This window comes from Mycobacterium sp. PSTR-4-N (genome assembly GCF_022348085.1).
Classification (GTDB): Bacteria; Actinomycetota; Actinomycetes; order Mycobacteriales; family Mycobacteriaceae; genus Mycobacterium.
Map to the genome: position 1 here is coordinate 1 of NZ_JAKRFN010000007.1, position 115,343 is coordinate 115,343.

At 66.3% G+C, this 115,343-nt stretch carries 102 protein-coding genes, 3 pseudogenes and 1 other annotated feature (1 of these 106 running past the window's edge); of the genes and pseudogenes, 35 read left to right on the forward strand and 70 right to left on the reverse strand.

The features are described from left to right. The 7 genes from MHN84_RS11990 to MHN84_RS12020 all read right to left on the reverse strand — a co-directional run. Positions 1-5,333, reverse strand: a 5,333-nt coding sequence (locus MHN84_RS11990; RefSeq protein WP_241204875.1) for a helicase, incomplete at its 3' end; no start/stop codon positions are given. Positions 5,334-5,500: 167 nt separating this feature from the next. After that, positions 5,501-6,094: a hypothetical protein gene (locus MHN84_RS11995; RefSeq protein WP_241204876.1), complete on the reverse strand. Its 594-nt coding sequence runs from the start codon at positions 6,092-6,094 to the stop codon at positions 5,501-5,503. 125 nt (positions 6,095-6,219) lie between these two features. Continuing rightward, positions 6,220-6,573, reverse strand: coding sequence for a hypothetical protein (locus MHN84_RS12000; protein WP_241204877.1), 354 nt, complete (start codon positions 6,571-6,573; stop codon positions 6,220-6,222). A gap of 19 nt (positions 6,574-6,592) precedes the next feature. Continuing rightward, entirely contained in the window at positions 6,593-6,769 is a 177-nt protein-coding gene (locus MHN84_RS12005) for a hypothetical protein (protein WP_241204878.1), read from the reverse strand. Next, positions 6,766-7,506 (reverse strand): hypothetical protein, encoded by a 741-nt coding sequence (locus MHN84_RS12010; protein WP_241204879.1) that lies wholly within the window; start codon positions 7,504-7,506, stop codon positions 6,766-6,768. The genes MHN84_RS12005 and MHN84_RS12010 overlap by 4 nt, the downstream gene beginning before the upstream one ends. Further along, the gene (locus tag MHN84_RS12015; protein ID WP_241204880.1) at positions 7,503-8,936 is read right to left on the reverse strand and encodes a type IV secretory system conjugative DNA transfer family protein; all 1,434 of its coding nucleotides are present in this window, start codon (positions 8,934-8,936) and stop codon (positions 7,503-7,505) included. Before MHN84_RS12015 ends, MHN84_RS12010 begins: the two co-directional genes overlap by 4 nt. Further along, a complete protein-coding gene (locus MHN84_RS12020) occupies positions 8,933-9,415 on the reverse strand; it encodes a hypothetical protein (protein ID WP_241204881.1) in 483 nt (160 codons plus the stop codon). Before MHN84_RS12020 ends, MHN84_RS12015 begins: the two co-directional genes overlap by 4 nt. Positions 9,416-9,433: 18 nt before the next feature. Between MHN84_RS12020 and MHN84_RS12025 the strand changes: the two genes are divergently transcribed. Continuing rightward, positions 9,434-9,604 carry a hypothetical protein gene (locus MHN84_RS12025; protein ID WP_241204882.1) on the forward strand — a complete coding sequence of 57 codons (171 nt, stop codon included), beginning with the start codon at positions 9,434-9,436 and terminating at the stop codon, positions 9,602-9,604. Here MHN84_RS12025 and MHN84_RS12030 read toward each other — a convergent pair. Next, positions 9,591-10,025 (reverse strand): helix-turn-helix domain-containing protein, encoded by a 435-nt coding sequence (locus MHN84_RS12030; RefSeq protein ID WP_241204883.1) that lies wholly within the window; start codon positions 10,023-10,025, stop codon positions 9,591-9,593. The genes MHN84_RS12025 and MHN84_RS12030 overlap by 14 nt on opposite strands. A gap of 249 nt (positions 10,026-10,274) precedes the next feature. Here MHN84_RS12030 and MHN84_RS12035 point away from each other — a divergent pair, with 249 nt between their 5' ends. From MHN84_RS12035 to MHN84_RS12060, 6 genes are all read left to right on the forward strand, one after another. Continuing rightward, positions 10,275-11,648 carry a hypothetical protein gene (locus MHN84_RS12035; protein ID WP_241204884.1) on the forward strand — a complete coding sequence of 458 codons (1,374 nt, stop codon included), beginning with the start codon at positions 10,275-10,277 and terminating at the stop codon, positions 11,646-11,648. A 92-nt stretch (positions 11,649-11,740) separates the two neighbouring features. Continuing rightward, positions 11,741-12,646, forward strand: coding sequence for a conjugal transfer protein (locus MHN84_RS12040; protein ID WP_241204885.1), 906 nt, complete (start codon positions 11,741-11,743; stop codon positions 12,644-12,646). Between the two features lie 27 nt (positions 12,647-12,673). After that, positions 12,674-12,991 (forward strand): glycosyl transferase family 39, encoded by a 318-nt coding sequence (locus MHN84_RS12045; protein WP_241204886.1) that lies wholly within the window; start codon positions 12,674-12,676, stop codon positions 12,989-12,991. Positions 12,992-12,993: 2 nt separating this feature from the next. Further along, positions 12,994-15,879 (forward strand): ATP-binding protein, encoded by a 2,886-nt coding sequence (locus MHN84_RS12050; protein ID WP_241204887.1) that lies wholly within the window; start codon positions 12,994-12,996, stop codon positions 15,877-15,879. Then, positions 15,879-17,933: a hypothetical protein gene (locus tag MHN84_RS12055; protein WP_241204888.1), complete on the forward strand. Its 2,055-nt coding sequence runs from the start codon at positions 15,879-15,881 to the stop codon at positions 17,931-17,933. The genes MHN84_RS12050 and MHN84_RS12055 overlap by 1 nt, the downstream gene beginning before the upstream one ends. Further along, positions 17,933-18,250: a hypothetical protein gene (locus MHN84_RS12060; RefSeq protein WP_241204889.1), complete on the forward strand. Its 318-nt coding sequence runs from the start codon at positions 17,933-17,935 to the stop codon at positions 18,248-18,250. Before MHN84_RS12055 ends, MHN84_RS12060 begins: the two co-directional genes overlap by 1 nt. Positions 18,251-18,319: 69 nt before the next feature. On the opposite strand, the gene MHN84_RS12065 is transcribed toward MHN84_RS12060, so the two are convergent. The 16 genes from MHN84_RS12065 to MHN84_RS12140 form a co-directional block, all read right to left on the reverse strand. Further along, positions 18,320-18,880: a hypothetical protein gene (locus MHN84_RS12065; protein WP_241204890.1), complete on the reverse strand. Its 561-nt coding sequence runs from the start codon at positions 18,878-18,880 to the stop codon at positions 18,320-18,322. A 62-nt stretch (positions 18,881-18,942) separates the two neighbouring features. Next, positions 18,943-20,784 (reverse strand): type VII secretion AAA-ATPase EccA, encoded by a 1,842-nt coding sequence (gene eccA, locus MHN84_RS12070; RefSeq protein ID WP_241204891.1) that lies wholly within the window; start codon positions 20,782-20,784, stop codon positions 18,943-18,945. 52 nt (positions 20,785-20,836) lie between these two features. Further along, complete coding sequence (gene eccE, locus MHN84_RS12075; RefSeq protein WP_241204892.1) at positions 20,837-22,432, reverse strand: type VII secretion protein EccE; 1,596 nt, start codon at positions 22,430-22,432, stop codon at positions 20,837-20,839. Further along, a complete protein-coding gene (locus MHN84_RS12080; RefSeq protein WP_241204893.1) occupies positions 22,429-24,096 on the reverse strand; it encodes a type VII secretion-associated serine protease mycosin in 1,668 nt (555 codons plus the stop codon). Before MHN84_RS12080 ends, eccE begins: the two co-directional genes overlap by 4 nt. After that, a complete protein-coding gene (gene eccD / locus MHN84_RS12085; RefSeq protein WP_241204894.1) occupies positions 24,093-25,685 on the reverse strand; it encodes a type VII secretion integral membrane protein EccD in 1,593 nt (530 codons plus the stop codon). Before eccD ends, MHN84_RS12080 begins: the two co-directional genes overlap by 4 nt. Further along, positions 25,682-27,202 carry a hypothetical protein gene (locus MHN84_RS12090; RefSeq protein WP_131705588.1) on the reverse strand — a complete coding sequence of 507 codons (1,521 nt, stop codon included), beginning with the start codon at positions 27,200-27,202 and terminating at the stop codon, positions 25,682-25,684. The genes eccD and MHN84_RS12090 overlap by 4 nt, the downstream gene beginning before the upstream one ends. A 116-nt stretch (positions 27,203-27,318) precedes the next feature. Then, the gene (locus MHN84_RS12095; RefSeq protein ID WP_241204895.1) at positions 27,319-28,308 is read right to left on the reverse strand and encodes an ESX secretion-associated protein EspG; all 990 of its coding nucleotides are present in this window, start codon (positions 28,306-28,308) and stop codon (positions 27,319-27,321) included. A gap of 145 nt (positions 28,309-28,453) precedes the next feature. Then, complete coding sequence (locus tag MHN84_RS12100; protein WP_043416155.1) at positions 28,454-28,744, reverse strand: WXG100 family type VII secretion target; 291 nt, start codon at positions 28,742-28,744, stop codon at positions 28,454-28,456. 49 nt (positions 28,745-28,793) lie between these two features. Beyond that, positions 28,794-29,084, reverse strand: a complete 291-nt coding sequence (locus tag MHN84_RS12105; protein ID WP_082133555.1) for a WXG100 family type VII secretion target — start codon at positions 29,082-29,084, stop codon at positions 28,794-28,796. Positions 29,085-29,230: 146 nt separating this feature from the next. Then, positions 29,231-30,415, reverse strand: a complete 1,185-nt coding sequence (locus MHN84_RS12110; protein WP_239736425.1) for a PPE family protein — start codon at positions 30,413-30,415, stop codon at positions 29,231-29,233. A gap of 174 nt (positions 30,416-30,589) precedes the next feature. After that, positions 30,590-30,886, reverse strand: a complete 297-nt coding sequence (locus MHN84_RS12115; RefSeq protein WP_043416158.1) for a PE family protein — start codon at positions 30,884-30,886, stop codon at positions 30,590-30,592. Positions 30,887-30,963: 77 nt separating this feature from the next. Continuing rightward, entirely contained in the window at positions 30,964-35,163 is a 4,200-nt protein-coding gene (gene eccCa / locus MHN84_RS12120; RefSeq protein ID WP_241204896.1) for a type VII secretion protein EccCa, read from the reverse strand. Beyond that, entirely contained in the window at positions 35,160-36,707 is a 1,548-nt protein-coding gene (eccB, locus tag MHN84_RS12125) for a type VII secretion protein EccB (RefSeq protein ID WP_043416161.1), read from the reverse strand. Before eccB ends, eccCa begins: the two co-directional genes overlap by 4 nt. Positions 36,708-36,884: 177 nt before the next feature. Beyond that, positions 36,885-37,826 carry a C40 family peptidase gene (locus MHN84_RS29815; RefSeq protein ID WP_308192938.1) on the reverse strand — a complete coding sequence of 314 codons (942 nt, stop codon included), beginning with the start codon at positions 37,824-37,826 and terminating at the stop codon, positions 36,885-36,887. A 161-nt stretch (positions 37,827-37,987) separates the two neighbouring features. After that, a complete protein-coding gene (locus MHN84_RS12135; RefSeq protein ID WP_043416166.1) occupies positions 37,988-38,503 on the reverse strand; it encodes a hypothetical protein in 516 nt (171 codons plus the stop codon). 339 nt (positions 38,504-38,842) lie between these two features. Beyond that, the gene (locus MHN84_RS12140) at positions 38,843-40,642 is read right to left on the reverse strand and encodes a PPE domain-containing protein (RefSeq protein ID WP_241204897.1); all 1,800 of its coding nucleotides are present in this window, start codon (positions 40,640-40,642) and stop codon (positions 38,843-38,845) included. A 272-nt stretch (positions 40,643-40,914) separates the two neighbouring features. Between MHN84_RS12140 and MHN84_RS12145 the strand changes: the two are divergent. From MHN84_RS12145 to MHN84_RS12160, 4 genes and pseudogenes are all read left to right on the forward strand, one after another. After that, a pseudogene (locus tag MHN84_RS12145) lies at positions 40,915-41,083 on the forward strand (ATP-binding protein); the annotation flags it as partial. 32 nt (positions 41,084-41,115) lie between these two features. Continuing rightward, positions 41,116-42,009: a hypothetical protein gene (locus MHN84_RS12150; protein ID WP_241204898.1), complete on the forward strand. Its 894-nt coding sequence runs from the start codon at positions 41,116-41,118 to the stop codon at positions 42,007-42,009. A 178-nt stretch (positions 42,010-42,187) separates the two neighbouring features. Then, positions 42,188-42,772 carry a hypothetical protein gene (locus tag MHN84_RS12155; RefSeq protein ID WP_241204899.1) on the forward strand — a complete coding sequence of 195 codons (585 nt, stop codon included), beginning with the start codon at positions 42,188-42,190 and terminating at the stop codon, positions 42,770-42,772. A 27-nt stretch (positions 42,773-42,799) separates the two neighbouring features. Continuing rightward, positions 42,800-43,360 (forward strand): hypothetical protein, encoded by a 561-nt coding sequence (locus tag MHN84_RS12160; RefSeq protein WP_241204900.1) that lies wholly within the window; start codon positions 42,800-42,802, stop codon positions 43,358-43,360. 296 nt (positions 43,361-43,656) lie between these two features. On the opposite strand, the gene MHN84_RS12165 is transcribed toward MHN84_RS12160, so the two are convergent. Continuing rightward, entirely contained in the window at positions 43,657-43,926 is a 270-nt protein-coding gene (locus MHN84_RS12165; RefSeq protein ID WP_241204901.1) for a hypothetical protein, read from the reverse strand. A 548-nt stretch (positions 43,927-44,474) separates the two neighbouring features. Here MHN84_RS12165 and istA point away from each other — a divergent pair. Together istA and istB are read left to right on the forward strand one after the other, a co-directional pair. Further along, a complete protein-coding gene (istA, locus tag MHN84_RS12170) occupies positions 44,475-45,953 on the forward strand; it encodes an IS21 family transposase (RefSeq protein ID WP_374238361.1) in 1,479 nt (492 codons plus the stop codon). Between the two features lie 34 nt (positions 45,954-45,987). After that, entirely contained in the window at positions 45,988-46,797 is an 810-nt protein-coding gene (gene istB / locus MHN84_RS12175) for an IS21-like element helper ATPase IstB (protein WP_241204902.1), read from the forward strand. Positions 46,798-46,834: 37 nt separating this feature from the next. Here the strand turns inward: istB and MHN84_RS12180 are convergent, their stop codons facing one another. Beyond that, the gene (locus MHN84_RS12180; RefSeq protein WP_308192939.1) at positions 46,835-47,434 is read right to left on the reverse strand and encodes a YdcF family protein; all 600 of its coding nucleotides are present in this window, start codon (positions 47,432-47,434) and stop codon (positions 46,835-46,837) included. 106 nt (positions 47,435-47,540) lie between these two features. Here MHN84_RS12180 and MHN84_RS12185 point away from each other — a divergent pair, with 106 nt between their 5' ends. Continuing rightward, on the forward strand, positions 47,541-47,744 hold the full coding sequence (locus tag MHN84_RS12185; RefSeq protein ID WP_255730364.1) for a helix-turn-helix transcriptional regulator: 204 nt from the start codon (positions 47,541-47,543) through the stop codon (positions 47,742-47,744). A 167-nt stretch (positions 47,745-47,911) separates the two neighbouring features. Here the strand turns inward: MHN84_RS12185 and MHN84_RS12190 are convergent, their stop codons facing one another. From MHN84_RS12190 to MHN84_RS12210, 5 genes are all read right to left on the reverse strand, one after another. Further along, positions 47,912-48,931 carry a hypothetical protein gene (locus MHN84_RS12190; RefSeq protein ID WP_239736469.1) on the reverse strand — a complete coding sequence of 340 codons (1,020 nt, stop codon included), beginning with the start codon at positions 48,929-48,931 and terminating at the stop codon, positions 47,912-47,914. Between the two features lie 110 nt (positions 48,932-49,041). Next, positions 49,042-51,513 (reverse strand): hypothetical protein, encoded by a 2,472-nt coding sequence (locus MHN84_RS12195; protein ID WP_241204904.1) that lies wholly within the window; start codon positions 51,511-51,513, stop codon positions 49,042-49,044. Then, the gene (locus MHN84_RS12200; protein WP_241204905.1) at positions 51,513-51,965 is read right to left on the reverse strand and encodes a hypothetical protein; all 453 of its coding nucleotides are present in this window, start codon (positions 51,963-51,965) and stop codon (positions 51,513-51,515) included. Before MHN84_RS12200 ends, MHN84_RS12195 begins: the two co-directional genes overlap by 1 nt. Before the next feature lie 205 nt (positions 51,966-52,170). Beyond that, the gene (locus MHN84_RS12205; protein ID WP_043416181.1) at positions 52,171-52,440 is read right to left on the reverse strand and encodes a hypothetical protein; all 270 of its coding nucleotides are present in this window, start codon (positions 52,438-52,440) and stop codon (positions 52,171-52,173) included. 74 nt (positions 52,441-52,514) lie between these two features. Then, positions 52,515-53,210, reverse strand: coding sequence for a hypothetical protein (locus MHN84_RS12210; protein ID WP_241204906.1), 696 nt, complete (start codon positions 53,208-53,210; stop codon positions 52,515-52,517). Positions 53,211-53,438: 228 nt separating this feature from the next. On the opposite strand from MHN84_RS12210, the gene MHN84_RS12215 reads away from it, so the two are divergent. Then, positions 53,439-54,977 carry a WXG100 family type VII secretion target gene (locus MHN84_RS12215; RefSeq protein WP_241204907.1) on the forward strand — a complete coding sequence of 513 codons (1,539 nt, stop codon included), beginning with the start codon at positions 53,439-53,441 and terminating at the stop codon, positions 54,975-54,977. Here the strand turns inward: MHN84_RS12215 and MHN84_RS12220 are convergent. After that, positions 54,974-55,576, reverse strand: a complete 603-nt coding sequence (locus MHN84_RS12220; RefSeq protein ID WP_052429210.1) for a helix-turn-helix transcriptional regulator — start codon at positions 55,574-55,576, stop codon at positions 54,974-54,976. The two genes, MHN84_RS12215 and MHN84_RS12220, sit on opposite strands and share 4 nt — an antisense overlap. Before the next feature lie 388 nt (positions 55,577-55,964). Here MHN84_RS12220 and MHN84_RS12225 point away from each other — a divergent pair, with 388 nt between their 5' ends. Beyond that, positions 55,965-56,426, forward strand: coding sequence for a WhiB family transcriptional regulator (locus MHN84_RS12225; protein ID WP_241204908.1), 462 nt, complete (start codon positions 55,965-55,967; stop codon positions 56,424-56,426). 838 nt (positions 56,427-57,264) lie between these two features. Here MHN84_RS12225 and MHN84_RS12230 read toward each other — a convergent pair. The 7 genes from MHN84_RS12230 to MHN84_RS12260 all read right to left on the reverse strand — a co-directional run bounded on the left by MHN84_RS12230 (position 57,265) and on the right by MHN84_RS12260 (position 63,302). Further along, positions 57,265-57,948: a hypothetical protein gene (locus MHN84_RS12230; RefSeq protein WP_043416194.1), complete on the reverse strand. Its 684-nt coding sequence runs from the start codon at positions 57,946-57,948 to the stop codon at positions 57,265-57,267. A 148-nt stretch (positions 57,949-58,096) separates the two neighbouring features. Further along, on the reverse strand, positions 58,097-58,462 hold the full coding sequence (locus MHN84_RS12235; RefSeq protein ID WP_043416196.1) for a YbaB/EbfC family nucleoid-associated protein: 366 nt from the start codon (positions 58,460-58,462) through the stop codon (positions 58,097-58,099). Then, positions 58,459-60,084: a PPE domain-containing protein gene (locus MHN84_RS29820; RefSeq protein ID WP_304654311.1), complete on the reverse strand. Its 1,626-nt coding sequence runs from the start codon at positions 60,082-60,084 to the stop codon at positions 58,459-58,461. The genes MHN84_RS12235 and MHN84_RS29820 overlap by 4 nt, the downstream gene beginning before the upstream one ends. Before the next feature lie 13 nt (positions 60,085-60,097). Then, positions 60,098-60,403, reverse strand: coding sequence for a type VII secretion target (locus tag MHN84_RS12245; protein ID WP_241204909.1), 306 nt, complete (start codon positions 60,401-60,403; stop codon positions 60,098-60,100). Between the two features lie 68 nt (positions 60,404-60,471). Continuing rightward, positions 60,472-60,777, reverse strand: a complete 306-nt coding sequence (locus MHN84_RS12250) for a YbaB/EbfC family nucleoid-associated protein (RefSeq protein ID WP_043416204.1) — start codon at positions 60,775-60,777, stop codon at positions 60,472-60,474. A gap of 13 nt (positions 60,778-60,790) precedes the next feature. Then, a complete protein-coding gene (locus MHN84_RS12255) occupies positions 60,791-62,281 on the reverse strand; it encodes a DUF4226 domain-containing protein (RefSeq protein WP_241204910.1) in 1,491 nt (496 codons plus the stop codon). Positions 62,282-62,387: 106 nt separating this feature from the next. Then, positions 62,388-63,302 (reverse strand): DUF2637 domain-containing protein, encoded by a 915-nt coding sequence (locus MHN84_RS12260; protein WP_308192942.1) that lies wholly within the window; start codon positions 63,300-63,302, stop codon positions 62,388-62,390. 771 nt (positions 63,303-64,073) lie between these two features. Here MHN84_RS12260 and MHN84_RS12265 point away from each other — a divergent pair. Both MHN84_RS12265 and MHN84_RS12270 read left to right on the forward strand, forming a co-directional pair. Continuing rightward, positions 64,074-65,330, forward strand: a complete 1,257-nt coding sequence (locus tag MHN84_RS12265; RefSeq protein ID WP_241204912.1) for a helix-turn-helix domain-containing protein — start codon at positions 64,074-64,076, stop codon at positions 65,328-65,330. Between the two features lies 1 nt (position 65,331). Continuing rightward, positions 65,332-66,057, forward strand: a complete 726-nt coding sequence (locus MHN84_RS12270; protein ID WP_255730349.1) for a WhiB family transcriptional regulator — start codon at positions 65,332-65,334, stop codon at positions 66,055-66,057. An 89-nt stretch (positions 66,058-66,146) separates the two neighbouring features. On the opposite strand, the gene MHN84_RS12275 is transcribed toward MHN84_RS12270, so the two are convergent. Both MHN84_RS12275 and MHN84_RS12280 read right to left on the reverse strand, forming a co-directional pair. Next, positions 66,147-66,572 carry a hypothetical protein gene (locus tag MHN84_RS12275; protein WP_241204914.1) on the reverse strand — a complete coding sequence of 142 codons (426 nt, stop codon included), beginning with the start codon at positions 66,570-66,572 and terminating at the stop codon, positions 66,147-66,149. A 275-nt stretch (positions 66,573-66,847) separates the two neighbouring features. Then, positions 66,848-67,774, reverse strand: a complete 927-nt coding sequence (locus tag MHN84_RS12280; protein ID WP_043416216.1) for a ParA family protein — start codon at positions 67,772-67,774, stop codon at positions 66,848-66,850. A 1,402-nt stretch (positions 67,775-69,176) separates the two neighbouring features. Here MHN84_RS12280 and MHN84_RS12285 point away from each other — a divergent pair. Next, positions 69,177-69,890 carry a ParA family protein gene (locus MHN84_RS12285; protein WP_043416219.1) on the forward strand — a complete coding sequence of 238 codons (714 nt, stop codon included), beginning with the start codon at positions 69,177-69,179 and terminating at the stop codon, positions 69,888-69,890. After that, positions 69,890-70,732, forward strand: coding sequence for a ParB N-terminal domain-containing protein (locus MHN84_RS12290; RefSeq protein WP_043416222.1), 843 nt, complete (start codon positions 69,890-69,892; stop codon positions 70,730-70,732). Before MHN84_RS12285 ends, MHN84_RS12290 begins: the two co-directional genes overlap by 1 nt. Before the next feature lie 3 nt (positions 70,733-70,735). On the opposite strand, the gene MHN84_RS12295 is transcribed toward MHN84_RS12290, so the two are convergent. Beyond that, positions 70,736-71,176, reverse strand: a complete 441-nt coding sequence (locus MHN84_RS12295) for a hypothetical protein (RefSeq protein ID WP_046364106.1) — start codon at positions 71,174-71,176, stop codon at positions 70,736-70,738. 183 nt (positions 71,177-71,359) lie between these two features. Between MHN84_RS12295 and MHN84_RS12300 the strand changes: the two genes are divergently transcribed. Further along, complete coding sequence (locus MHN84_RS12300) at positions 71,360-71,524, forward strand: hypothetical protein (protein WP_172835618.1); 165 nt, start codon at positions 71,360-71,362, stop codon at positions 71,522-71,524. 215 nt (positions 71,525-71,739) lie between these two features. Here the strand turns inward: MHN84_RS12300 and MHN84_RS12305 are convergent, their stop codons facing one another. The 6 genes from MHN84_RS12305 to MHN84_RS12330 form a co-directional block, all read right to left on the reverse strand. Continuing rightward, positions 71,740-72,270, reverse strand: coding sequence for a hypothetical protein (locus MHN84_RS12305; protein WP_239736412.1), 531 nt, complete (start codon positions 72,268-72,270; stop codon positions 71,740-71,742). Positions 72,271-72,899: 629 nt separating this feature from the next. Further along, a complete protein-coding gene (locus MHN84_RS12310; RefSeq protein WP_241204915.1) occupies positions 72,900-74,516 on the reverse strand; it encodes a PPE domain-containing protein in 1,617 nt (538 codons plus the stop codon). Between the two features lie 120 nt (positions 74,517-74,636). After that, positions 74,637-76,598 (reverse strand): serine/threonine-protein kinase, encoded by a 1,962-nt coding sequence (locus MHN84_RS12315; protein ID WP_241204916.1) that lies wholly within the window; start codon positions 76,596-76,598, stop codon positions 74,637-74,639. Positions 76,599-76,608: 10 nt separating this feature from the next. Then, positions 76,609-77,889, reverse strand: coding sequence for a hypothetical protein (locus MHN84_RS12320; RefSeq protein WP_241204917.1), 1,281 nt, complete (start codon positions 77,887-77,889; stop codon positions 76,609-76,611). 68 nt (positions 77,890-77,957) lie between these two features. Then, a complete protein-coding gene (locus MHN84_RS12325; RefSeq protein ID WP_241204918.1) occupies positions 77,958-79,472 on the reverse strand; it encodes a hypothetical protein in 1,515 nt (504 codons plus the stop codon). 73 nt (positions 79,473-79,545) lie between these two features. Then, on the reverse strand, positions 79,546-80,313 hold the full coding sequence (locus MHN84_RS12330) for a sensor domain-containing protein (RefSeq protein ID WP_241204919.1): 768 nt from the start codon (positions 80,311-80,313) through the stop codon (positions 79,546-79,548). A 653-nt stretch (positions 80,314-80,966) separates the two neighbouring features. On the opposite strand from MHN84_RS12330, the gene MHN84_RS12335 reads away from it, so the two are divergent. Together MHN84_RS12335 and MHN84_RS12340 are read left to right on the forward strand one after the other, a co-directional pair. Beyond that, positions 80,967-82,085 carry an FHA domain-containing protein gene (locus tag MHN84_RS12335; RefSeq protein ID WP_241204920.1) on the forward strand — a complete coding sequence of 373 codons (1,119 nt, stop codon included), beginning with the start codon at positions 80,967-80,969 and terminating at the stop codon, positions 82,083-82,085. A 104-nt stretch (positions 82,086-82,189) separates the two neighbouring features. Continuing rightward, positions 82,190-83,596, forward strand: a complete 1,407-nt coding sequence (locus MHN84_RS12340; RefSeq protein ID WP_241204997.1) for a neutral zinc metallopeptidase — start codon at positions 82,190-82,192, stop codon at positions 83,594-83,596. Positions 83,597-83,772: 176 nt separating this feature from the next. Here the strand turns inward: MHN84_RS12340 and MHN84_RS12345 are convergent, their stop codons facing one another. Further along, the gene (locus tag MHN84_RS12345) at positions 83,773-84,258 is read right to left on the reverse strand and encodes a hypothetical protein (RefSeq protein ID WP_241204921.1); all 486 of its coding nucleotides are present in this window, start codon (positions 84,256-84,258) and stop codon (positions 83,773-83,775) included. Between the two features lie 313 nt (positions 84,259-84,571). Here MHN84_RS12345 and MHN84_RS12350 point away from each other — a divergent pair, with 313 nt between their 5' ends. The 3 genes from MHN84_RS12350 (at position 84,572) to MHN84_RS12360 (ending at position 86,217) form a co-directional block, all read left to right on the forward strand. Further along, positions 84,572-84,892 (forward strand): helix-turn-helix domain-containing protein, encoded by a 321-nt coding sequence (locus tag MHN84_RS12350; protein WP_241204922.1) that lies wholly within the window; start codon positions 84,572-84,574, stop codon positions 84,890-84,892. A 2-nt stretch (positions 84,893-84,894) separates the two neighbouring features. Beyond that, complete coding sequence (locus MHN84_RS12355; protein WP_241204923.1) at positions 84,895-85,398, forward strand: hypothetical protein; 504 nt, start codon at positions 84,895-84,897, stop codon at positions 85,396-85,398. A 291-nt stretch (positions 85,399-85,689) separates the two neighbouring features. Then, on the forward strand, positions 85,690-86,217 hold the full coding sequence (locus MHN84_RS12360) for a hypothetical protein (protein ID WP_241204924.1): 528 nt from the start codon (positions 85,690-85,692) through the stop codon (positions 86,215-86,217). 536 nt (positions 86,218-86,753) lie between these two features. On the opposite strand, the gene MHN84_RS12365 is transcribed toward MHN84_RS12360, so the two are convergent. From MHN84_RS12365 to MHN84_RS12385, 5 genes and pseudogenes are all read right to left on the reverse strand, one after another. Continuing rightward, a complete protein-coding gene (locus tag MHN84_RS12365) occupies positions 86,754-87,224 on the reverse strand; it encodes a TetR/AcrR family transcriptional regulator (RefSeq protein WP_241205001.1) in 471 nt (156 codons plus the stop codon). Then, positions 87,225-87,365, reverse strand: a pseudogene (locus MHN84_RS29975) (TetR family transcriptional regulator); the annotation flags it as partial. A 241-nt stretch (positions 87,366-87,606) separates the two neighbouring features. Beyond that, positions 87,607-88,659, reverse strand: coding sequence for an IS110 family transposase (locus MHN84_RS12375; RefSeq protein WP_241204925.1), 1,053 nt, complete (start codon positions 88,657-88,659; stop codon positions 87,607-87,609). Positions 88,660-89,056: 397 nt separating this feature from the next. Further along, a complete protein-coding gene (locus MHN84_RS12380; protein WP_241204926.1) occupies positions 89,057-89,458 on the reverse strand; it encodes a hypothetical protein in 402 nt (133 codons plus the stop codon). 134 nt (positions 89,459-89,592) lie between these two features. After that, positions 89,593-90,246 (reverse strand): GNAT family N-acetyltransferase, encoded by a 654-nt coding sequence (locus MHN84_RS12385; protein ID WP_241204927.1) that lies wholly within the window; start codon positions 90,244-90,246, stop codon positions 89,593-89,595. Between the two features lie 275 nt (positions 90,247-90,521). Between MHN84_RS12385 and MHN84_RS12390 the strand changes: the two genes are divergently transcribed. Then, positions 90,522-90,992, forward strand: a complete 471-nt coding sequence (locus tag MHN84_RS12390; RefSeq protein ID WP_241204928.1) for a DIP1984 family protein — start codon at positions 90,522-90,524, stop codon at positions 90,990-90,992. A 263-nt stretch (positions 90,993-91,255) separates the two neighbouring features. Here the strand turns inward: MHN84_RS12390 and MHN84_RS12395 are convergent, their stop codons facing one another. Further along, positions 91,256-91,741 (reverse strand): NUDIX hydrolase, encoded by a 486-nt coding sequence (locus MHN84_RS12395; protein ID WP_241204929.1) that lies wholly within the window; start codon positions 91,739-91,741, stop codon positions 91,256-91,258. 217 nt (positions 91,742-91,958) lie between these two features. On the opposite strand from MHN84_RS12395, the gene MHN84_RS12400 reads away from it, so the two are divergent. Beyond that, a complete protein-coding gene (locus MHN84_RS12400) occupies positions 91,959-93,818 on the forward strand; it encodes a hypothetical protein (RefSeq protein WP_241204930.1) in 1,860 nt (619 codons plus the stop codon). Between the two features lie 248 nt (positions 93,819-94,066). Here MHN84_RS12400 and MHN84_RS12405 read toward each other — a convergent pair whose 3' ends face one another. Continuing rightward, on the reverse strand, positions 94,067-94,369 hold the full coding sequence (locus tag MHN84_RS12405; RefSeq protein WP_241204931.1) for a hypothetical protein: 303 nt from the start codon (positions 94,367-94,369) through the stop codon (positions 94,067-94,069). Between the two features lie 40 nt (positions 94,370-94,409). Beyond that, positions 94,410-94,712 (reverse strand): YiaA/YiaB family inner membrane protein, encoded by a 303-nt coding sequence (locus MHN84_RS12410; RefSeq protein WP_241204932.1) that lies wholly within the window; start codon positions 94,710-94,712, stop codon positions 94,410-94,412. Positions 94,713-95,142: 430 nt separating this feature from the next. Here MHN84_RS12410 and MHN84_RS12415 point away from each other — a divergent pair, with 430 nt between their 5' ends. After that, on the forward strand, positions 95,143-96,114 hold the full coding sequence (locus tag MHN84_RS12415; RefSeq protein ID WP_241204933.1) for a squalene cyclase: 972 nt from the start codon (positions 95,143-95,145) through the stop codon (positions 96,112-96,114). A 434-nt stretch (positions 96,115-96,548) separates the two neighbouring features. Here the strand turns inward: MHN84_RS12415 and MHN84_RS12425 are convergent. Continuing rightward, positions 96,549-97,810, reverse strand: a protein-coding gene (locus tag MHN84_RS12425; RefSeq protein WP_241204934.1) for an IS3 family transposase whose coding sequence is annotated in 2 segments (ribosomal slippage) — positions 96,549-97,507 and positions 97,507-97,810 — 1,263 coding nt in all. Because the reading frame shifts where the segments join, the coding sequence is not laid out codon by codon here. Beyond that, positions 97,380-97,511, reverse strand: a sequence feature (AL1L pseudoknot). (Overlaps the previous gene by 132 nt.) A gap of 508 nt (positions 97,811-98,318) precedes the next feature. Between MHN84_RS12425 and MHN84_RS12430 the strand changes: the two genes are divergently transcribed. Further along, positions 98,319-98,903 (forward strand): helix-turn-helix domain-containing protein, encoded by a 585-nt coding sequence (locus MHN84_RS12430; RefSeq protein ID WP_241204998.1) that lies wholly within the window; start codon positions 98,319-98,321, stop codon positions 98,901-98,903. Next, on the forward strand, positions 98,797-99,189 hold the full coding sequence (locus MHN84_RS12435; protein WP_241204935.1) for a hypothetical protein: 393 nt from the start codon (positions 98,797-98,799) through the stop codon (positions 99,187-99,189). The genes MHN84_RS12430 and MHN84_RS12435 overlap by 107 nt, the downstream gene beginning before the upstream one ends. 127 nt (positions 99,190-99,316) lie before the next feature. Here MHN84_RS12435 and MHN84_RS12440 read toward each other — a convergent pair. Further along, positions 99,317-99,895: pseudogene (locus MHN84_RS12440) on the reverse strand (transposase); the annotation flags it as partial. A 250-nt stretch (positions 99,896-100,145) separates the two neighbouring features. Here MHN84_RS12440 and MHN84_RS12445 point away from each other — a divergent pair. Continuing rightward, positions 100,146-102,536 carry a cation-translocating P-type ATPase gene (locus MHN84_RS12445; RefSeq protein ID WP_241204936.1) on the forward strand — a complete coding sequence of 797 codons (2,391 nt, stop codon included), beginning with the start codon at positions 100,146-100,148 and terminating at the stop codon, positions 102,534-102,536. 36 nt (positions 102,537-102,572) lie between these two features. Here the strand turns inward: MHN84_RS12445 and MHN84_RS12450 are convergent, their stop codons facing one another. Continuing rightward, on the reverse strand, positions 102,573-102,986 hold the full coding sequence (locus MHN84_RS12450; protein ID WP_241204937.1) for a DUF302 domain-containing protein: 414 nt from the start codon (positions 102,984-102,986) through the stop codon (positions 102,573-102,575). Positions 102,987-103,206: 220 nt separating this feature from the next. On the opposite strand from MHN84_RS12450, the gene MHN84_RS12455 reads away from it, so the two are divergent. Continuing rightward, positions 103,207-103,923 (forward strand): DUF305 domain-containing protein, encoded by a 717-nt coding sequence (locus MHN84_RS12455; RefSeq protein ID WP_241204938.1) that lies wholly within the window; start codon positions 103,207-103,209, stop codon positions 103,921-103,923. 61 nt (positions 103,924-103,984) lie between these two features. Here the strand turns inward: MHN84_RS12455 and MHN84_RS12460 are convergent, their stop codons facing one another. Further along, positions 103,985-105,130 carry a cell wall metabolism sensor histidine kinase WalK gene (locus MHN84_RS12460; RefSeq protein ID WP_241204939.1) on the reverse strand — a complete coding sequence of 382 codons (1,146 nt, stop codon included), beginning with the start codon at positions 105,128-105,130 and terminating at the stop codon, positions 103,985-103,987. Continuing rightward, the gene (locus MHN84_RS12465; RefSeq protein ID WP_048419030.1) at positions 105,127-105,867 is read right to left on the reverse strand and encodes a response regulator transcription factor; all 741 of its coding nucleotides are present in this window, start codon (positions 105,865-105,867) and stop codon (positions 105,127-105,129) included. Before MHN84_RS12465 ends, MHN84_RS12460 begins: the two co-directional genes overlap by 4 nt. Before the next feature lie 352 nt (positions 105,868-106,219). Between MHN84_RS12465 and MHN84_RS12470 the strand changes: the two genes are divergently transcribed. Together MHN84_RS12470 and MHN84_RS12475 are read left to right on the forward strand one after the other, a co-directional pair. Continuing rightward, positions 106,220-107,758: a multicopper oxidase family protein gene (locus MHN84_RS12470; RefSeq protein WP_222884838.1), complete on the forward strand. Its 1,539-nt coding sequence runs from the start codon at positions 106,220-106,222 to the stop codon at positions 107,756-107,758. Positions 107,759-107,900: 142 nt separating this feature from the next. Continuing rightward, positions 107,901-108,155, forward strand: a complete 255-nt coding sequence (locus tag MHN84_RS12475) for an SHOCT domain-containing protein (protein ID WP_011767898.1) — start codon at positions 107,901-107,903, stop codon at positions 108,153-108,155. An 80-nt stretch (positions 108,156-108,235) separates the two neighbouring features. Here MHN84_RS12475 and MHN84_RS12480 read toward each other — a convergent pair whose 3' ends face one another. The 8 genes from MHN84_RS12480 to MHN84_RS12515 form a co-directional block, all read right to left on the reverse strand. Further along, a complete protein-coding gene (locus tag MHN84_RS12480; protein WP_222882795.1) occupies positions 108,236-110,584 on the reverse strand; it encodes a cation-translocating P-type ATPase in 2,349 nt (782 codons plus the stop codon). A 38-nt stretch (positions 110,585-110,622) separates the two neighbouring features. Beyond that, positions 110,623-110,865 (reverse strand): heavy-metal-associated domain-containing protein, encoded by a 243-nt coding sequence (locus MHN84_RS12485; protein ID WP_048419033.1) that lies wholly within the window; start codon positions 110,863-110,865, stop codon positions 110,623-110,625. A gap of 162 nt (positions 110,866-111,027) precedes the next feature. Then, positions 111,028-111,321, reverse strand: a complete 294-nt coding sequence (locus MHN84_RS12490) for a metal-sensitive transcriptional regulator (protein WP_048419108.1) — start codon at positions 111,319-111,321, stop codon at positions 111,028-111,030. Between the two features lie 227 nt (positions 111,322-111,548). Then, a complete protein-coding gene (locus MHN84_RS12495) occupies positions 111,549-112,073 on the reverse strand; it encodes a pyridoxamine 5'-phosphate oxidase family protein (RefSeq protein WP_222882794.1) in 525 nt (174 codons plus the stop codon). Positions 112,074-112,191: 118 nt separating this feature from the next. Continuing rightward, positions 112,192-112,599, reverse strand: a complete 408-nt coding sequence (locus MHN84_RS12500; protein WP_222882793.1) for a hypothetical protein — start codon at positions 112,597-112,599, stop codon at positions 112,192-112,194. Then, positions 112,599-114,098 carry an ABC transporter permease gene (locus MHN84_RS12505; protein WP_222882792.1) on the reverse strand — a complete coding sequence of 500 codons (1,500 nt, stop codon included), beginning with the start codon at positions 114,096-114,098 and terminating at the stop codon, positions 112,599-112,601. Before MHN84_RS12505 ends, MHN84_RS12500 begins: the two co-directional genes overlap by 1 nt. Beyond that, complete coding sequence (locus tag MHN84_RS12510; protein ID WP_222882791.1) at positions 114,079-114,810, reverse strand: ABC transporter ATP-binding protein; 732 nt, start codon at positions 114,808-114,810, stop codon at positions 114,079-114,081. Before MHN84_RS12510 ends, MHN84_RS12505 begins: the two co-directional genes overlap by 20 nt. After that, positions 114,807-115,343, reverse strand: the 3' portion of a protein-coding gene (locus tag MHN84_RS12515) for an isoprenylcysteine carboxylmethyltransferase family protein (protein ID WP_137149494.1). The gene runs 225 nt beyond the window's last position; the window shows 537 of its 762 coding nt (coding positions 226-762); its start codon lies beyond the right edge, outside the window; its stop codon occupies positions 114,807-114,809. The genes MHN84_RS12510 and MHN84_RS12515 overlap by 4 nt, the downstream gene beginning before the upstream one ends.

Here is a 115,343-nt window from a genome sequence, read left to right on the forward strand (position 1 = left end):
TCGTCGAGGTCCTCCCACCCGTGGGCTGGGGGTGGGTACACCGTGGCCGGTGACCGAGACCCCGCTGCCTCCACGAAATCCACCTCAGCACGCAACACCATCAGATCCCGCTCGGTGATCATCGCTGACTGCGCTGACTCGGCGACGGCCACTGCCGCACGCAGCTCACGGTCGCGTACCGCCGCACGTAACTCACGGGCGGACCGCAGGCCCGATTCCTGCACCACGTACAGCGTCGGATTGTGCAGCAGCGACCAGCCCGGTTCCCGGCCGCGAGCAGCCATGCGCGCCTGCGCGGCAGCGGCTTTCGCCTTCGCCTCCGGGCTTTCGGCGGCCAACCGCAGCTCCAAGGTCAAGGTCGCGAGCTCGGCCTGGCGGTCGGTGAGTTCGCCAGTGTGCTCGAACGGGCCTGGTGGGTGAGCCAAGAGGTCGGCCAATTCGGCGCGGTCCTGGTCGATCTCGCTAGTCAGGGTGGCCTGTTGGCGGGGCAGGTCGAGGTAGAGGTTTTCAACCCGCGTCAACAGACCGCGGGCCTTCGCCCCGCCCGCCTCTGACGCGGTGGCCATCAGGTCGTCCTTCTTGACCTCGGTGATCCGCTGCGACGTCGTCAGGCGCAGTAGCAGCGAGTCATGGGTGAGATCGCGCGCCGCGAGCAAGGCCACGCCGTCGATGCTCACCCCGGTATCGCTGTAGCGGGTGGCGCCGCGGTCGCGACCGTCGAGGAAGGCCTGGCGGCACGCCGCTGCCAGCCGCTCGGCGGTCACCGAGTTCTCCCTGGTTCGTTGCCCACCGACGATCACCTCGGGAGAACGCTGCTCGGCCCCATGGGCGGCGGCGCGCTGCGCGATCGGCTGCAGCTCGGCGAGCTGACGCTCTTTGTGCGGGATGGTCCGTTCGTGGGTGTCGACGAGCCAGTCGCGGCGACGCGTGGCCTCATGGTGGGCTCGTTCGAGCGCTTGGAGGCGGCGCACCTGCTCGTCGAGCTCGACCTGACGCAGGTAGCGAGGATCGCCGGTCGCCAACGCCTTCGTCTCGGCGGCCGCGGCGCCGATGTCACCACCGGAGAGGTCCTCGATGTCTCGATCGGTGACCTCACTGCGGTTGACCTGCTCGATGAACAACGACTTGGCCTGCACCTTCTGCCACATCACGGTGTCATAGGTGCCTTCGGTGACGTAGGTGCGGATCTCGACGCCGTCGAGGTTCTGATTGCCCTGACGCAGGACGCGGCCCTCACGCTGCTCCAAGTCCGCTGGCCGCCAGGGCACGTCAACATGGTCGAGGGCAGCCAGGCGGGGCTGAATGTTCCAGCCCGTCCCCATCTTCTCGGTGCTGCCGATCAGCACGGCCACCTCACCGTTGATGCACTGCTCGCGCAGCAGACCGACTTCATGGGCCTTGCGTGCGTCGTGGACGAACCGGATCTTGTCGGCCGGCATGCCGCGGGCGATCAGCTCAGCCTTGATGGCCGCGTAGATCGTGAATTGCTCCGGATCGTTGGAGGGGGTGCCGCGATCGCAGAACGCCACCTGCAGGCACCCACGCTTGGGCATGGGCTCACCGGTTCGGGGATGGCGGTAGACGCGGTCCAGATTGGCTCGGTAGGTGCGCATCATCGACTCGGCCACCGCCGCGGCGCGGCTCTCGGTGGGCGCGGCCAGGTGGGCGAGGCGGGGGTCCAGGGAGGCATTCCGCCCGTCGTTGGCGATCTTGAGGATGTTGTCCCGCTGCGGGTTGCGAGCATCGAGATGATCGGCTCGGTATCCGAGATCGGCGATGAAGTCGACGACCTCGATGTCGGGCTGCAACGCCACCGTTTGACGCTGCCCCCCGATGAGCGGCGGCAACTCCACGGGCACTTGGTCGCGGGTGACGACGTCGGAGTACACCGACGACAGCGCCAGCAGCTCCGGCAGATTCGTGAACTTCCCGACCCGTGTCACCGGGCGAAGTTTCGTGCCGGTGGCATTGACCTCGACGGTGGTGTGTGTGGCGGTGAACGCCGCACCCCAGTCGCCCAGGTCGGACACACCGGCCTCGGCAAGCAAATCGGGTCGGAGGTAGGTCTGCATGACCCACAGCTCGCCCAAGGAGTTCGCGATCGGTGTGCCCGTCATGAAGGTAGCCACCCGCTCGACGACTCGGTGAGGGGCAATCCCTGCGGCCTTGGCTTCCTCGCGCCGGCGTTCACGCAGCACCCGCAGCTTCAGGGCCAGGTCCTCGGCACGTTCGGAGGACTTGGTGCAGTTGAGCTCCTGGATGTTGCACACCCGCTGGAGGTTCTTGTAGTAATGAGCCTCGTCGACGAAAAGGTAATCGGCTCCGCTGCTTTCAAAGCTCAAGCCGGTGTCCTTGGCCTCCTGAGCGGTCAACCGCTCCAGCCGTTCCTTGGCGGTCTTCAACGCCCGCTCGATGGCCTTCTTGGAGCGGTCGCTGGCCGCATCGTCGAGCTGGGTGCGTAGCGTGTCGAGCTGGTCGGCAATGTAATCCGCGCGCAGGCGCTCGGACACCCCGATCGCCGTAAACGCCGACTCGGGGATGATGACCATGTCCCAGTCGCTGGATGCGGACTGCGCGACCAGCCGGCGACGGCCCTCGGCGTTGGTGGCCGCCGTGCCGAGAAGGATGTTGGCAGCCGGATACCACTGCTTGGCCTCACGGCCAACCTGGTCGATGATGCTGTTGGGCACGACGATCCAGGGCTGACGGACAAGTCCGAGGCGTTTGAGCTCTATCGCTCCCATGAAAGCGGTGCCCGATTTACCAGCGCCCACAACATGATTCAGGAGCACCGAGGGTTCAGCGATGATGCGGGCGACGGCGTTGCGTTGATAGTAATGCGGGACGAACACATCCGAGAGACCCGGCAGCGACAGTGCGGACCCGTCGTAGCGCGGTGCCCGCAGCGAGTTGAAACGCCGGTTGTACTCGGCGACGAGGGTTTCGCGGCGTTCCTCGTCGTTGAAGACCCACCGGTTGAACTCCTCGCCGATCTTGGCGGCCTTGGCCTGCGCGGCGAAGGTGGCCTGTACGTCGAGCTTGCCGTCGTCGTCGTTGACGATGACGCTGCGTGAGTTGCACAGCGCGTCAAGCAGACTGGCCGCGTCACAGCCCTTGTGTGGCATCCCCCACGTCTCGGTCATCAGCCGCCCGAAGCGGTGATGCTTGGGGATGTCGATGACCCAGCGGCCCCCGATGTGTTCGGCGGTGACCGTCGAGAGCCCGAAGGTCTCCTTGGCGAACTGGGCGACCACGTCGGCCGGAATCCACGGGGCGCCCGGGCGGACCCGAATTTCCTCGGCGGTGCGGTCGGCGGGCATGACCTCGCGCAGGGCGGCGACGTAGTCGCGGTAGACCGGATTGGCCTGTGCTGCGGCGGTCGCGGCGGCGAGCTTCTGGCGCACGTTGCCCGACAGCGCGGTCGCGGCCGGCACCAGTTCGTCGGGGTCGTCGAGGTCGGGGTAGGCCAGCCCGACGAGCAGTTCGCGGGCGGCGGCAGCGTCGACGTCGAGCAAGCTGGCGATGAGGTCGACGTCGACACGTTGGGCGCGGTCGAGGCTGACGGCCAACGCTTCCTCGGGTCCCGACGCGCTGAGCACCTCGGCCCGCGCGGACACCAAGTCGGTGGAGAAGATCTCGGCCTTGCGGGCTTGCCCGGTGGTCTCGTCGAAGACTTCCAGCGCCGAGACGACTGCCCATCCGGGATCGTGGCGCATGCCGCCGTCGAGGTGACGTCGCTTCTTGTACGAGGCTTTGGGCTCCCAGGCCTTGGTGTTCCACTCCTCAAGCAGATCCTCGGGCACCCTGCCGCGGTAGGGCTGACCTGGCTCACCTTCCTTGGCGCGCCATTTGGACTCGTCGGCAGCGACTTTCGCGTCGTGCTGCTCCTGGGTGATGTCCTTGGGGTGGACCCAAGAGAACCGGTTGATCGGGCCGTGGCGCTCGACGTAGTCGTCGTAGAGACGGTTGAGGTGACCGCGCAACTGGTGGCGCTCGGAGACGGGCCGGCCCGCGGACTGGGACGCGATGAGGCTGTTGGCGGCGTCGCGCAACGCGATCAGTTCACGTGTCTCGGCCACCAGGGTCTTGGGGGTGTTGTGGGGCTCCCAGGTGTGGCCCGCCCAGTAGTCGATGCCGCCGGTTTCGATGTTGAAGCGCAGCGCGAACAGCGGCGGGTCCTCGCCCTGGTCGGCGGCGGTGAGCAAGCCGGCGTCGAAGTGCTGCGGCGAGACCTCGGTGAGGTCGGCCGCGGTTGCGGTCAGCCCCGCGCCGCGCAGCACCGCGGCGTCGATCACCGCGTCGAGCTGCTCGGAGACCTGGGCGGCCAGCTCGGCGCCGCTAAGGCCCTCGACCACCAGATTGGGGCTGCCGTGCAGCCCATGACCCACGGTCATCGACCCCAGGACGTGCTGAGGATTCTCATGGAAGTAGGCGTTGACGGCGATCGGGGCCGCGGTGTCGGGCTCCACGCCGTCCAGCGCGAGGCGCGCGGTGTCGAGCCACAGCGGCCGGTCGACGCGCAGATCGACCGGCTCGGTACGCCGGCGCAACACCAACATGTCGGTCACCACCTCGGTACCGGCTACCCGCCGGAAGGCCTGCGACGGCAGACGCAGCGCACCGACGAGTTCACCGCGCTCGGCAATGTCGCGGCGAGCTGAGTCCGATGCCGAGTCCATGGTGTAGCGGCTGGTCAGCACCGCGACGTAGCCGCCGGGCGCGGTCAACGCCAATGCCTTGACGATGAAGTGGTTGTGGATGCTGTGCCGGGCGGGGTTGTGCGCAGGATCGTGCACCGCGAACCGCCCGAACGGCACGTTGCCGACGGCGGCGACGAAACTGCCTTCGGGCACCCGAGTGGTCTCGAAACCCTCGTTGCGGACCTGCGCCGACGGATAGAGCGCCGCGGCGATCGCGGCGGTGATCGGGTCGTTCTCCACCCCGACCATGACCGCATCAGTGGGTGCGTGGCCGATGAAGTGCCCGCTGCCGCACCCGGGCTCCAGTACCCGCCCGCCGGTGAATCCGGCCCGCTGCAGGGCCGTCCACACCGCGGCGGCAAGCGCGGGATCGGTGTAGTGCGCGTTGAGGATCGACGCCTCCGCCTGACGGTACTGCTCTCGGGTCAGCAGTTCTCGCAGCCGGTCGCGCTCGGAGCGGAAGCCCTCGTTGCGGGTGTCGAAGACCTCGGGAACGGCTCCCCATCCCGACCATGCCGCCAGCACGGCCTGCTCGCTGGCCGTGGCCGGGCGGCCGGCTGCCTGCAGTCGGCGCACCAGCTCCAGGGCGGCGATGTTGGCCCGCGCCCGCGCCTTCGGTCCGGAGGGGACCAAGACGTCGGTGCTTGCCGGGAAGTCCCTCGAGCTGGACAGGTCGGCCTCGGCCGACGGCGGCGTGACGGCGAGCGGCGGCGCGGCGGCGGGCAGAGCTGTGCCGCCAGGGTCGATCGTGCGGGGGTCGGTGGGCTTGTCGGGCTCGTCGAACAGCGAGCTCTGCGCGGCTACCGGGCGGGCAGGCCGTCGTCGCGTAGGTCCTGGTACACCAGTTCCGTCAGCTCGACGGCCAGCGGGTCGCCCGGCTTCTGGGGCGGCGGCAGCCGGTCCTCGGCCCGCGCCGCCAGGAGGTAGCCCGCCTTGATCCGGAACACCGCCGAAAACGCCGGACTCGGCCACAGCTGCGCCACCAGGTCCTCGGTCGCCTCGTCCGGATCGGTGCGGTACTGGGTCTGAGTCCACCGCTGCGTCCACGGAACGTCGTCGCGACTGACCATGGTGCGTGGCGGTTCCTCGGTCTCCTGCGGCGGCGGGATCAGCTCGTAGAGCTGCTCGCTGAGAACGATTTCCTTCGCCGAGGCCACGGCGCTGTTCAGCAGACCCACCTTGGTCAGGTAGTTCGGTTGGGTCCCGTGGTCGGTCGTCCACTGCTCGACCGCCCGCTCCCCCAATTCGGCTGCCAGCTCCGCGATCTGACGGCTCAGTGAGGCCGCGGTCTGATCCAGGAAGTCCTGGCACTGTCCCGGGGTCCAGTCCGAGGGCAGCGTCAGATGCCGGCTGTACACCTCGGCCACGATCCGGGCGATCTCCGGGCTGGTCACCGCCACCCTCCTCGTCGAAGAGGCTGAACAAATCCGGCTGCTCAGCGTCCTTGGGTTTGCGGGCCATATTGTCCTCACCGTGTCGTCGGAGCGGCGCGAGGGGGCCTTGTTGCGCCGAGCAGTCATCAGTGGCTCAGTGCGTCGGAGACGGTCAACAGCAGCGAGTCACGCTGGACGGGTCTGCGCAGCTGGTCCGCGCGCAACGCAGCGCCGCGCAGAAGCGGCGCAGGGCACCGGTGCGCGACCAGCGCCCAACCGGTCGGCGTGTCATATCCGGACGGGCCCGACGAACCGATGACGGCCTCGCGGACGCGAGTGAGATCGGCCCGGCCGTCGTGGGCGGCGGCGTCGCCGAGCAGCGCGGCCGCCAGCGGGCCGACCGCGAAGGACCGCCACAGATCCATGTCGCCCGCAAGCTGCGCCAACAGTCGCTCGGCCTGCGCTATCGCCTCACCGGCGGAACGAACCTCTATCATCACGGTGGTGCGCCTCTCGTCACTAGGGAGTGAATCCGGACGGCGCGGTGCCGAAGCCGGGCGGGGGTGCCGAGGGAAAGATCGGCAGCGAGTGGGTGGCCATCGCGAATAGTCCGCCGATGACTTGGCCGACCATCCAGACGGTGACGACGATGGCCGCGAGGAGGCCACCGAGCCACGGGCCGCGCCGCGGCTTCACCGCTGCCCTACGAACGCCGCGGCCGGCGGGTGCAGACAGGACGACCAGGGAAGCAGCGCCAGGGCCAGCATCCAGCCCACGTTGGTGAACTGGTGGTCGTCGAGTCGCGAGACCGATCGCAGGCTGTCCCGCAGTTGCGGATGCTCACCGACGCGGTGCGCAGCGCGCGACCACTGGGCGCGGTGCGCCAGTGCCCGAATGATCCAGTCGATGCGATTGCCCGCGGCGTCGGTGTGGCTGGCGGCGTAGATCCACCCCGCCAGCGGGGCAGTCGCCAGCGGACGCCAGCGCTCCCAGGTGCCCCCGTCCCAGGGCGCCAGGATCACCTCAGCCAGGGCGAGAGCGGCCGGCGGGCCGTCGAGACGGGTGATGCGTTCGTCGAGACCAACGGCGGTCAGCGATGTCTCGGCTGCGGCGGGTGCGGTGCCGGCGGGCGCGTCGTGCCCTTCGGGGTGGGTGGGGGCGGGTGCCAGTTCCCAGAGTGGTCGAGTGCGGGTGGCGTTGTGCGCGCGGCGAACGGCTCCCTTGTGCTCCAGGGCGACCAACACCGCGTAGACCCGTTCGATCACGACGGGGCGCGCTGCGTCGGACTGGTTGAGGCAGTCCCGCACCTCCGCGGTCGACACCGGCCCCCGGATGCGTCCCAGGACTGCCATGATCCGCCCGTGCAGTGCTCCGGAGGGGGCCTCGGATGTGGTCTCCGTGGACCACGTGGCCTTGGTCGACGCGGGGGTCATCGTGGACTCCTCGCCGACTCCACGGCGTGCTGGTGCCGCTCGTGGGCCCGTTGAAGAATCGGCTTGCGGCCGGCAGCCTGGTCACGGCCGCGGCTGCGTTCTACGGCGGCGTCGGTCAGTCGGCGCACCTGCTGGTCGTAGAGGGTCACGAACTCCGACCAGTCCACCAGCTCGGTTTCCACGCCAGCGGTGCCCCGAACGAGCAGGCGGCCCCGGTCCCGGTTGGCGGGCAGCAGACGGCGGTAGTCGAGGGTGCTGTCGGTGTTCGACGACAGCGACTTCGAACCGGTGGCCTGATCGAAGGACTCCGTGCGGCGGGTGGTCAACAGGCTCCACTCCTCGGCGCGGCGCAGCATCTCCATCTCCGGTGCGCCGAACAGGATCAGCGCCGCCGGAAAGATGTCGCGGAGCTCGTTGGCGTATGCACTGCCGTAGACGGTGTCGAACTGGCTCGATGCCTGCACCGCGAGAAGAAGATTGACCCCCAGGCCCCGGCCCTCGCCGACGTGGCGGCGCAGCGCGGGCATCGGTGCGACGTTGGCTGCTTCGTCGATCACGATGAGCAGGCGGTCCACCATTTCCTTGCGCGCCGTCTTGGCGCGCCACAGCTTCACCAGGTTCTCCAGCAGCGTCACCGCGGCGCCGGCGATCGCGCCCTCGGGTGCGGACAGCACGTACAGGGTCGCGGTGGGATCGTCGAGGAAGTCGGCGGTGAACGCCTCGGGTTGGTCCCCGCGCAGCGACAGCCGCATCCAGGGCATGACCGCCTTGCGCATCGTCAGCGCGATGCTGTCGCGCTGCTTGGGGTCCATGTTCAAAGTGCGTCGCAGTGCGTTGTAGAACAGCGGATAGTCCTGCACGGCAAGGGCGGCCATCTGCCACCCAGCCTCGACGGGCAGCTTCTCCTCGTCCCAGTCCATGTTGTCGACGGCCAGCAGGACCCAGTCCATTCCCTCGTCGTTGAGGGCGGCCGCGAAGAGCATCGCCGCCAGCGGGCCTTCGGTGTTGGACTCCCAGATCCCGGCGTCGGAGACCGAATCGGCACCCGAGCCCATGCCCACAGCCGACATTTGCATCATCGTGTTGGCCGCGGTGACCGCCTGATCGGGTGTGGTGATCATCTTCGTCGGATCGAACGACATGGCCTGCACGCCAGGGTATGTGGCGTCGTAATCGGGACGCAGGTCGATTAGGGCCTGCGGGCCGCTTCGGCGTTGCGCGACGAGCTGAAACAGGTCGTCTTTGGAACTGACCACGACGGCGGGCCCCGTCCAGAGCACCGCCGCGGGGGCCAGGACGCTGCGCGTCTTGCCGGTCCCGGTGGGCGCCGACACGAGCACCATCGGCCCGGACTCGGCAACGGTGCGCTGTTTGGTCTGCGGGTCGCGCACGAAGCCGCAGAACGGGGTGGGTGGCGGCGTGTAGGTCATGGCTTGGTCCCTCCGTCGGGGTCACGCAGCAGCGGGGTTCGCTCGCCCACCGTCGGTGTCGGCGAGACGTCGAAGATTCCGGGCATGGGCAGGTCGTCGAGCGCCAGGCCGAAGTCGACGCTCTCGGTCACCGCGGGTGGGCGCATGGGCCACCAGTCGCGCGAGCCGTCGACCGCCAGCCAGCCCTCCAGGACGCCGTAGATGCCTGCGGCCAGGGCGGTCGCGGGCAGCTGTCCGAGCAGCCACGGCAGCAGCACCGTCTGCGCGAGTGTGGTGTCGGGGTTATACAGCAGGGCCAACGGCAGGCCCGTCGCGACCGAGGCCCACATGAACGCCGCCACCGGGTAGGACCGCAGGGTGTCGGGAATTAGCTGGACAATGGCCCGATACACCGCTATGCCCGCCGGCCACCCGATCGGGGCAAGCACCGCGGCGACGATGACGATCGCAAAATCGAGCCCGGCGTACGGCGTTTTCACCGGGCGCGCAATTAATGGGTGAATGACGTCGTCATCGGCAGCGTCAACTCGCGCACCGCTCAATATCTGCGCGCGGTCGCGAATTTGTCGGGCCAGAATTTCGGCCCGCCGTTTTTGAAATATGAACGTGTGTTGATGGCGGGCGATCCACTTACGGCGGACCTCGTCGAACCGATCAGCCGGCGGTGACATCGAAGACCTCCGCGCCGGTGTGCTGCGCTCCAGTGTAGAAGCGCTCAAGGCCTTGTGCGACGCCCAAAAGAAATTCCCGCAACTCTTTCGCGGTGCGCGTCACGCCCATCGACTCGCCGCGCGCCAACTCCTGGTCGATCCGCGATGCAACCGTCGCGACCTCCTGTGTTATCGAGATCACCGGAGCGCCGCCATCCAAGATGCGATGCGCCGATCCCGCCTGCCACCCCAGCGCCAGTTCAAGGCGGGCCAGGGTGCGCTCAGTGGGCCGCCGCCCGCCGGCCAAGGCCTTGTAGACCGTGGACGGCGACGGGCCGCCCTGGGCGGCCAACTCCTCACGTGACCAGCGCAGCTGCGCCAGTCGCTGATTGAGGAAAAACAGCAGACGCTCTGTGCCGTCGGTCGGTATTGCACTCACATCGCAGACGCTAACAACGGCCGAAACCTTTTAGCCATGTACCTAGAAAACCGGCAATTACCGCACTTACGCTTCCCCACAGCACCTCGAAGGAGAACTAATGTCACAGAATTCAGTGACCCACTCGCGGCTCCCGATCGCTGGGCTCATACAGGCGACGACGCTCAGTGGCGCAGACTGGCGAACGGTTTGCCAGCATCTGCCGCTCGCATCCGGACACGCGGCGGCAATCGGCATGGAGACGTGGCGATGACCGACGACCGACAGGCCCGGTGGGCGGCCACCGACCGCCTCATGGCCTACATCGACGACCCCGTCGACCAGCGCTCCGACGACGTCGAGGAACAGTTCTCCCCCGCCGACGACAACCCGGCTCCCGCCTGGGACGGCGATGAGGACCGCGACGACGAGCGCGGCTACCGACACAGCGCCGGACAGCCGCCAGCACCCCCGGCCCGAGAGGTCACCCACACGGGCCGCGGGGAGGGTTGGGACGAGGTCCCCACGGACGACTATTACGCGGGCGCGCCGCAGGGCGACGAATACGACGACCAGGCACCCTACGATCACCTCCGCGAGGATCGTGGAGACGGGTACGGCGACGCCTACCCGGACACAGCCGAAGCGGTCGAGGTGGGCCACCCCCACCTCGACGACACCGACCGCAGCAGCGGCACGGTCGACGTCTTCGACGACAAGCCCGCCCCCGAGGCCGGCCCCGTCGACCTCGACGACGACGTGACCGCAGGACTCGACACCGACAGCGACGAGGACTCCGCTGAACTCGGTCAGAACATCCAATCTCTCATCCCGCCAGCCCGATTCAGCAAGCCACTCGTCCTGGGTTTCGTGGCCGCCGTCGGGGTCGTGGCCATCGGGGGCGCCGCAGCCATGATCGGCATGCAGTCCAGCAGCCCGTCCCCGGAGGCCGGCGCACCGTCTGGAACGGTCGGCGTCGTCGCACCGCCCCCCGCGCCGCCGGCCGCCGCGCCCGTCGCCGACCCAGCACAGGATGTGCCGATTCCCTTCCAGGCGTCCTCGGCCTGCCCCCAGGCCGGATCGGGGTCCGCGCAGAACGTCGCCAGCGAGGACCCCACGCGAGCGTGGGTGTGCATGCGTGATTCCGACGGGCAGGTGATGACCCTGGATCTGGGCAAGCCAATGAAGGTCACCGCCATCGAGCTGACTCCCGGATGGGTCGGCACCGACGCCAGCGGCGCCGATCAATGGATGTCGCACCGCGTCGTGACACGCGTGCAATGGATCTTGGTCAACGGCGCCGACCGAACGGTCGTTACCCAGGACACCAAGAACGCTCACGGGCCCGTGCCGGTCGCGATGCCCTCCAACGGCCCCGACCAAGGTGTACTCGCCTCCCAGATTCAGATGGTCATCCTGCAGACCTCGCGCCCGCCGGCCGACAACCCCGCCCCCACCGCAGGCGGTCCCGGCCCGGCCGGAGGGGGACTGCTCGACGGCATGCTCGGCGCGCCGGTCGGCGAGGGCACCTCCCCAGATGCCAGCCCAGACCCCGTCTTCGGAACCAGCGACACCTCCACCGATCCGGTCGACAACACCGTCGCAATCTCGGCGATCCGCGTCCTCGGCCACCCCCCACTGTGAGAAAGGCCCACGACCCCATGACGTCCGCACCGAGCTTGCTAACCAACACGTGGCGCCGCCGCATCGACACCAGCGGTTCCACCCTTCGAAAAGTGCTGCAAACCATCGCCTTCACTGCCTGCACCATCGTCGCCCTGAGCACGATGTGGGGCTGGATCACCGACGAACCCCTCGACATCGACGGGCCCGCAAGGGCAGCGGTCAACCGCACCGACTACATCGGCGGATACGCCGTCAACTGCGTGCGTCTCCTGCTGACCGTCACCGAAGCCCAACGCTCGGCGCTGAACACCTGTTGGGCACCCGACGAACTGCGCTCCCTGCCCACCACCCCACCCGTGGTCGTGGACTCCACCGTCATCGCCAAGATCGTGCGGACCGCCGCCTACGACGGCGTCGAGCAGTGGCAGGTCATCGTGCGTGTCAGCCAGCGCCCCTATCTCAGCGCCACCCCGGAAACCACGCTGCGCCAGATCAACGTCCTCATCAGCAGCTACGGCCTTCGCGCCTCCGGACTGCTGGCCACCATCAACGACACCGGCAGCGGCGCAACGCTTCCCCTGGCCTACACCGCCTCGCTGCCCGTCGGCGCCCCCGACGACAAGGGCCGCAACCGACCCACCGGAAACCCCCTGTCCGACACCGTCACCGGATTCCTGGTCAGCTACCTCACCCCCGCCGGCGGATTGGAACGTTACGTCAGCGCCGACTCGGGCATCAGCGCCGTCAACACCAGCCAACGGGCGCTGACGACTGCCCTGCTGGCCACCCGCACGGTCGACGCCGCCCAACAGCCAGCAGATGGCAGCACCGTGCAGGTCCTGGCCACGGTCTCAGAACTCACCAACCGCTACGCCCCCCAAACCGAGCAATACCCCCTGACCCTGACGCTGCGATCGGGCAGCTGGAGTGTCACCCGCATCGACCCCGGACCTCTGCTCGACGGCACCGCGCAACTGACCCCCGTGGCACCCAGCCCCGGTCAACCCACTCGATAAACCCACCCCACCAGAAAGAGGATCACCATGAACCACCTGCCCGAATTCACCTCCACCCTCGCAGGACTGCCCGCCGACACCCGCATCGTGGCCGTCGCCGACCTCGTCCAAGGCACCCAGGGCCTCTACACCATGGGGGTAGCGATCCTGGCGATCCTGTTCCTCATCGCCGGGGGCGCTCGCGGCCTCGCCGCCTTCGGCGGCGGTCGCATCGGCACGGCGATCGGTTGGGTGGCCGCCGGCATCGTCTGCGCTGTCGTCATCGGCAGCGCCTACGCGATCTACGTCTCGACCAAACAGACCGTCGACAGCCACACCGGCGTCACCACCGGGCAGTTCGGCTGACCATGACTGACAGCGCACAACTCTTCACCGGGGTCCACGACACCCCCGTCTACACCAACGTTCTGTTCGACAAGCCGCTGCGGATCTGGGTGGCCGTGCCCGCCGTCGTCGGATCGGTCACCACCATCCTGTTGGCGGTGCTCAACCTCGCCTCCGGTCACGCGCTGGCCATCCTCATCTGCGGCGCGCTGCTCACCGCAGCGCTGACAGGAATCGGGGCCCTGGTGCCCCGCACCCGCCCCAACATCGCATTCCGGCTGCGCGCGTTCACCGCGTCCGTACGTCCGGCTGTCCGCACCAGCTACGACACGCCAATCCTGGCCCGCCCCAACCTCGTCGACAATCTGTGGTTTGCCGACAACGGCTCGGTCTTCGCCGGCTTCCTGCTGTCCGGGCTCCCCTACCATCTACAGTCATCGCGCCGAAAGACCGCAGTCGCTGACCTGCACACCCTGCTCGGCCGGGAACTGCCCGCGGACAGCTGGCTCTACGGCCTCGGAGTAGACCAAGACCAGCGCCAACTCCTGCGAGCCATGGTGCACGGTCACCGCGACCGCGACGACTGGCTCTACAGCTGCGCCCAGGTCGCCGACCAGCTCGCCGACGCCGAGCCCAAGACGCGGCTGTACTGGCTCATGGTTCCCGTCGACGCCGGCCGCGCCGGCCACAACGTCGTGGGCCAGGCCACCAAGCTCAAGGATTGGTTCGCCGGACGCGACAAGGACTCCGACTCCTCGCTGCACGCCTACATCGAGCTGGGCCACGACATCGCCAACTCGCTGCCCCCGGAGTTCTCCCCCACGCCGGTCACCGCGGCCATTTCGGCATGGCTCTGGCAGCACACCACCTGGCTGGGCACCTTCACCGACCCCCTGCCGCGACCGACCGCCGGCGGGTCCATCACCGCCGACCAGCTCCCCGCCGCGGCCTTCGATGAAGGAGACCAGCAGCACAAACCCCGCCGACCCAGCATCTTCAACGCGCTGCCCTCATGGAAGAAGTACGTTCGCGTCTCGGCCACAGGGCCGCACAGCGTGATCGCAGCAGACAGCTATCAGGCCGTGCTGCCCGTGGTCGACGCCCCCGAAGGCGGCATCGTCTTCCCCGGCTCCGAATTCCTCTCCGCACTCGACGATCTCGACACCGGCGCGGTGTTCGACTTCGCCATCAACCTCACCGCCCGGCCCCGCGAAATGGAGTTCCGCCGCAACGACCGCGCACGCGGCAACATCGACGACCAGTACGACCACCGCGGCGACGTTCGCAACGGCCTGACCGAATTGCGAGCCACCGAGCGCAAGATCGCCGAATACAACAGGCTGCTGTCGGCCAACATCGACGAGCAACCCCTCTCGGCCGCCTTCTTCATCCACGTCGGTGCCGCCGACCCCCGCACGCTCGACCACAGCATCAAACGGCTGCGCGAGGAGATGACGCAGTCCGGCCAGATCGTCATCCGGCACTACCGCGGCGCCAACACCCGATTGTGGTCAGCCTTCAACCCCGGTGTGGCTCAGCACAAGAGCGCCGTCGACCAATTCGCTCACGCCACCACCGCCTCCAAGTGGTCACGATTCGTGCCCCTGATTTCCTCGCAGCTCGGCAACGCCACCGGGATGCTGCTCGGCTTTAACAAGAGCAACGCCAATAACTCCGCGGTGCTCCTCGACCTACCCGGCACCGCCCGCCGCAACCACAACCCCTGCCTGATCTGCGCCGGGGCACCCGGTTACGGCAAGTCCTACACCTCCAAGAAGATCGTGCGCGCCGAACTGCAGCGCGGTGCACAAGCATTCATCGTCGAACCCGACGACTATGGCGAATGGGCCACCGCCCTGGCCGACGTCCCCAACAAGGCCGTCATCGACATGGCCGGTGGTGACTTCGGCTGCGACGCGCTGCGCATCTTCCCTGAACGTGTCGCCGGCTCCTACTGGCTCGACTACATGATCCCCATGCTCGGACTCGACGTACGTAGCGTCGCGGTCGGGCGGCTGCGCACCCTGCTAACCCCCGCCGCCCGCGACGCGCTGGGGCTGAGCAGCACCGCAGCGCTCATGCGCTACATCCGCGACATCCAAGCCCCCCTCGGCTCCGCCGAAGACACCCGATCACCCCAAGTCGCCCAACTGGCCGAAGATCTTCGTCCCGTCCTGCTCGCGTTGGAGTCCTGGGCCACCTACGAATTCACCCAAGCCATCTTCGACGACACACTGCCCATCCCCGACCTCGCCGCCCTGGACGTGACGATTTGGCAGACCGGCAGCCTCGACCTGCCCGACGCCGACGAAGTCGCCAACCCCCACCTCTACGCCGCCCTCAGCGACCGTCAACGCGCCTCCATCGCCATCTACGGCATGCTGGTGCGCCTCGCGCGGGTCACCTTCTTCAACAACACCAACCGATTCGGATTGATCGTGCTCGAAGAGGCAGGCCCCCTGCTCAATTCACGAACCGGAGCCCGCGACGCACACCTGATCAGCCGCCGCGCCCGCAAGCACTACACCGGCATGCTCATCATCACCCAGAACCCAATCAAGGACCTCGCGCTCATGGGCGACGAATTCATCACCCAACAGATCATCGTGCCCTTCGAGAAGGAGGGCATCGCGCGAGCCGTCGCCGCCAGCGCGGGACTGCCCCTCGACGAATATCCCGAGTTTCAAGACTTCTTCCTGGCCGCCGCCGGAGCCGAGGAGATGCGCGACCCCACGGCATTCGACGACGACCACACCGGACCGTCGACGACCCCGGACCGCGGCAGCCTGCAAGGACGTGCCTTCTTCATCGACGAGTTCCGCCGCCTGGGTGCGATTCAAATCGCGCGCGAGCCCAACGACATCCTGCACCGCGCCTACGACACCACACCCGACCAAGGGGCTGCCTGATGATCACCGCCGCGCCGGCGACCACCTCGAGACTGCGCGACGTCGCCGCAGAACGTCTGGGCTACGAGCTCGCCGTACACCCGCGTCTGCGCCGACTCCTGACGTTCTGGACGATGACCCACGTCCTGGCGCTCTGGGCGGTGATCGCCGCGCCCCGGGCCGCGGCCTCCACCATGTCAGCGGCGCTCAACTGGACCGGGATCACCGACACCGACGGCGTGCCCGTCGGCGCCTACTTCCTGTCCACCGTGGACACCATGGAGGCCCTCACCGAATCCGGCCCCGACGTCAGCGTCGTCGACCCCGGCTCCTGGGTCCGCTGGGGAGCGCACGCGATCACCACCGGCCTCACCCACGAGACCGTGGCGAGCTGGGTGCAAGCGCAGGCGTCGTGCTACATCTTCCTGCTCGCCGCGGTGCTGTGGCTGCTCAAGTTCGCCATGTCGAGCACCTGGTTGTATTGGCTCGCTGCGTGGTTCCGACCAATCCTGGAAGCGCTTCGCCAGATGCTCGTCGACCTCCACTTCTTTCAGATCTGCCTGGCACTGGGCATCGGCGTCGGCGCCTTCCACATCTTTTGGCACGGCCGCCGCGGTCATGGCGCCGCCATCATCCTCACCGCATTCGCCATCGGCATGCTGGGACTGTGGCTCACCCGCGACCCGCTGGGTGAGCTGACCGGCAACGACGGACTGCTCAACCAGGCCAGGGCACTAGGTTTCAGCGTCGCCCAAGCCGCCACCAACAACGGCCCCATCGCCGTCGGCGGGACGACCGGCCAGCTCGGACACCTCACCAGTGTCCTGGCCGACGCGTTGGTGCGGGCGCCTCTGCAAATATGGAATTTCGGCACCACCGTCGACACCATCGGCAGCTGTGGTCACGCATGGTCGGCGGCGATCATGAGCGGTGTGCGGGATGCTCCCGCCCACGCCATGACCTCCTGCGGAGCGCCCCAAGCTCTGCGCTACGCGCAAGGCATCGACGGCACGGTGTTCGCGCTCGGCATCGGATTCTGCTTGCTGGGAATGGTTTTCGCATTCTTCGTGCTCTATGTCACCTACAGCTACATCATGGTCTGCGGTGCAGCGCTGCTCAACGCCGTAATGGCGATCTTCGCCGCCGGGCCGGCCATGATTCACGGAGCTCCACGCCGCCGCGCACGGCGACGCCTCGAGCAATTCTTCCGTCACGCGTTCCTGGTATTTGTCTACGTTCTCTACACCTGCGTCGCCGCCCTCCTCATCCTGAAAACCGTTGCACCAGGCGGGCTGGCGTCCCAAGTAGGCATGACTAGCCCCGTCGCCATGCTCGTCCTCGTCGCCCTCTGGTCGGCAGTGGCCACCGGCGTCTTTTGGTACCTCAAGCGCGAAATACTCCACGACAACACCCGCCAGGACCTCGTTCAATCCGTGCGCCAGGCCGTGCACCTCGGCAACCAGGGATACCGACGCGGCCAGAGCCGCATCGGGCAAGGCAAGAATATCGCCGACAAGACCCGCGAACGGTTCTCCCGAGCATCCGACGAAACTGGAGAAAAACCAGGGTCGACGCTGACGCAAGCGCCGGTGGCTGGCCGGTCCCCCAGCGGCTCATCCGCCCGCCCCGGGCGCCTCACCCCCGCCGCGAGGTCCGGCGCGGGTGCATCGAGCAGATCCACCGCCGCTACGCGCATCGGCGGTGCAGGTGCTGGTGCCACCACGGCCGGTAGCGCCTCTGCCGCCGGCGGCGCCGCCGGGGCGGCCGAGGCCGGCGCAATGGTCCTCGCCCCGGAAGTGGCACTCCCCGCGGCCGCTGCAGGTGCCGCCGCCCACAGGATGAAAAGCAACCATCAGTCGTCCTCCGGCCGAGAAAGAGCAACCCAGGACCAGACGCCGCGCGAACGCCGCGCCGACGCCCTGCAGCCACCCCGACAGCGCGCACCGGGCACGCCACCGCCGCCGTCGGGTTTCGGGCCCGTAGCGACCCGCGGAGACCGCAATGCCGCCCCGTCCCGTGATCCCGTTCGCGCCCCTGATGAGCCTCCCGCACCCGTCCCCGGGCGAACACGCTGATGACGACACCGAAGCGGCCCGTGATGCACCCTGCGGCACTCTCGTCCAACCGGGCCTTGGCCGCCGCGCGTGCCGATCTGCACGAAGCCCTGCGCGCTGACGACGAGCACCGGCGTCAGCAGTACGCGCGCTCCGCACGCGACAGCGCCGCCGAAGTCCTCTGGGACGCGTCAAGCACCCGGCTCGAGTGTGAATACGCCATCTATTACCTCGGCGACGCGGAGGCCATGATCGCGGCGACAGCCTCGAACAAGGCAATTAACCCCAAGCGGATTGGCATGACCGGTAGGCCACGGATGAACGCGTGTCGCGCTTAGGCAAGGGCCGGAGTATCCGGCTCGCGGGCGGTCGACCCAGCGCTGGGTTTGCGCCCCCAGCGCATCGTGCTAGTCGTCGCTGGCGACAATCAACGCCAGCTCACACGACCGTCGGTCAATGGTGACGAACTCGTGGAAGCCGCTCTCACTTCCCACTGTCTGACCCCAATCGTGTTGCGCCGTGGCGCGAATGTCGGGGAGCTGATAGATCGTGGTCGCACGCCGGAACCGCTGATGCACCTCGCGACGGGTGGCCTCCAGATCGGCATCATGCCAGCGGGCATAGGGGCCGTCCCAGGTCCGGATCGTGCGCTCGGCGAATGTGTCGATCTCTTCTGCAGCGGCATCGGGCGTGGCCTTGACGAAGGTGTTCGGTGAGATCAACGAAAGCCAGTAGGGGCCATGCCAATACGGCTCGGCTTCCTGCTGGCCGACGCCCCCCACGCCGGCGTAGGAATCTCGGTAGCAAAGGTGGGCGACCAGCAGTGCCAGCGCGGTGTCGTCGTCGACGTCGCGCCGCAGGGTGAACAATTTGACGCTGATCCATTGGTAGGTTCTGGACGGATTGATAAAGATTTCTCGCTGATACAGCATTTGGTCGCCGCTGTCGGCGACCTTGCCTAGCGTCATGATCCGTCCGTGTCGTCTACGCCAGAAACCATGTAGGCATGCACGTGTCATCGACCGTCGAGTTAGCTGGTGAGTGTCTGGTCGGACTCGGCGTCGGAGACCGCGGCCGCGACGCCTTCGGCGATGTCTTCGGCGATGAGCTGTTGGAACGGCAGCAGCTGAGCCTCGGTCAGCAAGTCGTCCTGAGCCAGGAGGGCGTCGAGGTTCTCGTTGTCGACGCGGTTGTTGCGGTGATCGCGCGCCTTCTCGACGATGTTGCGCACAAAGCCCGCGTTGCCGAGCCAATCGGTCCCTCGGATGACGTCGCCTTCGGGAGAACGGTTCTCCTGGAGGTAGAACCGCTCGAATACCGGCCGCAGTGTCGCTTCGACGTCGCCGGCCAAGACGTCCTTGTACTCTGCGGCCATCAGTTCGGTGAGCTGCCACAGTTCATCGGGGGTGTAGGACTCGAACCGGATCACGGTAGGAAACCGCCGACGCAGCCCCTGGTTCGCCGTCAGCATGCGGTCCATTGCGTTGGGATAGCCCGCACCGAACACAACGAGCTCGGCACGATCGTTCTCCAGGTAGGGCAGCAACGTCTCCAGAATGGCAGTGCCGTAGGCATCGCCACCGGAGTAACCGGTTTCGTAGAGGTTGTGCATCTCGTCGATGAACAGGGCCCCACCCATTGCCCCTTCGACGGTGGCCTCGGTGTTCTTCTCCGCATCACCCATGTGCCGGCCCAGCAGCTTGGAACGGCGCGTCTCGACAACGGTCGGGCGCCGCAGAACACCCAGCCCGCAGAGCTGCTTGGTCAGCGACCGCGCCACCGTCGTCTTGCCCGTTCCCGGCGGACCCAGCAGCAGGGTGTGCCGCGAACTGACCGGCACCGGCAGCCCCGCCTTGGTGCGCAGCTGGTTCACCTTGGTCGTGGAGCGGATGCGCTTCACTTCACGTTTGGCAGCGTCCATGCCGAGCATGGCATTGAGTTCGGCGTCGCCCTCGGCAAGCAGCTTCCCGGCCTGCGCGGAATGTTTGGCCGCCTCGGCGGCTTCCTTGGTCGGGGCGCTGTCGGGGTCCCACGGATCGGTCCGCGACTCGATCGCCTCGGGACTGGTCAGCACCAGCCGAATCGCCTGATCGTCGAGCGCCTCGCGAGCCGGTGTGAACTGGGAATCGCGCGAGTATGCCCGGCGCAGGAGCTGGTTGGCGTCATCGGCCTTGTCGAGGTGACGTAGGCACATCGCTTGGGTGTAGAGCCCTATGACCGCCGCTGCCGGGAGGAGATCGGATTCGACGGCCTTCTGGGCGCGACGGTAGCCGTCTTCGAAGACGCCCAGGGAGGCCAACGCGGTGGCCGCCATCGCCGAGGCCGCGGCGCCGTAGATTGGCAATCGCCACACCCGGTCGCTGGAGAACGCGGCGAGCACGTCGGGCCAGCGCTTGGTCTGAAACTGCAACAGTCCACGCGCGTAGACGTGAGAGTCGACGTCGAACGGGTCGGCGGGCGCAGCATCGGCCAGGAGCGCGTCAGCCTTCGCGAACTGTTGCTCGCGGATGAGAGCCACGGCCAGCGCGGCGCGCAGAGAATCGCGGGAGGTGATCTCCAGTCTCAAAAAGACCCCGTCGGACACCATGGGTCGAAACGCCGTGCCACGCAGATTGAGTCGCTGAATCTCCCACCCATAGGACTCGCGAGCATCCCACGCCGCCTGGACAACGTGGACGCTGTCGTCACCCGCGACGATGCGCGCCAGCCACGCATCACAGATCCCCGGATCGAAATCGGTGGCCTTCTTGAACATGTCGGCGGCCACCCGCGGGTTGCTTCCAGCCATCACACCATCGACGTTGATGTTGGAGGCCAGGAGGCCGCGGGTCATGGCGGCGCGAGCTTGGTCGCTCGCATGCGCGGTGGTCATTGCCGTTGTGCCCCTTGCCTAGTCAAAACGTCTCTGGTGTCGACCCGTTCGTTCACGCCGCCCGCCGGGTAGTGGCGGCGATCTCGTTGCGTTCGGACTTCACGTCGATTTGCACGCGGTAGCGGAACTCAGCTGTGCGGACGACGGCAGTGCTGTTGGAATCCTGTTCCAGGTGCACGTCGGCGACGCTGGCCGTTCCCGCGCTCACCGCACGCATCGTGATCGCCGCACTGGGATGCGCACCGGTCGCGCCCGCATGGTCATAGACGACGATCATCGCGCGGCCCTCATCGGGCAGCTCGTCGGGGACCTCGCGAACCACCCGCAGACCGGTGGCCGCCGCGCAGCGCCACAGCTGCGGTCTGTCGGTCACCACGGCCACCTGGTACCCCGTGGCAGCAGCGCGACGGGCGACCTGAACGAGCAGGGCAAGCTCCCCTGCCACGGTGACCAGCGCGCGGCGGCCGGGACGAGCGTCGCCGAGCGGGATCAGCATCGGGTGGTGCTTGGCGGTCGCCCCGATCAGAACCCCCGTGGCGCCGATGGGTGCGCGCAAGTTCTCACCGTCGGCCAAGACGCGGTGCGGCACCCGCAGGGCTGGTACCCGAGGCTCGAGCAGCGTCGCCCGCAGCGCCGCCTCTTGTTGGCCGGAGAGCGGGTTGAGGCCGCGCAGCGGCGGTTCCTTGAGTGCGCCGCCCGTCGCGTAGCGAACGAGCATTCCCACCGAGACCACCCCGCCTTCCCCTGGACGCAGCTGAACGCTGGTCATGGTGGTGTCGGTGTCGGGTGCCCACAGCCGGTCGAGCGTGGCGGTGGTGATGTCAGCGGGTGACACCCAGTAGCTGGTCACGGCACCTGCCGGGTGCACCAGAGCCGACCACCGCGCAGCGGCCCCATTGGCCAGCGGACCCGCGACGGCCGCGTCGAGTTCATCGAGCTCGGCGGTGCCCACCAGGCGCGCCGGGCACCCGTGTGCGCTGAGCTCGACGGCCAGCCGGCGGGCACACGCCGCCAGGGTCGCCGCGACGGAGTCGCGGGCGGCGATCGCGCCGGTGTTGTCGCGGCTCCGCAAGCGCAGAACGCACCACGTGCTGCGCTGCCCCACCGCGCCGTAGTCGGCGACGATCCCGGAGTAGGTCTCGGAGTACGGATGATGGTCAGCCGATGCGCGTCGTCGACCCACGCTGTGCACGTCAATCCCTGCCAACTCGACGTCGAATTGGGTGACCGCGGCCGCGACCACCCCCAGCGGCAGAGAAACCCCGGACTGCACGCGGTGCTGATCGAGCACCGAAGGGGTGTGGGAGGGACCGTCGACGGCCACCACCGCCAACGCTTCGTACTCGTCGCCGCGAATCGCCACCTCCTCGTCAGTCCAACGAGGCCGATGCAAACACACCGGTGCGGTGACCGTCGTACGCGCGCCGCCCCGATGTAGCTGACGCAGCGCGAGGACACCGAGTGTTTCCCGGCGCCACGTCACCAGCATGGCCGTGTCGACAAGGAGCGCGACCACGATGGGCGCGATCAGAGCGACCGGGCCGTGCCACAGCCGCGTTCCCGCAACGAGAAGTGCGACCGTCGCGACGAACGCCACGACGACCCTCCACCACGTGAGCCGAAGCCCCACCGCGAACGCCGATTTCACTGAGCCCCCCTCTTGCGAACGATCGCCGCGACCCCGACCGCAGCAGCCGACAGCAGACCCACCGCACCGATCCCACCGAGCGCCATCCACACCGGTGACATGTCCCGACCAGGGTGCGGTGGCGGCATCACCAGTCGATCCGAGATGCGTTCGGGCGGCCGGGGATCACCGTCGGGAAGGTCATAGGTCAACGCCGCAACCGGGTCCACGATCCCAAACCCCACCTGATTGTCGACACCGCGGGCCGGCGGGCGAGCAGTGCGCACTAGACGGTTGATGATCTGATGCGACGTCAGATTCGGATACTTCGCACGCACCAGGGTCGCGACACCGGACACAATGGCGGCCGAGAACGACGTGCCGGCCGGGGAGACGAGCTGCTTGTCCTGGCCCTCAACGGCGTTCATCAGTCCGTCGTCACGCGCGGACAGGCTCTCGACGTTCGTCCCCGGCGCGGCGATCGACACCCACGGACCGGCGATGCTCAGATCGGTCAACGGGTTTGCGTCGGCGTCGACCGCGCCCACGGTGAGCACGTAGTCGGAAAACCACGCCGGGGTCACGACCGTCGAGACCCCGGCCCAGTCGCGAGAGTCGTTCGGGCTCAACGGGTTGTAGATGGGGTTCTGCTTGCAGTCCTTGTTACTGGTGTTTCCCGCGGCCGCGACGATGACCGCGTCCTTGTCCACCGCGGCGTAGCGGATCGCGGCACCGAGCGCTTTCTGGTCGATCACGTCCAACGCACTCATGCACGACACCTCGGAAATGTTGATGACCTTGGCGCCCATATTGGCCGCGTGCACGACGGCCCTGGCCATCGTTTCGATGTCGCCGGCCTTGCGCCGGGTCACCGGGTCTTCGTTGCCAAACGCGTTCTCCGGGCTGAACGCCTGAGAGGACTGCCGGATCGAGATGATCGCGGCGTCCGGCGCGATGCCGGTATAGGCGTCCGGCGGCGGAATCACCGGTGCCGGTGGGGGTGGCGGGTCGTCGAGGGGCAGCGGGACCCGGTGGTCGACCAGCTGGACCTGCAGCGCCCCACCGTCGTTGCGCCACGCCGCCGGCGGCGCCGGTGGTGGCGGTGGCGGGGGTGGCGGAGGCACCTGAACGATCACCGTCTGTGGCGGTGGCGGTGGTGGCGGCGGTGGCGGTGCCTCGGAGGTGGGGACGCTGTCGGGTTGGCGGGTTTGGCGCTGCGGCGGCAGAGGTGTCTTGCCGTCAGCGGGAGCGGCCCCGATGATCGACGCGACGATGGTTCCATGGGCATCGCAGTCTTGCAGGCCGTCGCCGTCGGAGACGTAATCGCCCCCGGGGATGAGGTTCGGCAGGCGCGGGTGCGGGTTAACACCGGTGTCGATGACCGCGACGGTGACGCCCGCGCCGCGACCGAATTGCCAAGCCTCCGAAAGATTCATCATGTCGAGGTAGCGCGGCTGCACGCGGTAGTCGGTGCCCGGGAGCGTGCCCACGCGCGGGCAGTAGGCGCCCTGCCTCATCGGTTCCGGCGGCGACGGAGGACCGTCTGGCGGCACCGCTGCCGGGTCGATCGTGGGTGGGGCGACCGCTGCTGCAGACGGCGCGGTGGCCAAGGCAGGCGCGAGGGCCAGCAGGGCGGAGGCCGCGACACACGACGCGCCGCGCACCGAGGCGGGAACCGGACTCACGAGCGGTACCTGATCGCCGAGAACACACCCATGAGCCAAAACGTCAGCGGGAACGGTGCGACGAAGAGCACGTAGCCCATCAATTCGACGACCTGCTTGAACATGGGGCTGTAGACGTGGGTGGGGATGATTGCCGCCAAGGCCAGCCCCGCGGCGGTCAGAACGAGCATGCACGCACACCCGATCAGCAGCGCGGCCGGCGACCACAGTTCGAGGACGTAGCGCAGCGGGACGGCCAGGCCGACCGCCACGGCCGCTACGGCCACCAACGTCGATTGCTGGCGGTCGGTGTAAGACCTGGCGTGCAGCAGGATGCAGCCGGCGCTGGTGGCGGCAACCACCAGCGGCAGCCAACGCGGGTCGGCGTGTGGATCGCACAGTGCAGTCGAGCAGATCACCAGCAGGATCGAGAATCCAGCGAGCAGCCCCGTCTGAAAGCCGCGCGCGCGGTCGACGGAGATGACGACGTTGCGGACAGATTCAGGGCCCTCCAAAGTGGGCGCCGTACCGCTGGGCACCACCACGGCGCTGGGAAGGTCTGGTCGCGTCTCGAAGATCCACCGACCGCTGGCTGAGGGGAACACCGGTAGCCGCAGGTTGGCCAGCATGCGCGCCAACCCGGGGGTCAGCTTGAGGCAGAAGATGCTGACCAGCAGCACGATGCCCAACAGCGACACCGCTGAGGTGACCCACAACATGCGCGCCACACCGGAGAGCAGGGTCGCGACGCTAAGTACGACCACCGCGGTGCACAGCGCGATGTGGCGACCGGTGAAGCGCATGGGGAGAATCGCCGCGGCCAGCGTCACCGCGGCGCCAAGGCCGGCGTGCACGGCGCCCAACGGGCCGGGAATGAGCACAGATGCCGCGACGGCCGTGGTGGTAGCCGCCAGGAGCAGGAACGCGTCGGCCACGAACAGTTCAGCGCGTAACACATCGGCCCGGCCGGGTTCGGCGCCGCGCAGGTCGCCGGCTGCGCGGCGGTTGCGCGTCGACCGGATTCCGGTGACCGCCGCGACGATGAGCAGGACCAGCGCACACACTCCCGCAGCGGCGCTGGCGGTCCAGTCATCGTGGCCGTAGCGCCAGCGCAGCAGCAACGCATCGACCAGAAATGTCGCGCCCGCTACCAGGATGACACCGACCCGCGCGGCCCACGGCGGGGTCACCGACGGCCAGTGCTTGCGCAGCTCGGCGGGAATGGCGCTGGTGACGTGTTCGATCACCGGAATTCGTGTCTCGACGTCGTCGATGAAGCGCAGCCACAACGTGGCGCCGTCGAGGACTGCCTGCTCGCTCAAGGAGCGCTTCGGTTTCAACGGTGTGCCGTCGACCCAGCACAACGCCCACCGGCCGCGGCCGGCGACCGGATCTCCCGGACGCACCGACAACCGCGGCTTTCCGATCTCGGCCAGACGGACGTTGAGCACGTCGACCAGCGCCGGGGTCTGGATGCCGATGGCTGCGGCAGCGTCGAGGCGCACCGCGATCGAGACGTCGTTGACCATGACCGCGACGAGCACCTGACGCAGCTGCTCGGTTTCCTCCCCCGCCCCGGCGCTAACCGCGGCGTCACGAACAGAGGTCACCGCTGGGCCGTCCGTCCGCTGCGGAAGCCCTGAGCCAGCCACGCCGCCACGTCCATGAAGGCGTACTGGGTGTCGCGGCGCAGCGCGTCGAAGTCGAGCTGGGGGTTGTCGCGCAGGTCCTTGTCCCACGGCACGGTGGTCACCCCGCCCACCCGCTGGCCCATGGTTTCCCGCACCTTGGCCAAGAAGTCCTTGTTGGCGCAGTTGTAGACGTCGTTGAGTACGAGCGCCGAACGTCGCAGCAGCGCCTGGTATTCGCTGCGCGCGGCGAGCCACTTAATCGTGGTCTCCGCCGCCGCCGCGCCGTCGAAGTTCATCGTGCCGACGATGATCAGCGCGTCGACCTTCGACAGCACCGCTTGCATGACCGGGTGCTCGATCTCTGGCCCACAGTCGATGAGCGCCAGCTGGTAGAACCGGCGAACGCGGTCCAGCACGGCGGTGAAGGCCTGCGGTGACAGGTCGAACGGGTGGGCGACGTTCTGGTTGGCGCCCAGCACCTCCAGGCCCGGACCGTTCTTGCCGGTGTAGTGGCGGGCCATCGGGTAGGTGTTGAGGTTGCCGTCGGCCAGGAAGTCGCGGATCGACGCGGTGGCGGTCGGATCGATGAGGCGACCCAGGGCCCCGTAGGTCGGGTTGGCGTCGATGGCGATCACCGGTTCAGTCCGATACTTGGCGTAGGCAGTACCCACGCCGGCGGTCATCCGTGTCTTGCCGACACCGCCACGCACGCACACCACGCCGATCAGGTAGTTGCCGGGGATGTTGGTCTTGATGAGGTCGATCTGTTCGCGCAGACGCTGCTCGGCAGGGCCGGCGCCCAGGTTGATGGTCTTGCCCGACCCGACGTACACCGTTTTGCGCCAACCCATCTCGGGCGGCAGCTTGCGGGCGGCCACGACGTCCTCAGCGCGCAGCGCCGGAGCGTTCGAGAAGTCCGAATCGTTGGCCTGAGACGGTGCGAAGCTCAGCTCGCGGGCCGCCTCCCAGCTCGCCGGCGCCTCCCGTCGTGCCACTTCGTAACCGGTGTCGGCCGGTCCCCGGCCGCGGGGCGCTGCGAACGACTGAGCGGTTGGTCGGTGACGTTCGGGGACGCGGGTGGCCATGTCCTGGCCGGCGTCTGTGACCGCCGACATCGGCCCCGACGACGGTTGAGCCAGTTCGCTGCGCTCCGGTACGGCGGGACTCTGATAACCGCGACCATCGGTGGCGGGGCCGCGATGGCGGGGTCCGTCATCCCTGCCTTCGCCCCGGCCGTCGGCCGGACGCTGCGGGGCGTCGTAGTGTCGAGCGGCACGCGCGGCTGCGAGGACCGCCGGGTCGATGGCTTGTGTCGTCTCCGCCCACCCTGGGCGCTGCTCGGCGTAGGGCACCGTCGGTTCAGGCAGCGAGGGCGTCGCCGGGGCCTGTGGTTCGCCACCGATGTCGGGCTCGTGCTCCACACTCCAGCCGGGAGTGCCCTCGTCGGCGTCGCGCTCGTCGAGATACCGCGCCTGAAAATCTGGATCCATGCTCATGAAAACCACCCCAATGGCTTGAAGAACAACTATTGATGCAATCGTAGGGCCGCCGAATACCGGTTAACTACGCCCAAAGAAGAAAGTTCGGTACAAAATTGCCAGGCGCTCAGTAATTAGGCGAAGCGTTCGTGATTTTCCCAGTCACGCGCATTCACGCTGCTCAGCACCGCCTGAATCCCCTGCAGGATCTGGCCTGGCGATCCGGGCGCTATCACCATCCAGTCTTGGGTGGACCCCCGAGGTGCAAGCATCTGGTACAGCACGACCCGGCCGGCGTCGGTGTCGCGGATATTGAGGGCCGTGGCGCTGGTGTTGCTGCGGGCATCGGTGTGAACCCGGGCGTACACCACGGTCTCCACAACGGGCTCGTCGAGTAGCGCACCCAGCTCGGCGAGAGCTGCCGGTGGAATTCCCAAGGCCCGCAACGGAAGTTCGCGTTGTGGGTCGTCGCCGGCATCGGCGCGCTGCGCCGCAGCGCTCACGATGTCCTCATAGGGCAGGTTCATGGGTTCGATGCGGGAGGCCTCGACGGGGTGCACGGCGTTGAGCTGCTCGACCAGGACGTCGCGCAACCATGCAGCCGACCCGCCGTCGAATCTCACGTCGTCGATGGTGATGTCGTCACCAGCTCGCGCCGCCGACACCCAGCGACCGTCACGGCGCGCGAGCACGATCTGTAGCTGATTGTCGGGAATGTCGCGCCGCCAGGTGGCCGGGTCGTTGACGTCGATGCGGCCCTTCCACGACAACGCCCCTCGCGCAATGAGTATGGCCACCTCGACATCAGGGGCGGCCAGAACGCGCATGCGGGCCGCGACCTGCGTGATGACGTGCCCGTCCTGACCGACTACTCCCGCGGCCTGAAGCTGCTCGATGCGGGGGTCACCGGAGATCCAGGTGCTCTCACGCGGGGCTCCGTACGGTACCGCGCTCAGTTCTGGCGCCACAGTGGCGATGTCGAGCATCGCTTGCAGCATCCACATGCCGTGCAGGTTGACCGTCACGTCGCCGACGTGTTCGGTGCTTCGTGCGGGGATCATCGCCAGCGGGTCCTTCTCCGGTGTGTCGGGTTGGTCGACGGGTGTGCGTCCTGTGTGGGTCAAACCGAGAGCGGCGGCACCCTCGGTGAGGGTGCCGCCGCAAGAATTCGCTCGGAGGACTTGCCGAAACGAACTGCGCCGCAGAGCCGATGGCGAAGGGGCCGCCACGCGGCACGGCGATTAGGTGCGCACCTTCGCCAGTCGGTCCTTAGACCGACCAGGTGCCGCCGACACCGCTGTCGGTGTGCTGGGTGTTGTGGCTGGCCGTGCCGACCTTGCCGCCGTGCTCGTCAAGCTGCTCGAAGATGACCCGGAAGTTGCGGTTGAGCTCATTGACGAACTCCTGGTAGCCGGTGCTACCCACGCCGCCCCACATTTCGGCCGACTCCTGCAGATCCTTGAGGATCGCCTGGTGCTCGGCTTCGAGCTGACCTGCCTGGCTCCTCAGCAGGCTCGAGTGGGCTTCGACGTCGCCGTAGCTATAGCTCTGTACTCCCATGATGAGTTTCCTTGTCTGTGTACGTGTTTGGAGGTGGATGGGGTGGTGATCAGGCCTTGAGGGATGCGGCGTTGGCGTGTTCCTGCTGCTCGTAGGTGTCGGCCGAGGTGCGCAGGTTGTCGCTGACGAAGTGCATCTGGTTCTCGATGTTGCGGAAGGCCCGGTTCATCTCCTCCATGGTCCCCAGGGAGGCCATGTTGGCATCGCCCTTCCATCCCGCACCCGAGATGCCCTCGGCCGAGGCGTACGCCTTCTGCGCCTCGACGTGAATGTTGGTGGCGTGGTTGGAGAAGCGGCCGGAGTAGTCGCGCATCGCGGCCGGGTCGGTCATGAAAGACATTCGTTTGCTCCTAGATCGTGTCGTGTAATGCTGGCCATTTGCGTGGACGGGTCAATCGTGTCCCTTTGGCGCTGCGTAAGCCATGCGCCAAGAAATATTCTTGAATTGAGTGCTCGACCCCCTTCGGTATCTGCCCGCATTTTCCGTTAGCGCGCCCGTGGCAGCACGCGGACCGGCGCGCCGTAGGACGGGCCGTTACTCGAGGAACTGTCTTTGCCCTGCATCGCGGCCATCGGGGCCGCCCCGCCGGCGCCCCCGCCCACGCTGGTCGTGGAGGGGGCCGCACCCGTGTTGGTGCCGCCCGTCGCGGAAATCGGTGTCGCACCCGCCGCGCCGGAGGGGGCGCCCGCTGCCCAGGTCGCGGGGACCGACAATCCGCCTACGCTGCGGGCGGCGCCCATGCCGGCCGAGAGGGCACCCATGCCCCCGCCGCCGAAGCCGCCGCCACCGAGGCCCCCCGCCGCTCCCATGGCCGAGGTCGCCGACGTCAAAGCCCCAGCGCCACCGACGCCCCCCATGGTGGGGTTCATCATGCTCATGAACGGCGACAGCAGCGACTGAAAACCACCCATGGCCTGCATCGGGTTGCCCATGCCGCCCATGAGTGGCTGCGCGAGGCCCTGTAACGCTTGCGGCACCGCGCTCATGAATTGAGGGGCCATCGACATGATCGAACTGGCGTTTCCGCCACCCATGCTGGCCGTCGACTGCCCAGCGGTCGCGGCGTTCTGGCCGGCCTGCCCCGCTGCGGTACCGCCTGCCTGGGCTACCGCGGCCGCTTGGCTGGCGAAACCTCCGGGGTTGACTGTCGGCGCGGGCGCCATGAATGGCACCAGCATCCCGGTGATGCCGGCTGCGTCGGCGCTGAACCCATACATCGTGGTGGCGTCCTGAGTCCACATCTCGTCGTAGGCCGCCACGCACGCAGCGATCGCGCCGGAGTTGACCCCCATGAAGTTCGTCGAGATCAGCGTCTCGAGAAGGTTGCGGTTCGCCTCGATGACTGGCGGCGGTACAGACCCTGCGTGGGCAGCCTCGATGGCGAGGGCCGCCTGCTCCGCGGCGATCGCGGTCTGCTGGGCTTGAGTCGCCGCTTGAAACAGCCACCGCACGTTTTCCGTGGCGCCGGCGGCCATCATGGTCGACGACGGTCCTTGAAACCCGCCTGCCAGCAGCGCCATTACAGCGCTGTGCAGCGCTGCGGCGTTTGAGCCGAGGTTGGCCGCAAGGGCTTGCCACGCGGCGGCAGCTGCGGTCAGGGGCGCCGACTGCGGGCCGGCGTAGGCCCGAGCGGAGTTGATCTCGGGCGGTAGGGCTCCGTATTCAACCACGAAGTCACAACTCCTTTTCGCACGAGGGATGGGTCTGGCCCGGTGGCGGCGCCGCAGGAGACCCGGCCGGGCGGACCGCCGGCGAGTCGATGTCAACGACGGGGTGCCGTCGGCGCGAAGCGTTCATCTCCAAACGTGCTGAACGATGATCCACGACGGGCCCGAGACGAACCGTCAGAGCGTTGCGGCGACGTTGAAGGCCTCGGTCGCGGCGTAACTTGCACCGGAGGTACCCATGGCGCTGGCAAACATCCCATGCCAGGCCGAGGCCATGGCGGCCATGGACTGGTACAGCGAGCCGTGGGTGCCGAAGGCCGCCGAGAGAAGCATGGCAGTTTCGTTGGCCTGGCCGGGCGCGACTGCGGTCGTGGGCGCTGCGGCGGCAGCGTTTCCGCTGGTGAAGGCAGATGTCAGCGCGGTCAGGGTGCCGGCTGTGCCACCCATTTCCAACGGATCAGCTGTAAGGAACATTCGTTATGACCCCTCTGTTGTGCCGATAATGCCAATACGAGTGTATAGGCATTCAGGTGTGGTCGCGGTGCGCCAAATTAGTTGGCAACGGATTCCGGCGAAGTATCGAGCCCGATTTGAACGTATCGTCCCGATTCACCGGTACTTACGAAGAATCCGCGTCCAGGTGGCATCGGATGGCCCTTCCACCGGCCCCGAACGAACCCCTCCTCCCCGTCGGAGTCCATGACGAGAAGCGGTGCGTTCGCCTGCTTCATCGCCCCCAGCAGCGGGTCGGCGCGGTCTGAGCCGGCCCAGCCGCCGAATCGGCGCGCGTAGACCACGCGCAGACCAACGTCGGTGGCGGCGTGCGCGCTGGGCACCAGTTCACGTAGCGGGGCGTCGTAGCCCGGCGGTAGTCGATCGGCGTCGTCGACGATCAGAAAGATCTCCGGGCCCGACCACCGCTGGGCCAGGCTGGTGTCGACGTCGAGACCGGCCTCGGGCAGCCTGGCGGTCAGGATGCGGTTCAGCTCGGCAGCCCACGGCCCCATCTCGTCGTTGCGGTAGGTGAACCGTTCCAGATAGTCCTTGCCGAGGACGCGCAAGAGTTCTCGGCGCGGGTTGACCAGCCACACCTGAGCGCGGGGACGCGGGTCGCCGGGATCTGGTGTCGCCGTGCTGGCGCCGGGTGCGTAGGTCCTCGCAATCTCGCGCATGATCGCCGACAGTGCGTTCGTGCGTCCGCAGTCCTCGCGGCCGGTAATGATCAGGAACGGAGAGTCGCGTTCCAGGCCGACCAGCTCGTCGCGCTCGTCGACGGCCCATGCCATTCCGGTGTGGTAGTCACGCTGCGCGCGTGCTTGCAGATCAGCCAGCGTGACGTGGCTGGGCAGCGCCCGGACCCGAGGAGCTGGGCGGTATCGGGCCGCGGCCCGGCGGACCGCCTCGACCACGCTGTCGGACTTGAACTGGGCGGTGGGAGTTCCCCGCAACGCCGGCCGCGCGATCTGAGTGTGCAGGCCTTCTTCCTCGGCTCCGAGGCGTACGTAGTTCTGAGCAACCATCCCTCGGCCGGGCTTGCCCGACGGCACGGCGTCGGTGAGCTTGCCGCGTAGCAGCTTGGCGTCCTCGGGGCCCTGCAGCTTGAGCTCGATGCGTTGCGGCCAGGAACCGCGCATGCGTGGCGGCAGCTCGATGTCGCGGGCCACACTGACGATGACGTGGATGCCGAAGCTGCTGCCCTCGCCCACGATTTTTTGGATCTGCGCCGAGAGCAGGTCCTTGTTGCGGATCGTCGATGCTTCCGCGGTCAGCGCGGCGTAGTTGTCGATCACCAGGTAGACGTCGCCGAAGGGGTCGTCAGGCACTGCGCCTGGCGCGCCGCCGAATTTCCGATCACGCAGGTCCTGGACGGAGCTAATTCCGCACGCCGGGAAGCTGCGTTGTCGGCGTTCGAGGAGTTCGAGCATCTCGGAGATGGTGCGTCGGATCCCGTCTTCGTCGAGAATTCCGGCCACGCCGCCCACGTGGGGCAGGCCGGCAATGGTTTCCAGCGCGGTCGACGACAAAGCCAGGCAGTAGAACTGCACCTGCTCCGGGGTGTGGGTCATAGCCGCAGCGCAGATGATCGTCTGCAGGGTCGTGGTCTTGCCTGAGGAGCGCACGCCGACAACGAGCTGATTGGCGCCGTCGGCGCGGGTGTCGACGAGCAGAGGGTGCTGGTCTTGTTTGTACGGCCGGTCCACGATGCCCACCGGGAACACCAGATTTGGTGTGGCGGCGTAGTTTTCGTCCCAGCGGTGCCCCAGGTGGGCATTGACGATGTCGTCGATGGTGTGCGGGACGTCTAGGGGCGGTTGCCAGAGAACCTGCGGCTTGAAACCGTAGTTCCGCAGCTGATCCAGGATGACTGGGCCGACCTTGGGTTTGCGCAAAGCGTCGTCCTCGTCCTCCTGTTCCTCGACGGTTTCCGCAGGCTGGGCGGCAGCATGGTTGATCAGATGCTCGGGAATCTCGACCCATGACGTCGTGAACAGTTGTGGTTCGAGATAGCGATCGGAGGTGGACGTGGCTTCGATGACGTCATCGTTGTCAGGGCTGGGTCGGCGGTAGTCGCGCCACAGCGACTCGGCGCGGAACCGGGTCAGTTCGTCGGCGGACCCGGTACGCATGTACCCCACGCCGACTTCTCGGGGCAGGTTCACCGCCTGCGGAACGCCCGCCGCCGACGCGCTGGCCGAGGTGTTCTGCCGCAACACCAGCCGGTACCCGACGTTCTCGAGCAGCTTCTCGGCTCTCGAGTCGATGTCTTGGCTGGCCAGCAGCTGGTGGACCCACAGCGATCGCCCCTGTCGGCCGATCTGGTCCAACACCTCGGGCAGATCCGGCTTGATGCGGAATGCTTCCTTGAACTCGTCGAGCACGACCAGCAGACGGGGAAGTGGCTCCAGATGCTCGCCGCGCAATGAACGTTCGGAGCGGATCTGGTTGTACTCATAGGCGTCATCGGCGCCCACGGAGTTGCACACCTGCTTGCGTCGGGCGATTTCACCCCACATCGCGGTAATGAACCGGTCCATGAGGACCTGGTCGTCTTCCAGGTCGGTGATGATGTGCGGTACGTGCGGGGTGCCCTCGAACGGTTTGACACCGGCGCCGCCCTTGCAGTCAGCCAGGATCATCTGCAGATTCTCCGGGGGGTGGCCCAGGATCGCCGCCAACAGCACGGTACGGATGGCCGTGGTCTTGCCCGACCCGGTGGTTCCCGACATCACCCCGTGCGGCCCGTCACCGCCCTGGTTCATGTCCTTCATGTCGACGAAGACCAGCTCGCCGTTGTCGGCGCGGACACCATAGGGGATGCGCAGATTCGCGGCGGCGTTGATGTCGCGGTGCGGACCCCACAGCGCCTCGAAGTCGATTGCAGCGGGGTCTTTGACCCCGTAATAGGCCAAGATGTCGCGAGGGCGGCGGAAATCCCCGAGATCCTCGGCGATGTCCTCATAAGGCTCGGCGATCCGCGACCGCGCGATGGACTGGGCCAGTTGCTCGGCCTCGAACCGATCGAGGTGATCGCCGATCGCGAAGAACTGGAAACCCTCCTCTGAATCAGGCGCCCACGTGCCGTCCCGCGGTACCGCGTCGATCACGCCGTCATCCTTGAGGCGCAGCGTCCGCACGCCCCGATGGTCCTGACAGGCCGGCACGCCACCTTGCACGTCGAAGAACGTCCACCCCTGCACGCCAGTCGAGGTCATCACCGAATACCAGCCCCCGGGCGCGACGTCGCTGACCACGATCGTGTGGGGCATCGGCGCGACGGGGTCGCGGCTGGCCGCGTGGCGGGCGACGAACGCGCCGCCGCGGCGGACCGCATCAGTGAACTGCCGATCAGCGAATTCGGCGACCGATGTATACACCATGCGTGCCGGACCCGCACCGTCGTCCTGGTGCGGATTGCCGTTGTGCGGCAACCACTTCACCCAGTCCCATTCAGCGACATCGTCGGTGACGACGACCAGCCTCAAATGATCCGGGCCGTGGGAGAACACCAACTGCGCGATGATCGCGCGCATCAGCCCCAGCGCTTTGTCGCGATCGCCGTCAATGCGATACCCCGGCTCCACCAACAACGAGATGAGCGCCGGTGTGCCGTAGGCAACGCTCTGGTAGCGGACGAACTCCTGCAACGCCTTGCCCGTCGCCGGTTCGAGCTCCACTTCGGTAGGCATGTCGTCGGGCTCACTGAAGGTCACGGCCCCGCCCTCCACCAGGGAGGTCATGCCGACCCCCACCCGGGCGACGCCGAACCAGGTGTCCTTACCGTTGGGGTTGCGTTCCCACATCCGCGGGCCGCCCGCCTGGGCGAGCAGCGTGTCGGCCGGAGGGTGGTACCACCGGTAGTTTCCGTCGAGTTTGTCGGCGGCATCAGAGACCCGGTCACGCATCTCGTCGAGGACGAGCAGGAAACGAGCCCGCATCGCGTCGAGCTTGCCGCGACTCATCTGCTGATTGCCGCCGCTGAATCGGCCCGAGAACAGCATTGCGCCGATTCCGAGAATGCTGAACACCGGGAAAATCGCCCCGACACCGTTGAAGGTGCGTGCGCCCGAGGCGAACGAGACCGCGACCATGCCGACCACCAGGCCGATAACCAGGATGCCGACGACGATGAGCCATGGCGACTTTCCCTCGGGGGGCGGGACCTTAAGAGGCGTCAGGAGTTTGATCGGTTGCGGCTTGAGGTCACTTCCCGGCGGTGGGGTGGGCTTCGGCCGGACGAAACCTTGCTTCACTTCGGCTGCTCCAATGCTCCAGGGTTCTGACCCGCCGGCAGTGTGTTGTAACGCAATTGGGCATCAGACCGCGCCAACGTCGGGCCGGCGACGAACAACCGCAACACCGACCATGGGGCCGGTTTCGGTTCGGTGTTGAGCCCCAACGCCGTCAAGGTCTGATTGTCTCGCTCCACCCCGAACCGAATTCCGAAGTCCGAGAGCCACCACACCGACTCCTTCGTCGACGCGGTCTGGCCATTGCCGGTGCTGACGACGTAGTTGGCGTAATCGGGGGCGAAGTAGATCTGGTCGGCCACCTGACCACCGGTGTCGGCCGACGTCACCAGCTTGACGATGTGGCTGGTTTTGTCCGTGGGGACCGGGATGCTTGCTCCCGATACCACCGAGGTCGTACTGCGGTCCTCGCCGCTGCCCTTCTGCCACCACCAGCAGGTGGCCGGGTTGGCTTGCGTGTCGACCACCTTGAGGGGCTCATCGGGGTAGATCGACGTGTCGATCACATTGACCGACGGCAGTTCTGCCAGCTTGGAGCCGGCGATGACTGCGATCGCGCCCGAAGGATTCCCGCCGGCGTTCTGCAGGATCTGGGCCACGATTGGGGAGACGGTCTGCATGCCGGAGAGCAGCACCACCGAGTACGTGGTGTTGCCTTCGACCTGTGGAGTGGAGATCACTGTTCCCACCGGCCCGGGGGCGCCGGGGAACGGAGCGGGAACGCCCAGACCGGCGATGGCCGGGACCGTCAGCGGCGGCGCCACCGGGATGGCGTTCAACAGTGCCTGGCTGATCGGTCGGGCCGACGCGAGGTCCTCGGCGGTGACCCCCAACGCCAGCAGAACCGGCCGCTGGCTGGCATCCACCAGCGAGCGGCGGCCATCGCGGATCAGCCACACGTCGGTGCCGAAGCGCAGCAGGACACCATCGTCTTTGTCCAGGACGCGTCGGCGATCTGACAGATCGGGTTGTCCGTCGATGACCGTCACCGTGACCGGTTCGGGTGCGCCGGCACCGAACGCCTTGGTGACCGCATCGCAGACCAGCCACGACGAACCTGCTGGCGAGGTGGCGTTCATGGAATCCGGAGCCCCGGGGATACCCACCCACACACCGTGCGGTCGGGAGTCGATCTCGCTGCGCCGCACCGGAACCGGGTCCAACGCCTGACCGGCGATCAGACGCGCCGAGGACAGGTTGAGCGCCGGGTACAACACGTTGTTGACATTGACGAACAGGTCGTCGGTCTTGTTGTCGGCGATGATCTTGGAGTCGCTGATCGAACCGGCGGGCCGGATGAACGACCAGAACAGCGCACCAAGGCAGATGACGATGACCAGGGAGAGGCCGGCGAGGATGGCCATCCATTCCCGCCGCCCGGGCTCGGCTTCCATCCGCACCTGCCGGCGGGTCATCCCCAGTGCAGCCCGCCGCGCCATGAACTGGTGAGCAGTGACCTGGACGCGCGTCGCGTACCCCAGGCCGCGGCCCAGCCGTCGTCTGGCGACCTCTTTGTCCTCGACGGCGCTGCCTCGTTCGCCTGCCATCTACTCCGCTCCCGCGTTCCCGCTATGTACTGCGACTCGATCAACTCCGGTCACTGAACCAACCTAAATTGGCCTCATCGGCTCAGCGACGCCCCAAGATGGGCAATCTCGGAATTCATCATGCCTGGTCTACGAGGTGGGCTGATGCACCAAATTAGTGGGGGGACGACCGCGAGGTCACGCCACGCGGCGGATCTCCAGGTGCCCTTTGGGCAGCGAACTCAGGTGCACGCGCTCACCTCGGTTGGGGGCTTCGATCACCATGTCCGGAGACACGGCCATCACGACGTGCTCGGGACGCCCGCGCTGCCAGTTGCACAGAATCAGGTCACCTGCCCGGATGTCGTCGCGGCTGACGCGGGCACCCGAGTTGACAAGGTCGTAGGTCGTCCGCGGCAACTCGATACCCGCTTGGCGATACGACCACTGCACCAGCCCGGAACAGTCGAACGCGCTGGGACCGGTCGCGCCCCACACATACGGTGCGCCCTGCCGGGTCTTCGCCGCGGCCACCGCCCGGTTGGCGCGATCACTGCCGTTGCCGTCGTGCCCGAACAGGCCGGCCGTCAACCGACTCGCGTCTCGGTTGTTTGGGCTGGTGAGGCGGCCGGGAAGGCGGGAGAACATTCCCATGCCGGGGAAGCCGCCACCGCCGCCGCCCATCCCCATCGAGGGCATCCCGCCGCCCATGCCCGCACCGCCACCCATCCCGCGGAACATGCCCGCCGGGGACGCCTGGCCGGCCTGGCGGTAGGCCATCGCCATCTGGCGCATCCGGGTCGCGAGCAGCTGATTCTGAGCCTTGGTGGTGTCGAGTTGGCGCTGCATCGCGGCCATCCGGTCATCCATGCTGGTCACCAGCGTCCGCACTCCGGCCGGTGACCCCGTTGCCGGTGCGATCGCCGCCGCGGTGCTGGCGGCGCTTTGCCGCACCCCGGTTGCATTCGCGCGGCCGTTCTGACCCTCGGCCGTCCCGGCACTGGAGGTGCCGTTGGTTTGGGCGTCCAGGGCGCTCACCGCGCCCCAGGTGCGCTTATAACCGTCGCCGGCGGTGCTGGCCCCGGTACCCAGTGCTGAGTCGGCAGGAGCGGCCGGGACCCCGGGCCCACCGGTCTGCACAGACCCTGGACCGCCCGCGGTGGGAAAGACCCCCTGAGCGGCGCCCAACACCCGGTCTACCTGCGCGATATACGCGCCAACACCCGAGCCGCCCACCCGCTCAAACTAACCGGCCGACAACCCCACAACCACGCCCCAAGACAACCAAAAACAGACAACCATCAGGCCTGCCGAAGAGCCGCCATCTCCGCACCACGGGCGGTGATCTGCTGGGCCGACACCTCCAGTTGCTGCCGCGTGTGCCGAATGTGTTCCTGCATCGCCGCCAAGCGGCCGTCCATTTGGCGCACCAGCTGAGTCAGGTCATGTGGCTCCGGGCGCTCCCCCAGTGCGACTATGGCCTGGGCGCCGGCGGCCCGGGCTATGCCCCGCGCAGTCTCCCCAGCGCGGGTTGCAATCGCCGCGGCATCGCGCACCGCCTCCTGGAATGCATCGGACAGCGCCGCAGCCCTGGCGTCGTCGCTGCGATAGCGCGCCGCCGCGTCCTCGGCGGCCGCGGCCATCCCGCTAGCGCCTTCGGGAACGCCCCCGCCTGCCACCCCCGCCGGGGCGGACAGCGCGGCGGGAGTCGAGGCCCGATCGGGAAACAACGAGACCGCGGTGGCGAGGATGCGATCCACCTGCGCCACGTAGTTATCCCCAATGCCCATACCCGCAAGGATATGCGCCGCGATCATGGTTCGACGGCGCCGGTCAAACCGGGCTGCGGCGCCCCGCTTCCCATCTGATCAACAGGACACCCGAAGTACCGGGCCGTTCCTACGCAGATGCCGAACCGAGCGGTGCGCTATTGGATCGTCACGGGCAGGGCAGTGTGTCGCTGTGCTTGGCCCTGAGTCCTTCGTCATCGCCACGGTGTAGTTGCCGACTAATTGTCGAGGAACCTGGAGTCATCCCCACGCGATCGGTGCTGTCGGTTGTGGCCACCGGCGGCCGCCGATAGCGATGCTGGGAAGCGTTGCGCGACAGCGGGTGTGGCGGGGTGCCTGGCGCCTTCGAGCTGTCCCCGCGAACGGTCAGCGGAACAGCACGGAGGCCAGTGACGGGCTGTCGTAAAAAGCCAGCGCCGCGAGCACGAACAGGGTTACCGCCATAGCGACGATGAGGGGCCAGGACGTGGTATCGCGTCGCCGCGTCCACAAATAGCCAATGACTGCGATGGCAATCAGGGGCGCCACTTGAGCACCCAGGGCAATGGAATACACCCAACCACCGGCCAGGAAAGTAGCCACCACACACACCAGGTACAGCCCGAAGGCCGCGAGGATCCCCAGACCGATCAGGCCGGTCATCGACAGGGTGCGCTTCATGACTTCATTCGGGTGACCACCGACGACATATCGTGGCAGCGCTTCATACCCTTTGGCCTGCACGACGTGGGTGACGACGTTGTCGATGGAGGGCTGCCAGACCATCTTGGCCAAAGCGGTGTATCCCAGGCGTTCCGGTGCGGCGAAGGGGCCATCGTCAGAGCCCGGTCCTTCGGTGATATAGCCGCGGATATCGAGGTGCGGGGTACCTGCTTGTTCGGTCCAGCGGAAGTGGATGGTGCTCCCTGGGCCGTCTTCATGCCCGGGCAAGGTGGCGAACTCGATGTCGATGGCATCAGCGGTGCGTTGAATCTGAGTGACCTGGACCGGCAGGTTGGCGAGTTGGGCGCCGGCTACCTTCATCTCCAGCGGCAGCTGGTCCCCGACCGCAGGAAACGCCTGGGGCGCACCGCCAATGGGGAAGTTGCAGTTGAAGCAGCGATGCAGTTCCTTCCACACGTCGTCCAGGGAGACCAGGCTGCCGCCATCGACAACAGTGCCGTCGGGACCGCGGGCGTGCACTGTGGTGGTGTAGCCGTTGTTGTACTCCCACGGCGCTTTTGGCAGGGGACCCGGCGGGGCCTCTTTGATCGTGGAGTTGTCCAGGGCTTGCACGGTCTGCGGGGGTGCGGCCGCGGTGTCGGCGACCAGATCCGCAGCGCGGGTCGTGTAGTCGGCGTAGGCAGTGACCGCACGGCTTTGCAGCGCGGCGAGTTGGGTTTGCAGAGCGGTGATGACCGAGGCGTAGCGGCCGCCGCTGGCGGTGTTGGCTTGGCGGGCAGCGATCAGACGTCGCTCCAGCTCGGCGAACTCTTCCAGGTGCGGGGTGGCCGCGCGGGTGCTGGTGAATACCTCGGCCTGCTGCGCGCAGATCCGCCCCGTCGCGGCGGCGCAGGCGGCGTGATCGACGTACCACCGCTCCAGCATGGCCAACCAGGTCTGAGCATTCTGCGCCGCCGGGGACTGCCAACTCCGCGCCAATTGTGAACGACCGGAACGGATATCGTTGCCGACATTGCGCAACTCGGCAGCGTGCGCGCGAGCGGCGTCGGCGGCCGCGAGCAGTGAGGCGGGGCCAGGTCCACAGTGGATGAGGGCCGCGATGGACTTGCCGTCGGTAGGAGTCACCCCCGCCGGCATGGCGGCACCCGTGGGCGCCACCGCGGCAACGAGAGATAACCCCACCCCGGCAGGGGCGGTGGTCGTGCTGGGTGCTGGGGCGCTTGTCGAGCCCAGGGCGGCTGCGTTGAGCTCTTCCTGGTCGCGGTAGGTCGAAGCGTTGGCGTGCAGTCTGACCGCGGCCGCAGCGGTGATGGAAGCCGCCTGGGTGCTGTAACCGCTGATGACCGCCAGGCGGGTCGACACGACGCCGGCCACCGTGGCCGACACCTGATCCGCCGCCGCGGCCGCCACGGTCACACCGCTCAGCGCGTGCGGCGTGCTCACCGATCGGGTGATCGTGGCGGCTGCGCCGTGCAGCTCGTCGCCCTCAACGTACAGACCCACCAGCACCCCCTCAGCTGAGTCGCAGGACTTCAGTATGCCGCCGCACCACCGCGCAGCAACCACAAACCCGCGCGCAGTCCGATAGGTCAATGGTGTTGGCGATGTCGGCGGTGACCGTTACCCGTTGGCCTACGACCGCGATGTTCCGCCGCCAACTATCCCTACGGGGATCGTGCGCGTTCCGACTTCATTAGTCGTGATCCCCGACGCCTAGTCCGTTGCCGACGCGTACGGGTCATCGAGCTTTGCTAGGCCCGGGAAGAGATCGTTGAGAGCTCGGGTACGTCCAAATCGACTGCCGCGGAGCGGAACTGCTGTTTCAAATCATCACCGAATGTGAGGAACGCGCCTCGGTGGCGAATCGCGACCAAGCTGCCGTTCATCGAATTGGGCACCGTGTTCCCCGACCCGCGCCTGGTCGCTGCGATCGTCGACAGGGTCCGAGCCGCACCGCTTGCTGCAATGCTCGGGTTATGACCTACGACCAAAACATCGACGTCTACGAGCACGGCATCGTCGTGTCAGACGGGGAACGTCCGCCTTCCGGCCTTTCGCTCATCGCAACGACTCGCCAGCCGATCTACAACTCCTACTCGCTTACGCTCGTCGACCGCGACGGAACATCCCTTAATCACCGAGCGGTTCACGCGCTCGACGTACCGGGGGCGCACGCTGTCGTCGACTATCACGAGGAGAGTGATGCTCGATTCTTCCTGCGCGAGTCGCTCTACCACCTCAACAACGTGATCGATAAATACATTTGGGCATGTCAGCTCTTTGAAGAGCTCCATGGCCATTACGAGGGGCCGCGGAGCGGAAATACCGGTGACTCACGGGTGCTATTCGAGATTGACGCCTACCTCGGCGCCGCACGTCGCGTATACGAGGCGATCTCCAAGGTGCTCTGGAAGCACTACCACCCGGGCGAGAAAGGTCGTTGGGACTCAATACGCACCGCCACGAGAGCGATTGCATCAGGAAACTCGAAGGTGCCGGCCCAGCTCGGCGGCCAAATCGTCGACAGCTGGAACGCCTACGGCGCCAAACTCGCGGACTATCGAAATTTCGTCGCCCACACCGGCGCCTTGTCCGAGGGTGAAACCTGCTGGTTGCACCGTTACGACAGACGGTGGGGCGCATCGGTCATGCTGCTTGAAAACCCCGAAAACAAGAAGCGGGTGCCGTTAAGGCCCGATGTGGGAATAGATGCACTCGCATACTGCTATGAGGTGGCAATCCACCTGGTAAAGCTGTGCGAACAGGTGGCGGCCACTGATGCCGTCGCCGACTATCTTGCGAACCCACCGGGTTACGGCGGCCGTCCAGCATCACCACGCTGGGAGGCGGCCAGGAATGCGTATCGGTAACGCCTCGACCCACGGTCCCAATCCGCAAGTTCATCTTCATCGCCACAAGCGTGGCCACATGATCGTTCCTGGATTTATCCCGGCAGTCACAACGCATGTGCTCCAGAAGCCGTCCTTCTGGGTGCAGGTGATGGGCCCGTGTCCCGGTCCACCCTCGCGTGCGTGTATCCCTGAAGCTGTGAGCCCGCATCCCCGCGACCGCGATCTTGAAAGCGACCTGGCCGAGCAGCTTGGATTCCTCGTCAGCTCGGCTTCTGCGTTCGACCTTGGTCAAATCTCGGAGTCGAAACGGATCGCCCTGGTCATCCGGGTGCTGGTACACGACACCAACATCAGCCACAGCTTGCTGGATCAGCTCGGCATCAAAGACAGCCTGTCGTGGGCCGACAGCACCCCCGGAATCGATCGTGATCCGAACATCGTCGGTCGCACCCCGGGTCTGACGACCATGGGCCCGGGTCCGACCGAGATCGTGTTTAGAGCACGATATTTCGAACAGATCGAGCAATCGCCCACGACCCGCTACGTACCTTTCACCGACTGGTGGGAGCGCGCCGTAATACTTGACGGCAACGGCAACGAATTCAGCAGAAAAAGTCTTGTGCTCGCGATGACGAACAAGGACGGCGGGGCCCATATCGATCGGCTCAACGCAGCAACGTATGACTTCATCCACTCCAACAGCGCGGGTTTTGTCAGCATCAGCGTGCCGGGGCCGGGGAGTCCGGGAGGCGTGGCAAAACCAATCCCGACGCCCATCTAAGCCTCAATACGCACGATAGCCGAGGAATTGCTCTTAACCCTGCAGCGCAGCGGACGCCAGGTCCCACGGTCGATCGTCGTACCAGAGCTGGGAACCATCGACAGCTTCACGGCCGGCGACCATACGGGCAATGTGTTGGAGCCAGACCTTTCTCGGGAAGACGTTTCGCATACGTCCTTCCAGTTCGGGTCGTTGCCCGGTGTCACCTTTCGGCTTTCGCGGCTGCAGTCCGCGCAATCTAATCCCTCTTTCGACGGTGAGATTCCGGCCGGTTGGCTGGCCATCGTCGGTACCCGGGACTCCTCTGGTGAAGTAGTCCATCAGTCCGGCGAGGCGGGGCCGACCGAGACGGACACCGCACCTCCGAACGTTTCCCACAATTTTGAGAACCCGGTGGCAGACGATGCGGTGACGTTTGGCTTCGACAACTTCCCGCAAGCAACATTCACTGCAACCCGCGCGTCAACTGAAGAGGTCACTGAATCACCGTGGGGCAAATCAGTGCGCGGAGCGGGTTGGATCGAACTGTTTCTCACCCTGAATGGCGCAACGTGGCCACTTTCCGGTTTCGCGGGTCCACCGACATAAAGTTGGCGCCGCAACTACCGAGCTTGACCGCGCCCTGCTCCTGGTCGGATTCGCTGTCGCGCTGCGCCGCAGCGCTGCTGGACCACCTCGCGGCGCCGGAAGTGACTCCGGAAACGCTGTGTGCCGATCACTACGAGCGAGCGCTGCGTATCGCCAAAAACGCCTGGCCCCGTGACGACTTCATTGCCGGATGCCGATGGGCGGTGGCCGAGGGACTCGAACGAGCGATCGGCTTCACCGAGTCGGTCCGCTACCTCGCGGCGGCCGCTGACCCGCGGCCGCCGCGAAGAGTCGTGTCAGCGAGTCGGCGGAGCGGCGGGCGGTGGTACATCCGGAGTGTCGCCGGGTTCGGGCTGGCCGGGCACGTCGGGTGCGTCCGCCCCGTCTGGCCTGTCACCGGGTTCGGGCAGGTCAGGCTGCCCCGGCACATCGGGTGGGTCGACGGGTCCTTGGAGCGGAACCGTCACCGAACCCGGACCCTCGTCGGCGGCCGCAATCGCGCCGGTGCCCCCGAGGAGGGCTACGGCGATTCCGACCGCAGCGATCAATCGTTGACGATTGTGCATGACGTCGAATCTCCTTCAATCGGATCCGCTGGTTGCGGACCTGCGCCACTCACGGCTCCATCGGAGCGCTGAGAAGACACTGAGGTGCCAGACGGCGCATCTCGTTCCGCTGCAACATCTCTCGTCTCGTTACTTCGATCGACACTTTTCAGCGTCTCCTCAGCTCGAGAGCCCTAGAGTGGCCGGCGCCACGCCGCATCCGTCCCGTGCCTGAAAGGGCTACACCATGGCATTCCGCGCTCCTCCCCTGCTGCTGGCGGTGGGAGTCTCCCTGGCAGCGCTCGCCAGCGCCTGCCAGGCCACACCTACTACGAGCGCATCGAGCCCATCGCCGAGTCCTTCCCCAACGTGAGTGTGGTCACCTGACCTGGCCCCACTTTGGCCGTTGTTCTTCACGAATGTTGGCCCCACCGGGGTGGTGATCATTGCCGGTGAGGTGGGGCGGTGTGTCGTCACCAATGTTGGCCCCACCGTCGTTCAGATCGTTCCTGTCGTCCGTCGTTTATGGCGGTCGCGGTCAGGGAGGGTCGGTCAGGATGCGGTCACGCGTGGAGTTGTCCGAGAAGATCAGGAGGGATCGACGGGTCGAGGGCCTGTCGATCCGCGAGTTGGCATACCGGCACGGAACGCATCGTCGGACGGTGCGCCAAGCGCTCGATGACGCGGTACCGCCGCCGCGCAAGGCCTATCCGCCGCGTCCGCGTCCGGCGATCGATCCGTGGGTGGCGGTGATCGACACCTGGCTGCGCGCTGATCGGGAGGCGCCGCGCAAGCAGCGACATACTGCTCGGCGGATTTGGCAGTGTCTGGTCGCTGAGCATGGTGCGACGTGCTCGGAGGTGACGGTGTCGCGCTATGTCGCGCTGCGCCGAGCGCAGCTCGGGCTGGTCGAGAATGAGGTGTCGGTGCCGCAGACCCATGAGGCCGGTGCGGAAGCCGAGGTCGACTTCGGTGAGTTCTTCGCCACGATCGCTGGGCTGGTGGTGAAGTGCTGGATGTTCGTGATGCGATTGTCGCACTCGGGCAGAGCCTTTCACGTCGCGTTCGCTACCCAGGCCCAGGAGGCGTTCCTGGAGGGTCACGTGCTGGCCTTCGAGCACTTCGGTGGCGTGCCGGGCCGGATCCGCTACGACAACCTCAAACCCGCCGTGGTGCGGGTTCTCAAGGGCCGCGACCGGGCCGAGTCCGAGCGGTTCATCGCCTTGCGCAGCCACTACGGGTTCGACTCGTTCTTCTGCCGCCCAGGCCTCGACGGCGCCCATGAGAAGGGTGGGGTGGAGGGCGAGATCGGACGCTTCCGGCGCCGCCACCTGGTCCCGGTCCCGGCGGCGGCGTCACTGGCCGAACTCAACGCCCTGATCACCGCCGCTGATGATCTCGACGACGACCGGGTGATCACCGGGCGTCCGATCACCGTCGGCGCGGCGTTCGCAGCCGAGCACGACGCGTTGATGGGGCTGCCGTCAGAGGCGTTCGACTGCGCCCGTCTGCTGGCAGCACGTGTCGATAACCGCGCCAGAGTGTCTGTGCGGCAGTGCTTTTACTCCGTGCCGGCACGCTACGCCGGGCGACGGCTGCCGGTGCGGCTGAGTGCTCGCGGTGTCGAGGTGTACGACGGGCCTCGGGTGGTGGCGCGCCACGACCGAGCGGTCGGACGCCACGTCGAGGTGCTGTGCCTGGATCACTACCTGGAGGTGCTGGCGACCAAGCCTGGTGCGTTGCCGGGAGCGACCGCACTGGCTCAGGCCAAGGCGCGCGGGGTGTTCACCGCCAGCCACCAGGCCTACTGGGACGCTGCTCGCACCGCCCGCGGTGACGCCGCCGGAACCCGCGCCCTGATCACCATCCTGCTGGCGCACCGCATGATGGCCGCCGCGGCGTTGATCGCCGCGATGGACCGGGCCGTGGCCTCGGGGTGCCTGGACCCCGAGGCGGTGCTCATCGACGCCCGCCGCGCCACGACGGCGATCGCGCCGGTAGTTCCGATCGGTGCGCTGGCCCGCTACGACCGTCCCGCCCCTCGTTGACCGATTACGACGACCTGCTCACCGGAAGCGAATCATGACCACCACCGACGCCGCGGTCGCTGGCAAGCCGGTGACCACCGATGCCGCCGCGCAGGCCTCGATCGGGGCTGCTTCTCGCGAGTTGCACCTGCCGACCGTGCGCACCGAGGCCGTCCGACTGGCCGAGATCGCGGCTCGGCAGAATCACACCCATCTGCGCTATCTGGCCGAGGTCCTGGCCGCAGAGGTCGACGACCGCACCGAACGCCGCCGAGCTCGCCGCGTCAACGAGGCCAAGTTCCCCAGAGTGAAACGGTTGGCGGAGTTCAACATCGACGCCGTGCCCGGTGTCGCACCCGCAACTCTGGGGCAGCTCGCCGCCGGGCACTACATGGATGCCGGCGAGCCCGTGGTGCTGCTCGGCGACTCCGGCACCGGCAAGACCCACCTGCTCATCGGGCTCGGTCTGGCGGCCTGCGAGCAGGGACGTCGGGTCCGCTACGTCAGCACTGCGCAGTTGGTCGACGAACTCGTCGAAGCTGCCGATGAACGTGTTCTCTCACGCGTCGTCGCTCGGTACGGGCGTTTGGATCTGCTCTGCCTCGATGAACTCGGATACGTCCAAATCGACTCTCGTGGGGCGGAATTGCTGTTTCAGATCATCACTGAACGTGAGGAACGCGCCTCGGTTGCGATCGCGACCAACCTTCCGTTCAGCGAGTGGGGCACCGTGTTCCCCGACCCGCGCCTGGTTGCCGCGATCGTCGACCGCATCACCTTCAACGCCCACATCATCGAGACCGGCACCAAGTCCTACCGACTACGCACCTCGAAGACCGCGGCGCGACGTACACCGACCCGTTGATTCCCCCAAGCACGGACTCACGACCCGTGGGTAGAGCTCAGGAGGCCAACGTCATACGAGCACGTCGATCCCGGAAGCCCTCGAAGGCCACCAAAGCCACGTGCAGCGGCCCCCACTCCATCGGAAGGTAATCCCGCGCTCGGACCAAACGCGCAGCCAGCTCGGGCGACTCATCACGAAGGATCTGGCGTGCACGACGCGCGTGGAACGTATTCGATGCAATCTTGATCGCCGGGCTGTCGGCCATCAACGGCACCGAATTCACGATGTTCTCGACAGTCGTCCTCGACCGATCTTCAATGGTGACGTTGCGCGCCGGCACGCCAAGCTCACGCACGGCGTAGTCGGCCATCATCTGCGCCTCGGGAACCGCACCGCGCACTGGGCCACCGGAGAACACGAATCGAGCGCGATCGGGATCGGTGGAACGAACCGCGATGCGGACGCGCCACCGCTGCAAGACCGGGAGCGGACAACCCAAGACCAGCACGCTCTCACCGGGCACTGCGTGGCCGGGACCAGCAGCTCCGGGCGGAAGTACGTCCCTCGAAGCTTTCCATGTAGTCCATTCGGCCCATCCGAAGACCACGCCCAGAACGGTCGCCAGACTCGCGATACGACTTCGACGAATGGTCACCGCCCCATTCGATCACGACACTCTGCGGGCAGCCTGGGGCCAAAGTTCATGACCACAGCGGGGCCAAATCACTTGACGAAACCCACCAACGACCTCGATTCGCGCCCTGCGGTTAGAGCGCGGGATATCGCAGGAGAGTTTGGCGCTGGAATCGGGCATTGCGCGCAATCAGCTGATCCAGATGGAGCATGGGCGGCGTGGGGTGCTGATCGAGCGGCTGTGCGACGTTGCCGAGGCTCTTGGTGTGTCGGTCACCGAGATTGTGATCGATGACCCTAAAGAACCGGGGCGTCAACGGCCACGGGGTTAGGGTCCGCCGAAGGCGGCGAGCTCCTCGACGGCGGCCAGCACGCCGTCGCCGAATCGGGTGGGCCGCAGCGGCCCGCGCTCGAGGATCCGCCATAAGCCGCCATTCCAGATCACAATCCGCCGCTCAGAATGGCCACCGACATCAGCAGCGTAGCTAAGATCGGTTGCTCAGTAGCCCTTGGGTAAACGCCGCGGATCAGCCTGTTGTATGCGGGTGGCGAGATCATGAGCGTCCCACGACACGCCGTATCGTCGGGTGGCGTAGTTGAGAAACGCGCTTGCCTGGCCCAGCGTGTCTCGAAAGTTCGAGGAAGTGCCCGGCTCTTGGTAGGCGTGATAAGTGGTGCGGATAAATTGAAACGGGCCACCCGAGGGATTTCCTGAACGCGCATTGGAGTCCCAATTGTTCATCACGTCACGGAAATTGGACTCCCGACGCGCAACCAGCATCATTCCGGCTTCCCAGCGGGCGCGCGCCGCTGGATCTCGTATTCCCTTGCGATCCAATGCAGCTCGGATGGCCGCGCGCACGTTCTCTGCGCCCTGGCCGGTGAATGACGACGGAAACGAAGAAGCTGAGCCGCGAGAAGCGCTGGCGTCTCGGTTGTTTGGGCTGGTGAGGCCGCCGGGGAGGCGGGAGAACATTCCCATGCCGGGGAAGCCGCCACCGCCGCCGCCCATCCCCATCGAGGGCATCCCGCCGCCCATGCCCGCACCGCCACCCATCCCGCGGAACATGCCCGCCGGGGACGCCTGGCCGGCCTGGCGGTAGGCCATCGCCATCTGGCGCATCCGGGTCGCGAGCAGCTGATTCTGAGCCTTGGTGGTGTCGAGTTGGCGCTGCATCGCGGCCATCCGGTCATCCATGCTGGTCACCAGCGTCCGCACTCCGGCCGGTGACCCCGTTGCCGGTGCGATCGCCGCCGCGGTGCTGGCGGCGCTTTGCCGCACCCCGGTTGCATTCGCGCGGCCGTTCTGACCCTCGGCCGTCCCGGCACTGGAGGTGCCGTTGGTTTGGGCGTCCAGGGCGCTCACCGCGCCCCAGGTGCGCTTATAACCGTCGCCGGCGGTGCTGGCCCCGGTACCCAGTGCTGAGTCGGCAGGAGCGGCCGGGACCCCGGGCCCACCGGTCTGCACAGACCCTGGACCGCCCGCGGTGGGAAAGACCCCCTGAGCGGCGCCCAACACCCGGTCTACCTGCGCGATATACGCGCCAACACCCGAGCCGCCCACCCGCTCAAACTAACCGGCCGACAACCCCACAACCACGCCCCAAGACAACCAAAAACAGACAACCATCAGACAATCGCGGGCGCGCTGGCCCCGGCGGTGATTGCGGCGTAGACCACGTCGGCAAGGTCACCGTTCTGCCAGCAAAGAAGGGTCTCCATTCTGCGGCACTGAGCGAAATCATGCTGATAGGCCGCCAATTGGTGCGGTTCCTCCACACCCATCAGTCCCGGCCGCTGAGATCCCGCCATCAACCGATCCATCTCGTACTGGGCGGACAAATCATCCCACTCGCGCTCAGTGGGCCACTGCGCGGCAATGATCGAACGGGCTACCGACATCGCGGCCGTCGACATCTCCGGACCAGAGAACACCACCTGCTGAGTCAGCTGCCGCGCGTACCTCTCTGCCTCATCGGCGTCGCGCTGCAACCCAACGAACAACGCCGGTGCGATCGTCTCCAGGCGATGCGACCGACCCCTGGTCAGAGCCGACGCCTCAGCTTCGCTCGGCGGCCCCGACGGCGTCACACCAATCGCCACATCGGGTATGGCAGAACGCACCTCGTCAGAATCCTGCGCCCACGTCGTCGCCACAGCTGACAATGCATCGCCACGCAGCCGCACCGCCCTCAACACGGTCTCGGCGGGGTTGAACCACCCAAACCAACGCGCATCGAAATTAGAATCGAAGTGCGCCGCCAGCGGCATGGACCTCCGAATGTGTACCCCGGCCGGGATATAGCCCGCACCCTCGTTGGTAGTCACCCACATCTCCGGCTGACCAGACGCCCCGCGACTCACCGCCACGGCCCATTCCAGGCCGGGATAGATGACACTCGACGCCGCCGCCAGATCCGCGACGACCGCGCGCGCCGACTCCAAGTCAGTCATCGAGACGTCGCGACCCACTCGCTGGCCGCCGCCGACATCACGAACCCCAGGCAAGAACCCGGGCGCACCGGCCGCGGCCGCAGCACCACCGGCGGCACCCGCGGCCGACGCCGCAGGAACCGACCCCCCAGCACCCGCTGCACCAGGAACCGCGGACGGGGTCGCCGCAGGAGGAAGGACCGACCCGTAAGACGACATCGGAGCGGACCCGCCAGAGGATGCACCAGCGCCACCTAGGCCGCCCGCGGGGATACCGCCGCCCATCCCGCCGCTACCTGACCCGGCGGACGGGGTGGCGGACGCTGGAACGGTGGCGGCCGTCGGGGCCGCCGACGCCGGCGCGGATGCCTGACTCAAAGGTGCAGCAGACAAAGGACCCGTGGGGGTCTGCGGCGGTGCTGACGAGGCTAAGGGCGGCATGCCGCCGGCCGCGGCATTGCCCGCAGCCACACCCCGACCAAACTCACTACCCATCGACGCCGGGCCCCTGGCCGAGGAGGCCGCCGGCGCTTGCAGGCCAGAGGCCGAGCTCGACAGCCCTGCAGGCCCCTTCGCCGCACCAGACATGCCCTGCATGCCGCCCATTCCACTGCCCATGCTGCTCAACGGAGACGAACCTCCGCCACCGGAACCGCCTCCACCACTGCCCATCGACGGCGGCGACGGCATGGAAGGCATCGATGGTGGCTTGGAAGCCGTATCGCCAATTGATTGAGGAAGGCCACGGCCACTGAGTGCGGAAGGGGACACCCCCGCCGTGGCGGGATCTAACGCGCCGGGGTCCGTTGAGCCCTCAGTCTGGGGCATACCTCTGTCGAGACCGCCGCCCGGAGGCTTGTGGCCCAAGCTCTCGTCCGTCTTCGGGTCCGGTCGGGCATCGGCATCGGCGTCGGCATGGGGCATACCGCGTCCCGAATCTTCCGGTTTGTCGTGCTGGGACGGGTTGCCCGGAGGAGCCTCTGGAATACCGAACTTATTTGAGAGGGAAGTAGTTTCATCGCCAACCTGCTCGACGAGCTGGCCGCGGAACCCCTCGATGAGGGTGCGGTACTGGGTCGTGATGACTGCTATCTGAGCGGTGGGAACACCGCCAGGCGCATTCAAATACTTCTCGATTTCGCGGTGCGCGGTGTCGTGTGCGTCGCGGATGTTGCGCTTGGCCAGGCGAATGTGTTCGCTGAGGCGGCCATTGGTGGCGGCCACTGTGTCGCAAACGTCGACGACCGCCACATGTGCTCGATATTCAGCCGAATAGTGTTCGTAGGCGGCTTCTTTGCCGTCTCCGTCGGTCCAGTCCTGGGCGAACACGTCGTCGGTTTGACGCTTTGCGTCGCTCGCTGCCTCTTGGTGCCGGCCGCTGAGCTTCTTGAGGGTCGTCTGGGCTTGCGCTAGTTCGGTTTCGGACTCTGTCGGCCAGACTCCAGGTCCAATCAGAGCGCCGGTAAAGAGGCCCGGTTGCAGAGTGATGTCGCCGCCGCCGGGCATGCCGAACGACGGCACGTATGCGTCAGGTGTGGCCGGCTTCGCGGCGTTAAAGTGCTTGAGTAGCTTGCCGGCCTCAGAATTCGCACGATCTGCCGCGGTCTTAACCGGACCACTGTCCTGAATCGGCGTGACAATGCTGCCAGCGTGATTCGCCGACGGCATTACTTAGGCAATCCGCACGCATCGACCAGCTGGTAGATCGCGCTGGTGTTGACATCGGTAAGCCTGTTCACCTCATCTACATTTGCGAGACCGAGGGCCGCGTTGACCAAGTCGAGATCGGTCTTTACTACTTTGCGGGCAGGGGCAGCTACATCTTCAGGAGTAGCAGGGACCAGCGCATTCTGAATTGAGACGACGCTGCCTAGCGTGCGAACCAATGCGGGCAGGTTTGGCTGGCCATTCAGCCTGGCGCCCCCTTGGCTCTGCGAGCCAGCGCTCGACACGTCGAAGGCTTGGCAGACGGCTTGTTTTGCGTCGGCCTGCTGCGCAGCGGTGAACGTGGGAGCAGCCGGACTGGCGGTCGGATTGCCGGCGGGCATTGTGGGCCGGGCGATCGCGTAGGCGATGGCGGCGGTCGCTGCGACTGCGATGACCAAGAGGACTGCAGACACCAGGGCCCATAGCCACATGCGAGATGGACGCGGCGCCCGCTGTTGCACCGGCGCGGGGGCGCCGCCACTCGGCGGAGGTGTCCACCCGTAGGGCGGTGCGGGGACGTTGTGGGGCGCGCCAGCAGGATGTTGCGGAGCGCCACCATTGGTCGGTGGCGCCCAGCTGGACGTCTCGGTGCTCATGGTGTGCCCCTCCCGTGCAGGTTCACGTCGTCAGTGTGGCGGCGTTCGCTTGCTCAGTTGATTCGTACATTGCCACGCTTGTCACCGCGGCGGCTGCTGCAGTCGTTACCCGCGTCGACAGGTCGGCAAGCCGAGCTGCGATCAACCCCGCTCCCAGCGCGTTGGTTGCGCTGACATAGAGCCCCTGCGGGAGGGTGATGTCCGTGCCGGCGATGGCCGTCAATCGGGCCTGCGCTGCAGCAGCGAGCCCCGAGGCGGTGGCCTCGGTGTCGATGTGAGTCTTTGCAGCCATGGACCCGATCTTACCTGCGCAGCAGGTCAGATGTACCGCCCCAAAAAATACCGGTCTCAGGTCATTACCGTGACTCAGCGCAGCAGTGCAGCAAGTCGCGGGTCATGAGCCCATCGCTCCCCCAGTACCGCGGTCGCCGTCCACAGAGCCACCAGCGGCACTGCCGGGCCTTGCAGGCGCACCGGGGGGTAGCCGTCACCGGTGGCCAGTACGGCGGTCCACGTGTCGAGATCGGGATAGAAGCCCGTGATCTCGCAGTAAGCCAAGCTCTCCACGCCTTGTCCCCTGTCCCAGATCAGACGGTGTGTGGTGCTCCATAGGTGTGCGGTCTGACGATCGCGCCAGGTTGGCTCGGCGTCGCGCTGAGCTGCGATCTTGCGGCGACGGTTGATGGCGGCGTTGACCGCCAGGGCGCCAACTATGACCGCTGGCCGCCCGACGACGAAGTAATCACTGCGGGCGTACTGCCCGGTGCCGCCGTAGAAGAAGCTCACGTCGACATCGGCCTCGAGGAGACCTCGCTCGTCGTCGTCGAGGACGGGACCGAAGATCGCAATCTCTGACGGGATGCGACCCTCCAGGAAAGCTTGGGCGCTCAGCCTGGCCTGATCCCACCACCATTGCCAGGGGTCCTTCGGAGGCTGCGCAGGAGGTCGTTGGTTGTCAGCACGCGGGCCATGAAGGGTCTGGCGCGGCGTCGTTTGGGGCAGGACGCAGAGGTCGCCGCGTGCACTCTTCCCGTTGCTGCCGAGCTGCTCGTCCCACCACATGTGTTCGAGTATCGACTAGCGGTCCGACACTGAGCGACGCCTCTAGACTTCGATTCTGCAGCTGTCGGGCGCAGCGCGGCGAACTTCGTCCACCCCAATGGATTGCCGTGCTCGCTCGGCAGTTGCCTTTTTGGGCGGTGCAATGACGGTGGTGGAGCCGCTACCGTTTATGGACACCGAGTGTTGCCGAATCGTGAGCGCACCCAGCGCCTATGAAGGGAGGTTGTAGTGGCAAAGCTGGAGATCGACACCGCCGCCGTCACTCAGACCGCTGCTTCGGTCGCGGCCGCCGCGTCGTCGACCTCGTCGACCGGTGTCAGTGTGGCCCCTGCGGCCGCGGACCCGGTCTCTACGGCAGTCGCCCAAACTCTGCAGGCGCGCTGCTTGGCGATCACCGGATTCAGCACTTACGCCGAGGCCATCACCGGCGCGCGAGGCGCAATGCTGACCAGCAGCGCCGCGACCCACGACGAGCAGGAGCAAAGCAACGCCGCCAGCCTGCGGGGGTCGGGCGGCGGGGATGCCGGACCGATCTCGGCGCCGTCGGTGCCCAACCTGCCTATGCCGATGATTCCCACCGTGAGCGCTCCCCAGTTAGGACCGCCGCCGACTAACGGCAAGGACATCGCAACCCTGCTACACGGCGGCCCCGGACCCGCCGGGCTCCACAGTGCCGCCGACCAGATGCGCAGCCACGCGAGCGCCCTGCAAGATGCCGCAAGGCAACTGCAAAGCGGAAGCGCCGCGGTGCACACCGACTGGCAGTCCGATGCCGGAGACAAAGCCGCACAACGGATTCAAGAATTGAGTCAGTGGTACGAGCGGCACGGCGAAGCGGCCACCACCGCCGCTGCGGCGCTGGAATCCCACGCCGACAGCTACTCTCGCGCTCGCGCGAACACTCCCACCCCCGAGCAGTTCACCGACACCGAGAACCGCCTCAGGCAAGCCGCAGCGGCCAACGCCAACCCGGCCAATCTGGGCCGCTATGCACCGGTGGTGGCGGCGCTGCAGACCGAGCTGGGCGTCCTACACGCCAAGGCCACAGCGCAGTACGCCGATTACGCCCGAAGCGCCGGTAGCCCCTCGCTGGTGGGTCCTCCACTGGAACCGCCGCCGCGGCCCGGGAGCCCGTTCGCCGGCCAAGGCGACCACGGGAATGTCGACCCCGCGGCGTGGAAGAAGGGCGACAAGCGGCACTACCCGATCGTCCGAGGGCCCAACGGACTTGGGCCGTCTCAACCTGCCGACGGTCCCGGCTGGGTCGAAATTGGACCGCGCTCAGGAAACTTCGTGCGGCCCGACGAACTGCCCAATCTGACGATCAAGAACCCCGGGGACTTGGGACCGCCGCCGTTCTCCGACGCCAACGGCAACAGACACGGCTGGATGGAGCTCGTCCCGGGCAGCGGCGCCTGGGTACCGGACGACGAATTTCCCAACGCACAGATCAAACCCCCCGGCGCCCTGGGACCCTTTGGACACGAGGAATACCTGCCAGGATCGGGCATCTGGCTGCCACGCGAGGATCTCATCCCCGATCCCCGCGACCCCTCGCCCCCGGGTTATGGACAAACCATGCCAGCCAGCTTCACTCAGCCTGCTGGTTTCGCCACCAGCGCGGGTGACGGCTGGGGCGACGAGACAGAAGCAGAGATGGAAGTCCCCTTCGGTTGGGTGCAGGACTGGACGGGGAAGTGGTCGCCGCCGATACACGACCCCGGCGGAGCAATGGGAGGCGGCGGCGGCGGGCGAGCACCCATTTAGGACAACGGTTCTCGCAAGCGCACCAGCAGTTGAATAGCCTCCCCGCGCTCGGCGTCGTCGAGCCACGGCATCAACCGGATGATGGACTCCTCGGCCTCTCGCGCGGACACGGCCATCTCTGCCTCCAACGCCTCTCGCGCTTCGGCGCTGATGGAGTGTTGATGAGCCGACAGGGTCGAGCGCAGAGCGACGAGCTGGCGAGCCAGCGCGAACCGATCGCCCGTCTCCGGCGGCGCAGCCACGTCGGCCGGCGCCGCCTCTGCGGTGGACACTGCCGTCGGTGATGCTCGCTGTTCGTCGGGAGCTGTCACGCTCGCAGCGGTGCGCGGTGAAAGGCGGGCCTGATCATTCGCGGGGACCGGGTCACCGCCGGCCAGGGCGGTCTCGACGCTGCCCGGTTCCCACTGTAGGGCGTATTCGAGCGCGCGAGCCGTCGCGGGCTTGACCCGCTTCGGAGTGCGCCGGACGTGCTCGATGTTGCGGATCATGTCCACCGAGACCTCGCCGCGCTCCGCCACGTCGACCTGAGTCAAACCCAGCTCTGCGCGCCGCGAGGCGACCGCGGATGCGAGGTTCTCCCAGGACGACATGATGGGCATATCTTGCCCTAGCCGCCGGGAAAAAACCCGCTTCTGCGCTGACCAGCCATGATAAATCAAGCTAACCCGGCACCTCTTGGGCGTTTTCAACAGGCCCGAGCTGTGCAGAACGGGCACTCAGGGGACGCTCGCATCGCTTGCGCGGCGGCCCAAGGCGAGGTGCGAGCGAGAGACTGCCCGGCCGACTGTGAAAAATCATGGATGCGAGATAGGCCAGCACTGACGCCGTGGGCCTCTGAGCTGCATTTATTTCGTACTTACGTGTCTTCGCAAAACGTCGAACTCGGGAATGGGCGGTCACAAAGGTGCAAAACCGTGAAAAATCCTGCTATGTTAGTTTCCGTAAGCATGAAAAATCACAGTAGGCACCGTCCCGGGAGGCAGTCCGATGGGTCAGCACAACGCCACAGTCCATGCCGCATCCGGCCCGCGTGGGATCGACCACGGCAGCCGCGTCGAGGTGCGGACGTACCGGACCAGTGAGACCACCCCCTGCCAAACGGTCGACCCGAATCGGACCCGTAATGGCTCGGAACTATGGTTCTCGCAGTTCAAGGACCGCGTCATGGCGGTTCGCGGGTGCCAAGAGTGCCCCTTCATTGGTCGCTGCGGCTTCAACGCCGTCGCCCGGCGCGAGGAGTACGGCGTATGGGGCGGGCTGTCGCTGCCGGGTGACAAGAGCGGTTTGCAACACCTGGAAGCGGCTTACGACTTCCTGCTGGCGCAATTCGAAGCGCGTCGCCACATCGAGCTACCCGGACTGCCCGCACCAGCGATGCCGTCCGCCTCGATCCGCCGTCGTAGCGCAGGTGACGACAACGAGGCCGATGGCTCCGCTGACGCGGCATAAGCATGGTCACCGCCCCGTGCATCAACCCCACCTCCAGAGCGCTGAAGGGCACACCCGAGAGCCCCGCCGACTCGACGTGGGTTGAGGTCGAGCGCACATTCCACCAAGCGCTCGTCTGTCAGGCCTGGCCGATCACGGACGGACAGCTGAGGAGCTCAATCAGCTGCTTCAGGAGTGGGAACGCGTCGGTGGCCACTGGATGCCGGCTGAGCCTCACAAACCGATCGGTTCGGTCCGCGCGGCGATCGCATGGCACTTGCGGCACAACAACCCCTAGGACCGGCCCGCCGCGGTGAAGCAGGCCATAGAGGAACAGCGGCAACTCCGGCGCGAGGAGGAGCGACGGCAGGTCAGGGGCCGAGGCCGAAGCATTGCAGGCCACGCGCAATCGCTCCGCCGCGGCCGACGCCGAGTTGCGGGCCCGCGCCGATTCGCCTTATCTGTTGCGAACCGCGCTGGTTGGATCGTCTAAGCCCGTCGAGCGGTTGGGGACATGTGTGCGGATGGCTGCGACTATTTGTTGGTGCACATGTGACCGATGGCTGGCCGAGCTGTGCTGGTGACTGCACCAGCCTCGGTGCGACCGACCGGCCGGTGCGATGCCGCGGCGCGGCCCGGCCCGGCTGGCTGCCGGCGCTTGTGCTGGGGCTGCATGCCGCACTGTTCGTTGCATCGTGTGGTGTCGTCACATTTGTCGGTCCCAGCCTGAACAACGACTGCGCCTAGGTGAGTGCGCCTACAGAAGCGATGCCGGGCGGTTGTGGTGGTGGGGCGGGACGCCCTCACCTTCGGTGAATGGGGTTCGCTACAAACTCGTCGTTCGAGGACTCCTCGCCGGCTACGGGGTCGTGATGTGAATGCCACGCACCATGGTGTCCAGATCACTGCGGATGGGCTCCGATGAGGAGTTGGCGGGCCGGTAGCCGATCTGCACGCCGTAGAACGTGCCGTCGACCTGAATAACGATTTGCGACTGGTAACCGGTGGTGGGGTGCGCGTCCGCCTCAGTGGGCTTGGGGGTGATCAGGTAGTACCGCAGAGCGTGACCGCACGCCGTCGCCGACGACGGACCCTCGACGGTGGTGCCGTCGGCACGCCTCGCTTGAACGATGCTGTCGACCAAATCGTCGAGCGTGGCATCGACGGTCGGTGGCGCGCCGACGGGAATCACCTGATCAACGGACGCCATGAAGACTGAGGCCTCGGAACCGCCTTCCGGGGTTGGACCGATCAGGAACACCGGCGCAGGCCCTGCCGTGCTCCGGTCGGACGCCATCATCTCCTGGGCCCGTCGTGCCACGTCCTCGTTGATCTCCCAGCCCGGCGGCTGAGGTACGCGCACGGAGACCGGCCCGCTGCTGGGGACGTCGAGCCAGCGCCCAACGTTGACGTCCTGGCATCCGACCTGGGACGGCGCCAACATAGGTGCCTCGCTACCGCCGCAGCCCACCACGGCGCAGGCGGCCATCAACACGGCGATGGCACGCTTGCCGAATCCGGTACCAGCGGTCCTACCCGTCATGATCGAAGCCTAAGGGACGCATCGGAGGCCGACTGACGGTACTCGACCACATCGATACCGCCGCGCGCTTGCCACAAAATTCCGATCTGGTTGCTAGACAGCGCATTCGACGAAAGTGATTGCTCCTGGCTGCGGCGTTCCTGAGGTTTCAGGCGTCAAGCGGCGGTGGTGCGACGTAGCGCTCACCAAGAGCATCCGGGTCGAACTGTGGGTCGGTAGGGACGAGGTACTTCACGAACAGGCCCTGCATTTGCGCGGTGAGCTGGTTACGAGTCTCTCGTAAGACGCTGGTGATGAGTTCTTCCAGTTCGACGTTGGTATAGACGTTCAGCGCCTCGGGAGCGATGTCGAGGTCCACCAGGTTTCCATTGCTGTCGAAACGAGCGCGCACATCGTCATGCAGTGACGGAACGTCGATGCCGTCGACGGCATCCAGGAATGCCTTGTTGCGAGCACGCATGTGGGCTAACGCGGCCTCGGCCTGGGCGACGTACTGGTCGTCAGTCAACGTCACGATTGCTTGTCCCTTCTCTCAGTGCGTGATTCACGTGCCTCGACCCTGCCCTTGACAGGTTCGGCGTTCGGCGGGGTGGTCAACCGGAGTCGCTTCTCCTCGTAGAGCCGCTTGTCATCCTCACCACCGCCGCCGCGGCCGGGGCCACCCATCATCGGAGGCATCATGCCGCCCATAGGGGCCCCCATTCCCGCTCCGCCGCTGCCGCCGATTGGCGACGGCGCACTGCCCACTGTCGGTGCGGGTGCTACTGCCGGCGCCGCGGCCGCCGACGCGGGCGCGGCGGACAGGCCCGCGCCGTCACCGGCCGAGGCGGGCTGGGTGTCACCGGGCTGCGCTCCACCGCCGCCGTCGCCAAGTCCGAGATCGTCGGGCCCCCCGCCCTCCCCGGAGGAGAGGTCACCCATTTCCGGCTCGCCGGCCGACATGCCCTGTAGCGCCGACGCTCCGCCCTGGGCGAGGCCGCTGACGAGTTGGGTCCCCGTCTGCTGGACCTTCTCCGCAGCACCGCTTAGGGCTCCCAGGAGGCCACCAGCGGCTCCCGCCACGACACCAAAGATGGTGGGCAGCAAGGTCTGCATGAGATCACCGCCGCTCGGGTCGCCCGCGGCCGCTCCGTCAAGTCCCGCTGTAGCAGGGTCGCCGGCCCCCGGGGGAGCTTCACCTGACCCCTCCTTCGGCGACCCCGGCCCACCAGCTCCCGCTTCCCCAAGACCACCTGTTGCAGTGCTTGCGACATTGGGACCCAGCGGCTTGGCGTCGAGCTTGCTGCCGTTGGTGTACGTGGTGTAGCTACTCACCGCCTGCTGATGTGCGGCGGCCAAATCGGTCTGCAGCTTGGTCACCATCGCGGTGTAACGGCCGCCGCTTTGGGCATTGGCCGCCGCGGCGGCGCGCAACCGCTGCTCTAGGTCGGCGAACTGCTCAGGAGTGGGGGTGTTGGCACGTGCCTGACGAAAGTTGTTGGCCTGCGCGGCTGCATCTCGGGAAAGCGCCCGCGACTGATCGGCGTGGCGCGTGTATGTCGATTCCAGCGAGGCCAGGTGCGTGGTGGCGCGAGCAGAGGCCGCGGAGTCCCAGCTCTGCTCGCTGCTCCACCGCGCCGAACGCACCGTCTGCGCCGCCGACTCGAGCTGGGCGGCGTGGGTGTTCAGCGCCGTCGCCGCAGACTCCAGCGCTTCGGGGCCGGGGCCGCCGTGAAGGAGGGCAGCGATCTCTCGTCCCGACGTGGGTTGGACTCCCCCACTGGCGGGTGCGACAGGGGCCAGGGTCGGCGCGTGGCCTGATGTCGGGCCGGCCAGCACCGGAGTGGCCTGCGCACTCCCTCGGGACGCGCTGGCCAGAGACGCCGCGTTGGCCTGTTCCTGCTCCTCGTACGTTATGGCGTTCTGATCGAGCCGACCAGCGGCGTGCGCCGTCTTATCGTTCAAAGCCATTGTGGCGTTGATTAACTCGGTGATCGACGACGTCAGCGCAGACGCGACGCCCACCGACGTCGAATCCGCCGCGCACGGTGTCACCGCCGGCGGTGGTGCGGCCGCTGCCGCAGGCGCCCCCGACAGGGCTGCCCCGGCGGCGCGGACGCCGTCGGGATCGATGAACGCGTGTGCGCTGTCGGACATGAACGCCCAGGGCTCAGCTTCTCAGCATCTGCTGGTTGTCGCGTTCCTGGTCCACATAGGTCTGCACACTGAGACGGATGTGGGCTGCGACGGCCTGCGCATTCGCACTCATCCGCTGACCGAGTTCGTCACGGGCGGCCAGCGTCGCCGCATAGGCGGCCCCCACCGTGGACGACCCGATCTTGCCGAAGGCCTGCTGCGCCGTCTCCAGAGTGGCGGGGTCGACGGCCAGGCGCTCGCGGGCGGCCTCGCTCTCCTGGTCCCACCAGGAAGCGTGGTCTTGCCACGCCTCGACGTCTACTACAAGGCGATCAGCCACGGTGCGGTCCTCTCAGTCGGAGCGGTTGTTTGCCCAGCTTAAGCCGGTGAACACGGTTGCGCGGTGCCCTAAAAATCCAAGTATCGAGCGCGGTAGGCCGAGATCTCAACCTCGCTGGGATAGGTGTCGTCGGGCGGCATGTCGGCGCCGAGCTCGTTCATACGCTGCCGCTGCGCCAGGCGGGCTCGCATTATCGCCAGCCGATGAAGGTGTAGCAGCCGCTCACTGAGCGTGTCGGCTGACCACGTTGCATTCACCTCGGGCTCGAGCTGGACACGCACCACGCCACCGTTGCCGTCCAGCTCCACCAGCAATGCCCCGGAGCGCGAGGTCTCCAGATACGTCCGTTCCTGGATCTCGGCGTCTGACTGCATCGTGCGGACTCCCCTACGCCGTGGGGTTACCGGTCGGCGGCGCCGTGGTAACCGAAGCTGATGCCGGGGCGCTGGGTGCCGGCGCCGGCACAGCGGCCTGCGTCCCGCCCCCAGCTGCCGGCGGTCCCGTCCAGCCTAGAAAATCTGCCGAGGGGGTCAACGCACGAATTTCTTTGAGCTGACCATCCAGCCAGATTTTCCCATTCCCCATGTACATCACTGCAGGCTTGGCCTCGAACTGGGCGTAGTCCCCCGGCCGTAGACTGTTGCGGTCGACCGGATTCATCACCGGCGACCCTGCCGGCGGGATCTGATCGCCATAAGCCGCGCTCACCGAGGAACCGTTGAGCACTGCCTTCAACGCACGCTCACGTTGCGCATCCGCAGCGGTCACCGACGTGCCATCGGGCAAGGGGACCGTGTGCGGCGCGACCGCCGGGGCCGCCGCCGGGGCCGCGGCCTCGGGCGAGGTGTTCACCGCGGGCTGCACAGTTGGCTCAGTGGGAACGGGGCTGCCCGGCTCTGTTTTCTTTACTGACGAGTCATCGGTCTTGCTCGGCTCGTCAGTGAACTGATCGTCGGACTTTTCGGTCTTCGAATCGCCCTTCGTGTCGGAGAACTTCTCACCGTCGCCGCCCTGGTCCGGGGCGCTCTTGTCCGAGAACTGCGACGCCAAGCCCGGAAGGGCCGTTCCCAGGCCGCCGAGGCCGCTTAGGGCGTCCAGCGGTGAACCGCCGGCGCCGAGACCGCCAAGCATCCCCGGTAGCGCCGATCCCATCCCGGCCAACGACGACAGCGGGTCCATCCCCATCCCGCCCATGCCCAGGGGGCCCATCCCGGCCATGGGATCGGTCAAGCCGCTGTCGCCGGCAGGCGTCGTCGAGGGGACTGAATCATCGGCGGGAGGGGGCGCCGCATCCCCGCCGCCACCCCCGGCTCCCCCGCCTGCGGACTCTCCCGAACCGGACCCCGTTCCCGACCCCGTGCCGCCACCTTCGCCGGGCGCAGGGCCGGACGTGAAGTATTCCTGGCCGAGCGCGTTCATAATCGCCGCCTGCGTCTTCGCGTCAACCTGGGCGTCGCCGAGCACTTTCTGGATCTCGGCGAACTTGCCGTCCATGAACTTTTGAAACGCCATGACCGATGCCGGGTCGGCCATCTCCGGCGCAATCTGCTTTGACTTGGATTGGACGTCGGCCAAGATCGCGTTGATCTTGTCGCGGGCCTGTTGGTTGGACGCAAAGATTTGCTTGAGCAGTGCGGCGAGCTTCTCGTCGGTCAGCGACGCGCCCGTGGTGTCCTGCGTGTGTTGATCTCCCGCGCTGGTGGCGCCATCGTTGAGCCCCCCGGCGCTGTCGGCGGGCGGTGCCGGCGCCGGGGGCGGTGCAGATGGCGCGCCGCCAGGGCCGTAGAGCGCAGTGTTGGTGCGCTGCAACGGGGTCTGAGACGGCGGCTGATCGTCGTCGCCGAACACACGGCCGACCGCGCCCACCACCTTGGCCACGTTGACCACCGCAGGCTCCAGCAGATCCGAGACGAGGTCGGGAACACTGGGAAGACCGAAAGTCACGAGCGAAGTCCTTTCCTCAGCACCGCCGCGCGGTCGCTCTCTACGACGCTAAGCCCGGCGGACCCTCGATAGCTACGGCCATAGGAGCCAATTCGGGGCGATCTCGGACCACCTCCAGCGCGGTCTGCCGGATGCGGGCAATGACGTCGTGATGGCTCACCCCGACCTCCTCGCCGATCGCGCGCAACGACATCGCCGGTCGCACCTCGAACAACCGCCACAGCGCCTGCGTCAACGTGTCCTCGGAGTGTGTCGTCAACCTGCCGCGCTGATGAATCTCGCGGGCGATCCCCAACCAGCGCTCTCCGCGATCGAGGTGCCTTGGCGTCATGGGCGCCCAGGCGGCGTGGGGGCTGGCGGCGTGCTCCGGCGCCTGTGTCGGGTTGAACCGCCAGAGGATCTGCACGGCGTGGGTGGACCCAAGAATTCCTGCGGGTGGGACGCAGGCCACCGCGAAGGCCAGCCATGTCGGCAGAGGCGCCGACGCCGGGAGAATGGCATGCAGCGCGTTGCCGCCGATGCTTACCAGGGAACCCAGGGCGAGCATCGACCAGAAGAATTGTCGATTCTTGCGCTGATCGGGATAGGCCGCTGTGGTCAGGATGCCCATGGTCGCCAAAACGATTGCGCCATCGACGATTCCAGGCCACAGGTATGGTAACCAGTCCGCCCAACTTCCGGTCCGCCGAGCGAGGTCGCTCAGCGCCGCAAAAGACAGGACGAAACTCGACACGGCGATGCCTGCGGTGATAGTCACTGCCACCGCGCGACTCGCTCGTACCAGAGTCGGTACCCCGCGAAGTCGCACGCCGCCCTCCGACCCGAGCCCCCGTACGTCAATCTGCTCCCCAGGCGGTGGGCTGACTCCTCGATCGTCATCGGCGATGACGGTTCCCACATCGTCTAGTGCGGTCATCGATCGCTTCCTCCAAGACAGGTGTCCACCACAGCACATCGATGTGGATGCTTGACCTCCATCCAACAGCGCCTGTGGTGCAACAGCTATGCGCCAAAGAATCCAGTGCGAGTCAAGGCAGCGGTGCACATGAACACACTGAGGACCTAGGGGCGGTGCACAGCGTGTCACCGCGTGCCAGCCTGATTGGCGTGCTTCCCGATGCAGCCCACGCAAGTGGTGTTCCGGCCGTACGCCGGCATCTTCCACGACAGGACCGCGGCCGCGCCGCCGGATCGATCCGACACCTCGCGTTCAGGAGTACTCCCGCTTCGACGACCAATGTTGGGGCGCAGTGTCACTCGCTCGGTCACGAAATGCCGACTCCGGACGGTGGCTCTCCGTGCCACACATGATGCCGGGGGCAACATTGACGCGCACGCATCTGCATGTGGGGCCGCGAGGACCCGCGACCGCTGTTACCTGTGTGAAAGATGGTGCGGCGTGTCTTCCCCGCCACCGGCTGCTTCGTGCGGCATGCTCACACCCAAGCGCGGATATCCGCGGTGCCGGCTCAACGTTCGATGTCTGTGGGCGGCGTACGTCCAAGCGCGGATATCCGCGCCGGAAACGGCTCAACCCAGGAGAGGAGACCCGACCAACAGGAACCCAGGCTGACCGCTGAAATCGTCAGCCACACAACTACATAACTTCTCGGAAAGCACCTAAACGACGAAACCCCCGGCCCGAAGGACCGAGGGTCGTCAAGTTCGAGTTGCCGCTCGAACCCAGTTGCTTTCACGCCACTCCCCCTTGCTGAAGGGAATCGTCTTGAAAGACGCGTTCCACGGTAGCGCACGCATTCCACACGGTCCATATGCCGCGCACCGTGACCTCGCCGATGTCACCACTCGTCCCTATCACGGTTCCGGCCCGTCGCTGCGCCGCCGGGGCACGGCCCACACCGCGCCGGTATGGATCCGTCGCGCCAGCGGACACTGCTTCGATCGCCTTCCCCGTATTGCCCTCGACGTCAACGTGCAATGGGGCGCCATCCCATGCTGGAGCGGTCGAGCGCGACGCTGGGCACACGAAACCGTTCCTGCGGCCTACCGCCTGCGCTACAACACCCACGTACGTCCGGTCATGCCCAACAATCCAGTAAGCCTCAAATCTGTTGTTGCGGTGGCCGAAGCGCGCGCATCGTTCGCCGACCACCGGACCGGACGCAACTGCCGGCCCACCAATGAACGCATCGCTCAACTCACCGGGCTATCGGTACGCACCGTACAGCGCGCCTCCACAGCCCTGCGGCTCCTTGGAGTCGCCACCGAAGTGATGCGGGGCAGGCAACGCACCCGCGCCGAGCGCTACGCCAGCTGGCGCGTCGGCGACCGCGGTCGCGGCTGGGCATCGGTGTGGGCGTTGCACGACAGCAGATTTCACCGGCTGTCACCCCATCCCGAAGGGTCTCTTTTAGAGAACCAACCTTCTGTTAAGAATTCACTCACTACCAGCACCCGACCAAAGGCCGGTCGCAGCGCCGCTCCGCGTCGCACAGCACCTAGTCCGCAAGCGCTAACCCTGGCGAACCGATGGATCTGTGACCGGCACAGCCCGCCGTGGGCCCGGCGCTACCGCACCGGCGCCCCCTGGGCCCGACTACTCACGACCGTCGCCGAGCACGGCTGGACGCCGCGGGACCTCAACCAGGCCATCACCGACTGGATCGGAACCGGACATTGGATTCCCGACGCCCCGCACAAGCCAATCGGCCTGCTGGGCGCCATCCTTGCAGCTCATGGAAACCCGGCCGAACGACCCTCAGCCCTCGAGGAAGCCCGCGAAGCTGCCGAGTTCACCTTGACGCGCAAGCGCATTGCGGCCCAGTTCGCCGAACGAGACGCAGCCCTGCGGGCACGCCAAGCGGCCCGAGCGGCGCTAAGCGGATCGGGCCGCCGAGCAGCGCTCGATATCGCCCGACAAGCCGCGCAACGAGCTCTACAGCGTCGCGCTGAAGCCGACCGCCTCGCGCACGAGGAACGCCGCACCCGGGTCGACGAGATCCGTGGCATCCCAGCGAACTGACATGACGTCGCCGCCGTCGAGACGCAACACCTCGATCACCGAGCCACCCCCCTGTCACCTCGACCCGGATCAATGGTTCTGCCGCTCTCGCCGAATGCAGGCTCTCTCAACGTGTTTAGCGTGCCCGTTGCGCCGCAGCTGCGCACAACTGGCCCTGGAGTGCCGGCCGTCCTGGGGCATGTGGGCCGGCATCTGGATCGACGGCCGCTTCGCCGCCGCCGCGGCCCTGCTCGACGAGATAGCTGCGGATGATCCTCCGGTGGCACCGGAGCATGACCCCCCTCCCCCGCCTAGGGAACCGCGTCGTTCCGCGGTATTCCCCGCCGGCGTGCAGAGCGGCGCTGCCTTCCGTATGCGGCCACGCACCTTGGTGTTCGCCCGCTCCGAGGGGTATTGCGAAATCATGGCCACCGGCTGCCACCTCACGGCCGACGCGGTCATCTCCCGGGTTCCCCGCCGCGGCGATGGCGATGCCTCGACACTGTTCGCTGTATGTCAGGAATGCGCAATAACCCTGCAGCGCATGGATTCTCAAATGATCTACCACCTCGGGTACCGCCTGGACTCAGTGTCCGACGCTGCCGCCACACCGATGCTGTGGCGGCAGAAGCATCGTCTCCTTCTTGATGCCCGCGGTGGTCTGCGCGATCCCAGCATTTTCGCCTCATCAGAGCGCCCGGAAGCGCACGAGATCAACGACGCCGCGTTTTGGATCGCGTCGACTTGATCTCATGTCGCGATTGGTCGGAAGCGCACGCGCGCGGGCTGAGGAACCCGGTACCCTGGCGTCCGCTTTACCGCGGTAAAGCCAACTCGTCAGTTGTCGGCGCAGAGCAGGTGAAACTCATACCGCAGCGCCTGTTCGACCAGTGCGCTGCGCGTCCCGGCCTCCCAAGTGGCGACAAGATCATCGAGCCGCCGCGCGTTCGCCGGCGTCACACCCGAGAGCACCACGGTACGCGGCGCGGTCACGTGGCGACGACGACGCGGCACCGCATTCGACGACGGCCGCTCGAACAGCTGCCCCTCCCCCACCGACGCCGGCTGCTGGTTCGTCCACGTTGTAGCCAACCGAGCCGCATGCGCTTCGATGGCATCCAGGACGATCGCGCCCATCGTGCGCGCCAAACCACGCCGCGTCTTCTTCTCCGCGATCTGAACCCGGTACAGCTCGTCATACACTTCTGAGGAGAGCAGCACCTCCGGTGGACGTACACGTTTCGCCGGGCCCGCTGCTGTCACAGTGACAGAATTCAGTCGACGCCCAGGACGTCGAGCGTCGCCGCTAGAAGCCGGCGGCGACGGCGACCTGCCTGGCTCCGGAACCCTAGAAGCTTGCGCCGGCTTGACATGCGACGACGTCTCCTCCGGCACGGCAGCCGCCTCCGGCGGCGCAGGGCGGGACACCTCGACGGGACGGGCGGGCGGTCTCGCTGGTGCCGCGGGCCACATCTCGTCCAGATCGTCATCGAGCGCGGAGGGATCGAAAACCGGTTTTGCCTTTGGCCTCGAGGAGCTCATCCGACCCGCTCCTGCACCGGCGCCTCGAAACGTCTCAACCTGCCGATGATCTGGCGCACCAGCTCCTGATAGTCAGCCGCCAGCCCGCTGGGGTCGCTCGACCACATCGCCCGCGTCGGACTCTCTTTGCCCCGCAACTTCGCGATGCGGCTGCGTCGCTCATCGTGAGCAAGCGCCACCAACTCCCCCGCCGTCTTGTGCAAAGTCCGCATATCCACCGCGGCAGCAGGAGCCGACCGGATCGTGATGTCGAAAGGCGTCGTGCCGCTGCCCGCAAGCATCTCGTTGACCTGCGCGAAAACGTCCTCGTTGCGTTTCGTCGCGCGGGGATTGACGTCGAAAAGCAGCACGCCCAACAGTTGAATCGACGAGCCCCTCTTACGGGCATGCCAGAACCGCTTCGCCAACCGCGCTACCCCACCCAGGCTCGCCTGGTCATCGCGGGTCGGAATCAGTAAATAATTCGCGACCGACAGATAGGTGTCCAAAAGCGGGACGTCACCGGGGCCTGAATCTATGACCACCAAGTCGTAACCCTCGGAGTCGCTCAACAGACTCAGCTGCGCCTCCAGGTTGGCCGCCATGTTGATGCCATTCTCGGCCATCACCTGGGCGGTGGCACCGGCCACCGCGAGATGCGGGCCGCCGGCGATGACGTCGAGATTGGGCCGGACGTCGCGCACTGGCGTCAGTGGGGCCCCGAACTGCAGGGTCTGCGCTAAAGACTGACCGCCGTCTCCATCGACGCCCAAGTCCTCGACGGTGACATTGGCCTGCGGGTCGCCGTCGACGACGAGGACCCGGCGTCCACGCTTGCCGGCGGCCGCGATCATCTCAGCAATGGCCGCCACGGTGGTTGACTTTCCGACACCACCCTTCTGATTGGCCACCAGGACCACGCGCGCCTGACCGTTCATCGTCATACCGGTGACGGTATGACGATGAGCCCTCACAGTCGGCCCGCCACACCCCCGCGATACCGAACTGTGATCAGAGTGTCTGCTGGGACGAGTGGGATTGCGGTGAACCGGACGTCTGCGCAGCGGTGCAGACGGCCCGGCAACCACCATTCCCTCTGGGCGTAACAACGGAGGTGTGCTCGCCGCGCCACACCGACGTGAGACGCTGCGTGAACCCGTGCGTTCGACGAGTTAAAGAACGGACTGTCTACCGGATCGGTAGTCGATCAAACACTAGTCCGGGAGAACGATCGAATGTGCTTGTGAACCCACGTCCCTGCATGCATCCCGCCTTACGAACGTGCGCCCGTACGTTTTTAACACGGCACTCGACCGTGTCACTTGCCGTCACTTACTCGCGTTCTTAGTCGTCAAATTGCCGGTTCGACACCCGCCAATAATCCGGCAACTTAGCCGTCGTAGCCTCGTCGCAAGCCCGGGACAACACCGGGTGACTATCCGGCCTGTCATCCGGCGTAAGCCCGGATAATGCAGGTGAACCCAATTTGCGGGTGAGTACCCCGCGGTGTGGATGCACTTCATCGCATCGTCTACGCCGACTCAATACAGAATTGCCTCACTCTCCGACGGCGCACAACTCGCTCTCATCGGAATGGCCCCACCGGGCGCTGCCGGTCCAGGTCGGATCCTCTTTGCGACAGCGAGCGAAGTGCCGACTGTGCTTCCTTGCTCGAGACCACCAGCGCGTTATCTCGCCGGTCCGGCATTCCATAAGGTCTAACGAAAGCTAGTGACGCGTGCTCGCATAGCGAACACACAATGCGTGCGGCGGGGGAGTAGCCCTCCCGCCCAGTTCACCCTGCGACGCTTCGCCCGTACTCGGAACAGCAAAACCGCTGCGGACAGCCTCAACCGGTTCGGTACCGAGTGCACACGAACCCGGCTGCATCCTTGTTGACATCATCTCCTCAGGGACGGGCCGCAGCCGCTGGCCTGTGCCATGCGAACGCGCTCGCGCGAGAGCGGCCCCGTCACCGCGAGCGCACAGATACCAACCGCCAAAACGTCAGGTGACGATTTACCGCGGTAAATCGACGGTAAGTCTCAGCCCTAGCTGATCGGAATCGGCGGAGCTAGGCCCGATTAGGGCGTATGCCGCGAACGGCGGCGCGGACCGCATCGGCGGGGGATACGTGCTCTCGCTTTACCGCGGTAAAGCGAACTCTCGAGATGCTGCCGCCAGCTCCCCAGCAGCGGTACGCGCTCCGACGATGGGGCTGCCCAACGTGAGCAGGGGTAGACGAGGCGTGTCGCGAGCGTAGAACTGCCCGGCGTGGCCGTAAGGTAAACCGCGTCTGATCCGAAGTACTCCGCTGTGCGGGGGAAGCATACGGAAGGGCCATTCATGGCTATCCATGTCCTGCTCAATCAAAAGGGCGGCGTCGGCAAGAGCACCCTGTCGGTCAACCTGGCCGCCGTGACCGCCGATGTCCTCAACCGCGGCGACGACCCTAACGCGAGTTCACCCGTTCTTGCGCTGTCGGTCGACCCCCAGGGCTCCGCGGTCTGGTGGGCATCGAGAATGAACGACCTGCCGTTCCACATTGCCCAGGCCCACGACGACCTAGACAATCTCGCCAAGATCAAAGATCTGCCCGGCATCCAACACGTCTACGTCGACACCCCCGGATGGATCGACCTCGACGGAGACAGCCGCGGTGGCGACCCCCTGGGCCGCGGGCCCGCCGCCGACGTTCTGCGCGCCGTCCTGGACATGGCCGACCAAGTCATCGTGCCCATCGAGCCCGAACCGTTGAGCTTCGACCCAACCGCGCGCACCATCGGCAAAGTCGTCCAGCCCCGCGGATTGCGCTACATCGTCGTCATCAACAACTGGGACCCCCGCGACGGAACCTTCGATCTCAATCAGACCAGAGAGTTCGTCAAAGCCAACGGCTGGCCGCTGGCCAACACCGTCATTCGGCACTACAAACTTCACGTGCGCGCCAGCGCTGAAGGACAAGTCGTCACCGAATACCCCGCCAACCGGGTCGCGCTGCAAGCACGCGAAGACTTTTACAAATTCGCGCTAGAACTCAACGTCGGAGGAACCCGCTGATGGCCCGAGGACAACGCGTCAACCTCGCCGAGCTCCACACCGTCGTCGGCGACAGATCTCCAGTCGAGAATGGCCAGCACCAACGGGAGGACGCCACCGCTCGCACCGCCGCGCTGACCGATCTCATCGCCAACCCCCGCAACCCGCGCGAGGAGCTCGGCGATCTCGCCGACCTCGCATCCATCGCAGATATCCAACTGCAGCCCGCCACCGTAGTGACCCGCGAGGCCTACCTCAACCTCTATCCCGACGACACTATTGCCACCCGCTACGTCGTCATCAACGGATGTCGCCGGCTTGCTGCAGCGCACAAATACGGGCGCAGCGACCTCGCCATCGTCGTCAACGACACCATCGCCCGCGACCGCGTCACGCTGATTGCCGCGAGTATCGCCGAAAATGTCGACCGGCAGGACTTCGACGTCATCGAAGAGGCTCGCGCCGTCGAAGCGCTCGTCGCGGAATGCGGGTACGCCGACGTGGCGGCCGACCGACTGCGAAAGTCTGCCGGGTGGATCTCTCAGCGCCGCGCCCTGTTGCATCTCGCCCCCGAGCTTCAGACCGCCCTCCGCCGCGGTGAACTCGCGATAAGGGAGGCACGTCAACTCGCCCGTGTTCCACTCGAAGAACAAGTGACCCGCTGGCAGGCGGCCCTTGACCGGAACGCAGCGGGGGAGGGCAATGGCACCGACAAACGACCTCCCAGCCGATCCCGAGTGCTCTCCTCGGCCATCGCCGATTTCTCGGCCAAACCCGAATTGCTGGCCAATGCATTGCGCACCTACTTAGGCCCCGACGGCGTTCAACGTCTGCGTGACTTGCTGGCCGATTCTGGCCGGTAACGCCTACAGATCCGCGAGATCGCCAAGATGGCCAGGCGTATTGAACTGACTCAACGCGTCCAGATACCGCTCAGCGACGCGCCGATAATGCTCAGCCGTTTCGTTTCCCGCACTGCCTGCCTGAAGTAAATCCTGCTGAGCAGCGATCAGCAACCGGTTAGCCTCCTGCAGCGACACGATTTGCGCTTGAAGGTCTTGTACCTGACGGTCGGCGACGACGGGAGCCTTCGGCGAACCGGGGGTCGGCGGAAGCTCACTTGCGTAGACATACCAACGCAGCCGCTCCGGCCGCGGCATCGCCCCACCGCGCAGGTGGCCCGCAGTGATCGCCTTGATCAGCGTTCGCGGGTCTTTCCCCAATTTTGAGGCAGCCTCCTGCAACGGAACCACATCTCCCTGCGGTTCCGTCTCCACTCCTGGTGGCGGCTGTTTGGACGGACTCATCCTGCTCTCAGCGCGTTGACGGCCTTAGGGGCATTATGCTCCTAGTTAACGACATTGGGAACGACACGCTGCTATTAGTGCCGGCCACTTAGCACACGATAGCGACATGGATGTCGTAAACTAACGACATCGCACGGCGCTGGCCATGACGTGAGACAGACCGGGAAGGGTGCCATGAGTGGTATGAGCGGAAGCGAAACCCGCCAGTTGACCAAGGGCGTCTTCGTGCGGTTCACCGATGCCCAGCTGGCGTTACTGCAAGACGCGGCGACCCATCGGGGAGTGAGTGTGCCGCAACTGCTCCGCGACAGATCGCTTAGCCCCGAAATCGAGCGCGCCGCCTCCTAGCGACAACTCTGATCGGCAACATGCTTCCACTGAGGCCCCTTGCCGTTTGCTGGCCTACTCACCTTTTCTCTCCGAGCCCCAAAGCGACGTCGCGGACCGCGATCTGAAGTACGCCGACGTGGTGCGCGGTTCTCCGTTTACTCGGCCGTCGATGCCGATCAACTTCGTTTAGCCCGAACTGGTGGGTGTTGCGACCAAACTGCCGCGGACCTCCTTTAGGAGTTCACCGTCCACCACGTGTATAGCTGCGTCAGCGAAGGCCCCTGCGCATCACCTTCTGCCACGCTGACCAGATTGTGGGCAGCGGTCGACCACGCAATCAACGACCGGTTGCCGTGGACCGCGCAGATCAAAGTGCCGGCAATCTCAGATGGCGCCGCGTTACGCCGCCACGGGCCGGGTGACTGCATGTTGTTCGGGCACACCACGATTTGTGCGTCCTCCACACTGCGACGCAACAGCTCGGGCAAGTCGTCCGCGTCCTTGGCAAGCATGAATCGTGCGGAAGCCGGGCCTGAAGGGTCGTGTTCGTTGATGCACTTGAGCTGCGAGACCGCCGGGGAAGCGGCCACCTCCGGCTGGCAGGACGCGCTGAGGCCGGCCGGCACCAACGTGCGCAGCTGAGCCGCATCGTCGGCAGCCGGAGGCGGTGCGCTAGGCGCGAGGCCTCGAGGCCACAACCACGAAGCGGCGATGGCCACCACGGCAACCACCAATGCCGCCCCAATCGCGGCACGCTTGCTCACGAGCTTTGGCACCGCGCCGGGGCGCGCGAGGCGCGTCCGAGGACGGGACGAGCGCGACGTTCGATCGAAGTCGAAGGCAAGATTTGTCAGTGGCCGAAGCGGGGCGTCTCTCGGAGCTTCTGGTGGACGATCAATGATGTGCAACGGTTCGGTGTCTCCGTCGCGTGGACCGTCGGCGGCACTGTCCCCCGCATGCATACCGTCGTCCTTCCCATCTCGTAGACCTCTCCACTGTGCAAGTGCGAGGCCGACGCTGAGCCCCACGCGCACGCTGCTGGCGAAGTAAACCCCCACGATAAGACTCTGATCCAGGATGCAGATACGGGCGCGAGGGAACGCGCCGTTCGGCGGCTCTCCCTCACTGGCTGCGGTCGCGCAGATGATCCGGCGGCCATGCCCTCAGAGGCGCCGACGAGAGCGTAAAGCAGGCAACAGCAAGTACATCCGATTATGGCGGTGCGCGAAATGGGTAGCAGGAAGGCCGGCAGGGAGCTGTGCAGAAGCGGCCGACCGCAGTCGCGCCTTCGGCGTGTTCGCACCATTGCCAGGCTCTCGCCTGCACCCTCTGAACAGAGGGCCGACCTTTGGTACGCCCGACAACGCGAAATGGAGTCGATCATTAGCGGCGTTCATCGCGGCGCCGTCATCGATGGGGGGCTGGGCGCAGGAGCAGTACCGCCGATCGGTACTCCGCCCTGGAAAGTGAACTGGCCGCCGCATCCGTCCGGGATGTAATAGGTGACACCGGGATTGGCTGCCGACAGTACAGCGATCTGCGCAGGACTGGTGGGCTGCCAGGGACCCATTGATGGCAAGCTCGCACCGATCGTGTCCGACGCTGTGCCCCCCAACACGCCGCCAATCGGGTCAGGCGCTGTACGCGCCCACACGGGCAAATTCAGATTCGTCTGAGTCCACTTCTGCGAGTCGTAGGTGTATGCGAACCACCGTTGGAGCTGCGGCTGTCCATCCACTGTGACGACGCGTGTGTAGGTGGTCCCGTCCATCCCTGACATGCGGAACCGGTACTGCTCTGCCTGGGAAAACGCGGGTTGCTGATCTGGAGTAACCCAATTTTGGCCCGGCGTGTAGAAGCCGGAAGGACCGCCGGTCTTTAACGGCTGATCTGTCAGATCGAAGTGTTCAGCAGGGGGAGGCGGCGGTTGCGATCCAACATAAGGGGGTGGCGTGTAGTTCCGCCACTGGCCAAAACGTTCATCGCCGATGAATGGGTTATGAGGATCGACCAGTCCGTGACTGGAGTCCGGCACCCCGCCATCTTCTCCACCGATATCACCGGGGGCCGGCGACAGCGGCGCATCGAGGGCATGGATGCCGCCTGTGACCGGGCGGGGTGGGGGCTCCAACGGCGCACCGACGAGTGAGGGGTTGCCGGCGCTGCGCGCGTAGTCGGCGTATTGCGTGGTGGCTTTGGCGTGCAGGCCACCGAGTTCGGTCTGCAGCGCCGCCACCACGGGGGCGTAGCGCCCCATATTGGCCGGGTTCGCATTCGCCTGCGCGGCCCGTTTCAGCCGCTGCTCGGTGTCCTCGAACTCCTCGGGCTTGGGTGTGTTCGCCCGGGCCCGCGCGTAGTTGTCAGCAAGGGTTTCCAGAGCGGTAGCTGTGGCGGTGGCGTGTTCGCCGTGTCGCTCATACCACTGGCTGAGTTCGTCAATTCGTTGCGACGCTTGATCACCGGCACCTGATCGCCAATCGGCCGAGATGGCGGTGCTACCTCTTCGAAGCTGTCGGGCGGCGTCCTGCAACTCGCTGGCATGGCTGCGCATCTGCTGGGCGGCACTGTAGAGCCCGGCAGGGCCCGGGCCGCCGTGGAGCAGCCTGGCAATGTCCTTGCCGTTGGTCGGGGAAGCGCCGAGCTGCGGTGCGGTGACCGCCGGAATCGTCGGTGTCGACAGGTTCGGTACCGACGGCGCGGCGCTGGCCGGGGCATCGGAGTCACCGCCGGCCGAGCCCAGGCTGGCCGCGTTGAGCTGCTCCTGCTCGTCATAGGTGCTCGCGCTGCTGGCCAACATTGACCCGCGAGCTTCGGTGATGACCTGAGCGAAGTTGCTGTACCCGGTGATCGCGGCGCACCGTGCCTGCAGCGTTTCGGTGACCGCTGCCGACACCGGGTCCGAGGCCGGCGTCGTCACGGTGATTCCCTGCGAGGAACCGCCAGAGGCCGCGCCAGAGACCGCAGCGGCTGTACGGGTCACAACGGCGGTATCAATCTCCAGCTGCGCCATCTCGACCTCCCCAAATTTCCGGTCCCGCGACCGCCGCGGACAGACTCTCGTACCTGGCCCGGCATTCCGATCCTATTTAGCCGGGAGAGGTAGAGCACCGCCTCTAGCGAAATAGCTTTCTTAGCGGATCTGGCGGGTGAGGGCGTCGACGAGGGTGGTGTTGAGGTAGCTGGTGGCAGCGTAGCCGGGGGTGAGGAGTGCGTCGATGCTGGCGGGATCGTCGACGATGATGGTAGTGCCGGTGTATTGGGTGAAGGGCTCCGATAGGCCGTTGTAGCTGCCGCCGCCGGCTGCGCGGTCGCGGCGCAGTACGAGACGGACGTCGGTGGGTGGGTTGTTCAGCTGGGCAGGGTCTGTAACGGCAAGCAGGCTGTCGGTTCCGGTGGTGGCGGGTTGGTCGGCGTAGCGGAAGCCGAGGCCTTGCAGGTATAGGGCGCTGGGGGAAGTGGCGGAGGCGACTTGGACGCCATTGTCGGTGACGAGGACTGCCTGGACGCTTTTGCCGTCGAATGCGGGGTGGCTGGTGCGCAGCTCGGCTTGACTGGTGGTGGCCTGGTCGATGAGTTGTTTGGCTTGGTCGCCGCGGCCGAGGATGCGTGCGATCCACTCGATTTGGGTCTGCCAAGTCCAGTCGTTGGCGTTTTGCGGTCGGGTGATGGTGGTGGCGATGTTCGACAGGTCTTGGTAGGTGGGTGCATTCATGGTCGCGGTGTCGATGATGAGGTCGGGGCGGGTGGCGGCAATCGCCGCGGGATCTGCGGTGTCGAGAACGCGGACATCGCCGGTGATGCGGTCGGTCAGATACGAGGGTGCGGGGCCGGCGGGGGAGACGATCGCGGCGGGTTGCACGCCCAGGGATAAGACGGCGTCGGCGTCTCCGGGGCCGGCGGCGACGACCGTGCCGGGCGCCTCGGTGAGCGTGGTTTGTCCGTGTTCGTGGATGAAGGTTTGCGGCGTGTAGGCGGTGGCGGTGTCGCGGGGCCAGGCCCAGAAGGTGACAGCACCGGCAACAAGCACGACGACGGCGGCCAGGACCGCCGCGATGAGGGTGCGGCGGTGACGCCGCCGTGGTGTCGGAGCGGGTAGGTCGACGAACGTGTACGGGCTGCTGAGCCACGGCTGCGAGTGCTGTGGCGCAGGCCCCGTCGAGCGGGTGAGCGGGCTGGGCTGGGTGGGCCAGTGCGGGGGTGTGCGGTCGGGCGGTCCGAGCGCTGCTGGTGTGGGGGTGGTGGTGATCGCAACGGCGTCGGTGCTGTCATCGAGGGCGCGGTGCGCGGCGGCGGCCAGCTCTCCAGCACTCTGGAATCGTTGCGCGGGTTCTTTGGCCATGGCGCGGGCAATGACGGCGTCCAGGGCGGTGGGCAGGCTGGGTACGGCGTCGGTGGGCCGCGGCGGGGGGTCCATGAGGTGGGCGGCGGCGACCGCGGCCATGCCGCCGGGGCGGGCGAAAGGCGCTTGCCCGGTCAGCAGGCGATACAGCGAGCAGCCCAGTGAGTAGATGTCGGCGCGGTGGTCGACGGTCTCGCCGGCGAGGCTCTCAGGTGCGGCGTAGGCGATGCTCGCCATCACCATGCCGGTTTGGGTGAGGTTCACCGCGTCGTCGAGGGCGCGGGCAATACCGAAGTCGGCGAGGAAGATTCGCTCGTCATGGGGTGCAAGGAGGAAGTTGGCGGGTTTGGCGTCACGGTGCAGCAGCTGGCGGCGGTGGGCGTAGTCCAGGGCGCCGGCGACCTCGCCGATGATGTGCACCGCGCGGCGCGGCGTCATCCGGCCCGCGGCGAGTTCCTTTTCGGCGTCGCTGCCGGCGACGTACTGCATCGCGATCCATAGCTGACCGTCGGTGTCTCCGCGGTTGTAGACGGTGACGATGTTGGGGTGATCGAGGGTGGCGGCGAGTTCGGCTTCCCGCTCGAACCGCGACCGGAAGTGCTCGTCGCGCGACAGCTCGGCGGAGAGCACCTTGAGGGCGTCACTGCGGGGCAGGGTGGGGTGCCGAGCGCGATACACGGTGCCCATCCCGCCGGAACCGAGGACGCTTTCGATGGTGTAGCCACCCACGATGGCCCCTGGTTGCAGTGTCACCGGCAATCGCCTACTGACCGGCCAGAATTCGGTACTGAGCGCCCATCTGTTGGCGGGCGTCCTCGGCGGTGGTGGAGAACGCGGTGTAGGCGTAGCGGTCGACGGTGGCCACGCAGCTGAACGCCCACTGCACCCGCTGCCAGGTGATCGGCGCGGTCGCCGGCAACAGTCCCACGGTGCGCTGATAGCACTTCGCGGCGGGCAGCCCGCGCACCCCCTCGATACCGTGCACGTTGGCGAAACTACCAATCTGCTCGGTGAGGCCGTCAGCGACACGCACCGCGCCATCGGGGTTGGCCGCTTGGTACACCGTGGTCAGACGTTGAGACACCTGGTCCACGCCGGCAGTGCTGAATAGCGAAATGGTCTTGATTGGGTCGACGGCGAAGTGCAGCCAGCCCCGCGGTTTCCAGATACCCAGCAGGAACGGGGCCCGATTGTCCGGCGCGACCAGGGTTTTGGCGAGCAGCTGCCCTGTCGGGTCTAGTGGCAGGTCTTTCAGCGCGGGCAGGTCGGTTGCGGTGAACTGGTCGATCCGCGTCTTCTGCAGATCAATAGTTCCTCTCGACAGGTTTTCGGTATCTGCTCCGAGGAGGTAGTCGCTGACTTGGACGACGGTGTAGAACACGTAGGCGCCGTGGGGAGTGAAGCTGACCATCCGCTGCCCCTGATCGGGCATGGTGAAGGTGATCGCGACGGTTTCTGGCAGCTCGGTCAGCGTCACAGGTTGTGGTGGCGACGAGCCTGGCCAGGGGGTGAACGCGGCGGCCATCTGGGTGGCGGCTGCCGTGGCGGCGGCAGGATCAGGGAAACGCAGGACCACGTTCTGCAGGCTGCGCTGCTGTTTGGCTGTTGACGGGGTGGTTCGTACGGTGGCGAAGCCGCTGACGAATCCGTTGGCGCCGGCGGCAGCGGCGACCGGCGGATCAAAGATGCGGTTGCGTGTCATGTCGTCGGTCGAGGCGACCGGACCGACCAGCGACAGATTCACCGGGGCGGGCAGCGTGTTGATCTCGGCGTCGATCTCCCACGGTCCCACGGTGTAGTCGGCGATGCGATGCGCCTCGAGCAGGGCGCCAGAGTACGGGTCGTCACCGGCGGTGCCGAACGGACGGCTGGCCGCGGTGGCGTAGTCACCGGTGTCCATCAGCGCCACGATCGCGCCACCGTCGGGGGCTTGCTTGGCGGGGATGGCGGTACCCGCGGTGGTGGTGGTGGCGCACCCAGCGATCAGGACGGCGCAGACACCGGCGATCAGCGCGACAGTAGGGCGGGTTGTTCTGTCCCACATAGGCGCTCGCTTCCGACATGCACCATCCACTCGATGGTGGGTGCTCTGAGGTGATGACATTGCGGCATTCACTTGGTGGTCAGTGCCGGCGGCTTCTTGGTCAAATCCACGGTGCCGAAGAACACCTTGTCGACCTTGCCGGAGGCGGTGCCGCCGTCGACCGTTTGGACGGTCACCGGCATGACGACCGGTCCGTCGACCGTGGTGGTCATCGCATACTCCAAGAACAGGCCCATCTTGACCTGGCTGATGTCGGCGGGCCCCCAGTTGGCGGTCCCCTCCACGGCGTCGGGGCGGTCCATCTTGTAGGGGCAGCCGGGCGGGTTGAGCGCGTGGGAGCGTTCGCAGGCGGTGAACGCGTCGCTGACCGCGCTCTGCACGGCTTGCTGACCCTTGTCGTTGAGGTCGAATTTCGGTTGCAGGAACGACGTTCCGCCGAAGCTGAGCGCTTGCAAGGGGGCGGCGTCGGCGAGCTGGCTCACTTCAAGGTAGTCGTTGGTGCTGCCCAGCTGCTGGAAGCCGGGGAACACGTTGACCGATTCTTTGTCTTTGAGAGGTTCCCCGAACAGGGTCAATGTCGATTCGGCCCCCTCATCGCCCGAGACGTTCCGCAAGGCAATGCGAACGAACGCGTTGTCCAGTTTCCAGACGTCGTCGACTTTGGTGAGCCGCACATCGGCCTCGGAGGTTTTCCCGCCAAAGTCGGCGGCAACCTTGACCGTCCCCATCCGCAGCGGCGAGTTCTCGTCGCCCTTATCCAGGACACGGATGTTGGTGATGGGCTGCTTCGCAATCTGCTTGCGCAGGATGTCGTCGGTGAGGAAATCCTTGCTCGAGGGTTCGGCTTTGCCGAAGGACAGGGCCTTGTCAGCATCACCGTCGCTGAGGGCCTGCAGATAGGCCGTCACGGTGTCGGCCGCAGTCGCCGGGGTGTCACCACCGCCGGCGGTGCCCCCCTCAGAGCCCGACCCGCTGAACAGAGCGACAGCGACGACGAGCGCGACGACCACAGCTGCGGCTGCGGCCACGATCACGGGTCGGCGCCGCCACACGGGCCGAGTCGGCGGCATCGGCATGGGGGGGTGCCCCGGATAGAACTGCTGCGCCGGGTGAGGTGGCCATCCCGGCGGGGGCGGTGGGGGTCCAGCGGCCCATTGCTGAGCGTGCGGAGCAGGGGGCGCCGCGGCGGCGGGCGGCGGGGTACTAGAAGTCGGGGCAGCGGCGGGAGCCGGCGCAGGCCGGCTCGGCGCCGGGGCCACGGTGGGTGTCGGCGGATTCGGCGGCCACGGGTAGCGCTGCTGCGGTTGCGAGGACGGTTGGGGCGCATCATGGTTCGTGCGCGGCGTTACAGGAGCCTGCCCGGTAGCGGCGTCGGGGTCCACGGCGGCGGTGTTCGCCGAAGTCCGGGGGCTCGAGGTCGTGGGTGCCGCGGTCGTGGGTTCGTCAGGGTCGACGTGGGGAGGCCCCGCGGAGCTGCCGCTCGGTGGGCGGGTGAAGGTGGGGGTGATCGCGGTGGGTGCGTCGGGATCACCGGGGTCAGGCTCGGGGCGGGGTCGGTCGGCGTCGTGTCGTGAATCAGCCACGGCGATATCTCCTTCGGTGCGCGCTGGTGGTCGACCCGCACTCGCGGGCAAAGTGTCGCTCGGTCAGGGGGTGTCAGCGGATCTTGTCGGCGATAGCGCTGGCGATGGCATATCCGGCGCTACCCACAGTCGGTGAGCAGGCCCGCACATCGACAATGACGTTGCCGCGCACCGTCATATCGCGCTCGCACTGTTGGCCGGGCACCGGGGGAGTGGTCGGTATCAGCATCACCGTAACGACGTCGCCGATCGTGCGGATCGTGGTCACATCGACGACGATGTCCTTATCGCCGCCGCCGGGGGAATAGGTGAGGCGTTGCGACTGGCAGGAATTCCAGTCAGCGACCAGCTTGTCGAACACCGACTTCGCCGCGGCAGGATCCGGGAAGGCGGCGACCGCTTGGGCGACCTGCTGGGCGCGGCCCTGCTGCAGAAGTTGGATCACGACCCCGGTATAGCCGGTTCCCTCGAACGCGGCGCGGTAGGCCGGCCCGAAGGCGCTCATGCATTGCGGCGGAGCGACCGAGCCGCCCATCATCGCCGTCTCGGTTCCCACCTCGGCCAGTTCAGGGCTGTTGAGCAGCTTCCCGGCCTCAGGAACGGGCAGCAGCAGCGGCGCGAGCGCGTCGGGGGCGATCACCGGCCCCGCCGGTGCCGGCGCTGGGGTGGGTGCGGGAGATGGCGGTGCCGGGGTGTCCGCGCGGACGGTGGTGGTCGGTCCGGCCGGCACCCCGGCCTTGCTGCTCGGCGCGGTCGTGGGTGCCGCCGTGGTGTCGGCGGCCTCTCCGGAGTCGGCGATCAGCACGACCGCGGCCACCACGGCGACCACGGCGGCGCTCACCGCACCCACCGTCAGCCACCGGTGAGCGCGTATCGCGGCGACTGCGGGATGCTGCGGTTTGGGGGGTAAACCCGACCGCGCCGGCGGCGGTGTCGCACCGGGGCCGCCGGGGCCTCCGGGGGCAGGCTGGGGCCAGCCCTGGCCCACGGGGGAAGGCTGCGGCCAGCCAGGCCCCGCGGGCGGTGGCGGCGGGTACGCGCCCCACTGCGGAGGCGGGGGAGGAGGGGAGAACTGGGGTGCCTGCAGCGTGTCTTGCTCATCGAACGGGCGCGCCGGCGGCGGGCCCACCGGCGGAGGTGTCGGGCGGTCGGCGTCGCGGCCACGGTGCGGTGGTCGGTCATGCGGAGTCACTGCATCCCCCTGCGTATCGAGGCGCGCCAGCAAACGCCGGCATCATGTCTGCGACTAATCATCGCACGATCCGTTGCACCCCCCGCGCACCAAAAATTTGCCGCCAAGAGGCCACGATTCTGCGTGTAATACTGAATCGGCTGGTACGCCCGACTATCGATGCTTGCGCTGGTAGAACCGTGTTCGCTCGGCATCGATAGCCGCTTGGAGAACAAGGAATCGGTGTGCAACAACCTGTAGCGCAATCTGTAGCACCTCGGTGCACACACGCCACGACAATCGAGCCTCACGAGGAGCCTAAGGTGAGCGGACCGACCGAGTCAGGAACCCCGGCAACCAGGCTGCCCGCTGTGCAGATCGCGGTCGCCGGCAAGACGATGACCGCCCAGGCCGACGCCGGAGCGGTCGTCATCGGCCGCGAGGAGCCCGCGCATATCCGGGTACCGATCCCGTCGCTGTCGCGGGTTCATGTGCGCATCGAGCCCGCCGACGGGCACTGGGTCATCACAGATGCCGGCAGCAAGCACGGCACCTTTCTCGACGGACGCCGTATCGAGTCCGTCGCGGTCGAACAGGTGACCTCGGTGCGCCTAGGTGATCCAGCCGGGATCGAAGTCACCGTCGCACCCGCCGAGCACAGCCACTCTGATCCCTCCGAATCTCTTGAAATGGGCGAGGACACCGCCGCGGATGTCGAGCAGCCAGCCGACCCCGACATCGCCCGTGCAGGGCTGGCGGTGATGGAGCGCCGTGAACAGCTGGGTTTCTCCCAGCGGCGCCTGGCCGAAGATCGGGTCGTCAGCCAGACCCAGCTGGTCAAGCTAGAACGCGGCACCCATTGGCCTCGGCCGGGGACGCTGGCCAAGATCGAGTCCTACCTGAGATGGCCGCCCGGCACGATCGCCCGGATCCGCGGCGGCGAGCTCGCACCCGACGACGATGACACCACCGAGGTGTTATCGCCCACCGTTCAGGTCGCCGTCCTCATCGACGCCTCCGAGATCGCCCTGCACGGCGTGCTGCGCAGGGTCGCGCAACTGCCCCCAACCGACAGCGCCACCTTCACCAGCGACATCAGCGCATTACTGGCCGAGCTGCGCCGCCTGGAACGCACCATCACGACCGCGGCCCGCACCACGACCCATCGCCCCGAACTGCTGGGACTGCTCGGCCACATCCGCGCAGCACGCCAGGACATGCTCCGCGCCGCCACCCGAGCGCCCGGCGCCACACTCGGTCAGCGACTGGCCACAGCGCGCCTCCATCACCATCTCAGCGCCGCTGAGGTCGCCACCCACTGCAACATCACGATCGAAGAGGTCGACGCCGCCGAAGCCGAACAGCCCGTGCGCGCACCAGTCACCGCAGCGCTCGAGCTTCTCGTTGCCGGCCTCACCGGTGCAGGAGCCACCCGCCGATGACCACTCCCACAGGTGCCGCCCAGCCACGCACCACCCGGGCCCGATCACAACCGCGCCGTCTGCGCTGCGCCGCCGCAGGCGCTTTGGCGGTCCTGGCCGTCGTGATGACCGGCTGCGCCACCCCCATCCAGGGGCAGGCCCGGTCCAGCATGTATGACCCCAACACCATCGCCGGCGTGCCCGTCGTCGACGGCCCCAGCGGTGTCCGCAAAGACGCGCCCCCGCCGGATGGAAAAGTCGCCTACACCAACAATTCTGACGCCGACCACCTCGCGGTGCTGGCCGTCAACGATGTGGTCGACTACTGGCAACAGCACTACACCGACCCGCCGTTGGAGGGATCGTTCACCCCGGTCGCCAACCTCGCCTCCTACGACTCCACCGACCCGGGCGGCCCCATCCTGTGCGGCGAAAGCGGATTCAACAATCCCAACGCGTTCTATTGTCCGCGTGCCGATCTCATCGCCTGGGATCGCGGCGACCTCGTTCCCGCCGGGATGAAATACTTTGGCGACGCCTCGATCGCCGCCCTATTCGCCCACGAATACGGTCACGCCGTGCAACGGATGGGCGGGCTGGTCGACCGGTCTACACCCACACTCGTTCTCGAGCAGCAAGCCGACTGCTTCGCCGGCAGCTACATCCGCTGGGTCACCGAAGGATCGTCAAAGCGCTTCGAGCTCAACACCAGTGACGGACTCAACCGCGTCATCGCCGGCGTCATCACCATCAGGGACCCGATCCTGACCCCCGAGTACGAAGACATGGTGGAAGAAGGCCACGGCACCGCCCTGGACCGCGTCAGCGCTTTCCAAACTGGATTCATCGATGGAATCGACGCCTGCGCGCGAATCGACATGGACCAGATCGAGCATGCCCGCGGCGACCTGCCGATGATGCTCGACCCTAAGGCGAGCGGCGGCGCTGCCACTGGGGAATCACCCATTGATCAAGGACTCATCACCTCGATCACCGAGGCGTTGACGCAGATTTTCACCCCCGCCGCGCCTCCGACCGTTTCCCTTACCGCACCCGCCCAGCCGTGCCCCGACGCGACGGCCACCCCGCCAGTGTCCTACTGCCCGTCCACCCACACCATCACCGTGGACCTGCCCGCCCTGCAAGCGATGGGCACCCCCGCCGACGAGAAGGAACGCGTTCTCCTACAAGGAGACAACACCGCAATCTCCGTGCTGACCGCCCGCTACATGCTTGCCCTGCAACACCACCGCGGAGTCCCCATCGACACCACCGCCGCCGCGCTGCGCACCGCCTGCCTCACCGGCGTCGCGCAACGCAAAATGACCGAACCCATCACGCTCCGTACCGGCGGCACCATTCAACTGTCCGCGGGTGACCTCGACGAAGCTATCGCCGGTCTGCTTAACAACGGCTTCGCCGCCAGCGACGTCAATGGCACCACCGTCGCCGCCGGCTTCACCCGCATCATGGCCTTCCGATCCGGACTTATCACCCCCAACGCCGACGCCTGCTATACCAGCTTCCTCTGATCCGAATGACGGCACACAGACGTCTGCGCGGCGCGCATCGTTGCGGCACGACCGACCCAGGACACACGGGTTGTACAGCAAGGGTGTGCCGCGGATACATGACCGAGGCGGGGGATTGGCCCAACCGGCGTCTATGCAACCCCCGGGGAGACTGCGACGCGGGTGCGATGTGCCCCTCAGTGAAGGAAGACGATCGTGAACCCGAACGCCATGAGCGGTTTCAGCAGAGCCGGATCGACACTCGCGGTCGGCGCGAAGACGACCGTGTCTCCATCGGCGGGGCCGGCAGCGAACTGACTGAACGCTGGGATCTTCGACAGTTCCTTCCCGACGGCGACGTCGGCCGGCCACCGCCCCATCATGATCGACTCTGGCGGACTGCCGGCCGGGGTCTTCGACGACGCACAGCAGGCAATAGCAGTGGCGGTGGGGAACCGGAAGGTCGCGCTCGACGGTGTGGTCATCGATCCTTCCTGGCATACGGCAGCGGTCCAGTCGTCCCGATCACCCGAGAGTCGTCGCTCGCTGGCGCCACCGGCGGTGACGCTGTCACTTCGTCCTCGGTCAGCGGACATCGCCACCACGGCCACGGTCGCGGCGACCACAGTGGCCGCCACACCGGTCACCGCGAGCCACACCCCGCGCCGCCGACTTCCACTCATTCCCGTCTCCATCCGTAGCCCCCATGGCAGGTCATGACCTAGCACCCCCGGGCTCCCGGGCGTGTCATGCTCACACGCCAGTCGCGTCACCGCCAGACATGCTCTGACACAGAACATTACGGTCGCAATGGGCATCTTCCGGTTGCGGTGCGAGCCGCGAAGCTCGCGGACCGCTGGACCCGGGCCACAGCGGGGTGCCTCTGGCGCCGCCGGTTCGCTGACGTCGCGCACTCGTCGATGATGCCGGGTCTGACATAGCTCCGTTCATCACGAACAGCGCCAATGGAAATAACGAAAGTGTTATAGTGTGTGCGTGGGGACGTATGGCGCGCAGCTGATCCGCGAGGCTCGCCTGCGGGCAGGCCTGACCCAAGCCGAGCTCGCCGAGCGGGCCGGTTTGGTGCAGCCCGCCATCGCCCGCTGGGAAGCGGGTCGGACCGCGATCAGCATCGATGAGGTGGTGCGGCTGGTGCGGCTGTGCGGTCTCGAGCTGGAGTTCGCGATTGTCGAGCGTGACGACAGCGACCGGGCCCAAGCGCAGCGCCTCGCGTCGCTGTCGGGTCAAGAACGCCTCGACCGTCACGGCCGGATCGCGTCCCAGCTCGCCGGCCTGCGCCGCGCCGGAGCGCACTGATCGTGGAACTGGACCTTGCGCGCCTGTTCGCGACGCTGCACCGCCACAAAGTGGTCTACGTGCTGATTGGCGGACTCGCCGCGGTGTATCACGGATCGCCCTTCCCTACCGAAGACGCCGACATCACCCCGGACGCGGGCGCGGCCAACCTCACCCGCCTCGCTGCGGCGCTGCGCGAACTGAACGCCCGGATCCGCACCGAATCGGTACCTGAGGGTCTGCCGTTCACCTGCGACGCTCAAGCGCTATCGGGAGCCCGGACCTGGAATCTCGTGACCGACGCCGGCGACCTCGATATCGCCTTCGAGCCCGCGGGCACGCGTGGGTACTCCGACCTGCACCGCGGCGCCGCCGCCGCCGAGCTGTATGACAGCGTCGTCGAAATCGCCTCCCTCAGTGACGTCATCCGGTCCAAACAGGCCGCCAACCGCCCGAAGGATCAACGCGTCCTGCCCACCCTGCGCGACCTGCTCGCCAACAAGTCAGCGCCGCCGCAGACCCGATAGCCTCGAACAGGCGTGAGCTGCAGTGCCCGACCGCGACGACGCACGCCGCATCGGGCTCGTCAGACCGACTGCAGGGTTCAAAGACGCGTGGGCACGGTCACTCTCGTCTCGATGCTGCCCAGAAAAATTGGTGCGCAGACCCCCCTTGCCCGCCCGGCATACTTCAGATACGCCCTCGTCGGGCAACGCGTTGATCACGGCCATAGTTGCCCTGCAGGGGCGATGAGCTGGTGCCCGACCGCCCGTGAGCGGGCCGGACTGCGACAGGGCCATCGAGGAAAGGACCGACCTATGAGCACGACTGTTCAGCTGCTCGCCGCTGAAGGCGCCACCACCAGCTATTCCCTCGGATTCGCCGTCGGTCGGCTGCTCGTCATCGGCGCGCTCGTGTGGGCCATCGTTGTCTTCGTCCGCAAGGCCCGACGACCACCCACGCAGCTACCCGTGCTGCCACCACAGCACCCCCAATACGGTTGGGTCCCAACGAATCACCCCCAGCCGGGGTGGGGACCGCCGCCGGTTCCCGCGCCGTACCCCGCGTCGTTCGGGCCGGCGCCGTACGGGCCGCCCGCACCGACTCCCGCCCACTGGGCACCCCCGGCGCATCCCCCTGCGGCGGCACCGGCCCCGAGGACGGGTGGGCCTCGCCGACACCCGGCCACGCCGGCGGGAGTGCAGATCGGTACTAACGAATGCGGCGGCGGCCTCGCCGAGCCCGGCGTGGACCCGCCGGCGTTCACGGGTCAATCGGGGGCCGGGTACCCGCCGCAGCAACAATACCGTGCATACTGGAATAAGTCCTCTGCCGCGTTGGATTGAAATCAGGCGTGAACGTCGGCAAAGTCGCTGACCTGCGCAGCGTCCGTCCGGCTCGGGCAAGGCGTCACAAGTAGGAAGGGTGGGCTGAGATGTTCCTGTGGTCGACAGCCTGCACATCGGTAGTGCTACGGCGGCTCTATGGGTAGGCGGGGGCCCGACGTCGCGGTCTATCGGAACTGCTCATTCGTCATCTCTTTGATCAACAGCGAGCGCCTCAGTTACGAGGCTGGCTCACAGCTTCACCTCGACCACGGCGAACTGACCGCTATCACCGCAGCGGGGGAGCAGCGCCGCGTCCCGGTGCGGGAATGGCAGGACGTCATTATCAACGCCGCGGACGTCCTCACCAATCGATGGCGGCGACAACAACCGCCGACCCCCTCTCCGTCAGGCGACAGCAACTCGCCCCATGCGGGCTGACGGACGGGCCACCCCCTCCCGCTCGGCCGCTGCGAGGCACGGGCTGCCCCCACAGGGAAGCCCACCCCCGGTGGTCGTCGGACAGGGAGGCCCCATAGCGAGGCCGCGAAAGTTCGCTACTTCATCTGCCCTTGGCAGATCATGCGCGTCACCGCGGCGTTCCAGCGGGATAATTGTTCGGGGTCATAGAGCGGGCCGTCGGTGTGGCGCTCAATGTGGTGGCGCAGCATGATCGTCCCGACCCTCAGGATCAGCGGTAACAGATTGCACCACAACGGGTCTAAATCCTCAGGTGTGAGGCCCTGCGCCGCGAACGCGGCGCCCTGTTCGGCGCTGATCGCGAAGAAACCATCGAAGATGGTGTTGCCCACTCCGCCGTGTTCGGCCAGCGCCCGCCCGACGTAATCCATGACGTCGGGATTGTCGGTCATCAGCGCGGCCAGCCGATCGCTGGCACCGCACACCTGATCCGCGCCAGCTGGCGGCGCTTCTCTCATCTGTGCAAACACCTCGAGGACGTAGTGATCGATCGCCTCGACGAGCTGACTCCTGGTGACGAAGTAGTGCTGGATCAGGCCCAGACTCACCCCGACTTCCTCAGCGATCGTTCGCAGCGATGTCCTCGCAATGCCACGCTCGGCGAAACACTTCATCGCCACGTCGCGAATCTGCGCGGGCCGCGCAGCCGTCGACCCCTGGGGGATACGCGGAGATGGTCGGCGGTTCATCGCCAGCAATCCTTACAGACGACAGACGTGATCGACGTGGACCCCACGCGACGAAAAGTGACATCCGCCCGACCGATTCGGTGCGAAGCCACCGCCGCCGACTGCACACGTGGTAGCGACGCGATCGCGGCACGCCACATCATCTCTGCGGAATGCTGAACGACGTCGTTCGCGCCCGTTGCCGCACGAGCGCACCAGCGATGCGCTCGAGACTGAGCGGTGGGTCAGTGGGTGATTGCTGTCAGACGACGCTGTCTCGCGGATCGGCGTGCTGTCGGCGACGGTGGTCGGCGAGCAGGCGGGTGAAGACCGATCGGCAGATTTTGCGTTTCAGGCAACGGCGTGCGCCGGCTTTGGTGTCTCCACCCTCAAGTCGGCGCAGGTAGTAGCGTCGGCCGGGGGTGTCCAGCCGAATCTGCACCACCGCAATGGTTTGCAGAGCGGAGTTCATCGCCCTGTTGCCCGAACGGGTGAGCACCATGCGCCCGCGTGTGGACCCTGACCAGGCCGGCACCGGCGCGACCCCGACGTAGCGGGCGAACGCCGCTTCATCGCGGAACCGTGTCACGTTCGCTGTTCCGCAGATCAGGCGGGCCGCGGTGAGGTCGCCGCATCCAGCGATGCCGGTCAGGGTGGAGCCAAGGAGCGCGACCCGCTTGCTGATGCGGTTGTAGAGAGCATCGATGTTGCGGCTGAAACGATCGATGTCAGCGAGTTCTTCGAGGGCCAGTTCTGAGATCAGGGTGTCTGCAGACGCCGTGAGCCACTGTTGCAGAGCCTGTCGGCCGGGGGAGCGTGTGAGATTCCATGCGGGAACCTGCGGGTCGATCAGGTGCAGTCGGGACGACAATCGGTTCATCACCGCTACGCGCTGTCCCACGAGATCATCGCGACGATCCATCAACAGTTTGAGTTCCCAGGTTTCGGTGTCGTGCTCAGCGACAGGCAGATTGGGTTCACGCAGCGCTGCCCGAGCGACCGACAGGGCATCGATGGGATCGGATTTTCCCCACGTCCGTGCGCTTCGTCGCACCTTTGCCATCAGCACTGTCGGAACGCGGACCACCCGCTGCTGTGCTCCCAGCAAGTCGTGTTCGAGAAGTCGGGTATTGACTCGGGAATCTTCGACCGCCCACAGCAGGTCATCACTGAACCGGCTGATAGCCCAGTTCAGTGCTTCGTGGTGTCCAGCGGTGGTCGCCGCTACGGTCTTCTCCTTGAGTTTGCCGCCCGACTGATCGATAGCAACCAGCGTGTGCGTCCGCTTGTGCGCATCCACCCCGACGATGATCACGTGTTGCCCACAGCTCGTGGTCGCCGCGAGGCGAGCCCGTCCGCCGGCATGCTACAAGTCAGCCAACCGTTGCCGGTGGACAGCAAAGGCGTGAGCCAGGCGGACGGGCGATTACCCACCGCGGGTCCGAGACCCGCATTCCGGGGCACCCCATGGCACCGACAGACCAAGCCAGCGTGAGACGCGGCACCAAGCAGCACAGCCATCAGCAGTACCTTCCGGAATGCGGTAACCGTATCCCTTCGCAGCGACGAGCGAGCCGGATTCCCACGGAGAACACAACACCCGGGGGAAGCACGACTTCGCCTCTAACATCTCCCCCGGTAGGCGCTCTCGACAGAGAGAAGCCCGTCACCGCGCCCACACTGCAGGAATCAGCGCACCGCAGTGCCCGCCGCTACCCGCCAGGACGCGACTGCTGCGAGTACTCGGTGAACCACACATGGTGCTTGTTGTTCCAGATAGCCGCTTCTGTCGGGTTAGTGATGACGGTCCTGCCGGGGCCGAACGTGTCGTACACCTCGATCGCGAGCCGCATACTCGCGGCCAGCATCGGTAATGTTTCTGTGTACCAGCTCTTTTCAAGAGCTGCGCAGTCGGTAAGACATTTGTCGACTACCTCGGGGGCAGTATCGCGCAGCGTACGGGCCGCGTCCGCGGTCCGACGAAATTCGGCCAGATCGGACTGGCCGTTCACCAGCTGACGCGCCAACGCCCACATGACGGCCTGCGGGTCCATCGCAAAAGTGGCCTCTCGCCCCGCCGCGTCGTCAGCGCCCGGGTCGAAGCCGTCACTCACCATGCCGCGCCTTCCGTGGTCCGCACACGACCAGTGTCACCCACGACGGCGAGAAGGATGTCGAAGCCCCACTGTCCACCACACATCGCGACCATGGCGTGTGTCGGCCGAACTGCGGGCGCCGCGCGGTGCTGCTACACGTCTGCGGGGAGTTGGAGGTGGTGCCGAACGGCGTCGATGCCGCAGAGGGTGATGTCTTCTCGTTGCACAGTGCGCCAGCGTTCAAGCGTCATCTCACAGTGCAGAAGCAGATCGGGTTGGTCGCGCCGAAGGTGATGAGACGACCCGCTTTGCAGGTAGGGCAGCGAACGGGTGATTGCCAGCGACGCGGTGTTGTCGTGCCACACCTTGGTGGTGGCGCGCCGGGCGCCGAAGCCGTCGAAGATGAGGTGCAGCGCCGCCTGGCGCATCTCACGGCCCAGGCCGCGGCGCTGATAGCTCTTGCCCAGCCATGAGCCGGTTTCGGCGCTGAGGTGCTGCTGAAAGTGGTCCGCCTCGATGGAGCACAGCCCAACCACTGTGCCATCGACATCGGCGGCCAAACTCAAGCACCAGTGCGTGACGCAGGTGTCGGCGCGTTGGCGCCAAAAGTGCCGCATAGCATTGTGTTCGAGTTCAGGCGAGCTCACGTCAGTCCAGGGCGTTGAAAACGGCATCACCGCGGGATCATGGATGCCCCGGCCGGCGAGGACGGCCAGCTCCGCGGCGAGCTCGTCGGTGACGTAGCGCAGCCTCAGCCGCGGCGTCTGCACCGCAAGCCCAGCAGGTGGCCACACCGACACATCCATCCCGCCAGGGGAGCACAACGAAGGAGCTGCAGTCCAGCGGATTTCGGAGATTCAGCTTTCCGCTCGAGAGCCTCCGGCTGATGATGGGAACCCGTTGTCCGCGGCACGCAGGTGCTGCCCACCGCCCGCACATCAAGATCTGATCGCGGCCGGGTCTGTCAGAGCCGGCCTGTCAGCGATCGTTACGCGGGAAAAAGTTGGTGCGCGCCACCCCCGCCATGAGCTCTGATACTGGGAATGCGGTACCTGGTTCCACTGGAAGAGGGGAGTGGTCGATGAAGTTGGCAGAAGCGTTGTCCCGCAGAGCTGCCGCCGCGCGGCGTATCGAGGCGCTGCGCACGCGGGTGATCGGTAGCGCGAGACATCAAGAGGGTGACACTCCCGCTGAGGATCCCGCCGCGCTGATCGCTGAGGTCGACGGCGCCATCGACGAGTACGAAGACTTGATTCGCCGTATCAATCGCACCAACTCGGCCACCACCATCGGGCCAGCAGAAACGCTGACCGACGCATTGGCGCGCCGGGACGCGCTGCGGTTGCGCCACCACGTCCTCAAGTCCGCCGCCGATGCGGCCGCAGGAACCGACCGTGCGGGTTACACACGGCAGCTGCGGTCTGAGCTGAAGATGCTGTCGGCGCTGCCGGTCGCGCAGCTACGCGCTGACGCCGACCGCGTCGCCCAAGAGCACCGTGAGCTCGATGTTCGTATCCAACAGCGCAACTGGGAGGTCGATCTGATCGACTAGTCGTGGACTGGTGCAGGTAGTTGTTCTGTTCGAGGCGTGCATAACCCCGCGACCGGCGGGTCAATCCCGGTCACCTGCTGGCGCGCGAAGGGCAGCGCGTGGGGTTCGACTCCTCACATCACACTGCAGCCCCGCACCGCGCACAGGTAACACCGCACACCGCAGCACTTATCACCGCGTGCAGATCGACAGACAACGAGGGCGGGCACGGGGCACACACCACGACACACACCAGCAGAGGACCGCGAAAAATGACCGGGCGGTTACCGGGGCAGCCCGTTGACTGCTTCGACGACACATGCGCGCTCGCGGGCTGACAACGCGGCGCGAATCCGGTTGGTCAGCCGCGGGATTGTGGCGTCATCTAGCTCGGCCGGCTCCACGAGGATGACGCCTCGACCCTCCTCGCCAGCCGGCACGGACCGACAGACAGTGTGGTCGACGACCCCGCCGTCGTAGACGAACATCACGGAGTCGCCGCGATCACCGCCGTCGGTCTGGTGATCCAGAACCAGCAGCCGCCCGACTGCGATGTCAATCCCCAGTTCCTCCCGGCATTCCCGCGCACACGCGTCCGGGGGTGTCTCACCCGATTCGACCGCACCCCCGGGGAGTTCGAGATAGTCGCGGTAGATCACGTCGTACATCACGACCCGTCCGTCGGGGGTGGTGATCAGCGCCCCGGCGCCTTGCCGCACGCGAGCCAGCTGGGCGTAATACTGCTCCGGCGTCACGATCGGCTTGGGCATCGACCCATTATCGAGCACCCCAGACCCTGAGAGTTCGTCTCAGTTCACGGTATGGGCGAACGATGATGCCGAAATGCGCCCGAGCGCGGCCACGGGGGACAGACAGAGCTTCTCGTGCTGGCTGGGACTACCGGGATAGCCAACTTCTTGTCCTTGACCGCGGCGAGGGTGCGCCGACGCGTTCGAGGGCACTGTGGCGGCCCGGTACGATGCGGAAATGGCCCGCGAACGGCGCAGGCAAATGGGCGTGCAGAGTGCGCAGGATCCGCCGGCGCGGCCCGCCCCAACGCCCTCGCGACTAGCCGAGGTCGCGCTGACTCGTGGCTGGGAGCGCGACGAGGACCTCGTCGCTGCCTCGCTCGCCGATATCGTCGATGGGCTGAATGAGATTGCCGGCGACACCGTTCCGTTCGCCCGGCTACCACGCAAATGGGGTCGTCACACCACACGCGTGCAGCGGTGGTCCGACATCGCTGACGAATCCCTGGGGTCACTGCTCGCCCTGCCTGGGATAGGGGAGAGCGCGGTCCGGGCACTGATCGCCTCCGCGCGTGAGTCGGTTCGCGCCGCGCGGACCAGTCCGAGTGCGGAGGAGATCAGCGCCGCCGACGCCGTCGAAGCCCTGCTGAGCCGCCTCGACGATTTCGACCGCACCGTGCTGGCCGGGCGCCAGTGGGCGTGGCAACCCACACCCACGCGCCTCCTCGCACCCACCATGGGCTGCTCTGAAGCGTCCATCTCCCGCAACACCCCTCGCGCGCGCCAGCGCTTCGCTGAGCTGGTCGGTGACCCCGCCCACCGCGCCGTCACCCACTACGCGTCCTGGCTACGCCAACGCCTCGGGATCTACACGACGCTCGCCGATGCGCAGGACGCGCTCACCAGCATGGGTGTGCCGCCAGCCAGCACGGCCGCCCACGTGCTCCTTGACATCGCCGGACCCTATGCGCTGGAACAGGGCTGGGTGCAGAACAGCGCCGAGGGCGGGAAGTCCCGCGCCGCGGCCGCGATCGACGGCCTCTTCACCGACCATCCCGCGGTGCCCCCGCAGCGGTTCATCGACGCGCTCGGCGAGCTCGGGATGTCGAGGAAGATCGCCGAGGACTATCTACGCACCCACGAGCGGCTGCGCCAGATTGGCGGGGTATGTGTGCGGTGGCGCGGGGACACCGTGGCCACCATGATCGAAGACCTCCTGCACGCCCTCGGAGAGCCCGCGACGCCCCAAACGCTATTCGCCCTCCTCGAGCCCGGCGCCGCGAAGCTGGCGACGGTGAAAGAGGTTCTGTCCGACGATGATCGGTTCGTGCGCGCCTCACGCACCACCTGGGCGTTGAGGGCCTGGAACCGACCCGTATACCGGGGGATCGCTCGCGCTATCGAAGACTGCATCGATACCCACGGCGGGCGGGTCGCCGTCGACACGCTGATCACCGAGCTCGTCGCCGCCTACCCTGACGTCTCCCGGGAATCCATCGATGCCTACCTATCGACGTGGGCGTTCGTCGTACGCAACGAAATCGTGCGGCGCCGCGGCCGCGGGGATAGCTGGCCCAAGGTCCCCGACCCACGCACGGTGCGCGGGGTGTTCTGCACCGCCGACGACGAGGTTCGCGTCGTGATCCCCGTCGATCACGAGCTGTTGCGCGGCTCCGGTGTGCGGGTGCACCGGGCCGTCGCCGCAGCGGCCAGCGTGCGGCCGCGCCAACAGCGCACATTCACCGGCCCACTCGGTCGGGTCACGTTGCGCTGGGACGTTTACTCCTCGGCCGGCCCCGACATCGGGTCGCTGCGCGCCTACGCCCAGGCGTCCGATGCCACCTCAGGCGACAGCCTGATCCTCACCCTGCACCCGCGCAGCCGCACGTTCACCACCACGCGGCTGCGCCCCAGCGACCCCGCCCCCGTGCAGCTGCGTACTCTGCTCGGCCCTGCCGCAGACCGCCCCGCCGAGGCCATGGCTCGAGCACTCGACTGTGCACCCGGCGAGGCCGCCAGAATTCTTCGACGACGCGGCGACACCCACTGGGCCGAGCTCATTTCGGCGCACTCCCACGAATCGTTCTCCTCGCGATGACCTCTACCAGCGGCGTGAGTCGACTGCACCGGCCTAGTTCGCCCGTCGGTGGGGAGCGATCGACGTTCCCGCCGTGTCGGTTCACACGCTTATCAGGGTTCCTTAGCGCCAGTGTCGAGGCCGCGCCACCGGCTCCTGTCCTCGCCGCGTAGTCGCACCGGAGCCGAACACCGTTGGCGCTCATAGCCTTCTAGATCAGCAGGTGCTTTCGAGGAAAAGTGATGGCCAAGAGAGTCGCCCAGCTGTCACTAGTGCGGGCAGCAGCGCATCGGGTTGCGGGGGCAGAATGGACGATTCGTCGGGTCGTCCATGGCGGCTCGGTTTGCATCAGCAGGTGGGTCTACGGCGAGAACGTGTGATGTGGTTTCAAAGTCGATTCTTTCCTTGGTCGCGCACCAGTCCGGGCGGGGCTTGCCGGCCCGCAGCACGACTACTGCGACGACGATCGCGGCCACCACCACGACCGCGACGGCGGCGGGCACGATCCACCGATAGGTGAGCCACAGAGTCCGCATCCGGTCGGTCGACTGGATTGAATAGCGTTGCGCCAATTTGCTACTGGGCCGCGGCGGCGGAATCACTGACTAATCGTTAGCTCGAGGCGGCGGTGAACGTGCGCAACGGGTCGTGTTCGTTGAGCAGACGGTCGATACGGGCCACGCCGATGCGGACGCGCACCGTGGACGCTTCCTGCATATCGCGCACGGTCTTGGCCAGGCCGAACGTGCTCGAGACGAGAAACAGCCCGGCCATCGCCAGAAACAGGCGCTGCCACATATCCAGAGGCAAATAGCAGATGCCGAACAGCAGGCCCAGGAAGCTGACGCCGAAAGCGATAGCGGACTGGGCGAAAAACGCGGCGGTGGTCTTTGTCGAGTTCAACGGTGTGCTCATGAGGAAAAGTATTGAGCGCCGCGGCGGGGGGTCCGCGCACCAATCTTGCAAGCCCCGTGCGGTGACATCCGAAACAGTCGGCTCCACCACGCGGTCGAGGGGTGCGCATCCACCTCGACGATGATCATGTGTTTCCCAATGCTGGTTGGCGGGAGGAGAGCCCGTCCGCCGGCATGCTACAAGTCAGCCAACCGTTCCCGGTGGACAGCAAGGGAGTGAGCCAGGCGGACGGGCGATCACCTGCCGCGGGTCTTCGGCCCGCATTCCGGGGCACCCCAGGGCACCTGCAGACCAAGCCAGCGTGAGACGCGGCACTAAGCAGCACAGCCATCAGCAGTACCTTCCGGAATGCGGTAACCGTATCCCTACGCGGCGATGAGCGAGCCGGATTCCCTTGGAGCGTCGTATACCTCCCATAAACTGCGCTGCCATGACATCTGAGGCCCCGATCCAGTGGCTACTGGACTCCGATCCGGCCCTACGTTGGCAGGTAGAACGCGACCTGTTACACGAACCTGCCGATGTCTGGGCAGCGACACGTGCACGCGTCGCTGCCGAAGGATGGGGTAAGCAACTTCTCGCACAACAAGATCCGGACGGGCAATGGGCAGGAGGTGCGTTCTTCCCAGCGGACTACGACTTTGACGGCCCTGAAGCAGAGGGCGAAGGGATGCCCTGGACGGCAACGACGTGGACGCTCAATTCACTGCGCGAGTGGGGCCTCGATCCTGCCGTCCTGAGCGAGCGCCGCACCGCCGAGTTGCTCGCTGAGAACAGCCGCTGGGAATACGAGAACCTGCCCTATTGGAGCGGCGAAGTCGACTGCTGCATCAACGCCTGGACCCTCGCCAACGGGGTCTGGCTGAGCGTCGACGTCACCGAACTCGTTGACTGGTTTCTCGAGCACCGACTGCCCGACGGCGGCTGGAATTGCGAGTGGACCGAGGGCTCCACCCGCTCTTCGTTCCACTCGACGCTGAACTCGCTAAAGGGACTGCTCGCCTACGACGTTGCAACCGGGGGCACCGATGGCACCCGTGACGCGCGGCACGCGGGTTCGGAATACCTGTGGCAACGCAACCTTCGGCGTCGCCTATCGACCGGTGAACAGGTCGGCCCATGGGTGGACCGATTCGCCTACCCCTTCCGCTGGACCTACAGCACTCTCAACGCCGCAGATCACTTCCGCGAGGCCGCATTATTCGATGGCGTCACGCCCGACAATCGAATGAGCGAGGCCATCGACATGATCAGAGCTGCCAGGCAACCCGACGGCACCTGGCTACAGGCGGGACGCCAGCCCGGACGAGTGTGGTTCGAAACAGATGCACCTCCAGGTGCGCCATCGAAGTGGCTGACCCTGATTGGAACAAGAGTGCTCGACTGGTGGGACAGCGCATAAGCGCAAACCTGACTGCAGCACCAACTCGATCGAGCCTGGGCCTTACCTGAGACAGAATCTGAGCCGCCTCGAATCTCTACATGCGAGACGGCCGGACGATTTGTCGGTACTAAACAACTCGGGCACAGGCGCCGCCGCGCCGGGGCGCTGTGGGTGGGGCTTCGGAAGATGTTGCGCGATACTGGCGCGGTGGGGGCTTGGGTTTCGATGTCGCGCTGTGATCGATCGATCTGCGGGCGAAAGACCTGTATAGCTCGATGAAGTCGATACTTGTCGCCGCCGGTATGGCCCTGGTGGTCGCCGTTCTGCTGACTCCGGTGTTGATCCGGACATTCTCTCGGCTTGGGTTGGGACAACCCATCCGCGCCGAGGCCCCGAAAAGCCATCAACGCAAGCAGGGAACTGAACCGCCCTGGTTCTGCCGGAGGCTCGGGCTATTGGATTCCGATCAAAGGCTGATCGGTCCGGTATGCATCGTAGAAGGCGGCTTCGAACTCGACTGGCGGAATGTCGCCGAGGTAGCTGTGTAGCCGTGCGGTGTTGTGCCAATAGGTCCAGCTGAGGGTGGCCAGCTCGACGTCTTCGACGGTCTTCCACGGCCCGCTGCGGGCCGGTCCGTAGATCAACTCGGCCTTGCAGTAGCCGTTGACCGTCTCCGCGAGAGCATTATCGAAACTGTCCCCAACGGTACCGATCGAGGGCACCGCACCGATCTCGGCGAGTCGCTCACCGTAGCGAACGGACGTGAACTGCGACCCGGCATCGGAGTGACATATCAAGTCGTGCAACGCAGTTCCGCGTGACCATCGCGCCATCTCCAACGCGTCGAGGACCATCGAAGTCCGCATGTGACTGGCCACCCGCCACCCCACGATCATCCGTGAGTACGCATCGACGATGAAGCACACATACGCGACCCCGGCCCAAGTCGGCACGAACGTCAGATCCGTCACCCACAACTGACTCGGTGCGGTCGCGGTGAACTTCCGCTTCACAAGGTCCGGGTGCCGGGCCGCGGCTGGGTCGGGCTTGGTGGTGCGGACTCGTTTGCCGCGCCGCACCCCTTCGATGCCGGCGGCGCGCATCAGGCGGGCCACCTGATCGCGGCCGACGTCATGGCCGGCCCGGCGCGCGGTTTTCCAGAGCTTGCGGGCCCCGTAAACGCAGTAGTTGTCGGTCCAGAGCTGGCGCAACGCCGGGCCAAGGACGGCGTCCCGCTGAGCCCGCGCTGACGGCGGTCGGGTCTTGGCGTCGTAGTAGGTGCTCGGGGCCACCTGCAGGCCTGCGGTGCGCAGGACGGTGCAGATGGGCTCGACCCCGAACTCCTCGCGGTGGGTGTCGATGAAGTCGACTACTTCTTGTGTTGGCGGTCGAGCTCCGCCCCGAAGAAACTCGCCGCTCGCTTCAGAATTTCGTTAGCGCGCTTGAGTTCTCGGATCTCCTGTTCGAGTTGCTGAACCTTCTTTGACTCCAAGGTCGTCACCCCGGGGGCCAATCCTGCATCGATGTCGGCCTGGCGCACCCACATGCGCACTGACTCCACGCCGTAGCCGAGCTGACTGGCCACCCGCGCCACCGTGCCCTGTTCGGTGCCCAACTCGGCCCGTAACGCCCGGACCATCCGCACCGCGGCGGCTTTCTCCTCGGCACTGTAACGGCGTGTCGTCGGCTTCCCGGGCGACTGTTCCTTCGGCATACCTGCATCCTCGTTTCCAAGGTCAGGAGCCTCCAACATTTCCAGGGCGATTCAGATGCGCGGACGTAGCCGTCGTCGCCTCGTAGCCGTTATGGTTCGGCCAGTGGTGTCACCTGGAGTCGGGTCGGCCGCGCTGACTGTCGGTGTTCGGCTTTAGGGTTTGCCGACATGAGAAGGGCGGGACAGCTGATCGTTGATCGGCGTCGGCATGCGCGGAAATCGCGTGCTTCGATTGTCACGTCGTCTGCGGGCCAACCTCTTCGGACTGCGACATCTGGACCGGGCGATCGGCGCCGATGGCTCCGGTCTAGCCTCACGCGCGACGGCGGGGGTTCCTGTGTGCGTCCGCATTGCTACGCGTTGGCGACGCGGCGGAAGCGTGGCAGCGGGGGTGCCGGGTTTGCATGAGTGCGACGACCCGGCGTGCGTGAAGATCGCGGCGGAGATAGGCGTTCAACAACACGTCGTTTCTGGCGCCCAGGGCGACAACATGGAGCGGATGGCGCGGATGCGTCGCGGCGTGGCCGCCAACGGGCGCAAGCGGGGTCGGCCCCGGAAGGTCGACGACGCTGCCGCCGCCAAGGCGCGCAGCTTGAGAGGCAAGGGCATCGCTTCCGCCGACATCGCCAAGATGATGGGCGTGTCTCGGGCCACGGTCTATCGCTACTTTGCGAAACCCACTCCGGCGACCATAGCGTCGGGCACCCAAGTCGCCGGATGCAACTGTGACCATCGCTCAAGTCGTGGTTGCGCCGTCACGGCATGTGCCAGCTCCCGCCAGCTTGCCAAGCAGCTCTATGATGCGCAGCGGGTGGTGGATGTCAGGAATGAGCGGACGCCTGGGACGGGCATGATGTCCGAGGCCGGAGTGGATGCCGTGAAGCCAGAATCGACACGGGAAGTCGAACCTGTCCTCGCGATAGACGGAGCGGGCGTACATGGGAGCTCGAAAGAGGAAACGTGCGCTGCTTCTGGCAGCCGCGGCGATGTGCGGTGCGCTGTTAGCGGCCATCGCCATAATTACGCGTGGTTTCGGGCTCATCGACTCGGGATCCGTAGACCCGCGCGAGCGTGCGGCCCAGCAGCGGTGTGAACGTGACGTCGTAGCGCGGCTGGTGGCGCCGTCGACAGCGAAACTCACCGACGTCACAGTGACGAGCGCGCAACTGGACCCGGAAGTAATGGACTTGTTCTCGTTGTTTAGCGGCGGGCCCCTCAACGGCGTCGACCACTCCCGCATCAGCGTGCAGAGCGTAGAGGGCGTTGTCGTGGCGCCGAACGAAGTGGGCGGCACGCTGCATGACCCTTTCACGTGCCGTGCGTATTTTGTCGACGGCGATCTGGTCGACACCCTCGTCGTGTTCGACCACGACCATTAACCTCGCTATGGACTATCGCGGTACGTACCCAAAACACTCTCGGTTCCGGTCGTATAAACCCGACGCGCAAAGATAGCGAGTCATGTCCAGGGACGTGGTGTACGACGTCGTGGTGTGATGCTTGGAGTTAATGGTTCAGGCGGTCGGTGCACGTCGGTGCGACGCCGGATCTCGACCAGATCTGGCGCCAGATCTGCTTGGGAAACGCGGTGAACGCCAGCAGATCCGCACGGGCGGCTTCGAGGTGGTCGGCGACCTTTGGGAGCTTGTCAGCCAGCGCGTCGATGATCCGATCGTATTGCGCGGCAATCGATTCCTTGTCGGGCTGATTGAACACCGAATGCAACAGGGTCTTGTACACGGCCACGACGCCTTCGGATGATCGCCATCGAATTGGTTGTGTAGTGGGTGCGGCAGTGCTGCCAGGCCGCGCCGGGCAGGGTGGCGCCGATCGCGGCCACCAGACCGGCGTGGGCGTCGGAGGTGACCAGTCGTACCCCGGAGATCTCGCGGGCGGTCAGCGAGCGCCAGAAGGTGAGCCAGCCCGCTCCGTCTTCGGCGGTGCTGACGTCGATGCCGAGATCTCCCGGAAGCCCTCCGCGTTGACTCCGACCGCGATCAGGGCGTGCACGTTGACCACCCGCCCGGCTTCACGGACCTTGAGCACTAGCGCGTCGGCAGCAACAAACGTGTAGGGGCCGGCTTCGTCTAGGCCGCAACAAATTCGCCGCCCCCACGCGGACGGCAACTTTGCCCGTGGCCGACATCACCGCACGGCGGGCGTGTTGCACGCAATCTTCATCGAATCTTTGTCGAACCAGCACTGCAGGCTTATCGATCACCGGAAGGGTGACTGATCGAGATGACTAGCCTGACGGATGCGGGATGGGGATGGCGAGGACAGCGCAGGTCGCAGGACATCTGAGCCGCTCCGGTAACACTGAACGAGAGACGCTATGACGAAGTCGACGATTCTCGACGTACACGGATTGAACTGGGCAAGTTCGACGGCGGTAGTGGAGGGCAGCCTGCTTAGACGTCCGGGCGTGACGTCGGTCGAAGCCAATGCGGTAAATCAAACGGCGACCGTCGTTTACGACCCCGCGACCACCTCGGTCGCTGACCTGGCCGGGTGGATACGTGACTGCGGCTTCCACTGCGCGGGGCGGTCGGTGCCAGATCACGTCTGCGATCCGATGTCCGAGCCCCATCACGACCCAGCGGCCACCCTGCACGAGCAGCCAACGTCGGCTTTGTCGCCGACAGCCGGGGAGGTGCATGCGCATGAGGCCGCGCCGGCACGAACTCCGCAAGAAGCGATGGGTCACGGCGGCGGACACGCCGGCATGTCGATGGATCACATGGTCCGCGATATGCGCAACCGATTCCTAGTAGCGCTCGCGTTGTCGATCCCGATCATGCTGTGGTCGCCGATGGGCCGCGACATGTTCGGGTTCACCGTGCCTGCGCCGTTCGGGCTTCGCGATGACGTGTTCACCCTGTTGCTGAGCCTGCCGGTCGTCTTCTACTCGGCGTGGATCTTCTTCGACGGTGCCTGGCGAGCGCTACGGGCCCGCACCTTGGACATGATGGTGCTCGTTGCCGTGGCGGTCGGCGCAGGCTGGCTCTACAGCCTCGGGGTGACGCTGACCGGCGGCGGTGAGGTGTTCTATGAGGCCGCCTCGGTGCTGACGGCGTTTGTTCTGTTGGGGCACTGGTTCGAGATGCGAGCTCGCGGTGGCGCGAACGATGCAATTCGCACCCTGCTCGAGCTGGCGCCCCCGATGGCAGTTGTGCTGCGCGACGGTGAGCCGGTGGAAACTCCCACCGCCGAGGTGGCAGTGGGTGACCTCCTGCTCATCCGCCCAGGTGCCAAGATTCCCGTCGACGGCACGGTGGCCGAGGGAACGTCAGACGTCGACGAGTCGATGGTCACCGGGGAAAGCCTGCCGGTGTCAAAGGCGCCGGACTCGAAAGTGATTGGCGCCTCGATCAACACCACCGGCACGTTGCGGGTCGTGGCAACGAAGGTCGGCTCCGACACGGTGCTGGCACAGATCGTCGCGATGGTTCAGGAAGCGCAGAACTCCAAAGCCCCCGGGCAGCGGTTCGCCGACCGGGCAGCGTTCTGGCTGGTTCTGGTGGCGCTGATCGGCGGCACTGCCACCTTCCTGGTGTGGTGGGCGGTCGGCGCCGGTGTCCAGACCGCGTTGCTGTTCGCCATCACCGTCGTGGTGATCACCTGCCCCGATGCGTTGGGACTCGCGACTCCGACCGCGATCATGGTGGGCACCGGGTTGGGCGCCAAGCGGGGAGTGTTGTTCAAGAATGCGACCGCGCTGGAGACGTCGGCGCGCATCGATACCGTCGTCATGGACAAGACCGGCACGTTGACCAAGGGCGAGCCTGAAGTGACCGACGTCGTCGTCGACGGCATTCCAGAGGATCAAGTACTCGCCATGGTGGCTGCGGTCGAAACTGAGTCCGAGCATCCGCTGGCGGGGGCGATCGTGCGTTACGCGGCCGCGCACGGGATCGCTTCGGCGTCACTGACTGGTTTCCGTAACGTGCCCGGTCACGGAGCTGTCGCGACGGTAGACGGGCGCCGCGTTGCCGTCGGCAATCGCAAGCTGATGGTCGAGGAGGACGTCGAGTTCGGCGTGTTGATGCAACGCCGCGACGAACTCGCCGCCAGCGGACGCACGGCAGTCTTGGTGGGCGTCGACGGCCGGGGAGTCGGTGTCATCGCCTTGGCGGACGCTGTGCGCGAGACGTCTGCCGAAGCGGTGTCCGCGCTGCACGACCTCGGTGTCGAGGTGGTCATGCTCAGTGGCGACAACCAGGCCACTGCCGATCGCATCGCCGCGCAACTGGGAATCGACACGGTCATCGCCGAGGTGCTGCCAGGTGATAAGGCAGCCAAGATCGCTGAGCTGCAACGACAGGGCAAGAAGGTCGCCATGGTCGGCGACGGCGTCAACGACGCACCGGCGCTCGCCCAAGCTGATCTCGGCGTGGCGATCGGTGCAGGCACCGACGTCGCCATCGAAACCGCAGATCTGGTGTTGATGCGATCAGACCCGCTCGACGTCGCGATCGCGCTGCGGATCGGCCGGGGCACGCTACGAAAGATGCGGCAGAACCTTGGATGGGCGGTCGGCTACAACGTGATCGCATTGCCCATCGCGGCTGGGGTTTTCGTACCTTCGCTCGGCTTGGTGCTGCGGCCAGAGATCGCTGCCCTCTCGATGTCAGGTTCCAGCTTCATCGTGGCCGTCAATGCGTTGATGCTGAAGAGATTGAAGCTTCCCGTACCGGCGTCAGCGGAGGCGGGCGCCAAGTCGTAACGCTCCGCGTGCCGTCGCTGTTCTGTGTTTGAGGGACTAGGCGGGTGCGGCCGCAGTCTGAAGTGAGTCGATGGCGGCCTGCATCTTTCGCGTCACTTCGTCGGCGACGTCACGCAAAGCCGGCTCTCCGGTCACCTCGACCAGTATCTGCGGGTTCATCGCCTCGACGATGACGGAGGTGTCGTCTGCACGGTCGGCTCGGACAACGACGTTGCAGGGCAGCAGCAGGCCGATTTGACGGTCCACATTCACTGCCCGGTGAGCCAATGGTGGGTTGCAGGCGCCCAGAATGAGGTACTCCTCCATGTCCTCGCCCAGCTTCGCCTTGAGCGTCGCCTTCATATCGATCTCGGTCAGGACGCCAAAACCCTGCTCTGTCAGGGCGGCTCGGGTGCGAGCGACAGCGTCGGCGAACGACGTCTGCAGCGCTGTCGACAGTGAGATGGTCATTCCGGTCCTCTCGATGGTCCTGTGGGGCGAACATAGCCAAGGCTGCGCCGCGGACCTCCCGACGCCAAGGGCGGTTGCCGTTCTTTATCGAATCTTCATAGAACGACTAGTCGGGCCATACCGCCGGCGCGAATGCTCGAAGACAGGTCGGGATACCCGCGCGTCAACTGGGCGCGCTGCAGCCGCATCGACCGTGGAACCCGGGAAGGGACTTGTTGTGATGAAGAGGAAGACGCTGGCCGTCGGTGCGGCCACCTTGGCGGCGCTGGTAACCGTTGGTGCGTGTAGTAATACCAGCACTACGCAGGGAGCTTCGTCGTCGTCGTCGGTGTCGGCGCCTTCGTCGACATCGGCCGCCGAAGTCCACAATCAGGCTGATGCCATGTTCACCCAGCACATGATCCCGCATCACCAACAGGCCATCGAGATGAGCGACATGCTATTGGGTAAGCAGGGAATCGACCCGCGAGTGGTGGACCTGGCCAAGCAGATCAAGGCTGCTCAGGCTCCCGAGATCGAACAGATGCAGGCCTGGCTCACGCAGTGGGGCATGTCCACGATGCCGATGATGCCCGGGATGGACGACATGCCGGGTCACAGTGGGATGCCCAGCGCCAGTGCCGCGCCCAGCGAATCCGCTACGCCGACTCATTCGATGATGCCTGGAATGCCGGGCATGCCCGGTATGGGTGATATGCCGGGGATGGAGGGCATGATGTCGGAGGAGGACATGGCCGCCTTGCAAAACGCCCAGGGGGTGGAAGCCTCCAAGTTGTACCTGACGCAGATGGTCAAGCATCACGAGGGTGCAATTACCATGGCGCAGAAAGAGATCAAGGACGGCCAGTTCCCCGAGACGGTCGCGTTGGCGCGCTCGATCGTCACCAGCCAGCAGCAGGAAATCGACACCATGAACAAGATCCTGGCCTCGTTGTAGAAGTCGGGTCATGGCAGCGTTTCGCGCGAGTCATATTGCGCGACAACGCTGTCGAGTTCCATTAGTCGTCACGGCGGTCCGTGCGTGCGGGTAGCTCGATGGTGAAGGTACTGCCCAGGCCTGGTCCGCGGCTGGCCGCAGTGATGCGGCCGCTGTGGGCTTCGGTGAGTGCTTTGGCGATGGCCAACCCGATCCCCGCGCCGCCGTGGCTTCGATCGCGGGCCACATCGGCGCGGTAGAAGCGTTCGAACACGTGCGGGAGGTGCTCGGCAGCGATGCCATCACCATTGTCGCGCACGGTGATGATCACTTCGCCGGGCTTTGCCGTCGCGTCGACCTCGACGCGGCCTCGCGCGGGGGTGTGGCGCAGAGCGTTGTCGAGAAGGTTCCCGATCACCTGTGCGAGGCGCAGAGGGTCTACCCACACCTCGGGCAGCGGGTTCGCGGCGTCGAAGGTCAGCGCGACGTCCTTCTCCGCGTATCGGTCGGCTGCGGCAGACACGGTGGTGACGATCGCGGCCTGGGGGTCGATCCACTGCGGTGTGACCGCGCCGGGACCTTCCTCGGCTTGAGCGAGCGCGGCGAAGTCATCGGAGAAGCGCACCAACCTGCTGGCTTGATCGTTGAGCACGGCAACCGTCTCGGGGTCAAGGGTTTTCACTCCGTCCTCGACGGCCTCGATGTAGGCCTTGAGTACCGAGACGGGTGTCCTAATCTCATGGGCGAGGTCACCGAAGAGTTGGCGCCGGGTGGTCTCGACCGATTCGAGCCGTTCGGACATCCGATTGAACGCGCGGGACAGGTTCGCGAAATCCTCCCCCAAGCGCAGCGGCGACACACGGATGTCATAGCGGCCGTCGGCGACTGCAGTGGCGGCCGATGCGACCTCGGCGATGGAGTGCTGCAGGCGACGGCTGAAATACCAGGTCACAACCAGCGCGGTCAATGCGGCTACGCCGATCGCCACCGCGACTGAGATTGCGGTGGCGTAACGGTAGGCCTCCTCGGCATGGAACTGTTCATTGGATGAGTGAGGAAGTCCGGCGCGGGTCAGGTGTTCCCGAAACAGCGGTGGACCGACGATGACGGCGACGACCCCGGTGGTTGCGCCGCCGGCGAGGAGCACCAAGGCTTGCGCCAGCAGGAGTCTTGCCCCGACTCCAGGACTGTGCCGCGACCTGGGTTGAATGCTCGTGTCTGTCCTCATTGGCCGCTTCCCATTCGGTATCCGACTCCGCGGACCGTGATCACATAGCGCGGGTCGGCGGGGTCATCCGACAATTTGCGGCGCAGATGTCCAATGTGGACGTCGACGAGATGTTCGTTGCCGCCCCAGGAGTCTCCCCAGACGGCCTCGAGGAGTTGGCGGCGGCTGAAGACCACGGCCGGCCGCGACGACAACGCCGCTAGAATGTCGAACTCAGTGCGGGTGAGCAGAACTGGTTCGTCGTCGATGAATACCTGTCGGCCCGCAACGTCGATGGACAACGGCCCGAAGGCCCGCGGCGGGGGTTCGTCGGCCGCGGCCGCAGCACTGGTCGGCGTTGCGACGGTGCGAGGCCGGCGCAACATTGCGCGGATCCGCGCGACCAGTTCGCGGGGACTGAAAGGTTTGGTGACATAGTCATCGGCACCGACCGACAGGCCCACGATGGTGTCCATTTCGGTATCGCGTGCGGTCAGCATTACCACGTAGGCATCGGAGAACGTGCGCAGTTGGCGGCATACCTCCACGCCGTCGATGCCCGGCAACGCGAGATCCAAGATGACCACGTCCGGGTCGATCTCACGGGCCTGGGCCAAGGCGTCGGCTCCGCTGTGGGCGAGGCTGACGTCAAACTGCTCGCGTCTGAGGTAGCTCGCCACGACTTCGGCCAGCGGTACCTCGTCGTCGACCACCAATGCTCGATATCCCGCCGAAGGGGTGGCCGCAGGCTTGTCCATGTCTTCATCGTGCCGCCCCGAAGGGATTCAGGAACCCGCGACCCAGGTCTTGAGTGAATCTTCATAAAACCATCGTCGATTCGCTACTCGGCGGCATGAGTGTGGAATGCGAAGAAGGAGACGACCCGATGACGTGGTGGAACGAAGCCGGCGCCCACTGGGGTTGGGGTGGCTGCCTGCTGGCCATCGTGATGCTTCTTGCGTTTTGGGGAGCTGTGATCGCGGCGCTGGCGGCGCTACTCGGGGCGAACAGGCCGCAGCGTCGGGAGGACATCGAAACTCAGCGCGACGCACAGGTACCCGGCCTCACCATTGATGATTGCGTCGCAACGACGAAACCCCCGCACTGCCGATGAACGGTGGGAGCGTCGGCACGACGATATTGACACGACGCACGTTCCTGGCGGCCACCCTCGCCGCGAGTACCGCCGCCATGGCCGCGTGCGGAAAGCCCACAAGTGTCAACCCGGCTACGGATCCGATCGCGGTCGCTGAAGCCGCGCGGCCCCACACCGGGCGCACCGTCACCGCGGCGTTGACACCTGGGCCGGCGGACATCGACCTGGGCGGACCCGTCGCCCGCACACTGGCGTACAACAACAGCGTTCCCGGACCGTTGATCCGCGCCGACGTCGGCGACGAACTGGCGATCAGCGTCACCAACGGTCTGGACCAGCCGTCTTCGCTGCACTGGCATGGCATCGCGCTGCGCAACGACATGGATGGCGCAACGCCGGCGACCCCGAACATCGACCCGTCATCGAACTTCACCTACCGGTTTTCCGCGCCTCATCCCGGTACCTACTGGGCGCACCCGCACACCGGCCTCGACGCCGACTACGGGCTCTACGCGCCGGTCATCATCGACGATCCGGCCGAGCCGGCACGCTACGACGCCGAGTGGATCGTGGTGCTCGATGACTGGACCGACGGAATCGGTTCCAGCCCGCGGCAGCTCTACGAGGGGCTGCGTCCCGTCTCGGGGGCCGGCGGCCATTCGGGTGGCATGCCCGGTATGCCCGGCATGAGCGGAACACCTGGAATGCCAGGGGTTCCCGGTGTCGGAGGCGTTGGCGCGAGCGCACTTCTCGGGGGCGACGCGGGTGACGTCAGCTATCCGTTCTACCTAGCGAACGGTCGCATTGCGGCGGCACCGACCACTTTCACCGCTCGCCCTGGGCAGCGGATAAGGATGCGGATCATCAACGCCGGGTCCGATACCGCTTTTCGGGTCGCGCTGGCCGGACATCGGATGACTGTCACCCATACCGACGGTTTCCCTGTGGTGCCGACCGAGGTGGACGCGCTGCTGATTGGCATGGGTGAGCGCTATGACGTGTTCATCACCACCGGTGACGGCGTGTTCCCCTTTGTCGCCTCGGCCGAAGGGAAGAACGCGCTCGCGCGAGCCCTACTGTCCACCGGCGCCGGTGCCGCACCCGATCCGACGTTCATGCCACCCGAACTGCAGCGCCGGGTCGGCACCGTCGGCGTGTTCACCGCCGCGCCCGAGGCGGTCTTGGATGTCACCAGGGCCGATGTCGCCCTGTCGGCCCGGCTTTCCGGTTCCATGGCGTCCTACGACTGGACGATCAACGGCAGACCGTTCGAAGACACCGTCCCACTGACTGTGAGGCAAGGCCAGAAGGCGACGTTGACCTTCGCCAATACCACCATGATGTGGCATCCCATGCACCTGCACGGTCACACCTTTCAAGTGATCAAGCCGGACGGGACTCCGGGCCCACGCAAGGACACCGTCATAGTTCTGCCGATGCAGGAGCTGACGGTGGCGCTCGCCGCCGACAACCCGGGCGTCTGGATGATGCACTGCCACAACACCTATCACCAGGAAGCCGGCATGATGACGAGCCTGAACTACTCGCCCTAGCCCGGTGCCGCGCCCTTCGCACGGTCAGCGGCGATGAGGCCCAAAGACCTTGAAGCGCAGTGCTCTTGACTCTTTCGGGACGAGACGCAAACCGTAAGACTGTGGCCAATCGGCCACGGATACATCAAGAGGAGGAACGGTCATGATGTTTTGGTACGACCACGACATGGGTTGGTGGGGATACGCGGGGATGGGCGTCGGGATGGTGCTGTTCTGGGGCTTGATCATCGTCGGTATCGTCGCTCTGATCAGATACACCACGGGCAGCTCACAAGCGCCACGCGGTGACGCGCCCACAGCCGAACAACTGCTAGCGGCGAGATTCGCCAGTGGCGAGATCGACGAAACGCAGTACCGCGAACGATTGGCGATACTGCGCGAGGCTGTGCGTCGATAACTGACGCCAGCGCCAAGCCCGCGGCGGGGGAGTTCCGCGCCGCGGGCGTATTCGCTAAGCGTGAGGTGCCCAGCCCGGGGTTATGGTGCGGTGTGGGCCCTGCGGTACTCGTCGCCCCCTGGCTGCACTGTCGCAACGTGGACGTCTTCCGTCTGCCCAGGGGATGCGCTGCTGGTGAACCGGCGAAGTCGCAGGCTGTTGCTGACCACGAAGACCGAGCTGAAGGCCATTGCGGCGCCGGCGATCAGCGGATTGAGTAGGCCCAGTGCCGCTAAGGGAAGTGCGGCGACGTTGTAGGCGAAGGCCCAGAACAGGTTTCCCTTGATGGTCCTCAGGGTTGACCGGGCCAATCGAATGGCGTCGGCGGCTGCGCGCAGATCACCACGTACCAGTGTCAGGTCGGATGCCTCGATGGCGACGTCGGATCCGGTGCCCATCGCCAGGCCCAGATCGGCCTGTACCAGTGCGGCGGCATCGTTGACGCCGTCGCCGACCATGGCGACGGTTCGCCCCTGCGCTTGCAGGCTTTTGATGGTGTCGACTTTGTCGGCAGGGAGGACTTCGGCGATCACGTCGTCGGGGTCGATGCCGACCTCTGCGGCGACGGCGAGGGCGGCGCGCCGATTGTCGCCGGTCAGCAGAAACGGACGCAGGCCGAGCTTGCGGAACTGGCCGATGGCGTCCGCGGAGGCGCCCTTCACCGTGTCGGCGACGACGATGACGCCGCGCACCACCCCGTCCCAGGCCACCCATACCGGGGTGTGGCCCTGGGACTGAGCGTGTTCGGCGGCGGAGGTGAGGTCGTCGGGGGCTGTCAGCGACCAGTCGTCGGTAAGCCAGCTGAGCCGGCCAACCAGGACCGCATGGCCGGCGACGACGCCGCTGACGCCGTAGCCGTTGTGGTTGGAGAAGTCTTCGACCGCTGGCAGCGTGCCGCCGGCGGCTGCTGAGGCGGCGATCGCTTCCGCGATGGGGTGTTGAGACGCGCTCTCCAAGGCTCCCGCGAACTCGAGGAGCTCATCGGAGTTCTGCCCTGCGCCGGGATGCACCCCCATGAGACTCATGCGGCCGGTGGTGACGGTTCCGGTCTTGTCGAGCACGATGGTGTCGACTCGGCGGGTGGACTCGAGCACCTGCGGTCCCTTGATCAGGATGCCCAGTTGGGCGCCGCGGCCGGTGCCGACCATGAGGGCGGTGGGGGTGGCCAGGCCGAGCGCGCACGGGCAGGCGATGATCAGGACGGCGACTGCCGCGGTGAATGCGACTGTCGCTGAATGGCCGGTGAGCAGCCAGGCCGCCAGCGTTGCGACCGACAGCGCCAGGACGATGGGTACGAAGACCGCCGAGACCCGGTCAGCCAGGCGCTGTACCGATGCCTTGCCGTTCTGGGCGTCTTCGACCAGGCGCGCCATCTGCGCGAGTTGGGTGTCGGCGCCGATTCGGGTGGCGCGGACGAGCAGTCGGCCACCGGCGTTGACGGTGGCACCGGTGACGTGGTCGCCGGGGCGGACCTCGACGGGCACGGATTCCCCGGTGAGCATCGATGCGTCGACTGCCGACGAGCCGTCGGTCACGACCCCGTCGGTGGCGATCTTCTCACCCGGTCGCACCACAAATACGTCTCCGACGCTAAGTTCTGCTGTTGGAATGCGGATTTCGGTACCGTTGCGCACGACGGCGACGTCTTTGGCGCCCATGTCGAGCAGGGCCCGCAGCGCGGCACCGGATCGTGTCTTGGCGCGCGCCTCGAAGTAGCGGCCGGCCAGAATGAACACCGTCACCGCGGCGGCGACTTCGAGGTAGATGTGCTCGGTCTCGGAACCCGCGTCGGGTAGCAGACTGAAGGCCATCCTCATCCCCGGCATGCCGGCGTGTCCGATGAACAGCGCCCACAGTGACCACAGGTACGCGGCGCTGACGCCCAGTGAGATCAGGGTGTCCATCGTGGCGGCGCGGTGGCGGGCGTTGGCCCACGCTGCGCGGTGAAACGGCAGGGCGCCCCACACCACGACGGGAGAGGCCAAGGTCAGCGCGAACCATTGCCAGTTGGTGAATTGCAGCGCGGGGATCATCGACATCGCGATCACGGGCACGGTCAGCACCAGGGAGATCAGCAATCGGCTCCGCAAGGAGTCGGCTTCGCCCGCGTCCGGGCCGGAATCGGTCGGGGCCGCGTCATTCGCCGCCGCGGGGGCGGTTGCGGTGTAGCCGGTCGCTTCCACCGCGGCGATCAACACTGCCGGATCGACGGAGTTGGGGTAGTCCACCTTGGCCTTTTCGGTGGCGTAGTTGACGCTGGCCGCGACCCCATCGATCTTGTTCAGTTTCTTTTCGATCCGGGCTGCACATGATGCACAGGTCATCCCGCCGATCGACAACTCGATGCTGTGGGGTTGATCGACACCGACGGTGTGATTCGGCAGGCTCATGCTCTGTCCTTTGGTTCGGGGTTCGCGCAGGGTGAGTGCTAGCGAGGTTGATCGGTGGATAGGCGGTAGTCGCCGGCCTCGTCGAGTGCGGTGGTGATCTGCTCGGTGGTCAGTGGTGGGTCGCTGGAAACCGTCACTGTGGATATGCCGCCGGCAACCAGATTGACATGAACGTCGGTGACACCGGTGAGTGCGCCGAGTTCTGCGCTCACCGCGGCGATGCAGTGGCTGCAGGTCATGCCGGTCACGGCGTAGGACTTGGTGGTTGTGGTCGTGCTCATGGCGTTCTCCTTGACCGATGCTGGTGGGTGTGTGTCCGAGGACCTCGGTGCGCAGCACCTGCAGCCCGAGGAGGTGGGGGGAATCAGGGGCAGGGTGGCGGTGAGCTGTCGGGTCATTTCTGGCCACTTTCGCTTGCGGGATGGGCGGTTTCGGATGTGTGCTCAGGAACGGACGAGACGCGCGATTGCTGCCGAGGCTTCATCGATCTTCTGCTCGGCGATGTCGCCGCCCTGGTGGACTGCGTCACGGACGCAATGGGAAAGATGTTCGTCGAGAAGCGACAACGCCACCGACTCCAACGCTTTGGTTGCCGCCGATATCTGGGTGAGCACGTCAATGCAGTAGGCGTCCTCGTCGACCATGCGTGCAAGGCCGCGGACCTGCCCCTCAATTCTGCGCAGTCGCTTGAGATGTGCGTCCTTCGAGGCTGCATACCCGGGTGTCGCCGTATCCATGACTCCTCCTCCGTAATACCCCATAGGGGTATACAAAGCAATATACCCCTATGGGGTATCAATCTGTCAAGGGGCCAACGTCACCAGAAGTGCGACGGATACCTCAGCTGCATGACCGGGCTCGCCCGCGTGGGCGACGAGGGTGTGCAATTCAGCGTGCCGATTGGCCCTCCCGCGTGCGGCGCATCAGCCCGCCGCATGATCATCAAGCCGACCCGCCCCGTTGCTCATGGGTTCCCGCGCGGGTCGATTACTTTGGCCGCACCTGATTCCATGTGATTCCTGAGCTGCCAGATGTTGGAGCCGACCATGTAGGTGTTAATCGCAGGATCTGGTGTGATCTTCAGGAAGCAGATTCGCGTTTCGCCGCGGCGGTAAGACTCTTCGTAAGCCTTGAGGATTCGGCGGCCGATCCAGAACTGGCGGAAGGCATCCCGCCCTTCGTCGTCAGTCCAGTCGAGGATCTTCGCGTGTCCGCTCAACTGGAGGGTTGCTGGTGGGAGGAACCACAGGAGCCGCCTCGGCAGCGGAACCACGAGCGAGACCCGCGGATGCCGCGCGACATTGCGCGCCTTCTTCAGGTGCCGGCGGGTCATTACGAAGATGGAGATGGCACCGCCGAGCTCAGACACGCGGTAGTTGACTCCCGCTGAGCACGGTTTGCCCTCTTCGTCGGTCGTCGAAAGTACCGCAAACGTTTGCTTCCGTAGATGGCCGAGAACGACCTCGAACGTGACAGGGTGATTCTTCACCTTGACGTCCGGTGGCTCGGTGACCGACGCAGGGCGGGGAGTCGTTGGAAAGAGCCCGTGGCGTGGACACCGGGGTGCATGCGCGGACGGGGTACCTGCCAGGCCCACTCCCGGAAGGTCACGACAGCACCGCCACCAGCGTCGCCACGATCCAGAGTGCCGCCGCAGCGGAGAGCAGCCACCGAAATGTCGAGTGCAGCGCGAAATTCACCAACGCCATGACCCCAATCGACGATGCGCCGGCGACCGCCAGTACCGCCACTGCCGACGACTCGGCATTACGAACGTCGGTGGCTGCCAGGTAGATGGTGAGTGTCCCGGTAGCCACTGCGTATCCGCCAAGGACGATGAACACCAGACGCAGCCACTCACGCAGGCTCGGTAGGGCAGCATCGATCTCGCCCGTGGTGCGGCGTAGATAGCGCAAGTCCTCGGGCAGCAGTGCAGGCCGGGCCAACACAAAGAACCCCCCAATCCCGACGAGGATCGCGCCACCGACTCCGAACAGCCATGCCGCGGCGATCATCAGGTCAGCTTCCCGCCGCGGGTGAGGACAACTGAGGCCACGATCAATAGCCCACCCAGCCAGACGAACCCAGTTAGTAATGGCCAGGTTTCGTCGAAACGTGAGGTGAGACTGGTATCGAATAGCAACCGGGTCACGCCGTACCCGGGAAGAAACTGGGCCCACTCCTGAGGTACAGGGCGGAGCATCGGACTTTGGATGATTCCCAGATCGAGAAAAGGGATCAAAAATGCGACGAACACCCCCGCGACCTTGCCCAGCAGTGGCCCGATGACTACACCGATCAGGGCGTAGATTGCGGCGATCAGCAGGTTGGCAGCAATGTAGCCCGGCCACTGCCTGGCGTCGAAGACGGTCGCGGTAACCCCCATGGTGGCCGCCGTGATGACGATGGCGGCTACGGCGACCACGCCCAATCGGGCAGCCAGCACCACGCCAGTGCGGTAGCCGGCCAGCCGCAGGCGTCGGTCCCCGCCGGCAGCATCGACCACTACGAACATCCCAACCAGTGCAGCCAGCGCACCGATGCCGATCGGGGCCATCGCTCCGGCGTGTACCTCGGGAAACCAGAACGACTGGTTTGAAACGGCGCCGTTCTCGGTGACCGACACCATTAGAGATCGCCCCGGCGTGGTCACCTTCGCCAGCAGCACGAACGCCGCCGGCACAATAACTAGCAGCACCAACAGCGCGCCGTTTCGCCGCAGATCGACCAGACCGAACCTCAGCGCAGTCGGTAACTGGCCGGCCGTGCGCTGACGCCGTCGCGCGGTGCGAGAACCCGCCGTTACCAACGCGCCGGCCACAGCAAGAGCGCCGAGCATCCAAACCGAGGCGAGGCCGAGATCGCCGAGCCGTCCAGCGTGGTGCGAGGGCGTGTCGACAGTCCACAACGTGACGAAGTGAGTGGGAAACCAGCGAGTGAACACGTAATCGCCGCCGCTGCCGGCAGGCCCGACGAACACGTCGATCATCCAGATCAACAAGATGATCACCGCACCGTTGACCGGATTGGCAACCGCTATCCCTACTAGCGCACCGATCGCCAGGTAGATGACCGAGAACATCAGCGTACCGACGATCACCCGGACCGGATGGTCGATACCGACACGCACGGCCAACGCGGCGAGCGCCACTCCCGAGACGAGTCCCGCCATGAGCAGACCGGTGCCCGCCCGGGCAGCGAGCAACCGCGCCGCTGGTAAGCCGACCAGTTGCAACCGCTTGTCCGCGCGTCGCGCCGAGTGGATCTGGAAGTACATTGCGAGCCCCGACAGGAAGCCAGCTGCCCAGCCGGCGGTCGCCGTTTGGGTTGCGATGCCGGGTCGTCCCCGTAACAGTTCCATCGCGTCGGCGATCGAACCGGCCGCGACCAGCACGAACACGAGCGGCACCAGGACCAGCATGATCAGGTTCACCGGGTTGCGAACATAGTCGGCGATGAAGCTGCGGGTCAGCAGCAGCGTCGGCCGCCACTGCTCATGGGCTGCGGTCGTCACTGGGGACCCCCTGCCCTCCGTACTGTCCCTCGCATAGCCGCCCGTCACACAGCTTGACGATGCGATCGAAGCGGTGCTCGTCAGCGACGAAGTGGCTAATAATCAGCACCGACCGTCCGTCGTCGCGACGACGGGCCACCAGATCCCAGAACTTCAGATAGGTGTCCCAATCGAAGCCGGCATAGGGCTCATCCAGCAGCAGCACTTGCGGGTCGGCCAGCATCGCCAATGTCAGGTTGAGCTTGGCCAGCGTGCCGCCCGACAACCGATCCGCCCGTGTGCCGGCGTATCGTTCAAATCCCAACGCCTCGTAAAGATCTCGGCGCGCGCGCCGTTCGGCCTCATGCGCCATACGGTAGGCGCGCGCGAACAGCTCAAGGTGCTCATCACAGGTCAGGCGTTCATACACCACCGGCTGCTGCGGGCAATAGCCCAGCACGCCGGAGCGGACCACCGTGCCCGCGTCTGGGGCAAGCTCGCCAACCAAGATCTTCATGATCGTTGACTTGCCTGAGCCGTTCTCCCCAACAAGACCGACCACTTCGCCAGGCTGCAGCGTCAGATCGACGCCGCGCAGCACCTGCTGGTGGTGCGAGATCGGCCAGGTGCCGCGGCGAAACGACTTCTCGATACCGCCGGCCGTTAACACCGCGGCGGCGGCCTCGACCACCGGCAGCTTCGTTATGTCGTCGGTCCCAGTGGTGTGATTCATGACCGACCTCCTCCGTGGGAGCCGTCGGTGCTGGGCGGTGGCGAGGCGCCGGTGGGCAGGGGCGGCGGTGTCGGGCGATGCCAGGCGGTGCGGCTGTCACCGGAGTGAGCGGTTTCCGGCACGGTTTGGGGACGAGATCGCAAGTGCGGCAGGAATGCCGGAGTGCGTGCCGTGTACGCGTTCCATGCGGGGCCGAATTGGTCCGCCGCGTCGCGTTCTTCGCTGCGCGCCAGCCGCGCGTAGACGTAAACCAGCACTGGGAACATCATCAGTGTGGGAATCGTCGGCCACTGCAGCAAGAAGCCGAGCATGACTAGTAGGAAGCCGTCGTATTGCGGGTGACGTACCCAGGCATACGGGCCGGTTGTGGCGAGTCGATCGGCTTGGGCGGCCGCATGCAAGTGTCGCCAGGCGACCGCGATCAGCCAGAAACCGCCACCGATCGCCGCGTAGCTGGCCAGATGAAAGGGGCTCAGGTGCGGGTCGCCGGTCCAGCCGATGAGGTCGTTCCACAGGTGCCCGCCGGCGTGGGT

Bases quoted from the DNA above. Each gene is read 5' to 3' on its own strand.
- MHN84_RS12010 (WP_241204879.1), bottom strand. From the start codon at position 7,506: ATGACCCCCGCGTCGACCAAGGCCACGTGGTCCACGGAGACCACATCC.
- MHN84_RS12015 (WP_241204880.1), bottom strand. From the start codon at position 8,936: ATGACCTACACGCCGCCACCCACCCCGTTCTGCGGCTTCGTGCGCGAC.
- MHN84_RS12035 (WP_241204884.1), top strand. From the start codon at position 10,275: ATGACCGACGACCGACAGGCCCGGTGGGCGGCCACCGACCGCCTCATG.
- MHN84_RS12045 (WP_241204886.1), top strand. From the start codon at position 12,674: ATGAACCACCTGCCCGAATTCACCTCCACCCTCGCAGGACTGCCCGCC.
- MHN84_RS12050 (WP_241204887.1), top strand. From the start codon at position 12,994: ATGACTGACAGCGCACAACTCTTCACCGGGGTCCACGACACCCCCGTC.
- MHN84_RS12055 (WP_241204888.1), top strand. From the start codon at position 15,879: ATGATCACCGCCGCGCCGGCGACCACCTCGAGACTGCGCGACGTCGCC.
- MHN84_RS12060 (WP_241204889.1), top strand. From the start codon at position 17,933: ATGACGACACCGAAGCGGCCCGTGATGCACCCTGCGGCACTCTCGTCC.
- MHN84_RS12065 (WP_241204890.1), bottom strand. From the start codon at position 18,880: ATGACGCTAGGCAAGGTCGCCGACAGCGGCGACCAAATGCTGTATCAG.
- eccA (WP_241204891.1), bottom strand. From the start codon at position 20,784: ATGACCACCGCGCATGCGAGCGACCAAGCTCGCGCCGCCATGACCCGC.
- MHN84_RS12090 (WP_131705588.1), bottom strand. From the start codon at position 27,202: ATGAGCATGGATCCAGATTTTCAGGCGCGGTATCTCGACGAGCGCGAC.
- MHN84_RS12100 (WP_043416155.1), bottom strand. From the start codon at position 28,744: ATGGGAGTACAGAGCTATAGCTACGGCGACGTCGAAGCCCACTCGAGC.
- MHN84_RS12105 (WP_082133555.1), bottom strand. From the start codon at position 29,084: ATGTCTTTCATGACCGACCCGGCCGCGATGCGCGACTACTCCGGCCGC.
- MHN84_RS12115 (WP_043416158.1), bottom strand. From the start codon at position 30,886: ATGTTCCTTACAGCTGATCCGTTGGAAATGGGTGGCACAGCCGGCACC.
- eccB (WP_043416161.1), bottom strand. From the start codon at position 36,707: ATGGCAGGCGAACGAGGCAGCGCCGTCGAGGACAAAGAGGTCGCCAGA.
- MHN84_RS12135 (WP_043416166.1), bottom strand. From the start codon at position 38,503: ATGATCGCGGCGCATATCCTTGCGGGTATGGGCATTGGGGATAACTAC.
- MHN84_RS12150 (WP_241204898.1), top strand. From the start codon at position 41,116: ATGACCTACGACCAAAACATCGACGTCTACGAGCACGGCATCGTCGTG.
- MHN84_RS12165 (WP_241204901.1), bottom strand. From the start codon at position 43,926: ATGCACAATCGTCAACGATTGATCGCTGCGGTCGGAATCGCCGTAGCC.
- istB (WP_241204902.1), top strand. From the start codon at position 45,988: ATGACCACCACCGACGCCGCGGTCGCTGGCAAGCCGGTGACCACCGAT.
- MHN84_RS12195 (WP_241204904.1), bottom strand. From the start codon at position 51,513: ATGCCGTCGGCGAATCACGCTGGCAGCATTGTCACGCCGATTCAGGAC.
- MHN84_RS12205 (WP_043416181.1), bottom strand. From the start codon at position 52,440: ATGGCTGCAAAGACTCACATCGACACCGAGGCCACCGCCTCGGGGCTC.
- MHN84_RS12210 (WP_241204906.1), bottom strand. From the start codon at position 53,210: ATGTGGTGGGACGAGCAGCTCGGCAGCAACGGGAAGAGTGCACGCGGC.
- MHN84_RS12220 (WP_052429210.1), bottom strand. From the start codon at position 55,576: ATGCCCATCATGTCGTCCTGGGAGAACCTCGCATCCGCGGTCGCCTCG.
- MHN84_RS12225 (WP_241204908.1), top strand. From the start codon at position 55,965: ATGGGTCAGCACAACGCCACAGTCCATGCCGCATCCGGCCCGCGTGGG.
- MHN84_RS12230 (WP_043416194.1), bottom strand. From the start codon at position 57,948: ATGACGGGTAGGACCGCTGGTACCGGATTCGGCAAGCGTGCCATCGCC.
- MHN84_RS29820 (WP_304654311.1), bottom strand. From the start codon at position 60,084: ATGTCCGACAGCGCACACGCGTTCATCGATCCCGACGGCGTCCGCGCC.
- MHN84_RS12250 (WP_043416204.1), bottom strand. From the start codon at position 60,777: ATGCAGTCAGACGCCGAGATCCAGGAACGGACGTATCTGGAGACCTCG.
- MHN84_RS12260 (WP_308192942.1), bottom strand. From the start codon at position 63,302: ATGTGCTGTGGTGGACACCTGTCTTGGAGGAAGCGATCGATGACCGCA.
- MHN84_RS12270 (WP_255730349.1), top strand. From the start codon at position 65,332: ATGACGTCGCCGCCGTCGAGACGCAACACCTCGATCACCGAGCCACCC.
- MHN84_RS12280 (WP_043416216.1), bottom strand. From the start codon at position 67,774: ATGACGATGAACGGTCAGGCGCGCGTGGTCCTGGTGGCCAATCAGAAG.
- MHN84_RS12285 (WP_043416219.1), top strand. From the start codon at position 69,177: ATGGCTATCCATGTCCTGCTCAATCAAAAGGGCGGCGTCGGCAAGAGC.
- MHN84_RS12290 (WP_043416222.1), top strand. From the start codon at position 69,890: ATGGCCCGAGGACAACGCGTCAACCTCGCCGAGCTCCACACCGTCGTC.
- MHN84_RS12295 (WP_046364106.1), bottom strand. From the start codon at position 71,176: ATGAGTCCGTCCAAACAGCCGCCACCAGGAGTGGAGACGGAACCGCAG.
- MHN84_RS12300 (WP_172835618.1), top strand. From the start codon at position 71,360: ATGAGCGGAAGCGAAACCCGCCAGTTGACCAAGGGCGTCTTCGTGCGG.
- MHN84_RS12310 (WP_241204915.1), bottom strand. From the start codon at position 74,516: ATGGCGCAGCTGGAGATTGATACCGCCGTTGTGACCCGTACAGCCGCT.
- MHN84_RS12320 (WP_241204917.1), bottom strand. From the start codon at position 77,889: ATGTGGGACAGAACAACCCGCCCTACTGTCGCGCTGATCGCCGGTGTC.
- MHN84_RS12340 (WP_241204997.1), top strand. From the start codon at position 82,190: ATGACCGGCTGCGCCACCCCCATCCAGGGGCAGGCCCGGTCCAGCATG.
- MHN84_RS12345 (WP_241204921.1), bottom strand. From the start codon at position 84,258: ATGAGTGGAAGTCGGCGGCGCGGGGTGTGGCTCGCGGTGACCGGTGTG.
- MHN84_RS12360 (WP_241204924.1), top strand. From the start codon at position 85,690: ATGAGCACGACTGTTCAGCTGCTCGCCGCTGAAGGCGCCACCACCAGC.
- MHN84_RS12385 (WP_241204927.1), bottom strand. From the start codon at position 90,246: ATGGATGTGTCGGTGTGGCCACCTGCTGGGCTTGCGGTGCAGACGCCG.
- MHN84_RS12390 (WP_241204928.1), top strand. From the start codon at position 90,522: ATGAAGTTGGCAGAAGCGTTGTCCCGCAGAGCTGCCGCCGCGCGGCGT.
- MHN84_RS12395 (WP_241204929.1), bottom strand. From the start codon at position 91,741: ATGCCCAAGCCGATCGTGACGCCGGAGCAGTATTACGCCCAGCTGGCT.
- MHN84_RS12400 (WP_241204930.1), top strand. From the start codon at position 91,959: ATGGCCCGCGAACGGCGCAGGCAAATGGGCGTGCAGAGTGCGCAGGAT.
- MHN84_RS12410 (WP_241204932.1), bottom strand. From the start codon at position 94,712: ATGAGCACACCGTTGAACTCGACAAAGACCACCGCCGCGTTTTTCGCC.
- MHN84_RS12415 (WP_241204933.1), top strand. From the start codon at position 95,143: ATGACATCTGAGGCCCCGATCCAGTGGCTACTGGACTCCGATCCGGCC.
- MHN84_RS12430 (WP_241204998.1), top strand. From the start codon at position 98,319: ATGCGTCGCGGCGTGGCCGCCAACGGGCGCAAGCGGGGTCGGCCCCGG.
- MHN84_RS12435 (WP_241204935.1), top strand. From the start codon at position 98,797: ATGTGCGGTGCGCTGTTAGCGGCCATCGCCATAATTACGCGTGGTTTC.
- MHN84_RS12445 (WP_241204936.1), top strand. From the start codon at position 100,146: ATGACGAAGTCGACGATTCTCGACGTACACGGATTGAACTGGGCAAGT.
- MHN84_RS12450 (WP_241204937.1), bottom strand. From the start codon at position 102,986: ATGACCATCTCACTGTCGACAGCGCTGCAGACGTCGTTCGCCGACGCT.
- MHN84_RS12455 (WP_241204938.1), top strand. From the start codon at position 103,207: ATGAAGAGGAAGACGCTGGCCGTCGGTGCGGCCACCTTGGCGGCGCTG.
- MHN84_RS12460 (WP_241204939.1), bottom strand. From the start codon at position 105,130: ATGAGGACAGACACGAGCATTCAACCCAGGTCGCGGCACAGTCCTGGA.
- MHN84_RS12465 (WP_048419030.1), bottom strand. From the start codon at position 105,867: ATGGACAAGCCTGCGGCCACCCCTTCGGCGGGATATCGAGCATTGGTG.
- MHN84_RS12470 (WP_222884838.1), top strand. From the start codon at position 106,220: ATGAACGGTGGGAGCGTCGGCACGACGATATTGACACGACGCACGTTC.
- MHN84_RS12475 (WP_011767898.1), top strand. From the start codon at position 107,901: ATGATGTTTTGGTACGACCACGACATGGGTTGGTGGGGATACGCGGGG.
- MHN84_RS12480 (WP_222882795.1), bottom strand. From the start codon at position 110,584: ATGAGCCTGCCGAATCACACCGTCGGTGTCGATCAACCCCACAGCATC.
- MHN84_RS12485 (WP_048419033.1), bottom strand. From the start codon at position 110,865: ATGAGCACGACCACAACCACCAAGTCCTACGCCGTGACCGGCATGACC.
- MHN84_RS12490 (WP_048419108.1), bottom strand. From the start codon at position 111,321: ATGGATACGGCGACACCCGGGTATGCAGCCTCGAAGGACGCACATCTC.
- MHN84_RS12500 (WP_222882793.1), bottom strand. From the start codon at position 112,599: ATGATCGCCGCGGCATGGCTGTTCGGAGTCGGTGGCGCGATCCTCGTC.
- MHN84_RS12510 (WP_222882791.1), bottom strand. From the start codon at position 114,810: ATGAATCACACCACTGGGACCGACGACATAACGAAGCTGCCGGTGGTC.